This is a genomic window from Kushneria sp. Sum13, from assembly GCF_052692355.1.
This window is the reverse complement of record NZ_CP199847.1, coordinates 284,790-396,491: the sequence shown is the minus strand read 5'-3', so window position 1 is coordinate 396,491 and position 111,702 is coordinate 284,790. Positions and strand designations below refer to the sequence as shown.

117 protein-coding genes, 6 tRNA genes, 3 rRNA genes, 1 other RNA gene, 1 pseudogene and 1 riboswitch (1 of these 129 cut by a window edge) are annotated in these 111,702 nt (G+C 58.3%); of the genes and pseudogenes, 65 read left to right on the top strand and 63 right to left on the bottom strand.

Annotated elements, in window-relative coordinates:
• On the top strand, positions 1-682 hold the 3' end of the coding sequence (recN, locus tag ACUN8C_RS01890; protein ID WP_445620682.1) for a DNA repair protein RecN. Its footprint begins 992 nt before the window's first position; only the last 682 of its 1,674 coding nucleotides appear in the window; the start codon falls outside the window, past its left edge; it ends in the stop codon at positions 680-682.
• 85 nt (positions 683-767) lie between these two features.
• On the opposite strand, the gene fur is transcribed toward recN, so the two are convergent.
• On the bottom strand, positions 768-1,220 hold the full coding sequence (gene fur / locus ACUN8C_RS01885; RefSeq protein ID WP_086620854.1) for a ferric iron uptake transcriptional regulator: 453 nt from the start codon (positions 1,218-1,220) through the stop codon (positions 768-770).
• Between the two features lie 73 nt (positions 1,221-1,293).
• Here fur and ACUN8C_RS01880 point away from each other — a divergent pair, with 73 nt between their 5' ends.
• Positions 1,294-1,734 carry an outer membrane protein assembly factor BamE gene (locus tag ACUN8C_RS01880; RefSeq protein WP_108844069.1) on the top strand — a complete coding sequence of 147 codons (441 nt, stop codon included), beginning with the start codon at positions 1,294-1,296 and terminating at the stop codon, positions 1,732-1,734.
• Between the two features lie 23 nt (positions 1,735-1,757).
• On the opposite strand, the gene ACUN8C_RS01875 is transcribed toward ACUN8C_RS01880, so the two are convergent.
• Positions 1,758-2,066 carry an RnfH family protein gene (locus tag ACUN8C_RS01875; protein ID WP_445620681.1) on the bottom strand — a complete coding sequence of 103 codons (309 nt, stop codon included), beginning with the start codon at positions 2,064-2,066 and terminating at the stop codon, positions 1,758-1,760.
• The gene (locus tag ACUN8C_RS01870) at positions 2,066-2,500 is read right to left on the bottom strand and encodes a type II toxin-antitoxin system RatA family toxin (RefSeq protein WP_445620680.1); all 435 of its coding nucleotides are present in this window, start codon (positions 2,498-2,500) and stop codon (positions 2,066-2,068) included. Before ACUN8C_RS01870 ends, ACUN8C_RS01875 begins: the two co-directional genes overlap by 1 nt.
• Before the next feature lie 153 nt (positions 2,501-2,653).
• Between ACUN8C_RS01870 and smpB the strand changes: the two genes are divergently transcribed.
• Together smpB and ssrA are read left to right on the top strand one after the other, a co-directional pair.
• Entirely contained in the window at positions 2,654-3,130 is a 477-nt protein-coding gene (smpB, locus tag ACUN8C_RS01865) for an SsrA-binding protein SmpB (RefSeq protein ID WP_108844066.1), read from the top strand.
• 113 nt (positions 3,131-3,243) lie between these two features.
• Positions 3,244-3,625, top strand: a transfer-messenger RNA (tmRNA) gene (gene ssrA / locus ACUN8C_RS01860).
• Positions 3,626-4,113: 488 nt separating this feature from the next.
• Here ssrA and ACUN8C_RS01855 read toward each other — a convergent pair.
• From ACUN8C_RS01855 to ACUN8C_RS01835, 5 genes are all read right to left on the bottom strand, one after another.
• Positions 4,114-4,527, bottom strand: coding sequence for a hypothetical protein (locus ACUN8C_RS01855; RefSeq protein WP_445620679.1), 414 nt, complete (start codon positions 4,525-4,527; stop codon positions 4,114-4,116).
• A gap of 76 nt (positions 4,528-4,603) precedes the next feature.
• Positions 4,604-5,329: a phage portal protein gene (locus ACUN8C_RS01850; RefSeq protein ID WP_445620678.1), complete on the bottom strand. Its 726-nt coding sequence runs from the start codon at positions 5,327-5,329 to the stop codon at positions 4,604-4,606.
• Entirely contained in the window at positions 5,278-5,664 is a 387-nt protein-coding gene (locus ACUN8C_RS01845) for a hypothetical protein (protein ID WP_445620677.1), read from the bottom strand. The genes ACUN8C_RS01850 and ACUN8C_RS01845 overlap by 52 nt, the downstream gene beginning before the upstream one ends.
• Positions 5,661-6,902 carry a terminase large subunit domain-containing protein gene (locus tag ACUN8C_RS01840; RefSeq protein ID WP_445621815.1) on the bottom strand — a complete coding sequence of 414 codons (1,242 nt, stop codon included), beginning with the start codon at positions 6,900-6,902 and terminating at the stop codon, positions 5,661-5,663. The genes ACUN8C_RS01845 and ACUN8C_RS01840 overlap by 4 nt, the downstream gene beginning before the upstream one ends.
• A gap of 64 nt (positions 6,903-6,966) precedes the next feature.
• A complete protein-coding gene (locus ACUN8C_RS01835; RefSeq protein ID WP_445620676.1) occupies positions 6,967-7,467 on the bottom strand; it encodes a terminase gpP N-terminus-related DNA-binding protein in 501 nt (166 codons plus the stop codon).
• Positions 7,468-7,634: 167 nt separating this feature from the next.
• On the opposite strand from ACUN8C_RS01835, the gene ACUN8C_RS01830 reads away from it, so the two are divergent.
• The 14 genes and pseudogenes from ACUN8C_RS01830 to ACUN8C_RS01765 all read left to right on the top strand — a co-directional run bounded on the left by ACUN8C_RS01830 (position 7,635) and on the right by ACUN8C_RS01765 (position 15,552).
• Positions 7,635-8,453, top strand: a complete 819-nt coding sequence (locus ACUN8C_RS01830; RefSeq protein WP_445620675.1) for a GPO family capsid scaffolding protein — start codon at positions 7,635-7,637, stop codon at positions 8,451-8,453.
• 14 nt (positions 8,454-8,467) lie between these two features.
• Positions 8,468-9,496, top strand: a complete 1,029-nt coding sequence (locus ACUN8C_RS01825) for a phage major capsid protein, P2 family (protein WP_445620674.1) — start codon at positions 8,468-8,470, stop codon at positions 9,494-9,496.
• 2 nt (positions 9,497-9,498) lie between these two features.
• Positions 9,499-10,191: a phage terminase small subunit gene (gene gpM, locus ACUN8C_RS01820; RefSeq protein WP_445620673.1), complete on the top strand. Its 693-nt coding sequence runs from the start codon at positions 9,499-9,501 to the stop codon at positions 10,189-10,191.
• A gap of 110 nt (positions 10,192-10,301) precedes the next feature.
• Entirely contained in the window at positions 10,302-10,772 is a 471-nt protein-coding gene (locus tag ACUN8C_RS01815; RefSeq protein ID WP_445620672.1) for a head completion/stabilization protein, read from the top strand.
• Positions 10,772-10,981 (top strand): tail protein X, encoded by a 210-nt coding sequence (locus tag ACUN8C_RS01810; protein ID WP_445620671.1) that lies wholly within the window; start codon positions 10,772-10,774, stop codon positions 10,979-10,981. Before ACUN8C_RS01815 ends, ACUN8C_RS01810 begins: the two co-directional genes overlap by 1 nt.
• 14 nt (positions 10,982-10,995) lie before the next feature.
• A complete protein-coding gene (locus ACUN8C_RS01805; RefSeq protein WP_445620670.1) occupies positions 10,996-11,202 on the top strand; it encodes a hypothetical protein in 207 nt (68 codons plus the stop codon).
• Positions 11,199-11,702 (top strand): lysozyme, encoded by a 504-nt coding sequence (locus tag ACUN8C_RS01800; protein ID WP_445620669.1) that lies wholly within the window; start codon positions 11,199-11,201, stop codon positions 11,700-11,702. Before ACUN8C_RS01805 ends, ACUN8C_RS01800 begins: the two co-directional genes overlap by 4 nt.
• Positions 11,699-12,100: pseudogene (gene lysB / locus ACUN8C_RS01795) on the top strand (Rz-like lysis system protein LysB); the annotation flags it as partial. The gene ACUN8C_RS01800 and the pseudogene lysB, both read left to right, overlap by 4 nt.
• Positions 11,997-12,230, top strand: a complete 234-nt coding sequence (gene lysC / locus ACUN8C_RS01790) for an Rz1-like lysis system protein LysC (protein ID WP_445621814.1) — start codon at positions 11,997-11,999, stop codon at positions 12,228-12,230. The pseudogene lysB and the gene lysC, both read left to right, overlap by 104 nt.
• Positions 12,231-12,334: 104 nt before the next feature.
• The gene (locus tag ACUN8C_RS01785; RefSeq protein ID WP_445620668.1) at positions 12,335-12,814 is read left to right on the top strand and encodes a phage tail protein; all 480 of its coding nucleotides are present in this window, start codon (positions 12,335-12,337) and stop codon (positions 12,812-12,814) included.
• On the top strand, positions 12,807-13,259 hold the full coding sequence (locus ACUN8C_RS01780) for a phage virion morphogenesis protein (RefSeq protein WP_445620667.1): 453 nt from the start codon (positions 12,807-12,809) through the stop codon (positions 13,257-13,259). The genes ACUN8C_RS01785 and ACUN8C_RS01780 overlap by 8 nt, the downstream gene beginning before the upstream one ends.
• 112 nt (positions 13,260-13,371) lie before the next feature.
• Positions 13,372-14,055, top strand: a complete 684-nt coding sequence (locus tag ACUN8C_RS01775) for a hypothetical protein (protein WP_445620666.1) — start codon at positions 13,372-13,374, stop codon at positions 14,053-14,055.
• Positions 14,039-14,455: a PIN-like domain-containing protein gene (locus ACUN8C_RS01770; RefSeq protein ID WP_445620665.1), complete on the top strand. Its 417-nt coding sequence runs from the start codon at positions 14,039-14,041 to the stop codon at positions 14,453-14,455. The genes ACUN8C_RS01775 and ACUN8C_RS01770 overlap by 17 nt, the downstream gene beginning before the upstream one ends.
• Before the next feature lie 302 nt (positions 14,456-14,757).
• Positions 14,758-15,552 (top strand): BRO-N domain-containing protein, encoded by a 795-nt coding sequence (locus ACUN8C_RS01765; RefSeq protein WP_445620664.1) that lies wholly within the window; start codon positions 14,758-14,760, stop codon positions 15,550-15,552.
• Between the two features lie 76 nt (positions 15,553-15,628).
• On the opposite strand, the gene ACUN8C_RS01760 is transcribed toward ACUN8C_RS01765, so the two are convergent.
• Positions 15,629-16,363 carry a hypothetical protein gene (locus ACUN8C_RS01760; protein WP_445620663.1) on the bottom strand — a complete coding sequence of 245 codons (735 nt, stop codon included), beginning with the start codon at positions 16,361-16,363 and terminating at the stop codon, positions 15,629-15,631.
• A 188-nt stretch (positions 16,364-16,551) separates the two neighbouring features.
• Between ACUN8C_RS01760 and ACUN8C_RS01755 the strand changes: the two genes are divergently transcribed.
• Genes ACUN8C_RS01755 through ACUN8C_RS01730 form a run of 6 tightly spaced genes read left to right on the top strand, consistent with a single transcriptional unit; the run spans position 16,552 to position 20,671 of the window.
• Positions 16,552-17,079, top strand: coding sequence for a phage baseplate assembly protein V (locus ACUN8C_RS01755; RefSeq protein ID WP_445620662.1), 528 nt, complete (start codon positions 16,552-16,554; stop codon positions 17,077-17,079).
• 5 nt (positions 17,080-17,084) lie between these two features.
• Positions 17,085-17,426 (top strand): GPW/gp25 family protein, encoded by a 342-nt coding sequence (locus ACUN8C_RS01750; protein WP_445620661.1) that lies wholly within the window; start codon positions 17,085-17,087, stop codon positions 17,424-17,426.
• Positions 17,423-18,334: a baseplate J/gp47 family protein gene (locus tag ACUN8C_RS01745; RefSeq protein WP_445620660.1), complete on the top strand. Its 912-nt coding sequence runs from the start codon at positions 17,423-17,425 to the stop codon at positions 18,332-18,334. The genes ACUN8C_RS01750 and ACUN8C_RS01745 overlap by 4 nt, the downstream gene beginning before the upstream one ends.
• Positions 18,327-18,953, top strand: coding sequence for a phage tail protein I (locus ACUN8C_RS01740; protein WP_445620659.1), 627 nt, complete (start codon positions 18,327-18,329; stop codon positions 18,951-18,953). Before ACUN8C_RS01745 ends, ACUN8C_RS01740 begins: the two co-directional genes overlap by 8 nt.
• Complete coding sequence (locus ACUN8C_RS01735; RefSeq protein WP_445620658.1) at positions 18,950-20,068, top strand: phage tail protein; 1,119 nt, start codon at positions 18,950-18,952, stop codon at positions 20,066-20,068. The genes ACUN8C_RS01740 and ACUN8C_RS01735 overlap by 4 nt, the downstream gene beginning before the upstream one ends.
• Positions 20,069-20,071: 3 nt before the next feature.
• A complete protein-coding gene (locus ACUN8C_RS01730) occupies positions 20,072-20,671 on the top strand; it encodes a hypothetical protein (protein WP_445620657.1) in 600 nt (199 codons plus the stop codon).
• 17 nt (positions 20,672-20,688) lie between these two features.
• On the opposite strand, the gene ACUN8C_RS01725 is transcribed toward ACUN8C_RS01730, so the two are convergent.
• The gene (locus ACUN8C_RS01725; protein WP_445620656.1) at positions 20,689-21,285 is read right to left on the bottom strand and encodes a hypothetical protein; all 597 of its coding nucleotides are present in this window, start codon (positions 21,283-21,285) and stop codon (positions 20,689-20,691) included.
• A gap of 125 nt (positions 21,286-21,410) precedes the next feature.
• On the opposite strand from ACUN8C_RS01725, the gene ACUN8C_RS01720 reads away from it, so the two are divergent.
• Genes ACUN8C_RS01720 through ACUN8C_RS01700 form a run of 5 tightly spaced genes read left to right on the top strand, consistent with a single transcriptional unit; the run spans position 21,411 to position 26,443 of the window.
• Positions 21,411-22,592, top strand: a complete 1,182-nt coding sequence (locus ACUN8C_RS01720; protein ID WP_445620655.1) for a phage tail sheath protein — start codon at positions 21,411-21,413, stop codon at positions 22,590-22,592.
• A 14-nt stretch (positions 22,593-22,606) separates the two neighbouring features.
• On the top strand, positions 22,607-23,119 hold the full coding sequence (locus ACUN8C_RS01715) for a phage major tail tube protein (protein WP_445620654.1): 513 nt from the start codon (positions 22,607-22,609) through the stop codon (positions 23,117-23,119).
• Between the two features lie 15 nt (positions 23,120-23,134).
• On the top strand, positions 23,135-23,623 hold the full coding sequence (locus tag ACUN8C_RS01710) for a phage tail assembly protein (RefSeq protein ID WP_445620653.1): 489 nt from the start codon (positions 23,135-23,137) through the stop codon (positions 23,621-23,623).
• A 26-nt stretch (positions 23,624-23,649) separates the two neighbouring features.
• The gene (locus ACUN8C_RS01705; protein ID WP_445620652.1) at positions 23,650-23,814 is read left to right on the top strand and encodes a GpE family phage tail protein; all 165 of its coding nucleotides are present in this window, start codon (positions 23,650-23,652) and stop codon (positions 23,812-23,814) included.
• Complete coding sequence (locus ACUN8C_RS01700) at positions 23,768-26,443, top strand: phage tail tape measure protein (protein ID WP_445620651.1); 2,676 nt, start codon at positions 23,768-23,770, stop codon at positions 26,441-26,443. Before ACUN8C_RS01705 ends, ACUN8C_RS01700 begins: the two co-directional genes overlap by 47 nt.
• Positions 26,444-26,448: 5 nt before the next feature.
• Here ACUN8C_RS01700 and ACUN8C_RS01695 read toward each other — a convergent pair whose 3' ends face one another.
• Entirely contained in the window at positions 26,449-26,880 is a 432-nt protein-coding gene (locus tag ACUN8C_RS01695; RefSeq protein ID WP_445620650.1) for a hypothetical protein, read from the bottom strand.
• Here ACUN8C_RS01695 and ACUN8C_RS01690 point away from each other — a divergent pair.
• The 5 genes from ACUN8C_RS01690 (at position 26,879) to ACUN8C_RS01670 (ending at position 30,887) form a co-directional block, all read left to right on the top strand.
• Positions 26,879-27,322, top strand: coding sequence for a phage tail protein (locus ACUN8C_RS01690; protein WP_445620649.1), 444 nt, complete (start codon positions 26,879-26,881; stop codon positions 27,320-27,322). The genes ACUN8C_RS01695 and ACUN8C_RS01690 overlap by 2 nt on opposite strands.
• Positions 27,319-28,317 carry a phage late control D family protein gene (locus tag ACUN8C_RS01685; protein WP_445620648.1) on the top strand — a complete coding sequence of 333 codons (999 nt, stop codon included), beginning with the start codon at positions 27,319-27,321 and terminating at the stop codon, positions 28,315-28,317. Before ACUN8C_RS01690 ends, ACUN8C_RS01685 begins: the two co-directional genes overlap by 4 nt.
• Before the next feature lie 200 nt (positions 28,318-28,517).
• Positions 28,518-29,321, top strand: a complete 804-nt coding sequence (locus ACUN8C_RS01680) for a TIGR04255 family protein (protein WP_445620647.1) — start codon at positions 28,518-28,520, stop codon at positions 29,319-29,321.
• Positions 29,322-29,336: 15 nt separating this feature from the next.
• Positions 29,337-30,011 (top strand): helix-turn-helix domain-containing protein, encoded by a 675-nt coding sequence (locus ACUN8C_RS01675; RefSeq protein WP_445620646.1) that lies wholly within the window; start codon positions 29,337-29,339, stop codon positions 30,009-30,011.
• Positions 30,012-30,035: 24 nt separating this feature from the next.
• On the top strand, positions 30,036-30,887 hold the full coding sequence (locus ACUN8C_RS01670; protein ID WP_445620645.1) for a hypothetical protein: 852 nt from the start codon (positions 30,036-30,038) through the stop codon (positions 30,885-30,887).
• Here the strand turns inward: ACUN8C_RS01670 and ACUN8C_RS01665 are convergent.
• Positions 30,877-31,212 (bottom strand): hypothetical protein, encoded by a 336-nt coding sequence (locus ACUN8C_RS01665; protein WP_445620644.1) that lies wholly within the window; start codon positions 31,210-31,212, stop codon positions 30,877-30,879. The genes ACUN8C_RS01670 and ACUN8C_RS01665 overlap by 11 nt on opposite strands.
• A gap of 53 nt (positions 31,213-31,265) precedes the next feature.
• Here ACUN8C_RS01665 and ACUN8C_RS01660 point away from each other — a divergent pair, with 53 nt between their 5' ends.
• Positions 31,266-32,132: an endonuclease gene (locus ACUN8C_RS01660; RefSeq protein ID WP_445620643.1), complete on the top strand. Its 867-nt coding sequence runs from the start codon at positions 31,266-31,268 to the stop codon at positions 32,130-32,132.
• A 1-nt stretch (position 32,133) separates the two neighbouring features.
• Here ACUN8C_RS01660 and ACUN8C_RS01655 read toward each other — a convergent pair whose 3' ends face one another.
• From ACUN8C_RS01655 to ACUN8C_RS01630, 6 genes are all read right to left on the bottom strand, one after another.
• Positions 32,134-32,481, bottom strand: coding sequence for a LexA family protein (locus ACUN8C_RS01655; protein WP_445620642.1), 348 nt, complete (start codon positions 32,479-32,481; stop codon positions 32,134-32,136).
• 139 nt (positions 32,482-32,620) lie between these two features.
• On the bottom strand, positions 32,621-32,854 hold the full coding sequence (locus ACUN8C_RS01650; protein WP_445620641.1) for a hypothetical protein: 234 nt from the start codon (positions 32,852-32,854) through the stop codon (positions 32,621-32,623).
• A 72-nt stretch (positions 32,855-32,926) separates the two neighbouring features.
• Positions 32,927-33,973: a hypothetical protein gene (locus ACUN8C_RS01645; protein WP_445620640.1), complete on the bottom strand. Its 1,047-nt coding sequence runs from the start codon at positions 33,971-33,973 to the stop codon at positions 32,927-32,929.
• A gap of 145 nt (positions 33,974-34,118) precedes the next feature.
• Complete coding sequence (locus tag ACUN8C_RS01640) at positions 34,119-35,129, bottom strand: hypothetical protein (RefSeq protein WP_445620639.1); 1,011 nt, start codon at positions 35,127-35,129, stop codon at positions 34,119-34,121.
• Positions 35,130-35,155: 26 nt separating this feature from the next.
• Complete coding sequence (locus tag ACUN8C_RS01635) at positions 35,156-36,085, bottom strand: hypothetical protein (protein WP_445620638.1); 930 nt, start codon at positions 36,083-36,085, stop codon at positions 35,156-35,158.
• Positions 36,082-36,774, bottom strand: a complete 693-nt coding sequence (locus ACUN8C_RS01630) for a S24 family peptidase (protein WP_445620637.1) — start codon at positions 36,772-36,774, stop codon at positions 36,082-36,084. The genes ACUN8C_RS01635 and ACUN8C_RS01630 overlap by 4 nt, the downstream gene beginning before the upstream one ends.
• 105 nt (positions 36,775-36,879) lie before the next feature.
• Here ACUN8C_RS01630 and ACUN8C_RS01625 point away from each other — a divergent pair, with 105 nt between their 5' ends.
• The 14 genes from ACUN8C_RS01625 (at position 36,880) to ACUN8C_RS01560 (ending at position 45,413) form a co-directional block, all read left to right on the top strand.
• A complete protein-coding gene (locus ACUN8C_RS01625) occupies positions 36,880-37,092 on the top strand; it encodes a hypothetical protein (RefSeq protein WP_445620636.1) in 213 nt (70 codons plus the stop codon).
• A gap of 19 nt (positions 37,093-37,111) precedes the next feature.
• Complete coding sequence (locus ACUN8C_RS01620; protein WP_445620635.1) at positions 37,112-37,339, top strand: hypothetical protein; 228 nt, start codon at positions 37,112-37,114, stop codon at positions 37,337-37,339.
• Positions 37,340-37,379: 40 nt separating this feature from the next.
• Positions 37,380-37,565, top strand: a complete 186-nt coding sequence (locus ACUN8C_RS01615; RefSeq protein WP_445620634.1) for a hypothetical protein — start codon at positions 37,380-37,382, stop codon at positions 37,563-37,565.
• 147 nt (positions 37,566-37,712) lie between these two features.
• Complete coding sequence (locus tag ACUN8C_RS01610; RefSeq protein ID WP_445620633.1) at positions 37,713-37,970, top strand: ogr/Delta-like zinc finger family protein; 258 nt, start codon at positions 37,713-37,715, stop codon at positions 37,968-37,970.
• Positions 37,960-38,187, top strand: a complete 228-nt coding sequence (locus tag ACUN8C_RS01605) for a hypothetical protein (RefSeq protein ID WP_445620632.1) — start codon at positions 37,960-37,962, stop codon at positions 38,185-38,187. The genes ACUN8C_RS01610 and ACUN8C_RS01605 overlap by 11 nt, the downstream gene beginning before the upstream one ends.
• Complete coding sequence (locus ACUN8C_RS01600; RefSeq protein ID WP_445620631.1) at positions 38,175-38,510, top strand: hypothetical protein; 336 nt, start codon at positions 38,175-38,177, stop codon at positions 38,508-38,510. The genes ACUN8C_RS01605 and ACUN8C_RS01600 overlap by 13 nt, the downstream gene beginning before the upstream one ends.
• 2 nt (positions 38,511-38,512) lie before the next feature.
• The gene (locus ACUN8C_RS01595; RefSeq protein WP_445620630.1) at positions 38,513-38,974 is read left to right on the top strand and encodes a hypothetical protein; all 462 of its coding nucleotides are present in this window, start codon (positions 38,513-38,515) and stop codon (positions 38,972-38,974) included.
• A complete protein-coding gene (locus ACUN8C_RS01590) occupies positions 38,971-40,932 on the top strand; it encodes a replication endonuclease (protein ID WP_445620629.1) in 1,962 nt (653 codons plus the stop codon). Before ACUN8C_RS01595 ends, ACUN8C_RS01590 begins: the two co-directional genes overlap by 4 nt.
• An 11-nt stretch (positions 40,933-40,943) precedes the next feature.
• Positions 40,944-41,159, top strand: a complete 216-nt coding sequence (locus ACUN8C_RS01585) for a TraR/DksA family transcriptional regulator (RefSeq protein WP_445620628.1) — start codon at positions 40,944-40,946, stop codon at positions 41,157-41,159.
• Positions 41,159-41,332 (top strand): hypothetical protein, encoded by a 174-nt coding sequence (locus ACUN8C_RS01580; protein WP_445620627.1) that lies wholly within the window; start codon positions 41,159-41,161, stop codon positions 41,330-41,332. Before ACUN8C_RS01585 ends, ACUN8C_RS01580 begins: the two co-directional genes overlap by 1 nt.
• On the top strand, positions 41,325-41,912 hold the full coding sequence (locus tag ACUN8C_RS01575; protein ID WP_445620626.1) for a hypothetical protein: 588 nt from the start codon (positions 41,325-41,327) through the stop codon (positions 41,910-41,912). Before ACUN8C_RS01580 ends, ACUN8C_RS01575 begins: the two co-directional genes overlap by 8 nt.
• Positions 41,909-42,127 carry a hypothetical protein gene (locus ACUN8C_RS01570; RefSeq protein WP_445620625.1) on the top strand — a complete coding sequence of 73 codons (219 nt, stop codon included), beginning with the start codon at positions 41,909-41,911 and terminating at the stop codon, positions 42,125-42,127. The genes ACUN8C_RS01575 and ACUN8C_RS01570 overlap by 4 nt, the downstream gene beginning before the upstream one ends.
• A 451-nt stretch (positions 42,128-42,578) precedes the next feature.
• Positions 42,579-43,739 (top strand): Arm DNA-binding domain-containing protein, encoded by a 1,161-nt coding sequence (locus ACUN8C_RS01565; protein WP_445620624.1) that lies wholly within the window; start codon positions 42,579-42,581, stop codon positions 43,737-43,739.
• Between the two features lie 702 nt (positions 43,740-44,441).
• Entirely contained in the window at positions 44,442-45,413 is a 972-nt protein-coding gene (locus tag ACUN8C_RS01560) for an ATP-grasp fold amidoligase family protein (protein WP_445620623.1), read from the top strand.
• A gap of 46 nt (positions 45,414-45,459) precedes the next feature.
• On the opposite strand, the gene ACUN8C_RS01555 is transcribed toward ACUN8C_RS01560, so the two are convergent.
• Positions 45,460-46,152: a hypothetical protein gene (locus tag ACUN8C_RS01555; RefSeq protein WP_445620622.1), complete on the bottom strand. Its 693-nt coding sequence runs from the start codon at positions 46,150-46,152 to the stop codon at positions 45,460-45,462.
• 285 nt (positions 46,153-46,437) lie between these two features.
• Here ACUN8C_RS01555 and ACUN8C_RS01550 point away from each other — a divergent pair, with 285 nt between their 5' ends.
• Positions 46,438-47,031, top strand: coding sequence for a Yip1 family protein (locus tag ACUN8C_RS01550; RefSeq protein WP_445620621.1), 594 nt, complete (start codon positions 46,438-46,440; stop codon positions 47,029-47,031).
• A 134-nt stretch (positions 47,032-47,165) separates the two neighbouring features.
• Here the strand turns inward: ACUN8C_RS01550 and ACUN8C_RS01545 are convergent, their stop codons facing one another.
• From ACUN8C_RS01545 to ACUN8C_RS01515, 7 genes are all read right to left on the bottom strand, one after another.
• Positions 47,166-47,369 carry a cold-shock protein gene (locus ACUN8C_RS01545; RefSeq protein WP_086620861.1) on the bottom strand — a complete coding sequence of 68 codons (204 nt, stop codon included), beginning with the start codon at positions 47,367-47,369 and terminating at the stop codon, positions 47,166-47,168.
• 402 nt (positions 47,370-47,771) lie between these two features.
• Positions 47,772-47,847 (bottom strand) — tRNA-Thr (locus tag ACUN8C_RS01540).
• A gap of 25 nt (positions 47,848-47,872) precedes the next feature.
• Positions 47,873-47,947, bottom strand: a tRNA-Gln gene (locus ACUN8C_RS01535).
• A gap of 5 nt (positions 47,948-47,952) precedes the next feature.
• Positions 47,953-48,028 (bottom strand) — tRNA-Phe (locus tag ACUN8C_RS01530).
• Positions 48,029-48,101: 73 nt separating this feature from the next.
• Positions 48,102-48,374 carry an oxidative damage protection protein gene (locus tag ACUN8C_RS01525; RefSeq protein WP_445620620.1) on the bottom strand — a complete coding sequence of 91 codons (273 nt, stop codon included), beginning with the start codon at positions 48,372-48,374 and terminating at the stop codon, positions 48,102-48,104.
• A gap of 24 nt (positions 48,375-48,398) precedes the next feature.
• Positions 48,399-49,487: an A/G-specific adenine glycosylase gene (mutY, locus tag ACUN8C_RS01520; RefSeq protein ID WP_445620619.1), complete on the bottom strand. Its 1,089-nt coding sequence runs from the start codon at positions 49,485-49,487 to the stop codon at positions 48,399-48,401.
• Positions 49,488-49,562: 75 nt separating this feature from the next.
• Positions 49,563-51,896 (bottom strand): AsmA family protein, encoded by a 2,334-nt coding sequence (locus ACUN8C_RS01515; protein WP_445620618.1) that lies wholly within the window; start codon positions 51,894-51,896, stop codon positions 49,563-49,565.
• 263 nt (positions 51,897-52,159) lie between these two features.
• On the opposite strand from ACUN8C_RS01515, the gene hisB reads away from it, so the two are divergent.
• From hisB to hisF, 4 genes are read left to right on the top strand one after another with little or no spacing between them, the layout of a single operon-like run.
• Entirely contained in the window at positions 52,160-52,759 is a 600-nt protein-coding gene (gene hisB / locus ACUN8C_RS01510) for an imidazoleglycerol-phosphate dehydratase HisB (protein WP_445620617.1), read from the top strand.
• Between the two features lie 51 nt (positions 52,760-52,810).
• Positions 52,811-53,455: an imidazole glycerol phosphate synthase subunit HisH gene (gene hisH / locus ACUN8C_RS01505; protein ID WP_445620616.1), complete on the top strand. Its 645-nt coding sequence runs from the start codon at positions 52,811-52,813 to the stop codon at positions 53,453-53,455.
• A gap of 45 nt (positions 53,456-53,500) precedes the next feature.
• The gene (hisA, locus tag ACUN8C_RS01500) at positions 53,501-54,247 is read left to right on the top strand and encodes a 1-(5-phosphoribosyl)-5-[(5-phosphoribosylamino)methylideneamino]imidazole-4-carboxamide isomerase (RefSeq protein WP_108844016.1); all 747 of its coding nucleotides are present in this window, start codon (positions 53,501-53,503) and stop codon (positions 54,245-54,247) included.
• A gap of 16 nt (positions 54,248-54,263) precedes the next feature.
• Positions 54,264-55,037 (top strand): imidazole glycerol phosphate synthase subunit HisF, encoded by a 774-nt coding sequence (gene hisF / locus ACUN8C_RS01495; RefSeq protein ID WP_445620615.1) that lies wholly within the window; start codon positions 54,264-54,266, stop codon positions 55,035-55,037.
• Between the two features lie 48 nt (positions 55,038-55,085).
• Here hisF and ACUN8C_RS01490 read toward each other — a convergent pair whose 3' ends face one another.
• Both ACUN8C_RS01490 and ACUN8C_RS01485 read right to left on the bottom strand, forming a co-directional pair.
• On the bottom strand, positions 55,086-55,700 hold the full coding sequence (locus tag ACUN8C_RS01490) for a YjaG family protein (RefSeq protein WP_445620614.1): 615 nt from the start codon (positions 55,698-55,700) through the stop codon (positions 55,086-55,088).
• 69 nt (positions 55,701-55,769) lie between these two features.
• Positions 55,770-56,063, bottom strand: coding sequence for an MGMT family protein (locus tag ACUN8C_RS01485; RefSeq protein ID WP_445620613.1), 294 nt, complete (start codon positions 56,061-56,063; stop codon positions 55,770-55,772).
• Between the two features lie 73 nt (positions 56,064-56,136).
• Here ACUN8C_RS01485 and ACUN8C_RS01480 point away from each other — a divergent pair, with 73 nt between their 5' ends.
• Positions 56,137-56,811, top strand: a complete 675-nt coding sequence (locus ACUN8C_RS01480) for a type 1 glutamine amidotransferase (protein ID WP_445620612.1) — start codon at positions 56,137-56,139, stop codon at positions 56,809-56,811.
• A 33-nt stretch (positions 56,812-56,844) separates the two neighbouring features.
• Here ACUN8C_RS01480 and mnmH read toward each other — a convergent pair whose 3' ends face one another.
• The 6 genes from mnmH to ACUN8C_RS01450 all read right to left on the bottom strand — a co-directional run bounded on the left by mnmH (position 56,845) and on the right by ACUN8C_RS01450 (position 64,021).
• Entirely contained in the window at positions 56,845-57,966 is a 1,122-nt protein-coding gene (gene mnmH / locus ACUN8C_RS01475; protein ID WP_445620611.1) for a tRNA 2-selenouridine(34) synthase MnmH, read from the bottom strand.
• The gene (selD, locus tag ACUN8C_RS01470) at positions 57,953-58,990 is read right to left on the bottom strand and encodes a selenide, water dikinase SelD (protein WP_445620610.1); all 1,038 of its coding nucleotides are present in this window, start codon (positions 58,988-58,990) and stop codon (positions 57,953-57,955) included. The genes mnmH and selD overlap by 14 nt, the downstream gene beginning before the upstream one ends.
• Before the next feature lie 101 nt (positions 58,991-59,091).
• On the bottom strand, positions 59,092-60,471 hold the full coding sequence (radA, locus tag ACUN8C_RS01465; RefSeq protein ID WP_445620609.1) for a DNA repair protein RadA: 1,380 nt from the start codon (positions 60,469-60,471) through the stop codon (positions 59,092-59,094).
• Positions 60,472-60,569: 98 nt separating this feature from the next.
• The gene (locus ACUN8C_RS01460) at positions 60,570-61,052 is read right to left on the bottom strand and encodes a copper resistance protein NlpE N-terminal domain-containing protein (RefSeq protein ID WP_445620608.1); all 483 of its coding nucleotides are present in this window, start codon (positions 61,050-61,052) and stop codon (positions 60,570-60,572) included.
• A 127-nt stretch (positions 61,053-61,179) separates the two neighbouring features.
• Positions 61,180-62,289 (bottom strand): alkene reductase, encoded by a 1,110-nt coding sequence (locus ACUN8C_RS01455; protein ID WP_108844009.1) that lies wholly within the window; start codon positions 62,287-62,289, stop codon positions 61,180-61,182.
• Between the two features lie 121 nt (positions 62,290-62,410).
• Positions 62,411-64,021, bottom strand: a complete 1,611-nt coding sequence (locus tag ACUN8C_RS01450) for a sulfatase-like hydrolase/transferase (RefSeq protein WP_445620607.1) — start codon at positions 64,019-64,021, stop codon at positions 62,411-62,413.
• A 128-nt stretch (positions 64,022-64,149) separates the two neighbouring features.
• On the opposite strand from ACUN8C_RS01450, the gene hisC reads away from it, so the two are divergent.
• Entirely contained in the window at positions 64,150-65,217 is a 1,068-nt protein-coding gene (gene hisC, locus ACUN8C_RS01445; RefSeq protein WP_445620606.1) for a histidinol-phosphate transaminase, read from the top strand.
• Positions 65,218-65,345: 128 nt separating this feature from the next.
• Here the strand turns inward: hisC and rrf are convergent.
• The 9 genes from rrf to ACUN8C_RS01400 form a co-directional block, all read right to left on the bottom strand.
• A 5S ribosomal RNA gene (rrf, locus tag ACUN8C_RS01440) occupies positions 65,346-65,461 on the bottom strand.
• Between the two features lie 101 nt (positions 65,462-65,562).
• Positions 65,563-68,454: ribosomal RNA gene (locus tag ACUN8C_RS01435) — 23S ribosomal RNA — on the bottom strand.
• A 272-nt stretch (positions 68,455-68,726) separates the two neighbouring features.
• A tRNA-Ala gene (locus ACUN8C_RS01430) sits at positions 68,727-68,802 on the bottom strand.
• 7 nt (positions 68,803-68,809) lie between these two features.
• Positions 68,810-68,886: transfer RNA gene (locus ACUN8C_RS01425), tRNA-Ile, on the bottom strand.
• Between the two features lie 69 nt (positions 68,887-68,955).
• A 16S ribosomal RNA gene (locus ACUN8C_RS01420) occupies positions 68,956-70,496 on the bottom strand.
• The 16S, 23S and 5S rRNA genes sit together here with 2 tRNA genes alongside, the layout of an rRNA operon.
• Before the next feature lie 534 nt (positions 70,497-71,030).
• Positions 71,031-71,546, bottom strand: a complete 516-nt coding sequence (locus tag ACUN8C_RS01415) for an HAD family hydrolase (RefSeq protein WP_445620605.1) — start codon at positions 71,544-71,546, stop codon at positions 71,031-71,033.
• 117 nt (positions 71,547-71,663) lie between these two features.
• Positions 71,664-72,335, bottom strand: a complete 672-nt coding sequence (locus ACUN8C_RS01410) for a metal-dependent hydrolase (protein WP_445620604.1) — start codon at positions 72,333-72,335, stop codon at positions 71,664-71,666.
• 81 nt (positions 72,336-72,416) lie between these two features.
• Positions 72,417-72,956: a gamma carbonic anhydrase family protein gene (locus ACUN8C_RS01405; RefSeq protein ID WP_445620603.1), complete on the bottom strand. Its 540-nt coding sequence runs from the start codon at positions 72,954-72,956 to the stop codon at positions 72,417-72,419.
• Between the two features lie 111 nt (positions 72,957-73,067).
• Entirely contained in the window at positions 73,068-74,414 is a 1,347-nt protein-coding gene (locus ACUN8C_RS01400; protein WP_445620602.1) for a sodium-dependent transporter, read from the bottom strand.
• Between the two features lie 130 nt (positions 74,415-74,544).
• Between ACUN8C_RS01400 and prlC the strand changes: the two genes are divergently transcribed.
• Together prlC and ACUN8C_RS01390 are read left to right on the top strand one after the other, a co-directional pair.
• Positions 74,545-76,587, top strand: a complete 2,043-nt coding sequence (prlC, locus tag ACUN8C_RS01395; RefSeq protein ID WP_445620601.1) for an oligopeptidase A — start codon at positions 74,545-74,547, stop codon at positions 76,585-76,587.
• 47 nt (positions 76,588-76,634) lie between these two features.
• A complete protein-coding gene (locus ACUN8C_RS01390) occupies positions 76,635-76,886 on the top strand; it encodes a YheV family putative zinc ribbon protein (RefSeq protein WP_445620600.1) in 252 nt (83 codons plus the stop codon).
• 96 nt (positions 76,887-76,982) lie between these two features.
• Here the strand turns inward: ACUN8C_RS01390 and sodC are convergent, their stop codons facing one another.
• The 10 genes from sodC to ACUN8C_RS01340 form a co-directional block, all read right to left on the bottom strand.
• Positions 76,983-77,510: a superoxide dismutase [Cu-Zn] SodC gene (gene sodC, locus ACUN8C_RS01385; protein ID WP_445620599.1), complete on the bottom strand. Its 528-nt coding sequence runs from the start codon at positions 77,508-77,510 to the stop codon at positions 76,983-76,985.
• A gap of 75 nt (positions 77,511-77,585) precedes the next feature.
• Positions 77,586-78,443: a methylenetetrahydrofolate reductase [NAD(P)H] gene (metF, locus tag ACUN8C_RS01380; RefSeq protein WP_445620598.1), complete on the bottom strand. Its 858-nt coding sequence runs from the start codon at positions 78,441-78,443 to the stop codon at positions 77,586-77,588.
• A gap of 284 nt (positions 78,444-78,727) precedes the next feature.
• A tRNA-Sec gene (locus tag ACUN8C_RS01375) sits at positions 78,728-78,823 on the bottom strand.
• Positions 78,824-78,889: 66 nt separating this feature from the next.
• Positions 78,890-80,821, bottom strand: coding sequence for a selenocysteine-specific translation elongation factor (selB, locus tag ACUN8C_RS01370; protein ID WP_445620597.1), 1,932 nt, complete (start codon positions 80,819-80,821; stop codon positions 78,890-78,892).
• A complete protein-coding gene (selA, locus tag ACUN8C_RS01365) occupies positions 80,818-82,236 on the bottom strand; it encodes an L-seryl-tRNA(Sec) selenium transferase (protein ID WP_445620596.1) in 1,419 nt (472 codons plus the stop codon). Before selA ends, selB begins: the two co-directional genes overlap by 4 nt.
• Before the next feature lie 273 nt (positions 82,237-82,509).
• Positions 82,510-83,451, bottom strand: coding sequence for a formate dehydrogenase accessory protein FdhE (gene fdhE / locus ACUN8C_RS01360; protein WP_445620595.1), 942 nt, complete (start codon positions 83,449-83,451; stop codon positions 82,510-82,512).
• Complete coding sequence (locus tag ACUN8C_RS01355) at positions 83,429-84,145, bottom strand: formate dehydrogenase subunit gamma (RefSeq protein WP_445620594.1); 717 nt, start codon at positions 84,143-84,145, stop codon at positions 83,429-83,431. Before ACUN8C_RS01355 ends, fdhE begins: the two co-directional genes overlap by 23 nt.
• Positions 84,142-85,089: a formate dehydrogenase subunit beta gene (gene fdxH, locus ACUN8C_RS01350; protein WP_445620593.1), complete on the bottom strand. Its 948-nt coding sequence runs from the start codon at positions 85,087-85,089 to the stop codon at positions 84,142-84,144. Before fdxH ends, ACUN8C_RS01355 begins: the two co-directional genes overlap by 4 nt.
• Before the next feature lie 10 nt (positions 85,090-85,099).
• Positions 85,100-88,177, bottom strand: coding sequence for a formate dehydrogenase-N subunit alpha (fdnG, locus tag ACUN8C_RS01345; RefSeq protein ID WP_445620592.1), 3,078 nt, complete (start codon positions 88,175-88,177; stop codon positions 85,100-85,102).
• 354 nt (positions 88,178-88,531) lie between these two features.
• Positions 88,532-89,377 carry a UDP-2,3-diacylglucosamine diphosphatase gene (locus ACUN8C_RS01340; protein ID WP_445620591.1) on the bottom strand — a complete coding sequence of 282 codons (846 nt, stop codon included), beginning with the start codon at positions 89,375-89,377 and terminating at the stop codon, positions 88,532-88,534.
• 176 nt (positions 89,378-89,553) lie between these two features.
• Here ACUN8C_RS01340 and ACUN8C_RS01335 point away from each other — a divergent pair, with 176 nt between their 5' ends.
• Positions 89,554-90,678: a glycerol dehydrogenase gene (locus tag ACUN8C_RS01335; RefSeq protein WP_445620590.1), complete on the top strand. Its 1,125-nt coding sequence runs from the start codon at positions 89,554-89,556 to the stop codon at positions 90,676-90,678.
• Between the two features lie 169 nt (positions 90,679-90,847).
• On the top strand, positions 90,848-92,560 hold the full coding sequence (gene polX, locus ACUN8C_RS01330) for a DNA polymerase/3'-5' exonuclease PolX (RefSeq protein WP_445620589.1): 1,713 nt from the start codon (positions 90,848-90,850) through the stop codon (positions 92,558-92,560).
• 118 nt (positions 92,561-92,678) lie between these two features.
• Here polX and ahcY read toward each other — a convergent pair whose 3' ends face one another.
• The 3 genes from ahcY to metK form a co-directional block, all read right to left on the bottom strand.
• The gene (gene ahcY, locus ACUN8C_RS01325) at positions 92,679-94,082 is read right to left on the bottom strand and encodes an adenosylhomocysteinase (RefSeq protein ID WP_445620588.1); all 1,404 of its coding nucleotides are present in this window, start codon (positions 94,080-94,082) and stop codon (positions 92,679-92,681) included.
• Positions 94,083-94,096: 14 nt separating this feature from the next.
• Positions 94,097-94,178, bottom strand: a riboswitch (S-adenosyl-L-homocysteine riboswitch).
• A 144-nt stretch (positions 94,179-94,322) separates the two neighbouring features.
• Positions 94,323-95,603 carry a cation:proton antiporter gene (locus tag ACUN8C_RS01320; RefSeq protein WP_445620587.1) on the bottom strand — a complete coding sequence of 427 codons (1,281 nt, stop codon included), beginning with the start codon at positions 95,601-95,603 and terminating at the stop codon, positions 94,323-94,325.
• Between the two features lie 130 nt (positions 95,604-95,733).
• Positions 95,734-96,954 (bottom strand): methionine adenosyltransferase, encoded by a 1,221-nt coding sequence (metK, locus tag ACUN8C_RS01315; RefSeq protein WP_445620586.1) that lies wholly within the window; start codon positions 96,952-96,954, stop codon positions 95,734-95,736.
• A gap of 336 nt (positions 96,955-97,290) precedes the next feature.
• Here metK and ACUN8C_RS01310 point away from each other — a divergent pair, with 336 nt between their 5' ends.
• Together ACUN8C_RS01310 and ACUN8C_RS01305 are read left to right on the top strand one after the other, a co-directional pair.
• On the top strand, positions 97,291-97,857 hold the full coding sequence (locus ACUN8C_RS01310) for a beta-propeller fold lactonase family protein (RefSeq protein ID WP_445620585.1): 567 nt from the start codon (positions 97,291-97,293) through the stop codon (positions 97,855-97,857).
• Positions 97,740-98,294 (top strand): lactonase family protein, encoded by a 555-nt coding sequence (locus ACUN8C_RS01305; RefSeq protein ID WP_445621886.1) that lies wholly within the window; start codon positions 97,740-97,742, stop codon positions 98,292-98,294. Before ACUN8C_RS01310 ends, ACUN8C_RS01305 begins: the two co-directional genes overlap by 118 nt.
• A gap of 177 nt (positions 98,295-98,471) precedes the next feature.
• Here the strand turns inward: ACUN8C_RS01305 and ACUN8C_RS01300 are convergent, their stop codons facing one another.
• From ACUN8C_RS01300 to rpiB, 7 genes are all read right to left on the bottom strand, one after another.
• Positions 98,472-99,581, bottom strand: a complete 1,110-nt coding sequence (locus ACUN8C_RS01300; RefSeq protein ID WP_445620584.1) for an MDR/zinc-dependent alcohol dehydrogenase-like family protein — start codon at positions 99,579-99,581, stop codon at positions 98,472-98,474.
• A 333-nt stretch (positions 99,582-99,914) separates the two neighbouring features.
• Positions 99,915-100,877, bottom strand: coding sequence for a D-ribose ABC transporter substrate-binding protein (locus ACUN8C_RS01295; RefSeq protein ID WP_445620583.1), 963 nt, complete (start codon positions 100,875-100,877; stop codon positions 99,915-99,917).
• A 66-nt stretch (positions 100,878-100,943) separates the two neighbouring features.
• Positions 100,944-102,065, bottom strand: coding sequence for an ABC transporter permease (locus ACUN8C_RS01290; RefSeq protein ID WP_445620582.1), 1,122 nt, complete (start codon positions 102,063-102,065; stop codon positions 100,944-100,946).
• 27 nt (positions 102,066-102,092) lie between these two features.
• Complete coding sequence (locus ACUN8C_RS01285; RefSeq protein WP_445620581.1) at positions 102,093-103,655, bottom strand: sugar ABC transporter ATP-binding protein; 1,563 nt, start codon at positions 103,653-103,655, stop codon at positions 102,093-102,095.
• A 21-nt stretch (positions 103,656-103,676) separates the two neighbouring features.
• Complete coding sequence (locus ACUN8C_RS01280; RefSeq protein WP_445620580.1) at positions 103,677-104,333, bottom strand: DUF2291 family protein; 657 nt, start codon at positions 104,331-104,333, stop codon at positions 103,677-103,679.
• A 429-nt stretch (positions 104,334-104,762) separates the two neighbouring features.
• Positions 104,763-105,743 (bottom strand): sugar-binding transcriptional regulator, encoded by a 981-nt coding sequence (locus ACUN8C_RS01275; RefSeq protein ID WP_445620579.1) that lies wholly within the window; start codon positions 105,741-105,743, stop codon positions 104,763-104,765.
• Between the two features lie 215 nt (positions 105,744-105,958).
• On the bottom strand, positions 105,959-106,435 hold the full coding sequence (gene rpiB / locus ACUN8C_RS01270) for a ribose 5-phosphate isomerase B (RefSeq protein ID WP_445620578.1): 477 nt from the start codon (positions 106,433-106,435) through the stop codon (positions 105,959-105,961).
• 409 nt (positions 106,436-106,844) lie between these two features.
• Here rpiB and ACUN8C_RS01265 point away from each other — a divergent pair, with 409 nt between their 5' ends.
• From ACUN8C_RS01265 to tkt, 3 genes are all read left to right on the top strand, one after another.
• On the top strand, positions 106,845-108,560 hold the full coding sequence (locus tag ACUN8C_RS01265) for a dihydroxyacetone kinase family protein (protein WP_445620577.1): 1,716 nt from the start codon (positions 106,845-106,847) through the stop codon (positions 108,558-108,560).
• Between the two features lie 34 nt (positions 108,561-108,594).
• Positions 108,595-109,362, top strand: coding sequence for a triose-phosphate isomerase family protein (locus ACUN8C_RS01260; RefSeq protein WP_445620576.1), 768 nt, complete (start codon positions 108,595-108,597; stop codon positions 109,360-109,362).
• Between the two features lie 197 nt (positions 109,363-109,559).
• Positions 109,560-111,557, top strand: a complete 1,998-nt coding sequence (tkt, locus tag ACUN8C_RS01255; protein WP_445620575.1) for a transketolase — start codon at positions 109,560-109,562, stop codon at positions 111,555-111,557.
• Positions 111,558-111,702 lie beyond the last annotated feature (145 nt).

The window sequence follows — 111,702 nt, the reverse complement described above, 5'->3', positions numbered from 1 at the left end:
ACTTTCCGCGCTGCAGGATGGCGGGGAAGACATGGAGACGCTGGTCGAGGCCACGGAAACCGCGCGCAACGCCTGGCGCGAACTGGCCCGCCAGATCTCCGAGCAGCGCACTGAGGCAGCACGCCACATGGGCGAGGAAGTGAAGTCTCAGCTGGCCTTTCTGGGTATGGAAAAGGCGGACTTTACCGTTGATGTCGCACGCCGGGAAACAGCACAACCCGACGGCATGGACCGGGTCAGCTTCCTGATCAGCGCCAACCCCGGTCAACCGGCACGCGCCCTGACCCGAGTGGCATCGGGCGGTGAACTGTCCCGCGTCAGTCTTGCCATCCAGGTAGTCGCCGCACAGCACAGCACTATACCGACGCTGGTCTTTGACGAGGTGGATGTCGGCATTTCAGGTGCCACGGCAGAAATCGTCGGACAGCTGCTGCGACAGCTGGGCGGTCACGGTCAGATTCTATGCGTCACTCATCTACCTCAGGTGGCCGCACAGGGACATCAGCACCTGCATATCGAAAAACAGGCGGATGAGCGCACCACTCATACCACCATGGCACTGCTCGATGAGGGAGGACGGGTCAGGGAGCTGGCACGGATGCTGGGAGGCGTACACCTTTCAGAGCGCACGCTGGCCCATGCCCGTGAGATGCTGGACGTCAGTCAGCGATCTGCCCACTAGCAGCGGGGGCTTCCGGGTTACCGACATCAAAACGCCGCGAACATTTGCGGCGTTTTTGTGATCACCCAGGTGTTCGTCGTTCTGATCAGCGGCGATTGCCACCGCCATCCTGACGCGTCGCGCTGGAGCCCTTGGGGCGGACATAAAGCACCAGGGCATGATCGACCAGCTCGTAGCCGCGCTCTTCGGCAAGCTCACGCTGACGACGCTCGATATCGCGATCAAAGAATTCGACGACTTCGCCCGTTTCCAGACACAGCATGTGATCGTGATGTTCTTCCTGAGACATTTCGAATACAGCATGGCCGCCGTCAAAATTGTGACGTACCACAAGCCCTGCGGACTCGAACTGTGTCAGGACACGATAAACAGTGGCCAGACCGACGTCTTCACCGGAATCCAGCAGCGCCTTGTAGACGTCTTCAGCGCTCATGTGCAGATCCTCTTCCCGAGTTGCCTCGAGGATCTGAAGGATTTTTACGCGGGGCAGGGTCACCTTGAGGCCCGCCTTGCGTAACTCCTGATTTCTATCGGCCATGGTAGCTCTTCGCAGTCTCTGGATGTATCGGGTATGATCGATCAAGGCAAACGATAGGGAAAGTCCCAGGCAAATGCAAAACACGCTCAAGCTTATAATTTTTTCTTTTTTGATCAGTCTGTTAGCAGCATGCGTTTACAAGCGCGACCTGCCACAGGGTAATCTGATCACTCCCGATATGGTCTCGCAGCTGCAGCCCGGCATGAGCCGTCAGCAGGTCGTACAGGTCATGGGGAGCCCCCTGATGTACAACGCCTTTGACGATTCACACTGGAACTATGTCTATCGGCTGAAGGATGCTGACGACAATATCACTGAAAAGCAGGTTTCGCTCGTCTTTAATGGCAATCAACTGGCGGATGTTCAGACAGCCGGCGATATCGATGCCAGCCCCCGAACGCAGCAGCTTGATGCCCCTGCATCAGCTGCCGCCGCTGGGCCCGGGGAAGTGGTTTCCCCCATGGGTCAGCCGACATCAAATCCCGAGGGTGGCGCTGCGGATCCGACCCTGTAAGCCATCGACAGGATAGCGGTCATTCAGACCTTTCGTCGGGCCCGGGCCCGACGAGCCTGTTTTGGATCGACCTGCAGTGGCCTGTAGACCTCGATCCGTTCCCCCTGACGCACTACCTGATCGCTCGGCGATTTAACGTGCTCGCCAAAGATCCCAATCGTTAACGTCTCCATGGGCACGCTGCACAGTTCGCTGACCTTGCTGCAAAGGCCCGAGGCCTCAAGCGCGCCCAGTACCGTGGTCCCCGAAGGCACCGTAATGACTTCGAGATACTGTGACGCCGGTGTCGCCCAGGCAACCTCACAGGTAATCCCTTCCGCTTCACGTTGCATCAGCGCCCGTACACCCTGTCAGCACGTTCAATAAAGGCATCGACCAGCTGGCCTGCCAATTGATTGAAAAGCCGTCCGAAGGCCATCCCCAGCAGCCGGCTGGAAAATTCAAATTCAAGATGCAGCTCTACCCGGCAGGAACGCTCATCCAGCGCCACAAACCTCCAGTGGCCTTCAAAACGCTTGAACGGGCCGCTTGCCAGTGACAGGTCAATACGATCAAAGGGTTTGAGCCCGTTACGGGTGCGAAAGGTCTGCTCTATCCCCCCCTTCCCCAGAGTAAGCTCACCAATCAGATGGTGCTCTCCCCGTTCGACCGTACGCGCGTTGCGACAGTTGGGTAAAAATTCTGGATAACGCTCAAAATCATTCACCAGCTCAAACATCTGCTGATCGGTATGGCGCACCATCGCGGAGCGATCAACGGTGGGCATGCCCTTCTCCCATGACGCAGGCACGCTCAGCGCGTACCATGGTTGACGTTTGTTCACACATGCTTGAATGATATCACGCCTCCCCCCATTTCAAGGTGAGCATGCGCATGTGATGCATTGCATGATTTTTATCGTCAAGGAGATGACATTTCGATGGGCAAGAAGAAACAACAGCCCTCAGGCAATCTGATTGCCCAGAACCGCAAGGCGCGCCATGAATACCACATCGAAGAAAGCTTCGAAGCAGGGCTTGCCTTGTCGGGGTGGGAAGTCAAAAGCCTGCGCGCCGGCAAGGCACAGCTGACAGATACCTATATCCTGGTGCGTCGTGGCGAAGCCTGGCTCATGGGCGCTCATTTTACGCCCCTGAACACGACCAGCACGCATGAGGTGGCCGAGCCGGCCAGAACGCGCAAGCTGCTGCTGCATAGAAAGGAAATTGCCAAAATCTTTTCACGTACGCAGGACAAGGGTCATACCTGTGTCCCGTTGAGGCTTTACTGGAAAGGGCATCTGGTCAAATGTGAGCTGGCGCTGGTCGTCGGCAAGCAAAAGCATGACAAGCGCGAAACCGAAAAGCAGCGTGACTGGCAGCGACAGAAGGCACGCGTTGTACGCGAACAGCGCTGAGCCGTCGGCAAGCCATTTAATGGCGGATCAGCCATTTTGTACGTGCATCAGGTATCCCAGCATCGATAGCAATTGGCGCTTACTGCAATTATTGCTACACTCTGTACCGAACCGGGGGCGTTATGGATTCGACGCCGGTTGCAGATCCTGAGGTGCATGCCGAGAGCGTAACGTATCTCGTAAATACCACGTTACTCTAAAATAGTCGCAAATGACGAAAACTATGCTCAAGAGGGCGCGCTGGCAGCTTAAACCCTGCTGGTAACCTTCTTACCCCGAAGCGATGTGCCTGTTCATCGTAACGGGGCTATGAGCTACAGCTGACAGGATCGTGGTTGGCTTTGTTCTCGCGTCAACCGCTAAACATTAGAGAGCCCGCTGTATCGGATCCTGCTCGTCGGAGCCGATACGGTTGAACCAAAAGACGAATCTAAGCATGTAGAGCTGATGGACGAGTGCCGGCGGACGGGGGTTCAACTCCCCCCGCCTCCACCAAACATCAAAAAAGCCGCCCCGCAACGGGCGGCTTTTTTTGTTCCCAAAACAAAGACTTAACGCCATATGGGGCTATTTGCGCTACTGGTCAAAAAGTGCACAAAAAGGCATGACGTGGGCAGGTTTTGGCATGGCTGGGGCAGCATTTGGGGCAACATTTCTGGGCGCTTTGAGTGAGTCAGGAAAGCGGCGACGACAGCGGCATAAGAGGCTTCCACACACCCAATAGTGTGGGCGCATGAAACGCAAGGAAACGCACGGGAAAACCTATCGCAAAAACCACCTCGCGGCCCTCATGGCGGCTGGCTCGCGGGCAGGTGCAAGGGTGCAATAAAACAGACCCATTTAGCGCGCAGGCGGGGCGGGGAGTCGACGGCGTGCGAACGGCGCTGACCATCCTTACTAGGTATAGATACTCCAGCAGCAGTGGCCAGACACAAAAAACCGCCCAAGCAGGCGGCTTTTATCTTAAAGCTGCTGGTCAGCGTTTATCTCTGACATCTTTCCAATGCACTGGTAACGTGTTTTTTAAGCTCTTCTTTTTTCTTTTCCAAATCTATTTCAATCCACTCTGCTTCAATAGGTGTGCCTTGAAGGCTCTCTTCAAGGTCTTGCTGATTGCTCTGATGATCCATCATTCGCTCTACGCTGGCCGTTTCAGAGTCAAACGATGAATATGGTTCCTCCTCAATTTGCTGTTCTTCTTTGTCGTAATCGTCTAAAAGCTGTTCCTGTCGTTCCTCCAGTGCCTTTATTTCATCAGGACTTTTAGCATGGAGCTCGCTCAAGGCACCCTCTAACCGATCTTCTGCTTCCTCAACTTCATCAACGAGCTCATCAAACTTGATCCTTTGATCGGGAGTCATCGCAGTATAAATTTTGATAAAATCGTTAGAACTCATTGGCATACCCTTACCCCTCCTAATGACTTAGAAACTGATTGCAGCTTCACACTGGTAATAATCAACCTAAACCAAATTAATTTTTTGGATATTCTCCGTTACCCAGATCATATGGTCTGAACCGCACTACCTCTTGTCCCACCTGATCATTGATCTCCAAAAACACCGACTGCAGCGGGTCCAGCTCATTGGCCACGAACACGCGCGCCGCCTTCTCGATGTCACCGAACCCGCCCGTATTGTTAGGGATGATCCCCATCAGTTGAGGCGGCACCCGATGGCCGGCCAGCGTGTCATCCCTCGTAATATTTTTGATGCCCGCAAACTCGTCTTTCGCTGCCACCTCCGAGATCGGGATGATCTGCACGCCATCCTTTTTGCCGTTGGGCGAATGCAGGAACAGGTTTCGGAAGTTGCCGACGCCCTTCGAGTTCTTGAGCGCATCGCGCATGGCGTCGATGTCTTCCTGATTCTGCGCCGCGTCCGAGACGTACATCACAAAGCCCGCATGGCTGCCGTTGAGATAGTAGCGTCGACGGAACAACGTCGCGTTTTCGTTGAGCATGATCGACTGCAGCGCGCCCATATAATCCGGCACGCCATAGATCTCCTGATTGATGTCCGGCTCGACCAGATGAATCATCGAACCCACCTCGAACTCGACCGGCTGCTGCCAGTTGCTCACCCACCAGAAATGCCCCTCCTCGGTACCGCGCCGCACGTATTTGGCCCGCGCCGGGCGCAGACCGATCAGACGACCCAGTCGACCATAGACCCGTTCGATATACGCATTGCCGAACACCAGGTAATCCGTGACCAGCTCGCGGAACGCCTGCCGGCCCAGCAGTGGGTGCGGCATAAAGCTGACGCGTCAGGATGTTGCGCTTTCACCTGCAGCCCGCTGCCATGGTGCGCCGTCGCCCGGTACATTTTGGCCAGTGCGGCCAGATCGACCGGCGGCTCATACCACCGGGCATTGGCCATCCAGCAGCCGGTATAGAGAAAATCGGCCAGATCGGTCACGGGCACCGGCTCGCCGAAGGTAAACGCCTCGGGCCTCGCCGGTGCCGGTGCGGTGATCTGCTGCTCAAATCGGGCATAGGCGCGCTGGCGTGGTTTGGCGGTAACGTCGGTCATCCGTAAATCTCCATGATCGAGCCACCGCGCTCGCCCTCGGCGAGAACGTCGATGGGCTCATTGCTGAGGGCGTGCATGGTGGCCCATGCGAGATCTGCGTGGCCGGTCTGGCCGTTACGGCCAGCGGCATAGGTGAACTGCCGACCGCTTGCGGTCAGCTCGCGCCGGATCGCGGTAAACGACTGCGCGATGATCGTGTCGCGGGCGTCGAACTCCAGGCGACCACGGTCGATGATGTGCTGCGCCTGGCGAACCAGCGCGCTCTTGCTGTCAGGGGTATAGCGGTGCCGAGTGACGCGCGGGAACCACTTCGCGACCAGCTGCGCCACCGCGTCGCCCATCCCGTTGGTGTCGATGCCGATGTACTGGACGTTATAGCGGCGGCTGACCTCGCGGATGTACTCGGCCTGCGCCTCATAGTCGTGGCCCTTGAGGCGGTGCTGTTCGAGGATGCGATGCCGGTCGTTGCGGTTTTTCGCCGGGGCCAGCACGATCAGCCCGGCCCCGTCGCTGCCCTCACCCTCACCCGCCGGGTCATAACCGATCCACACCGGCTGATCACCGAACGGCCGCTGCGCGAACGGTTTCCAGTCGCGCCAGATATCCCATGAATCCACCATGCAGCGCTGCATCGACATCATAGGGAACGCTGACTGACTGTCGTCGACGAACTCGCACATCAGCAGGTTCGCGAACTCATCATCAGAGTATTCGAGCCGCAGCTGATCGATGTCGAACAGATCGCAGCCGCCGGCCATCGCATCCTTGATCGTGACGATCTGCCGCCACTGGCCATCGGCGCATCGGGCGCCGCCGGCCAGTACTGCATGGCTCACATCGATTTCGACCCGGTCGGCCTTTTTCTGGCGCTTGTTGAACCGCTCGCCGGTCCAGAACGGGTACGCCTCATGGGCGACCGATGACGGTGTGCTGAAATAGGTCTGGCGCCACTTCTTGTGCATCGCCATGCCGCTGGTGACCTTGCGGAACTGCTCAAAGCCGCCGATCCAGAAATACTCATCGAGGTACGTGTCGCCGTGGTAGCCCTGCGCCGTTTTGGCGTTGGTGCCGAGGAAATGCAGCTCCGCGCCATTGGCCAGCACGATCGGGTCGCCTTTCAGCTCGACGCCGGTCGTCTCCTTCACGAACTGCACGATGTAGTTGCGGAAGATATGCGCCTGGGCTTTTGAAGCCGACATGAAGATCTTGTTCTTGCCCGTCTCCACCGCATCGGCGATGGCCTCGCGGGCGAAGAACCACGTCGCGCCGATCTGGCGTGACTTGAGCAGGTTGCGGATACGCTCATGCTGGCCGGCCCGGTACCAGTGACGCTGGTACTCGAAACAATGACGCCTCGAACGCCTCGACGATCTGAATCACGCCCTCATCGCCAACGTCATTACGCGCGGGCTTCTTCTTCTCGCCGGCGTTGCGCCGCTCGATGTTCGGGTTAAGGTCGCCCTCCTTGCCGCTTTCCTCATAGCGGTGCACCCGAGCCAGCCGCTCGATCTGACGACCCAGCAGGTCGATCTCCTTAAAGTCCCGCCCTTCTTTCGCCTCCTTCGAGATCAGCATCACCAGTCGCGCCTCGAGCGCGCCCTCGACGCGCTGCGTCGACGTGGCCTCATCCCATTTATCACGAGCCTTCCAGCTGCTGACCGTGTTGGGAGAAAGGTTCAAAAACTCGGCAATGCGCCCAACACGCCAGCCCATCCAGTACAGGTGGCGCGCAGAGAGTTTCGCGGCGTCAGGACTGTCCAGCGTCGTGTCGATTTCGGCGGGATTCAGAGGGTTAGCGGTCATGTGGTGTCCGGCACTGTAAATGCGGACAGCGTACCGACCAGCCCGGACGCCATATCGGGGCACGGCTTGTAACGCCTGTGTTTACAACGCCCGCGCGTTGAGCCGAGACCGATCTGCACGGAACCTGATGCCCATACAGCACCTGTTCAGTTCCCGAGGATTACTCAATGCCCTGGCATCGCATCGCAACCGAAGGCGCCACCACCGATGGCCGCAAGATCGAGCGCAAATGGCTCGAACAGATGGCCGCCAATTTCAATCCCGACAAATACGGCTGCCGCATCAACCTCGAGCACATCAAGGGCATCCTGCCGGATAGCCCCTTCAAGGCGTACGGCGATGTCGTGGGGCTGAAAACCGAGGAAAACGACGAAGGCAAACTGCAGCTTTACGCCGATCTCGACCCGACCGACGAACTCAAGGCCCTGAACAAGGCACGCCAGAAGGTCTACACGTCGATGGAAGTCGACCCCGACTTTTCGGACACCGGCGAGGCCTACCTGATGGGGCTGGCCATCACCGACTCACCGGCATCGCTGGGCACCTCGATGCTGCAGTTCAGTGCCGGGGCCGGCGCTGAGTCACCGCTGGCCGGTCGCAAGCAGCGCCCGGAAAACCTCTTTTCAGCAGCCATCGAAACCGACCTCGATTTCAGCGATGACACACCCGAGCCCTCGAAAGGCCCGTCCCTCGCCGAGCGCGTCAAGGCCATGTTCGCGCAGCACCGCAACAAGACCACCGGCGATTTTGCCGCTCTGCGCGATGATCTCGAAAAAACCATGGGCCTGTTCGTCGCTGAAAACGCCGACATGCGCGCCGAGCTGGAAAAGCGCCCCAGCGCGGATCAGTTCAACCAGCTGAAAACGGCCCACGAGCAGCTCCGGGCATCACACGATGACCTGCACAACCAGCTCGACTACACCCCGCGCCACAAGTCCCGCACGCCGGCCACCGGCGGCAACGGCTCCATCGAAACCGACTGCTAAGAGACGCTCCCAATATGCGCACGACGACCCGCAAACAGTTCAACCAGTACGCCCAGCGTCTCGCATCCCTCAACGGTGCCGAAAACGCGTTCTCATCGTTTGATATCGATCCGAGCGTGCAGCAGACGCTCGAAACCAAGATTCAGGAATCCAGCCAGTTCCTGTCTCAAGTCAACATGACCGGTGTACGCGATCTGGTCGGCGAAAAGCTCGAGCTGGGCATCACCACCCCTATCGCCGGGCGTACCGACGTCAGCCAGCGCGACCGTAATCCCATCGATCCCACCGGCATGGAAAAGCACGAATACCGCTGCGAATCGACCGAGTTCGACACGGCACTGTCATGGTCCAAGCTCGACGCCTGGTCGAAGTTTCCCGATTTTCAGGCCCGCGTGCGCGACGCCATCATTCGGCAGCAGGCGCTCGACCGCATCATGATCGGGTTCAACGGTACCCGCGCCGACCGGCAAACCGATCGCGCCAAAAACCCGCTGCTGCAGGACGTCAACATCGGCTGGCTGCAACAGTATCGCGCCCACGCTGCCGCACGCGTCATCAAAGGCACGACGCTGGGCAAGGGACAGGAGTTCCAGAACATTGATGCTTTGATCTTTGAAGCCGTCAATTCCCTGCTCGAACCCTGGTATCGCGACAGCACCGATCTGGTGGCCATCGTCGGGCGCTCGCTGATGACCGAGGAGTACCTGCCCAAAATCAACAAATGGGAACAGCCGACCGAAAGAAATGCGCTGGACCTGATCATGGCCCAAAAGCGCATGGGTGGCCTGAACGCTCTGCAGGCACCGTTCATGCCTGATGGCACAGTGTTCATCACCTCGCTGGATAACCTGTCGATCTACTGGCAGGAAGGCTCGCGCCGTCGCTACCTGAAGGACAAGCCCGAGCGCAAGCGCGTCGAGAACTACGAATCCTCCAACGACGCCTACGTCATCGAGGATTACGGGTTCGGCTGTCTCCTTGAGGGCATCACCCATGCAGACGCCCCTGAGACTGAAACCACCGACACCACTGCCGGGGCATAACCATGGTCAGCTCGCTGCGAAAACACTACGAGCGCATCACCGCCGCACAAGCGGCGGCGAATGCCGGCGATCAGGTCATGCACGGCGATGCCTACCACCTGATGCACGCCCAGCTGTTCGAAGACTACCGCCGTCTCAAGTCGGTGCAGTCCGTCGAGCGCAAGATCGAGATCAAGCGCGAGATCCTGCCCAACTACGCCGAGTATGTGGCCGGCGTGTTGGACGCCGGGCGCGGGGCCGAAGATGAGGTGCTGATGCGCATCATGCTGTGGCGCATCGACGTCGGCGACATCACCGGCGCCCTGCCGATTGCCCGCTACGCGATGCAGCACCAACTCGATCCGGGCGAGCAGTTCCAGCGCTCTACACCTGCGATCCTTGCCGAGGAATCCGCCGAGCAGGCACTCGCTCTGGCCGATGACGACGACTCGATGCTTGAGGCGCTTTGCGAGATCAATGACCTGATCGATGGCAAGGATATGCACGACCAGATCCGCGCCAAGCTGCACAAGGCCATTGGCAAAGGCTACCGCGCCAGCAACGATCTGCCCGATGCCCTGAACCACTACCAGCGCGCCTTTGAACTCAACGACCGTGCCGGCGTGAAGCAGGACATCGACCGCATCGAGAAAGCGCTCAAAAAGCAGGCCGCCGAACAGGCAGGCCAGCCACAAAACAACGCCCAGCCGGGCTAACCGAGTCGACCGCCGACGTCCAGGGGGCACGGTGATAACGCAGGGCCTTGAGCCCATCGCCGCCTCATCGTCCACCCCCTGTATTACGGGGCGAAAACCGAGGTGCCGCCATGACCAGTTTTGTCGCCGCCGGCAACACCAGCGCCCGCGCCGCCGAGCCCATCGTCAATAACGGGTTCTGGCCCACCATCGACCCCGCCGAATTCCGCGACGCCCGTCGCCTCGACGGTACCGTCACACCCCCGCGCGTGCAGGATGCCCTGCTCACAGCCATGGCCACCGTCAACCGAGTACTGCGTGACTGGCAGGCTCGGCAGGTCGACGCCGGCCATCAGCAGGTGCAGGACGTCCCCACACCCCGCTGGCACCCGCCCGGCATCTATCTGGCGCTCTACCGCCGCGCGGTCTATGCCACCGCCCATGCGGCCATCGCCGAGGCGTACCGCGATTACGACGCCACGGCCAGCACCCGCGACCGGGGCGATAGTCAGGAACTCATCGGCGAGAGCTACCGGCGTGATGCGTCCTGGGCGATCAGCGAGATCCTCGACCGACCGCATGTGACCGTGGAGCTGATCTGATGGCCAGAACCGTGCGCGCCCAGCAAAACGACACCCTCGACCACATCTGCTACCGCCATTACGGGCGCACCGAAGGCGTGATCGAAAGAGTGTTTAACGCCAATCCCGGCCTCTGTGACCTCGGCCCGATCTTGCCCCAGGGCACCGCCGTCACCCTGCCGGACATCAACACACCACCGAGCCGCGCCCGCGTGCAGCTCTGGGACTAGCGCAAGGAAAGGATATGGCGCAGCAGCTCAACATCACCACCGAAGCCGCCAAGGCCGCACCACCGGCGATTGTCGCCCTGCTCCATGCCGGCGGCATGACGCCCAGTGACTGGGTCACGGTGCTGACGCTCGCCTATCTGGGCCTGCAGATCGGCCTGCTGGTGCCCAAATACTGGCGCCAGTTCCAGGACTGGCGCGACAAGCGGAGAGAGAACAGATGAAAAATGCCGGACGCTGGCTCGGCGGCGGCGCCATCGGCGCCGTCGCTGCCGGGGCGCTGTCGATCGCCATTCAGGTCGTCAGTCACTTTGAAGGCACCGAGCTGACCGCCTACGCCGACCCGGTCGGCATCCCGACCATCTGCACCGGCCACACCGGTCCGACCGTCAGGCTGCACCAGACCAAAACGGCGGAAGAATGTGATGCCCTGCTCGCCGGAGATCTCGGCATCGCATTCGACGCCATCGGGCGCAACGTCAACGACAACATCGATCGCAGCCTGCCCCCGGCCCGGCGCGCCGCGCTGGCCTCGTTCATTTTCAACGTCGGTGAGGGCTCGTTTCGCAGCTCAACCCTGCTGGAAAAACTCAACGCCGGCGACATACGTGGCGCCTGCGATCAGCTCACACGATGGGTCTACGCCGGCGGTAAAAAACTCAGGGGGCTGGTCCGTCGCCGTGATGCCGAGCGCGAGCTCTGCCTGCAGGGGCTGGATCTATGAACCGCCTGATCATCACCGGCGTCCTGATCGCCGGTCTGACTCTCGGCGGCTGGGCGCTCTGGCAGCGTGGCAATGTTGCCAACGACCGCGCCGACCGGATCGAACAGGAGCGCGACGCCGCACAAAACGAAAACCAGCGCCGGCAGGTGGTCATCGACGCGCTATGGGATAACGCCCGCCGCCTCGAATCCCAGCGCCGGGCGCTCGCCGAACAGCAGACTGAACTGGCCCGCACCGCCTCCAATCGCCTCGAAAAAATCAGGGAGATCCAGCGCGATGACACCGACACGAAAGATTGGGCCGACACTCGCCTGCCTGCTGTTATCCGGCTGCGCCAGCGCACCGCCGTCACCGGCGCAGCCGCTTATCACCAATCAGTGCGCGACCCCGACGCCCTGCACCCTACCGGCCAGTCACCCGACCAATAACGGCGAACTGCACCTGCAGCTCGAACGGACCGAGGCCGCCTGGGCGCAGTGTGCTGCGGAAGTTGATGCGGTGATTGCATGTCATGAAGAAGGGAACTGAAAAAGCACATCCATGTGCAGGGCCCAGGTGATGAACCTGTCCTTTCATAAGAAAGGTCGCATAAAACAACAGGGATTAATACCATATTAATGGAGAATTAATCATTGAAAAAGCTCACCGCCCTGCGCCAGCACCTGATCGACGCCGTGCCCCACCTGCAGCGCGACCCCGATCAAATGCTGACGTTCGTCGAGGATGGCACCATCGAATTTGCCCCCGGCGCCAATCTCTCCCACGGCTACACGTTCACGGCACAGATTGTACTGACCGATTTCGCTGACGACATCGACACCGTGATGATCCCGCTGCTCGACTGGCTCGCCGTCTATCAGCCGGATCTGGTGCCCGCCGAGGCGATCAAGTTCGAGGCCGAGATCCTCAACAATGACGCCGTGGATCTCGCCCTGCGCATTCAGCTTACCGAGCGCGTCGTCGCCAAAAAGGACTGCGACACCGGGCAGATCAACATCAGCCACCGCATGCCCCGCTTTGACATCGAGACCTGCGGCCCGCGCCGCTGGCAGCTCATGGCAAACGACCGGCACCTGAGCGACTACGTCGAGCCGGAGGGCGCCAATGGCTGACAACATCGAGCGCCTGGAAGATTGGGCCGCGCCACTGCTGGCCAAGCTCGACGCGAAAGAGCGCCGCCGGCTGGCGCGGGTGGTGGCCACCGACCTGCGCCGTGCCCAGCGCGAACGCATCAAGGCGCAAAAGAACCCCGACGGCACGAACTACGCGCCGCGCAAGGCGCTGGGGCAAAAGGGCGCGATCCGGCGAAAGGCGATGTTCGGCAAATTGAGGACGGCCAAATATCTACGTGTGCGCACCGGCGCCGATGGCGTCGAGGTCGGTTTCTTTGGCCGCGTGGCCAGCATCGCCAAAACCCACCAGTTCGGCCTGCGGGATCGCGTCGCGATCAACGGCCCGCGCGTGCAGTACGAACAGCGCGAGCTGCTCGGCTTCACCGATCACGACCGCACCGTGTTGCGCGACTCGCTGCTCGATCACCTCTCAAAAGCTGTTTAAAACTGTCAATTATTAGTTCCCCGCATTAATATATTGAACATCTGCTACATACAGACCCGCCCCCGGCCGTTAAACAGCTTGGGGCCTTTTCGTAGCAGAAAGGGGGCAAGATATGACATCACTTATAGGCATCGGGCTTTATAGCCCCAAGCAGGCCGCACAGCTAACGGGCATCAAAACTGATTTGCTCAAAAGCTGGCTGCTGCGTGATGACGACACCCACAAGCCGCTATGGCACCCAGAGCCCGAAGCCAAAGGGGCACCTGATGCTTTCAGTTTCCGTGACTTACTTGAGGCCAAAGCCGTTTGGTCGCTCAGACAGCATGGCGTCTCTTTGCAGACGATTCGTCGAGCGCTGGACAATCTGAAAAGCCATTATCAGATTGACTACCCTTTAACCAATCCGCGGCTGGCAACTGATGGTAAAGATGTGTTCATCCAGACCATCACTGAAAGTGGTGAAGAATGGCTGTCCGATCTTGCCAAGCGACAGAAGGTCATGGCTGAGGTTGTGAGCCCCTCCATCCTGAAAAGCATCTCCTTTGACGAATGCCAAAATCCTGTTGCATGGCAACCGGACCCTGAAGATGATCTGATCGAGGTCAATCCGAAGCTCAATTTCGGCAAGCCCTATGTCCTTCCGAGCTATATGCCCACTCGTACCTTGGCCAAAGCCTATGCAGCTGAGGATGAGAATGCCGAGATGGTCGCTCGATATTACGGAATTACTGAAGACGAAGTAATTCGTGCCGCAAACTTTGAAAGAAGGATCGCGGCGGGTGCACATCTTCATTGACGAAAATCTGGGTCAGGGTCTCGCGCGGGCGCTTCACCATCTTCAAACGCTTCTTCCTGAAAACCATACTGTCGAACATGTGATAGACAAGTTCGGCAGGCGTGGTATTCCTGACGAGGAATGGTTGTCCGAGCTACAAAGGGAAGGCAACTGGGTCATTCTGTCGAAAGACAAATTCGACAAGAACGACCCTGAAATACACGCTTTCCGAGAAGCCGGGCTGACCGTTTTCCACCTGGACAAGCAGTGGTCAAAGCACCGTGGCTGGGAAGAAGCCATGCGACTGCTGAAGTGGTGGCCGGATATTTCCAAGCTGGTAAATTCTGCTACACAGCCCATGTGGTACGAAGTGCCTTGGGCACACACACCAAAACTGAAAGGCCGACCTCTCGGGAAGTAAGCGGCGCTTCCTTACCCCTCTACTCCCCCGCATTTCACATCGAAATTGCAAAATCGCGTCTAATACGCCACTATCCCCCCATCGCTGCAAAATCAGCGAACGGGTTTGGTCGCCCGATCAGCACTAAAGGCGCACAGCGCCGCCAGGCGTTTTTTTGTGCCCGTGTTATGGCGGGCCGTGCGCGGGAGCCTTCGGGCTGCCGGGTTTCCTTTAGTGCCCCGGTCGACCAACCTGCGTACGGTTCGCCCCCCTCCATTTGGTCGTGGACAGGCGAACTCCGATAAGCACTAAAGGAGTTTCAGATGAGCGCTATCGCCCAAGTTTTACCCTTCCAGTTCGATACCCAAGAAATTCGCACGCTGCTGATCGACGATCAGCCGTGGTTTATTGCCGCTGATGTTGCCAGGGCACTGCAATATCAGACTGCCAAAGATATGGCCCGCAATCTTGATGATGACGAGAGGGGTAGGCAAATTGTGCCCACCCCCTCCGGTGATCAGGAAATGACGATCATCAACGAGTCCGGCCTCTACTCCGCGATTCTGCGCTCACGCAAAACCGAGGCGAAGCGCTTCAAGAAGTGGGTCACCGCTGAGGTGCTGCCGGCCATTCGTCAGCACGGCCGTTATGATATCGCCACCGCGACCATCGGCACCGATGGCCTGCACATTCTCCACGAGCTGATCGGCAAAAAGATCAACGTGCTGCCCGGCGCCACCAAACGGCAGGCCCGCGCCAAGCTCTGGAGTCTGGTGCATACCCGCTTTAACGTGCCACGTGCCGAAATGATCCCCGCCGCCGAGCTGGAAAGCGCCTGCAACTTCATCGCCGCCTGCGCGCTGGATGGCCAGTGGCTCCCCGCCCCGGCCAACGACGACACCCTGAACCAAGCCGATCAGGTCAACCTCTACGCCCTGTGCAGCCACATGCTGCGCTTGCACGAACTCTACAGGCAGTACCACCTGCGCGAGATGTTCGAGCACCTCCAGTCACCGATCGGCCCCAGCCTCTACGGCCACCTCACCGAAGGCGCCTCCCTTGCCCGCCGCTACCAGCCCCGGCTAACCGCCGCCCGCGAACGCCTCGGTATCCGCTGACACGAAAACGCCCCGCATTGCGGGGCGTTGTTTATTCAATATCCAAGGCAATATCGTACGAAAACACGTTCAAAACTTATTCAGCACGATAAACGGTCCAAGTATCTGAATAATAATATTTAGATAGATAACCTTTTTCAATCCATTCTGACAATGTCTTTTTGTCGATTTTTTGCCAGTCGTAATTGGCAAAAAGCCTTTCACGATAGCCAAGGCATGACTCTTTTCGGTAGGAGGTTCCTATATCCGATGCGGCATATTGGCTGTTAAAACTGCTGCTCCCATGATCAATATCAAACTGAAAGACCTTTATATTGAAAGTAGCCCCTCTTTTTTCATAGAGGTATTTGGGGCACTCCACTTCAGGCTCATTTGAATCAAACTCCACACCTCGGGTGACCAGCAGTGGGGTAAGAGCTTTCATCGTTTCATTTTTTGGCCCATACATTTTGACTGTATCCACAGAGCGTACGCTTGAATTTTTGATTGCGAACCGATCGGTTTGATCCTGTGGTACATAGGGGCTCCAATATGCCGCCATAAAAACACCAATCATCGGTATCATCGCAACCTTGGGGCCAAAACGTTTCTCAATAAAAAAGGCCGCAACCCCCATTACGATGGAGGCCATAAAGACAACAGACAAGATGCTGAGCAGAGTACGGGTATCAAATGACCATCCCAAAAAAGGAGCATCATGAACTATCCCCATTCGAGCATTTGAGATAATGCCTATAAGGAAACATATCCATACGAAAAGCCCAACGATAATGGCGCAGTAGAACCGGGTCGCAATTGGCAGTTTCTTCACATTCTCTTCCTGAAATCAGACAAGCCAAACCTCAATGCATTCAAGCTTGAGACACACTCAATTAGAAAATATTGATGCTACATTTTTTAATTAACGTTGTCCCCATTGCTTTTACAACGCCCGCCGCTCGCATCATCCCTCATACCTGCCGACGATAGCCGCATACCCGTTTATCGCTCGGAGCCTTGATGCACCCCGTCGAACTCGCCCGACTCCTGCACAACCTGATCCGACTCGGCACCGTTGCCGAGATCGATCACGCCGCCGCGCGCGTCCGTGTCACCACCGGCGAGCTGCTCACCGACTGGCTGCCGTGGCTGGAATCCCGCGCCGGGCAAACCCGCACATGGAACCCGCCGACCGAGGGCGAGCAGGTACTGCTGCTCGCCCCCGGCGGCGAGCTGGCCGGCGCCGTGGTGCTGGGCGCCATCAACAGCAACGCCCACCCGGCTGTGAGCGATGACCCGAACCTGACCCGATGGGACATGCCCGACGGCGCCGTGATCGAGTACGACCACGCGGCCAGCCACCTGCGCGCGGATCTGCCCGGCTCGGCGGCCATTACCGCACCTGCCGGCGTCACCATCACCGGCCCGCTGCACGTCACCGAGGGCATCACCACGCCCGCCGATGTCGTCGCGTCCGGCATCAGCCTGGTCAATCACAAAACCACCGGCGTTAAATCCGGCTCGGATACCTCGGGGCCACCACAATGAGCGGCATGGATCGCACCACCGGCGCCCCGCTGTCCGGCGTCGAACATATCCGGCAAAGCGTGGCCGACATCCTGACCACGCCCATCGGCTCGCGCGTCATGCGCCGCGAGTACGGCAGCCTGCTGCCGGATCTCATCGACCAGCCGCTCAACGGTGCCACCGCCCTGCGCGCCTACTCGGCCACGGTCGTGGCGCTCATGAAATGGGAACCCCGTCTGCGTGTCCAGCAGGTGCAGCGCCTGATCGATCCCGACCGGCCCGCGCGTCTACTGCTGACCATCACCGGGCGGCGCGTCGATACCGGGGAAAACATCGACCTGACCGTGCCCCTGCGAGGTGACGCATGAGCAGCCCGATCGATCTCTCTCAGCTGCCCGCGCCGGCCATAGTCGAAAACGTCGACGAGGAGGCCCTGCTCGCCGAGCGCAAGGAGCACCTGATCTCGCTCTACCCGGAAGACGAGCGCGCAGATGTTCGGGCAAAGCTGGCGCTGGAATCCGAGCCGCTCAACAAGCTGTTGCAGGAAAGCGTGTGGCGAGAGCGCGTGCTGCGCCAGCGCGTCAACGAAGCCGCCCGCGCCAACATGCTGGCATTCGCCACCGGTGCGGATCTCGATCAGCTCGCCGCGAATTTCAACGTCGAGCGCCTGATGATCGACCCCGGCGATCCTGACGCCGTGCCGCCGGTCCCGCCGACGTGTGAGAGCGACACCCGCCTGCGCCTGCGCGCGCAGCGGGCATTCGAGGGCCTGAGCGTGGCCGGCCCGACCGGAGCCTACGTGTTCCACGCGCTAAGCGCCGATGGTCGGGTGGCCGACGCTACCGCCGTCAGCCCCAGCCCCTGCGTCGCCGTCGTCACCGTGCTGTCCCAGCTCGGCACCGGCGAGGCCACGCAGGATCTGCTCGACATCGTCACGGCGGCACTCTCTGCCGAGGACGTGCGCCCGGTCGGCGACCGGCTCACCGTCCAGTCGGCCGAGATTGTCGATTACGCCATCGAGGCCACGCTCTATCTCTACCCCGGCCCCGAGCAGGAACCGATCCTTGCCGCATCACGCGCCAGGGCATCAGCCTACGTCGCCGAGCAGCGGCGCCTCGGGCGCGATATCCGCCTGTCAGCGGTCTATGCCGCATTGCACGTCGAGGGCGTCCAGCGCGTCGAGCTGACAAGCCCGGCGGCTGACGTGGTACTCGATGACAGCCAGGCATCGCACTGCACCGGCGTCACCCTGACGCTCGGGGGCAACGATGAGTAGGCTGCTGCCGGCCAATAGCACAACGCTCGAACGCCTCGCCGCCGACGCGCTCGCGGATCTTGAGCGCGTGCCGGTCCCGCTGCGCACGCTTATGGACCCGGACGCCTGCCCGCTGCCCCTGCTGCCCTATCTCGCCTGGGCGTTCAGCGTGGATCGCTGGGACACCACATGGAGCGAGGCCACCAAGCGCGGCGTTGTGCGGGCTGCGTTCTACGTCCACTCGCGCAAGGGCACGATCAGCGCCCTGCGCCGCGTCGTCGAGCCGCTCGGCTATCTGCTCGAAGTCGAGGAATGGTGGCAGATGGTGCCCGAGGGGGGACCGGGCACGTTCGCCCTGCGCATCGGCGTGCTGGATACCGGCATCACCGATGAAATGTACACCGAGCTGACCCGGCTGGTATTCGACGCCAAACCGCTCACGCGCCACATCGTTGGACTGGATCTGCTCGGCGAGACGCGCGGCCCGCTCTACGTCGGCATGGCCATGCACGACGGCGACACCACCACCGTCTACCCCTATTCCCCCGAGTTCATCGCCTCGACCGGCGCGCTCTATCACGCGGCCACGGTCGAGACGTTCGACACCACCACCATCTACCCCATGAGCGAGGCCCCATGAGCCAGTTCTTTACGCTACTGACCAAAACCGGGCAGGGCCTGCTGGCCAATGCCATCGCCTACGGCGAACCGCTGACCATTGCCACCATGGCCATCGGTGACGGCGGCGGCAAACTGCCCACCCCCGACGCCACCGTCACGCGCCTGGTCAACGAAGTGCGGCGCGGCCCGATCAACCAGAACGTAGTCGATGACGACAACCCGAACTGGACCGTCGTCGAGCAGGTACTGCCCGCCGACGTCGGCGGCTGGACGATCCGCGAGGTCGGTCTCTATGACACCGACGGCAATCTGATCGCGTATGGCAACTACCCGGAGACCTACAAGCCGCAGCTCTCCGAGGGCAGCGCCCGCACTCAGACGATCCGCTTTGTGATGGAAGTCACCGATACCAGCGCGGTGACGCTCAGGATCGACCCCAGCGTGGTGATGGCCTCGCGCCAGTACGTCGATGATCAGCTCGATGCCCACGCCAAAAGCCGCAACCACCCCGCCGCCGACACCAAAAACAGCGGCATGATGCGCTTTGCTACGCTCGCCGAGTCAAAGAAGGGGGAAGAATCGAAAGCCGCCCAGACGCCCGCCGGCGGCAAGGCCCAGCTCGACGATCATCGTAAGGAAGAAGACGCGCACGATTCCAGTCAGATCGGGCTGGTTGAGGCGCTCGAAAAATTCGGCGGGGCTGACACTGTGCAAGCAGTGCTTGCCATGCTCGGCAGTGCGGCACGAAAAGATGCGGGGGCTGCGCCGCTGCTGACGCTCGATGATTTCACGAGCGGTCAGAGTTTAGGGGGGCGCGGTGTACAACCGCTACCCGGCGGTTTGATTCTTCAATGGTGTGAAATTGTTATCAGCGGCACCCTCCGGACGAACACTTCCAACGGAATGAATGTGGTGATGCATGACGACGGAGCCTCAGGATCGCTGCCTATCCCGTTCCCTAACGAGTGTTTAGGACGAGTAGGCAGTTTTGGCGATATCGCTGAGTCCTTTATCGAAAACATGACGCTGGACGGGTACCGTTCAACATGGTCTGCACGGTGCTGTGGGCTGGCGAGTCGTCCGGCAGGGACAACTTACACAGCCAGAGGCACGGCCTTTTTCCTCGGGAGGTGATCGATGAACATGAAATTTAGCCCGTCCGCGCTGGAGTTTTATCCTGCGCAGTGGCTGGACGCATATAAAAAGGCCGGAACGCTGCCCAATGACATCATTGATGTCGCGTATGGTGACTATGAAACGTTTGCGCTCCAGTCGCCGCCAAAAGGAAAGATGCTGGGCGTAAATGATGACGGTCTGCCGGCATGGGTTGATGCGCCGGCCCCGCCGCCTATGCCCGTCTCCGAGCATCGCCAGAACGCCTTTGACTGGATCGACGCCACCGCCGACCGTATCCGCGCATCAGACCGATCCGTCGGCCAGTATCTCAATGCCGAGTATCAGCTGGTCGCCCAGGCACTGATCGATTACCGCAACAACCCCGAGGGCGAGGTGCCCGACGCAATCCGTAGCTATGCCGCTGCCGAGGGCCTGGCCATCGATGCCGCCGCGCAGCAGATCGCCGAGGCCGCCGCGCGGGTACAAGAGCTGCTGCAGGCCGTGCGCCGTATCCGCCTCGCCGGTAAAGCCGCGATCCGTGACGCTGGCGATGATGCCAACTTCATGGAAACGGCCCGGCCCTATATCGATCAGCTCAACAAAATACCTACGGGCTCGTAGCAACCAAAAATCCGATTTTAAAGGAGCTGATGCTGATAGTGGAGTAGCGAAATCAGCTCTCTGGATAAATTCGTTAAGCGAAGGGGGGTACTGGATTCAATGTACCCCCCTTGCTCGTATTCGATAAATCCACTGCTACGCATGGATTTAATCAGATTCCAAACGAGCTCTTTATCGAAACCAGTTTGTTGGGATAAGCAAGAAATCAATCTTTCTTGTTTTTCTCTAGCAATAGAGCTGAACGACTCGTCGTACATTTGCATTGAGTGCATCTGGGCTATAACTCGTACCTCAAGACATGTCAGAGAGCCGAGCCTACCCAGCACTATTTGAAACAGATCCGGAGTGTCATCGGACATACCTGACCTGACTCCTCCGATCATCAAATCCATGAGGTAATCTGCCATCTCCTGATTGGAGCATTTCTCCAATGCTCGAACCATGTGAACAAAATGTGCGAAGCGATGTTCACTTTCACAGAGTTCAACAATTGAAACTCCTCCTCTTTCTGCACGATCCAATGCCTTCTCCAAGCGTTGAATAGTGAAATGCTCATATCCTCTTTTTACGGCCCATTTCGCAATTCCAGCTGCCGTTGATTCGAGTCCTGTCATTTTTAATCTCCAAATCTGTAACGCCCGCTTTTACAACGCCCGCCGCTCGCCCTGCCTCGCATCACCACACACCATGTCACCACATCACTGGATCACCCTGCCCGCTCACCTGATCAGGTACCGACATGGCACTCGACCAATACCACCACGGCGTGCGCGTTGTTGAGATTAACGACGGCACCCGCGTTATCCGCACGGTCTCGACCGCCGTTATCGGCATCGTCTGCACCGCCGCTGATGCCGACGCGCAAGCCTTCCCGCTCAACCGCGCAACACTCATCACCAACGTCTCGACCGCTATCGGCAAGGCCGGCACGCAGGGCACCCTGCGCCGCACGCTGACGGCCATCGAGTCCCAGACCAAACCCATCATCGTCGCGGTACGCGTCGAAGAAGGCGCCGACGCGGATGAGACCACGGCCAACGTCATCGGCACCGTCGATGAAAACGGGTGCCGCACCGGCGCGCAGGCGCTGCTCTCGGCCAGCGCCGCACTCGGCGTCACGCCGCGCATCCTCGGTGCACCAGGGCTGGACAATCAATCAGCCACCACGGCACTGGTCAGCATCGCGCAGGATCTGCGCGCGTTCGTCTACAGCTACGCTCACGACTGCACCACCATCTCGGACGTGACCGCCTACCGCGATCAGTTCGGCGCGCGCGAGCTGATGATCATCTGGCCCGAGTTCGAGGCGTTCGACGTGGCCGCCGCCGAGACGGCCACTATCAGCGCCGTCGCCTGCGCCCTCGGCCTGCGCGCCAAGATCGACAGCGAGATCGGCTGGCACAAAACCCTCAGTAACGTCGCCGTCAACGGCGTGACCGGCATTTCGGCAGACGTGTTCTGGTCGCTGCAAAACCCCAACACCGACGCCGGCATCCTCAACGCCGCTGACGTCACCACCCTGATCCAGCGTGACGGGTTTCGTTTCTGGGGCTCACGCACCTGCGCCGGCCCGACCTCCCTGTTCGCGTTTGAAAACTATACCCGCACCGCCCAGATCCTCGCGGACACCATCGCCGAGGCGCATATGTGGGCGGTCGACAAGCCACTGCACCCCAGCCTTGCCCGCGACATCATCGAAGGCATCAACGCCAAGTTTTCGGAACTCAAGGCGCTGGGCCTGATCGTCGACGGCACTGCCTGGCTGAACGAAGAACTCAACGACGAGACCTCGCTCAAGGCCGGCAAGCTGCGCATCGATTACGACTACACCCCGGTGCCCCCGCTGGAAGACCTCGGCTTCCAGCAGCGCATCACCGACACCTATCTGGCCGATTTCGCCGACCGCGTGAACGCCGGCTGATCAGGAGATAAACCATGGCACTACCCAAAAAGCTCAAGGGCATGAACCTGTTCGGCAACGGCGACAGCTATCAGGGGCAGGTTCAGTCCGTCACGCTGCCCACCCTCACCCGCAAGATCGAGGAATGGCGCGGCGGCGGCATGGACGGCACCGTCGGCATCGACATGGGGCAGGACGGTCTCATGACCTGTAGCTGGACCGTCGGCGGTCTGGTCGAAAGCATCTTCGACAATTTCGGCAGCTCGCGCCTCGACGCGGATCTGCTGCGCATGACCGGCAGCTACGAGCGCGACGACGTCGACGAGGTCGTGTCCGTCGAGGTCGTCATGCGCGGTCGCCACACCGAGATCGACATGGGCGACGCCCAGAGCGGCGAGAACACCGAGCACCAGATCACCACCACGCTGAGCTATTACAAGCTGGTGATCGACGGCTCGACAAAAATCGAGATCGATATCCCGAACTACGTGTTCAAGGTCAACGGCACCGATCGGCTGGCCGCGCGCCGCCGCGCCCTCGGCACCTGATAAAGGATTAAACGCATGAATGCTGCCCGTGGCTCGATCTGCGCCCTGTTGGTCCTCGTCTCGCAATGGATCTACGTCGCATTTCTGTTCGACGAGATACCGAGCTGGGTCTGCGGCATTCCTGCGGTACTGGTTTATTTCATCGCAAGCGGCGCCCAAATGCCGCGCATCAACTGGAGAAAGACCATGGCCCAGGCCAAAGAGAAAGCCACCACCGCCCACGTCTCTGATGCCATCGAGCTGGATAGCCCCGTCAAACGCGGCGAGCAGAGCATCGACAGCGTCACCCTGCGCAAGCCCACCGCCGGTGAGCTGCGCGGCGTCAATCTTTCTGACGTGCTGCAGCTACAGACCGATGCCCTGATTAAGCTCATCCCGCGCCTGTCAGCGCCCAGCCTGACCGAGCACGAGGTGCGCAACATGGACCCGGCGGATCTGGTCCAGTGCGGCGGCGAGATCGCCGGTTTTTTGCTGACGAAGCGGGCGAAGGGCGAAGCCGCATAAATCTCCCTGCATCCGTTGAGGACGCGATGGCCGATCTGGCCATCGTGTTTCACTGGACCCCCGCCGACTGCGCAGAGTTCAGCCTGCGCGAACTGATGGACTGGCGCGAGCGCGCCCGTAAGCGATCCAATCCCGAGGACTCCCATGGCGCGCGATCTCAAGCTGCAGGTCATTCTCGACGCAGTCGATAAAGCCACCGGCCCCCTGAAAAAGATCACCCAGGGCAGCGGCAAAACCGCCGAAGCCCTCAAGGCCAGCCGCGAGCAGCTGCGCCAGCTCGAACGCCAGCAGAAAGACCTCTCCTCGTTTCGTAAGCTGAAAGAAGTCACGCGCGATAACAGCGACGCGCTCGCCCGCGCGCAGGAGCGCATGCGCAACCTGCGCACCGAGCTGAAAAACGTCGACGCCCCGACAAGGCAATTCCAGCAGAGGTTTCTCAAGGCCCAGCACGAAGTTGAGCGGCTCAATAGCACCTTGGGCGATCAGCGCCGTCGCCTCGGCGAGCTGCGCACCAGCCTCAGAGCCGGCGGCACCAGCACCGACGATCTGACCGGCAGCGAGAAGAAGCTGGCCGGCCAGATCCGGCAGGCCAATGAGGCGCTGGAAACCCAAAAGCGCCGCATGAATGAAGTCACGCAGGCGCAGAAGAAAGCCCAGCAGGCGGCGGATCGGTACCAGCGTGGCCTCGGGCGCGCCAACACCATGCGCAGTGCCGGATTTACCGGACTGGCCACCGGCGGTGCGGCGCTCTACGGCGGCGCGCGTCTGCTCGCTCCCGGCATTGGCTGGGGCGAGCAGATGAGCACCGTTCAGGCGGTGGGCCGATTCTCGGCTGACGATGAGCGCTTTAAGGCCCTTAAACAGCAGTCCCGCGACCTCGGCGGCTCGACCGCATTCAGCGCGGGTGAGGTCGGCAGCGGTCAGGAATTCCTGCTGCGCGCCGGCATGAGCGCCGAGGCCATCCAATCATCCATGCGTGACGTTCTGAACCTCGCGCTGGCCAATAACACCGAGCTGGGGCGCACCGCTGATATTGCTTCCAACATCGCCGGCGGGTTCAAGATCGATGTCGAGGCCGCCGGCGGCATGCAGCGCGTGGCGGACGTGCTGTCGGGCACGGCCAGCCGCGCCAATGTCGATCTGGAAATGCTCGGCGAAACCATGAAATACCTCGGCGCCGGGTCCGATCTGGGCCTGACGCTGGAAGAAGCCGGCGCCATGGCCGGCCTGCTGGGGAACATCGGCATTCAGGGCAGCCAGGCCGGCACCACCATGCGTGCCATGATGGACCGCCTGACCAAACCCACCGCCGCCGCATCTGCCGTCATGGACGATCTGGGCCTCAAGGTCGCTGACGCCGAGGGCAACATGCGCGCGATGCCCGACATCCTGCGCGACATCTACGCCGCCACGGCAGACATGGGCAACGTCGAGCGCAAGGCCGCGCTGCAAGAGCTGTTTGGTGCAGAGGCCGGCAGCGGCATGGCCGAGCTGGTCAACCAGATGAGCAGTGGCCAGCTGGATAAGCTGATCGACAATCTGAGCAAGTCGTATGGCGAAAATGCCGAGATGGCCAGCGTCATGGCCGACAACATCGGTGGCGATCTCAAGAACCTGCGCTCAGCGTGGGAGGAAGTCGGTATCAGCATCACCGACACCAACGATGGCGCCCTGCGCGATCTCATCCAGTCGATCACCGAGATCACCCGAGCGGTCGGCAACTGGATCAAGGAAAACCCGAAGCTGGCCGGCACCATCGCCAAAGTCGCCGCTGGCACGGCGGCACTGGTCGCCGCGGGCGGGGCATTCACCATCATGCTGGCCTCACTGCTCGGCCCGATTGTCACCGTGCGCTATGGCTTAAACATGCTGGGCATTAAGACCGGCGGCCTCGGCGGCAAGATCTATTCGCTCACCAGCAAAATTCTGCCGGCGCTCGGCAAGGGGCTGCTGGCCACTGGACGCGGCTTTCTGTTCATGGCCACGTCCATCGGCAAGGCAGGTATCGCCCTGCTCGCCAACCCGATGACGTGGATCATTCTCGGCATCGTCGCTGCCGTCGCCGTCCTCGCCGGGGCCGCGTACCTCGTTTACAAGAACTGGAGCGCAATCAGCGAGTGGTTCGGCCAGCGCTGGCAGGACGTTAAAGCCGCGTTCGATGGTGGCATCGGCGGCATTTCGCGATTGATCCTCGACTGGTCGCCGCTGGGCCTGCTGCAAAGAGGCATCACCAGTGCGCTGTCAGCGCTCGGCATTGAGGTGCCCGAGCAGTTCAAGTCGCTGGGCGGGACGATCATCGACGGCCTGATTGGCGGTCTGTTTGGCAAGCTCGGTGAGCTGAAAAATAGCGTGGTCGGCATCGCTGACAGCGTGACGGGCTGGTTCAAGGACAAGCTGGATATTCACTCGCCGTCGCGCGTGTTCGCTGCGCTGGGTGGCCACACCGTCGACGGTCTGACGCTGGGCCTTGATCGCCAGCGCGATGACCCCGCCAAAAGCATCACCGACATCGCCAACCGCGCCCGACAGGCCGGTTCCGGACTGGCGCTTGGTGCCATGGCCCTGCCAGCAGCAGCCATGCCCTCGATCACGTCATCGGAGCCAATCCGCTTTGATACCCGGCCCCCACTCGCCGCTGGTGGTGGCCAGCAGCGCGTCGATCAGAGCATCACCCTGGGCGACATCCATATCACGGCCTCGCCGGGCATGGACGAGCGCCAGCTCGCCCAATACGTGGCCCGCGAAGTGCAGCGCGCACTGGCGCAGGCGCAGCGCAATCAGGGCGCGCGTAGCCGTTCATCCATGATGGATAGGGATTAATAAATTCACACTGCTTTAAATACCGCCCAGATGAGATTTAAAGACATGCAAATAAGAGATGACAGCATCGAAGTAAGAGGGAGAAAGATCAGAGTTTGACCAAAAAAATCTTCAGGAATCCTTACGTCCGCAGGTATGAGCTGCATTACTCCGGATGACAGAGCCAGAGTGATCGAAAACAAGGCGGCACACGCAACAGAAAGGGTATCGCCTTTACGGAAGGTCAATAGAGTCAGCATTCCGACACCAAGGGTAATAAATATATCAACCCTCAGACTTTTAATACTGCTTATAAATTCTATGTTGCTGGGCTCGTAATAATTGCTAACCAAACCTACAAAAAGTTGGATCACAACCAAGCCAGATAACCACTGCGATATAAAACGACTGCCCAGAGCCGCTTTTAAAGATGTCTTTTCCATCGAGGATTTACTCATGCTTATGGCCTTAGGTATGTTCGTATTTCAGACAAATACGGTACCTTACCAGGAACTGCAGCGCCGCACCGAGTGGCGCCACGCCAGCCAGTCCCGCGTCGGCGACCGTCCCGCGTATCAGTACCTCGGCCCCGGTACCGACACCATCACCCTCTCGGGCACCCTGCTGCCCGAGTTCACCGGCGGCAGGCTAAACCTCGACGAGATCCGCGACATGGCCGATCAGGGTCGGGCGTGGCCGCTGGTCGAGGGCACCGGTCGCCAGTACGGGCTGTGGGTGATCACTGGCGTCGACGAGACCAGCAGCACGCTCTACCGCGACGGCGCCGCCGCGAAAATCGAGTTCAGCCTCACGCTTGAACACGTCGATGACGAGCGCACCGACATGATCGGGGATCTGACGATCTACACCGGCGCGCGGCTGGTCGGGGCGTTCGTATGAGAGAGCAGCCGCAATATCGCCGCCCCGGCTACCGCATCACCATCGCCGGGCAGGACATTACGCCACGCATCAATGGCCGGCTGATCAATCTGACCATCACCAGCCAGCGCGGTCAGGAGGCCGACCAGCTCGACCTCACACTGACCGATCATGACGGCCAGCTCGAACTGCCGCCGAAAGGCGCAAAATTGACGGTCGCCATCGGCTGGCAGGATGAGGGGCTGCTCGACCGGGGCGTGTTCATCGTCGATGAGATCGAGCACAGCGGCAGCCCTGACCGGCTCACTATTCGCGCCCGCGCCGCCGACATGCGCAACCTGCTGCCCGGCAAGCGCAGCCAGAGCTGGCATGACATCACCCTGGGCGACATCGTCGACACCATCGCCAAGCGGCACGAACTCTCGCCGGTGATTGGCGACACCCTGCGCGGTATCCGGCTGGGCCACATCGACCAGACCGACGAGAGCGATCTCAATTTCCTGACCCGGCTGGGCCAGCGTTATGACGCCATCGCTGCCGTCAAATCCGAACGCATGCTGTTCACCCTCGCCGGCGAGGCGCTCACGGCCAGCGGGCTCAAACTGCCCGGCGTCACCCTCACCCGCCGCGATGGCGACCAGCACCGTTATAGCCAGACGGATCGAGACAGCTACACCGGCGTGCGCGCGCACTGGAACGATAAAGCCGGCAGCAAGCGCCAGACGGCAATCGCCGGCGAAGGGGATAAGTTCAAGGATCTGCGTGCTACTTACGCGAGCGAAGCGGACGCCCTCGAGGCCGCAAAGTCGGAGCTGCGGCGCATCCAGCGCGGCACGGCAGAGTTTGAGCTGACCATGGCCCACGGGCGCGCCGACATCACACCCGAGACACCCATCACGCTGCAGGGCTGGAAACCCCAGATCGACGGTACCGGTTGGTTGGTGACGGAGGTCGAGGACTCGTTGGGCGATTCAGGATACGGGACTAAGATCAAGTGCGAGACAAAGTCTTTATAAACAGAACTTTATAGAAATGTCATCAGATGCATTCGTGAGGGCTAAAGTCAGTTGTTTGAAAAGCCGTTAGGGTCTAATGGCGGTGTGCCTTAGAGAGCATGGCTTGCAAAATCTTTGGAAAAATTGACAACTAAAATGTAAACTGACAACTAAAGTGTAAACCAGATTTACAGGCCAATGTCTCAAGAAGGGAAAACCTCATGAGCGAGAAGATGCAGAATGCGCCGATTTACTACGCCTTGGCTCAAGTGGGATTTAACACTGTTGCAGCCATGGCTAAGTATGCGGACGAAATTCAGGACGTCTTTCGAAAAGAGGGTTATACACTCTACGATATAGAGTGGAGAAACGAGTTACAGGTCAACTTCGAAGCCGAAGATGGAGATCCTCAATTTAATAAATTTAAAATATGGCATTTCACAAAAGACGACAGAAGCTCTGGGTTTATTCTTGCGCCTTCTAACTTAACTTTTCACACCACCCATTACACTGACAAAAATCGGTTCATAAAAGATTTTTGCGAAGGATTTGAAACAGTTAATAACACTATAGGGCTAAAGCATGTAGGCCGGATTGGAATGCGTTATTTGGATGCAGTTTTACCGCAAGAAGGTGAGACGACCGAGGACTATCTAATAAGTGAAACCAGCGGGATAAACTTAGATATTGAAAAAGTGCAATCACAAAATGAGTACGTATTTAAAAGCAACCTAGGACCTTTTATTGAAGAAAGTACCTTGATTGCTAAAATTTATCGCGCAAACACTTTTTTAGGTTTTCCGCCAGGCATATCGCCGGGGCAGCTAATACTAAAAAACAAATTCCAAGAATATAACAAAACAAATTTTAAACACGCAGTAATAGATATCGACCACTTCTCAGAAGGTCAAAAAGAAATAAACGGAACGTATCAACTTGAAGAACAGCTAAACTATCTTCATAACGACTTAAAAAACGCTTTTGAGGCTATAATTTCTCAACATGCCCGAGACACTTGGACATAAGAGAGGAGTTGCAATATGCAGTATCAAACTTATTCAAACAGCACAAGCTATAATACATATAGTCATTCTAGCGCCAATAAAGCTGATACTAACGCTTGCAGGCATAGAAGTTTGAAAGCAACCGCCTTGATAACGCTGTTTCTAGGAACAGGAAGCGCCTTTTCAGTAGCCGACATTGGAAAATGGTCGAATGATATCTCCGAAAGAGCTGGAATCACAATTTCTGGCAAAAAAACAAAAATCGAAAATGAGGCCGGCAATGACAACATTGACACAAGAAGCGCTAGCCAAAAATTAAAAGCTGCTCAAGAAAGCTTGCACCTTTCGGTATCCGACTTAAGTCGTATATTTGGAGTCTCTAGGCAAGCAATCTATAAATGGCTTTCAGATGAGAACAGGCCGACCACAGAATACAATCTGATGATTGACCAAATCGGGGAGTTAGAGCACGCAGTTGCGAAATCTAACATTTCCAATCGTCACAACCTTCTAAAAGTTAAAGCTTTTAGCGAGGGTTCTGCTAATGATCTTCTCAAGTCAGGAAGTTTAACAACAGACAAAATTAAAAGTCTTTTAGCAAAAATAGAAGACTCTGAAACCAAGGCCAAGGTAGTAAAATCCAAAGCTTCAGGCATTGAAAGAAACACAGACTGGAAAAGCTCTATTTCGATCCCTAGTGCAAGCAATTAAACCTAGAGATAAAGAGGCAGTTACATGTTTGGTCATGATACAGGTTTCAGGCAAGGTGACTTAGCGATATATGAGGGAAGCTTAACCACGATTTCTGGAGAAAACCTTGCTGATCAAAAGATTGTGATCATATCACATGACTGTGACATAGCCCGTAATCTAGAAACTGAGCCTCTATTAGAGATAATTTTGGCAAACGTAATTACAAAGGAAGATCCTCAGCTGTGTCATGCAAGAAACTCAAGACGTCTTCATTTGAAGTACACAGGGAGCAGCAACGATGATATCTGGCTGGAGCTAACACAGCACAAAAAAACTTACATATGCAAAGAATCGTTTTCGAGCGAAGGCATTTTGCAAACGGACAAAAGTTATTACTTACCCGCTAACGAAAAGCGAATTCTTAAGCAATGGCTTGCCTCGCGCTATGGCCGACCTGCTTTTCCTAATGAGTTTGAAAGGAGATTAGCGAGCCATAAAAACTTTGAACGAAAACTAAGAAAGGCAATTGATCAAGCCGGAGATTGTATCTCAGGCATATTCATGACTTTGGATGATGCGAGTGACGTAGAGCTTCAAGAGGGAGAGGCATATCCTTTAAGAATAATCATAGTTTATGACACTTTTAATTACGTAATGGACGAGAGCGAAGAAACTGCAAGTCAACTATCAGAACGTATAAAGAGCTTGTTTAAAGATAACTTTGAGCGGGATGGCAAAGCCGAAGAAATCGATTTAGAAGAATGCGACATCATCGCACACACGCAGTTTAGCTTTGCTCAAATGAAAGAGTATTCTCAATGGAGGGTAGAGCATCTAAGTTTGACTGAAGATGGAAACGGCGAATTCATGGAAATGGGAAGAGTTACTGGTTAGAGTAATTTCTCCACACTGCCGCACTAACCTCATGCCGTCGCATCAGCAGCCACATCGGTGAGGCATGCACCTGCCATGTCTGCTCATAGCTGTGGCGCAGCAGCAGTACCCGCCCCTTCCAGATCTGCCCGGCGAACAGCGCCTGATATTCAATCGGCACCCGCTGTGCCGGCGGGAATTTATAGGCATTGAGCCAGCCCTGCCGCTCGCGCGCCTGGCGCCACTGGATCACCTCATAGCGTGAGGGCGCCCAGCGCATGGGCACGCTGCGCTGCCAGTCCGGTACATGTCGGTATTTCTTGAGCAATTCAGAATCAGATCGCACTGCGTCAAATCCCCGTATGCTGGCAGCCGAACTTAAACCGTCTCGGACCTGCCATGTATCGCCTTGTTCTATCCCTACTGCTCATCATCGCCCTGCCCGCCCTTGCCGAACCACCCGGCTCATTCAGTACCGCCAAGAAGATCGCCACGCAAATCCATGCCGATCATCAGCGCACGTTCTATTGCGACTGCACCTATACGGAAGATGGCCCCGATCTGGCCAGCTGCGGTTATCAGGTACGCAAACAGAAGCCACGGGCCAATCGGATCGAGTGGGAGCACATCATGCCCGCCTACGATTTTGGTCGGCAGCGTCAGTGCTGGCAGGACGGCGGTCGCCGCAATTGCCGCAGCAATGATCCGGTGTTTCGTCGCGCTGAGGCGGATCTGGTTAATCTGGTCCCCAGTGTTGGTGAGGTAAACGGCGATCGATCCAACATGCGCTATGGCATGGTGACCAGTGCCGACGCCTACCAGTACGGCCAATGCTCGGCAAAAGTCAGCTTTAAGGAGCGAACTTTCCAGCCACCGGCAGAAGTCAGGGGCAACATTGCCCGCACCTACTGGTATATGCGCGACACCTACGGCACCAGCATCAGCAGCCAGCAACAGCGCCTGTTCGAAGCTTGGGCAAAAGCCGATCCGGTGGATGACTGGGAGCGCCTGCGCAATCAGCGCATCACCGCGATTCAGGGCAGCGGCAATCCCTATGTGGAAGACAGCCCACAGCCTCAGCCATTACCCACCCCGGCAGCCAATGATCCGGTATTAGATCAGGCCAGCAGTTTCAGCTGCGAGACGCGCAAAACGTGCAGCATGATGCGTTCATGTGATGAAGCCGTTTACCACCTGCAGCAGTGCGGTAATACGCGACTGGATGGCGACAAGGACGGCGTACCCTGTGAATCATTGTGTCGTTGAATCAAACGGCACAGCGCCGCACCAAGCTGACCACTACGCCCAGCACCAGCTCGGGCTTGATCCGTCGGCTCTCCCCGCCGCCCACCGGCTGGAATCGAAACTGCGGGCCGACCCGGAACGTCTGGAACACCTCGCGGATGCCGTCGATCATGATCACGGCAAGATCCCCATGGCTCGGGTGGCGCGCCTCGTCGACGACCAGCACATCACCCTCAAATAGTGGGCCGCCCACGCCGGCATCCTCACCCGCGCGCATCAGGTAGCAGCTGGGCGGGTATCGGCTTAGATCAAGGAACGTTAGAGACGGGTCGGGACGGCAATCGATGGGGCCGAGGTACTGCGCGTGCATGGGGTGGTCTATTCCTTTAGTGCTGTATATACATACATATAAATTAACCTGTGTTGATGTTCAAGCGTTTGTACATTTGTACATTGCGTACAACAAAAAGCCGCCCGAGTTGGGCGGCTCATTCCAGCATGGCAGTTTGCTAGGCGGCTGATTGCTCATCGGCGGTAGGCTCGATTTTCTCGATACGGCTTTCAGGTGTAGCAATGATGACCATCATGGCCATCAAAAATATCCCCGTAAAACCGCCGGCAAGAATGCCGGCCAAAAAGCTGATGACAACACCTCTACCCTCGCCTCGCTGATATCGCGCGGCGCGTACGCCAACGATGCCCGCCAGTACTGTGCAGATGATGTATCCGATTTCCAAAGTCATGGCATCCCCGGTTCTGCGTGTCGTTAAAAAGCCGCCCTATGTGGGGCGGCTTTCGGCAGTGAGTGTGGATGGTCAGCTATCGGCGGAATCGACCGTCAGCATGTTTCCAAAAATATCGCTGCGCTGATAGGTGTACTCAACACCGTTAAGCACTTTTGACGATGCCTCACCGCCATCGTAGGACTGGATGAGTGACAGCATCACGTCAAAAGCATTTTGAGCGCTCATGTCGGGCTGAGTCGCAGCAACAACACCGGAAGCCACCACCATGACCCGTGCACCGGATTCTTGCGTGCCATCACCTGTACCCATAAAGATGATGCCGTTCACGGCGCCGGATTGTGGTTTAACGGTGCCAGTCAGTGCCAGATGTTCGCTGAACGCCTCCTGAAAGATGCCCTGCACACCGCTGTTATCGACATTGCCCTTTGCGCGGTAGGGTTGGCCAAGATCGGTCATGGAAGCATTGAAGCGGCGAGCAAACGTTTTGGCATCAAAGCCAAGGTCACTACCGGCCTCGATCTCTGCCTGCTTCTCGTTTGTTTTGTCACTGGCCAACTGCTCGGCATCGTCAGTCGAAACCGGCTCTGAGGCGACCTGTTCGGACTCGGGGATCTGGTTTTCGAGCATGCCCAGAATGACGACGCTCAAGTCAGGATCATAGTGAGTGGTTGCCCAATAGGCGGTATCGGGGTCTTGTGACTCTAGGCGATAGCCGATAAAGGTGCGCTCGACTTCGGCCTCTTCCTGTGACTTGATCTGTTGGGCGATATCGGCGAGCTGGTCTTTATCAACTGGCTCGTTAAGCGTCACTTCGACGGTGCGTTTATAAGGAGCCTTTGTCTTGTCGCTGGCTACGGTATAGAGAGACGACAGGGCGGGCTGTTCTTCGCTGACAGACGGTTCGATTTCTTCAATCTTGCTGTCGCTACCATTAACGGATATGTCGATCAGTGCCAGTGAGACCAGCAGAAAGAAGCCTGCAACCGCACCGCCAAAAATACCCGTTATCCCGCTGAAAAAAGCACCTTTACCATTAGCGCGTCGATTGCGTCCGATTCTAACCCCGATGATGACGGCTAGAATCGTGCAGATGATGAAGCCAATTCCCGCAAACATGATGTTCCCTTAAGCTCTATGTATTAGAACTTTAAGATATCACTTGTTACAAGATATTACGAACCTTTAAGCGGGTGCTTTAGATCAAAACTGGCAGGAAGGAATTTATTAAAAGTAAAAATTCCATTTCTTACTCTGATGATGCTTATTGTGAAATACTATCTAAACACTCTTTTAACTCGTCGATGGAGCGCACATTATGAACTTGATCAAACTCAAAGGTGACATTATCAGAATTATTATTTGACACTAAAAAATTGAATTTAATTGAATGCGTGTTTCTTCTTTTTTTATTGGAATTGAAAAGCTCAAGCTTTTTAATATTAGTATTCCTCCCAACAACTAAAATAACAATATCGTGAGAGAATGAGTTTCGAAAACTTCCTTCATAAATATCGACAACCGAGCAGCTGAAATTTTTCTCAAACAAATGATGGCATACTGCATTTGAATATTGTTGTGCAATCAAATCATTAAAATCACAAAAAACCCTAGCTGTATGCCCCTTATAATGTTTCTTACCGATAGCCTGAGGGGTTAACTCTTGCGAAGAGTAAATTGACTGTAAAAAACTTTCCCCAAAATGGGTAACATTACTTTCTGAAGAATCGAAAAGATAGTAGCTTTCAAATTTCTTAAGCGCCAATTTTTCAATTGGATTTTGGCTCGATACAAGGTTTCTCAGTTGATTGCCAGAAGAAGAATTCGGCAAAAAATCATATTTTCCAGATATATATAACGTCTTTAGGAAAGCACACTCGTCAGACGACAAATCTCTCAAAAACATAATAAAACTCAGTCTAAAATCTGAGCGCAGCTCATCAGCTAAAACTTTAGAAGCCAATCTTGCATAAAGCTCTGTCTTACTCTCTTCTATGTCTTGCCAGCAAGCATTTAATAAAGATTCATAGCTTCCATAGTCAGTATCATTAGAATGTAAAAGCATGGCAGCTTTATTTGGCGGAACTCCTTTAACCAAAGCTCTATGAAACCTATCCAACCTTTTCTCTCTATTTTGAGAAATTTGATCTATAGCGGCATCATTAAATGCTTTCACCGTATCCCAAACAGGTGCTAGAAGAGGGCCTGCCACCCCCTTTAAAGCAGGCTCAGAGACAGCACCGATTATCCGGGTAATTTTTTTTAATTTTGTCACAAGCTTTTACCTTGAATTAAGAACGATCAAATATAGCCATGCTCATCTTCGAATTTATTAATTATGCTAATAACAAGATCGACAAATTTACGAGCTTCGATCGTATCTATCTCTTCAACCTCATGTGAGCCAATAGACTCTTGAACTCTATTGGCCTTGAAGATTTTGCTTGTAACCCCGGAGCTCAAACTATCTTGACCAATCAAATAAGTCAGCTTATCTTCAAAACTTATAACTTTTCTTGGCTCTGGATCAGGGCCGCCTGAGCTTGGAGAAATTTCATTTCCACCATTTTTGCGGTTAAGTTCTGAAATTATAAACTCTATTTTTTGCCATGCTTTAAAAATGTGCCCTGTACTTACTGAAACCTTACCTAATGCCAATTCAAGAAAATCATTATCATATAGAAAGGCACGCGCGCTTCTTGATATTGGAACCAAAGCACTAGGCTGGTAAAAAAAGCTATCATATTCAAAGCTGGAAAAGTTTTCATCAGGCTTGACAATATTATAGTAGCGCCTCATCTCCTCTTCACTTAAAGATGACGTTTCTTTATCTTCAACTCTTTTAAGGAAATTTTCATCGGATTCATCAATGTCTTTTTCAGCTTCTTCTATAGAGCTACAACCATCAACATTTACAGCTCTTTCAGCAAGATCTTCTTCAGAACCTGCACAACTATCTTTTCTTTCTTTTTTAAACAGAAAGTTAAAGCCAAAAAAATTAACCGACTCTAATTGCTGAAAATTATTAACGAACCACTTCCTAAAAAATAAGAAAAGTATAAATATAAACACTACGAAAGGTAACTTACCGCGCAACGTAGTTAAGATGTACTCAGCACCCAAAAAAAATATAAGTGCCGCGATAGCCATGACTGCCAAGATCAGCTTAAGCAAAGTTTTAATCTTAATACTTTTATTAAGAAAATTACCTAGGCTTGATTTGATCCTCACCTTATTCTCCCCAGCCGCATCACGCACTCGCCAATGATCTCGACATTCTGGTTAGAGAGCGGATCGACGATTTCCGGCGGGTAGTGCGGGTTGTCACTGATCAGGCGCCAGCCGCCGCCGGCCACGCGCTGCACCCGCTTGATGCGCAATCCGTCATCCATGCGCAGCAGGAACACGCCATCCGGGATACGGCGGCTGCGATCCACCAATACCTGATCTCCATCATTCAACGTGTCGCCCATCGAATCCCCGCGCACACGCACGCCCACCACACGTGAAGGGTCCAAGCCGTCTCGCTTTAGGTGATCTGTATTGAGATACACGGTAGTGTCGATTGACTCACCCTCAAACAGCCTTCCAGTGCCTGCAGCGGCTTCGATGCTATAGATCAATATTCTTGAATGACCGGCCATCGAGCTGGGTAAGACCTCACCTTCAGCCTGCATCGTGAAAGATATTTTCAGAGCAGCTTCATCGCCATCTCCGAATAAAAGCCATTCCAAGCTTGCCTTTTTGGCAATTGCCAATTCGACACATTCGTCGTACGGAATGCTTCCACGGCGTTTCCAATTGTGAACTGAGGTAGAAGATATACCGAAGTATTCGGCTACCTCCTTGTCTGAAGATACCCCCAGAACCTCTTTTATACGGCCCAAAACTCCCGGCGCCATTAGCTTTTTGTCAATCATGGAAACGCCTAATAGCTAAATATGATTGCCATATGGTTGTTAAACGCCATTTTGGCAATTAGGATTGTGCTGACTGTGCAAGTTAACTATTGGGAATCATACATCATGAGCAATCCGCAAGCCTCCCCACGCCCCCGCCGCGCACCCAATGGATGCCGTGGCAATCCTGTCTGGATGAACCTGACGCCGACCGAACGTGCGGATCTCGAAGCGATTGCCGCTTCTGAAATGCGCACGCTCTCGGCGCAGGCCCGCATGTTCTATCTGCGTGGCATCAAGGCCATGAAGGCCGAAAGCCCCGCTCCCGTCAGTCACTAACCCAGAAGGAATCGCAGCCATGTACAGGGACCCCCGTCGCCTCAAGACCGCCCGCATCGGTATCAATCTTGACCAGTTCGAAGATGACCTCATCGAGGCGCTTTCTGCCTACACCGGCATCGAGAAGGCCACGCTCGCGCGTGAGCTGGTCATGCGGGGCGCACTGGAAATGCTCGGTGTCTCCAGCCAGCAGGAGTTCGACGCCGTGAGCATGATCGATTTCCAGCCGGCGGCAAAGCTCCATTGAGGGACGGCGCGACACCCTTTCAGGACCTCGCGAGGTACCCATGACACGACACATTGAAATGTTCCCGACCGATGCCGACCGCCGCGTGCTGGAAGCCGTTCGGCAGCAACAGGGTCTGGAAACGCTGGATCAGGCCGCCGAATTCGTACTGCGGCGCGCATTGAGAAAAGGCACGGCACGAATGGCCATGCCACGCGGGCCGCGAGCGGTTGGGAGGCGCGGATGAGTCACCGCCGCAAATGCGAGGTCTGCGGCAGCCCGACCCGCCGCGTGCCCAGCGACCTCCCCGAGGAAAAGGGCCTTGTTTATTACGACAAATGCACTGCCCCCCGATGCAACTGGATCGGCCAGGGCATAGCGAGGTTAACCCGACGTGTGGACATGCAAGGCGTGCAACTCACCCTGCCGGATTCGAACGAGTAAAAGCCCGCTCAAGCGCTTAACCGAAGTGTATGCGGACTGCCAGAACCCGGCCTGTGGTGCCCGCTGGTACGGCTATTACCAGATCAGAACCAGTACGGCAGTGCCGCAGGTGCAGCCGCCACGCGGGCCGGAAGATGAAAACGACTTCCCCTATTACCAGCTCGAGCCGTCACCGGGCCGGGCCAAGGAGCAAAGACATGACCATTGATCCTCACTATCAGATCGACCCCAGCGACAGTGTCCAGGACGCCGCGCAGGCATTCCTGCGCAACCAGCCGCGCTATCGCACACCGCACCAGATGGTGACGGCCTGCCGTCAGCACCTTGTCGACCACGGTCGTCTACGTGCCGATGAAGCACACCAGCACGCGGCCTATGCCTTCGATCAGCTCAACGCGCAGGGAGGTGTGGCATGCACGCACTGAATCATGACAGCCCGGCCATCGCTTTCATCCTGAGCCTGCCGCGCCGCGTGCATCGTGGCGATGCGATCAATCAGTGCACGTCGCACCTGATCCGACAGCACGGCCATACCCCGCGCGATGCCAGCCTGATGGCCGTGCAGGCGATGGCCGAGCTGGAAAGCTTCAACCGCCGCGCGGCCATCGATGTGGAATCGACCACCTCTTATGTCGTGGTCGTCAATCACCCGGACGGCCGCCGCATGGCCCTGACCGTCAGCGACCTGATCGGCTTTGCCGAGCGTCAGAACGCTGACGTTCGCGCCGTTCAGGCCGTGGGGGCGTAACCATGGCCAGCGTTCACGCCATCCGTCCCGTCGAACAGCTCGACCCGCGCGCCAGCTTTCTTGCCGTGCGAGACGAGCTGCGGCGACGCACTGAAAACCGCGACCTCGCGGAAGTCTGGGCTGCCATGCAGCCCGGCGAGCGCGCCGTGGTGCTGCGCTCGGCAGCACAGACGTTGGTGCCCAACCGGCCAATCAATGAGATTCCGCCCAATGAGCGCACGCCGGAAGCCATCGCCAACAACCTGACACGCACCCCGATCGAGTGGATGACGCCCAAAACGCGTGAAGCGATCCGCTCGGCCATCCATCGCATGAGTGCTTACGCCAGTCGCCTGCGCGATGGGATGCGCCCCGCATCGCATCCGTCTCAGACGCTTGCCGCAAGTGCTCGGCAGGCACTCGCCCAGGGCGACATCGCCGCCGCGCAGCACTATCTGGCACTGATCGAGGCCAACGCAGAATGACCAGCGCAATCGAGCTATCCCGTGAATTCGGCGCGCCCGGCGGTCAGGGCACGCTGAGCTGCCAGCAGTGGCGTGAGCAGTATGTGTTCGACCGCTACCCGCAATACGCCGAGCAGCTGGCACAGGCGTTTCTGGTCGTGGCCCGCAAAAGTGGCAACGCCGCCGGCAACCGTTATCTGCGCCGGATCTGTCAGCGCCTGCACGTCGGGCCGTTTCGTGTGACCCATGACGATGAGGGCATCTGCAATCACGCCGAGGCACAGGCCATGGCCATCAAGCGGGTGCATGACGAGAAGGTGGGCGAGGCCAATCGTGCCGGCGGTTCCGAGCTGGACGCCGCCGAGGCTGCGCTGGCGCTAGGGCTGGAACGCGTCGAGAAACACGAGATTGATCCACCGGACGGCAAACTGCCGATCCGCGTCCAGCTGGCACGCCTTGAGGACGCCAAATGGTGGCGTCGCAAGCTGCGCGTGTTGGCCGGTCGTCGCCTTGAGCAGCTGGAGCGCGAGCTGGGCAATGTGCATCACCGCGCCGGCATCTACTGCTCGAACGCCACCGTGGTGCGTCGCGCCAGTCAGAAGCTGCGCAATCTCGCGATGCTGGAAGCGGTCGAGGCCATCAACCAGCACGGCCAGAACTACACGCTCGCCGAGCTTTCCGAGCTGGGCCTGGCCAATCCGGACCACCGCCGCGCCGAGCTGATGCTGCGCATTCGCGAGACCGAGGCCGAAGCTCGCCGACTGGGTCATGTGGGCGTGTTCTACACCCTCACCTGCCCGTCACGCTTTCACCCTGTACGCGCCAAGAGCTGCACCCGTAATCCGGTCTATGACGGTTACACCCCGCGCGACGGTCAGCGCTATCTGACCACGATCTGGTCGCGCATTCGCTCGGCGCTGGCCCGTGAGGACATCGGCGTTTATGGCGTGCGCGTGGCAGAGCCCCACCACGACGGCACGCCGCACTGGCACATGCTGATGTGGGCACATGCGGATCACGTCGAGCGGGTCAACGAGGTCATGCGCGAGTACGCACTGGCCGACACCCCCGACGAGCCGGGCGCTCAGCAGAACCGCTTTCAGGCCAAGCTCATCGACTACACGCGCGGCACCGCTGCCGGGTATGTCGCCAAGTACGTCTCGAAAAACGTCAACGGCCGGCAGTTTGTCGATCTCGACGAGTACGGCCGGGAAATGGCATCTAGCGCGCCGCGCGTTGAAGCGTGGGCCGCCGTGTGGGGCATTCGTCAGTTTCAGTTCGTCGGGCTGCCCAGCGTGACGGTCTGGCGTGAGGTTCGCCGGCTGACCGAACAGCAGGCCGAGCAGCTGGCCGCATGGGAAGCCGCCACGAATCCGGGGCGCTCGATCATCGAATTCATGGCGAAGGTGCGCACCGCCTGCAACGCCGGGGCATGGGATCAGTTCCTGCGTCTGATGGGTGGCCCGCTCACCCCGCGCAAGCTGCAGCCGATTCGCCCTTGGCGCGAATGGCGCATGGATACCAGCCGGGAAATGGGCGCCGATGAGGTGCCGTTCGCTCGCGGCGGGTACGGCGAGCGCGTCGAGATCACCTACGGCCTGCTGGTGAAAGGTGCCGAGTATTTGACCCGGTTTTACAGCTGGACAATGCGCCCGAAGGCACGCGCCGGCGCTTACGACTTCAGCCAGAAGGGTTCATATGGAGGCGGCGCAGCCGCCGACCCTTGGACTTGTGTGAATAACTGTACGCCCGACATGACGCCGCGCGCAGCCGATCCCCACACCGATGCGCTCCAGGCAAAACGGTATCGGGAGTGGATCAACAGCACCGAATACCGCGCCGAGCAGGAACTGGCGCAGCAAGAGCATGAAGAAACCCAGCAGGCGCTCGCGGATCTGGAGCGCCGGCACCGGGAAAGCATCCAGCCACCACCCGCGTGGCAGCGAACCCCTGAATTCATTCCCTTTGAGCTGAGATAGCAGGAGACCCCGTGGCCGATTCAATCGATCTCGCCAATGAAAATAGCCAGCGCCATCTTGAGGCCGCGCTGGCCAGCCGTGCCCGCATGGCGACCATGCCCAGCCTGACCCACTGCGAAGACTGCGACGAGCCGATCCCGGAAGCGCGCCGCAATGCGGTACCGGGTGTGGCCACCTGCATCGAATGCCAGTCGATCAACGAACACAAGTCAAAAGGAATCCGGTAATGGAACAGCTGATCATTTTTGCCCTGCTCACCTTGCTGGCCATCGTCACCCTGCGCATGGCCTACCTGCTGGGCCGCGCGTCGGCCAGCGATGAACTGGCCGTGCAGTTTGACGAATACACCCGCATGGCCAATCGCCTCGCGGCATCGGAAAAAGGGGTGCGACATGAATAAGACTATTCAGGACCTCAAAGACGAAAACCAGCTGCTGCGCGATGGTATTCGCACCATCACATCCGGTCTGATGAATGGTGAGTATGCGGATCTGTTATCTACTGATCATGACCTGACAAGGCTGCACACTGTTATTGGATGCATGGTTGAGGAAGTAAACCAAAAGGCTCGTAAGGTCGAGCTGCTGAAGAAATACGGCATAGCATGCGATGCCCAGATTGGAGAAAGCCAGCGCCGCATTGCTTTGCTGGCTGCTCCGTTGGAGCAGGCATGGGATAACGGGTACCTGAATGGCCGCGAGGATACGCTATCGGAGTTAGCGCAGAAGGATCGCGATATCGAGAAGGATGATAGTGACTGGGTCCCGGCTGGCCATTCCGCGCCGCAGGAAAAGAATACCGCTACGCATCGTGGAATAAGCGGTGAGCTTTATCGTGAGCCAGGCAGTGGTTCAGCAGTTGGGTGGCTGGTTTGGCGTGAGGGACAGACCATGGCCGGTTGGGTTGGGGTATCCGATGGTCGCCCGAAAGAGTTTGTAGAGCGGCTCCAGCCTAAAGCCAGTCATCGGGGTGAAGCATGAGCCACGAACAGCAACAAGCAACGGGCGCCACCATGGCGCCCCAGGGCATGCCCGAAGATATTCGGCTGACACTTCTGGCCGCCGTAACCGAGCAGATGATCAGGGTACGCCGCAGGCCGCAGGGGGTCGTCAGCACTTATGAGCTGTCGCGCCTGATTCCGGCAGCGGAGTGGCTGACAAACGATACCGAAGGGGACGCCGGTGCAAAGCACTGATAACCAAAAGCGCGGCGGCGGTGCCGCTCGCGCTGCCGGCATTCTCTGCCGCGACCCGGCGTTCGGACTCTATCTGGATCAAAGGGCCCGATCCAAGTTCGGCGCATCAGTGCCGGACGGTACCCACATCGAACAGGACGCCCGCGACTGGATCTGCCGGGCGTGCGGTGTCGAGAGCCGGCGAGAGATAGATGGCAGCCCTCAAGCAAGGGCGACGCTTCGTACTATTTCGGACCGTTTCAGTGCCTGGAAGACGCGAAAAAAATCAGCAGAATATGGGGGCGCCGATGCTCGCGATCGATCACCTGACCATTGAAAAGTTCGCCGCGGAAACGGGCTATAGCGAGGAAGCCGTCCGGTCCAAGATCAAACGTGGCCAGTGGCGCATGGGGCAGGAGGTGTTCAAGGCACCCGATGGTCGGATACTGATTTCACTGCAAGGATATAGAGAGTGGGTGACCAGCAGTATGACGGCGTCCGCGTCGCCTCGGAAACGACAATACAGATCGACTTCCAGTATCAGGGCGTCCGGTGCCGGGAACGTCTCAAGCTCAAGCCCACTCCCGCTAATCTGAAAAAAGCGGCGCGTCACCGCGCCGCGATAATCGATTCTATCGATGCCGGCACATTCGATTACGGCGTCACCTTTCCCGGCAGCAAAAACGCCCGCAAGTTCATCCGGCAGGATCGGCTCGACCACTACCTGCGCCAGTGGCTGGAACACAAGCGCCCTACCCTAAAGACCAGCACCTATGATGGGTACCGAAAGGCCATCGAGGGAAAGCTGATCCCCGCGTTTGGGCATCTGATGCTGGCCGAGTTCAAGCGATCCCATGCCCGTGATTGGGCGGCCTCGCTGACCTGTACCAATAAACGGATCTCGAACCTGCTCAGTCCGTTGCGCACTGCTCTCACCGATGCCATGTACGATGAGCTGATCGCGACCAATCCACTGGCCGGCTGGCACTATCAGCGTCAGGAAAAGGTTACCGGTCAAACCGATAAAATTGATCCATTCACACCCGAGGAACAATTGGCCATTCTGGCCAACCTTCCTGATGAGGGCCGGCCATTGATTCAGTTTGCATTCTGGACCGGGCTGCGCACATCAGAGCTGGTCGCGCTGGAGTGGAATGATGTCGATACGGTCAGACGAAAGGCCCGAATATCGAGAGGCATCACCCAGGCATCGCGCGGTCAGGCCGAGACGCCCAAAACAGCAGCCGGTATAAGAGAGATCGATTTACTACCGGCTGCGCTGGATGCGCTCAAGCAGCAGAAGCTGTTCAGCGATCACCATGAAAGTGGGCGAGTGTTCCTGAATCCACGCACCGGCGCGCCTTGGACGGGTGATCAGGCGATTCGAAAAACGCTGTGGGTACATGCTCTAAACTGTGCTGATGTGCGCTATCGTCGCCAATACCAGACACGGCACACTTATGCTTCGATGATGATCAGCGCTGGCGAGCCTATCGCTTGGGTATCGCGTCAAATGGGGCACACGAGCGTAGTACTGACTGCGCAGGTCTACTCTCAGTGGGTGCCATCAACCAGCCATCAGGCAGGGTCAAAGGCTGTCGATATGTTCTGGCAACTTGACGGCAACAAGTGACGTAAGCTACTGTTATATAAGGCTTCGCCGGGGGTTCAACTCCCCCCGCCTCCACCAAACATCAAAAAAGCCGCCCCACACCGGGCGGCTTTTTTTGTTCGATGACTTTTTGATTAGTGGCTTAACTACTAATTACAGCTATATATAAATTTAATAATTTTTTGCATGGAAAAGAATTTTTAATATTTTATCCATAAAAGCGTCTATTTTATCCATATTCGCCCTGCCGGAAATAATGTACCAAACTTGAACCGGTGCTTTGGATACATTTAAAACATGCGATGATCGTCACTTTGCGCGTTCCAGCCTACCTGTACGGCCACGTCACACGATTAAATGTCGTGGACCATTAATATGTTTTTTTTAATTACCCTTTCTGGCAGCGGTAATTATGCACAAAGCAACAAAAGATACACAAAGTGACCTGTAACACCACTTCGGCACATCCCGGTGGTGAACACGCTGCCAATATGATGCTGTCGCAGCCAATACTTATCGGAATGATGTTTTCCATGGATGGCGCCGTACCATTTTTCAGCTCACACTGAAAAACTCTACGACAACCTTCATAAGCGGTTCAGCGAGATTTTTTCATTCGTTAACCGGCAAGGTTATTCATGGCCAAAAAGGACATCATCCGATACAACAGTCCGATCCAATGGGCAGCTGTATCGCAGGGTATCCAAGAATGAAGGAGGGCATATGCCCAGGGCCGTAAAAAACCTGTTTGCCGACTCGCTGACGGCTGAATCGGAGCCTCAAATGAAGAAGCAGGACAGCAGGGCTGTCGATGTGGAGAAAAAGGACCGCATCGATGAATACCTGCGCCTGGCGCGTCGCAGCATCATGAATGTCCTGCCCGACAAGTGGCATACGGCACTTCGTTATCGACGAGTGTTCGGGGAATTTCCGGATTTGAAAAACCCGCGCACCTTTAACGAAAAAATCTGCTATCGCAAGATTAATCCTCAGCCCATTTATTCCGTTCTGAGTGACAAGATTGCAGCACGTGATTATGTAGCGCATACCATTGGCGAACAGTATCTGGTGCCCTGCTATGCAATAGAGTCCGAGCCGACACCGGCCACCTATTCAGCACTACCGGAAAGCTTTGTCATGAAAGCCAATCATGGCTTTGGATATAACCTTCTGGTGCGCGACAAGGCCGACCATCCCTTCCCCCAGATCTACAATCTGGGACAGCACTGGCTGGGACAGGATTTTTATGATGTTTGCCGGGAAGCGCACTATCGGGATATCAAACCTCGCCTGATTTTTGAAAAGCTGCTTCTGGACGATCTTGGCAACATTCCCAAGGACTTTAAGTTCCACTGCTTCCAGCGTGAAGGCGAAGACCCGGTCGTTTTCATCGAAGTGACGCACGACCGCTTTACCAACTACAAGGTCGATTTTTACAATCAGGACTGGGAACTGGTAGAAATTCGCCGACCCGAAGTCAGTACAGGGCAGGCCATGCCCCGTCCACAACAGCTTGATGAAGCACTCGAGCTGGCACTCAAGCTTGCCAACGGCTTCTCTTACGTTCGGGTGGATTTTTACCTCGTGGGTGACGCCATTTATTTTGGCGAGATGACCTTTACGCCGACGGCTGGACTGACAAAGTTCAAGGATCGCGAAACCGATCATCAGTGGGGCGCTCTGTTCGACATCTAGACCCGCCCCTCTCTGACATGGCAACTCCCGGTTGCCATGTCAGGGTCTACTCCTCCTGCTTGCCACCCGAATCAAGGGGCATTCGAAGATCGCGCTGCCACCGGCGAACCTTGAGCCGCTGACGACGTTTGCCCAACTGCTGCGTGCCGATTGTTTCAGGAACCAGACTCAGCTTTTCAGCGTCATCGTATTTCATGTTGAAGCGGCGACTGGCCCCTATCGGGCTTGTCTCGGCACCAAAGATCATGATCAGACGAATCTCAATGCTACTGAAGCCCACCTCTCCGGTCGGCCGGCAGCTGTCGTCAACGCTGATGCCATGCTCACTGGCCACTTTCTGAAGCAGCGTCCGAAAGGTGCCTGCGTTCATGTACTCGCCTGATCCCAGCGGCCCCTGCCGTGTCACCTGACGCAGCTCTTTCATGTCAACATCGCTGCCGCCCTCCCCCTGCTCGTCCACAGTATCGGTTACGTCAGTCACGTACTGGTCATCGCTGGTTTCAAGCTTGACGATAATGCTGTCGACAAACACGGCAGACTGGCTCATGTTACTGACGATGCAGCGTGAATCGATCCCTCGACCATAGCCGTGATTGATAATGATCTGAGGACGGCGCTGCATGCGAAAGTTATGCAGCAGCAGCTGCAGATAAACGCCCCAGATTAAAAGCATGCCCACACTGGTCAGGCCGCTAAAGACCGTGGCGTTTTCCTGTATCCAGTCCCACAAGTTACTCAAAAAATAGATCACCATCACCCCCCTGAAAAATATACGCCCGGACACCGCCGCGACCTGCTCGGCAGGGCATCATCTGCATCAGACAAGCATGGCCTAAAAAGTGATCCGCCGCCCGGGCAAGTGCGCCTATCGACCAATAGATGTCTGCAACCGGCACATTGAGAAGCAATGCCCACTATAGTACTAGACAGTTGACCTCATTCCGGTGGCCAACTGTATGAAGCATGGCTCGTTCGTAGTGACATCAACACTGTTATGGACCTCAAGCGGTCCGGGGAGTGCATCATGATTCATCATGTCTGGGGCCTGATGGCTCATCCTCATCGAGAGTGGAAAAACATTGAAGGTGAGCACGAAAGCGCAACACACATGTACGCCAGCCATGTTCTATTATTGGCAACCGTTCCTGTGGTCTGCGCGTTTATTGGTACGACTACCGTTGGCTGGGACTTTGGACGCTCGGCTGTCGTCACCCTTTCTACCATCAGCGCATTACAGCTGGCCGTTCTGTTCTACCTCGCCATTCTGGGAGCCATCGCCCTGATGGGGTTTGTCATTCATCGCATGGCACAACGATACCCCGTCCATCCCGACCTGAATCGTTGCATCGTTTTTGCCGGATATGTCGCGACGCCCATGTTTCTGGCCGGCCTGGTCGCTCTGTACCCCATGATATGGCTGTGCGTACTGGCAGGCGTGGCAGGGCTTTGCTACACCGGCTACCTGCTCTATCTGGGCATACCGGGGTTTCTGGGCATCGATCGCAAGGAAGGCTTTATTGTCTCAAGCTCGACGCTGGGCATTGGCGTGTTGGTGCTTGAAGTGCTTCTCGCCATTGCCGTGTTGCTGTGGGGATACGGTGCGCACCTCGTCTACTAGGCCGACAGGCACGGAAGAATGAAGAATTGATAGGCGGGTACGGAAGGGAATCAGAATAAATACAAAAGATGGAGGCAAATAAAAAGGGAGCTGCCATTGGCAGCTCCCTTTACAGCAGAATTTAATCTACCGAATTACTCGGGGCGGATTGCAGAAGCCTGCAGACCTTTTTTACCCTGAGTGACGTTGAAGGAGACCTTTTGGCCTTCCTGCAGCGATTTGAAACCTTCTGCCTGAATCTCGGAGAAGTGTGCGAAAAGATCGTCGCCACCGTCGTCAGGAGAAATGAAACCGAAGCCTTTGCTGTCGTTGAACCACTTAACAGTGCCAGTTGCCATGCTTTTGATACCTGTGCAATAAATTAATGATGGTTAGCCCACCGCGGGCACAAACAAGATAGCCATTCATATGCTCTCGACAGGATCGATTACAACTGACGATATACTGCCTTGTTAACCACCCGGATCATAGTGCACCTATCGCTCTACCGGGTCAAGTAACCCTTTGGTAGGGGGTACGATATGTACAAGATGAATATTTTATATAGCGTGAAAAAAACGGGTCGTCAACAAAAATTCCTGACATGCAGTGCAGGGAAAATCCGCTCTGCGCTGCCTCAGAGGTTACCCATGACTCGCTGCAATCGAGACGCCACTACCCTCTGCACTGTTAAACGCGCACAAAAAAACCGCCTGAAAGGCGGTTTCTTTTTTTCGAATCGCTTTAGTGCCAATTCGAAATGGTGCCGGCTGAAGGAGTCGAACCCTCGACCTACTGATTACAAGTCAGTTGCTCTACCAACTGAGCTAAGCCGGCATATTCATCTGCAAGCAGAATGAAGTGGCTGGGGTACCAGGACTCGAACCTGGGAATGCCGATACCAAAAACCGGTGCCTTACCACTTGGCTATACCCCAGCAGATGGTGGCCAGAGACGGAATCGAACCGCCGACACGGGGATTTTCAATCCCCTGCTCTACCGACTGAGCTATCTGGCCGCTGCCAACGGCTGCGTATTAAATCGAAAACCTCTTCCCGGGTCAACACCTTTCTCAATATTATTTCAAAAACTTATTGAGAGGGCGGTACGTAGCCTTCAGCGCTGTCGGTTTGTTCGTTGTTGAAAAATTGCGTCATCTGCATCATCAGATAATCGCGAGTCTCGGGATCGAGCATGTTGAGACGCTTTTCATTGATCAAACGCGTCTGAAGTGCCTGCCACTCCTCCCAGGCCTTCCGGGAAACGTTGTCATAAATGTCCTGACCTTTGGCACCCGGCAGCGGCGGCATCTGAAGCCCTTCGAGCTCCTGCTGGTACTTGCGGCAAAATACCGTACGAGTCATTGAAATACCTTAGTGTAAGCGCTCTCAAAGGAGCGTGAATGATGACAGGGACTCAAGCAGCGCCTTGACCGGTGCTGCCAGCCCTATGTTGTCGGGTTGGTCAGGATCATACCATCGCCATCCTGGTGCAGCGTGCTGGTCACCCTGACGTGACAGATGCGCCTGAACCGGCGTGATCTCAAGTCGAAAATGCGTAAAGACGTGCACAAAGGAGGACCACTGCCCTTGTACTTCACTGCCCGGCATTTCCCCGGCCAGCCAGGCGTCCAGAGCCCTGCTGTCATCAAACTGGGGCAACCCCCACAGCCCCCCCCATAAACCGCTTGAAGGGCGCTGCTCGAGCAGCACGTGTCCGTTCTCATCGCGCAGCATCAGCATCATGGTCTGACGCACCGGCTTTTCCTTTTTTGGCTTTGACTCGGGAAAGCGCTGCTCTTCTCCCCTGGCATGAGCCACACAGTCCGCTTCAAAGGGGCACAGGAGGCAGCTGGGGCGTCGTCGAGTGCACAGGGTAGCCCCCATGTCCATCATGGCCTGAGTGAAGTCAGCACAGCGCCATTGCGGGGTATAGTGCTCGGCCAGCTGCCAGAGTCTTCGCTCTACCTCCGGCCGACCAGGCCAGCCCTCGACACCATGAAGACGCGTCAGTACCCGCTTGACGTTGCCATCCAGAATGGGGGCGCGCTTGCCGGTGGCCTGTGCGATGATGGCCCCGGCCGTCGAACGGCCGATACCCGGCAGCGCACTCAGCGCCTCGACGCTTTCGACCGGGAATTCTCCATTGTGCTCATGCACTACATATTTGGCCGCGCGATGCAGGTTGCGGGCACGCGCGTAATAGCCAAGCCCTGTCCAGAGATGCAGCACCTCATCCTGCTCGGCCGCGGCCAGCGCGGCCACATCCGGAAAACGCTGCATGAAACGTTCGAAATAGCCAATGACGGTGGCCACCTGTGTCTGCTGCAGCATGATCTCTGACACCCAGACGCGGTAAGGGCTTCGGTCCTGCTGCCAGGGCAGATGGGTACGGCCATATTGATCAAACCAGCCCAGCAACCGGGTGCGGAAATATTCGGCATCCAGCGGCTGCGGGGCCTCGATAAAAGTACTCACGAATGGGCTCTTGCCTGGATATGAAACTCGGAAGTGCCGGCGCCCGTTCATCGGGACGCCGGCCCTGTGACGTGGTTACTGGAAAAGCCCCTTGATGGCATTTCGAAGATTGCTGCCGGAATCCTCGCCCAGCTTTTCCTCGATGCGCTGTCCCAGCCTACCCTCCAGCTGACGGTCCAGATGCTCGCGCAGCGTCTGCTGCCCTTCGCTGGCAGCGGTCTTTTGCAGGATGGCGCGAAAGGCGTCAGTGTCGAAACGACACCACTGGGCCGGAGCATCCCCTAGATCCCCCGAACAGTGCAGCGGCAGCTGTATGCGGCTCAGCGTCGCGCTGACCGGGCACCCCTGGGTGTCGGCGGTGTTGGCCAGCCGAGCCGCCAGCGCCATATCCAGAGTCTGCGCCTTTAGATCCACCTGGCCGCTGCCGGCAATATCAATCCCTGGCAGGGCCACTTTCAGATCATCATTTTGAATGACGCCGTCGACAATATCGAAGCTGGCGGCGAACTGATCGAACTCGGTATCGCTGCCCCACTCGTGCGAGGTGCTGTTGCCCTGCAGCATGGCCGCCGTGGTACACAGCTGACCCGGCAGATTGATGCCCAGCATGGCGCCATCAGTAATCTCGAACGCTGCCTTGCCATCAAGGTGGGCCAGCAGAGAATTATCCGCTCCAGGCGTAGAGGACAGCGTTGCCCGGGCATTGAGCGTGCCGCGAAAAAGGTCATCACGCCCCAGCGCATCCTGCAACAGGGGTTGAAGCGCCACACCGGTCAGCGTCGGCTCAAGGGATAATGACGGCGATGACGCGCCAACGTTCATGGCACCACTGGCCTTGAGCGTTCCGTCGTAGAGATCAGCGTCAAGGCTTGCGAGACGGTAGTCCCCATCACTGCCCCGCGCCTGCAGTGACACGTTTTCAAGATGAAGCGCGCGTACCTTGAGCGCCTCAAGGCGTAGATTCAGGGCAAGATCCAGCGAGCGGGCCAGCGCCAGTGCTCCTTCACCGGAGGCGTTTTCAGCGTCTGTGCCCTGCGCTGCGTTACTGTCCACAGGCTGTGGCGCCTCGTCGGTCGGAGACGCTGGCGTGGCTTTCGGCGGTAGATAGCGATCAATATCCAGCGAATCTCCCGTAAGATCGGCATGCAGGCGGGGAGTATCCATGCCCAGCGATGCCGTCCCTTCCAGGGTCGTATCATCAATATTGATGGCCAGATCCGTAAACCGCGCTGAATGTGTATCCCCCTCGACCTTCGAAGAGATGCCGACTCGCTGAAACGCCTGAGCATCTGCCGTGGCCGGCAGCTTCCCCAGCCGCTCCAGCCAGCTGCGAAGATCTGCAGGCGCCATATCGATCTGCCCCTGCCAGTGCAGATCATCCTGCATATTGCGCGCCTCTCCGCTACCGGTCAGGCGCAGCCACTGGCCGCTGTTGAGCGCAAACGACGTCAGAGCCGCGTGATTGTCCTCAAGCGACACCTCTCCACTGGCCTCGCCGCTCAGTGGCAGGGCGTGCTCACCCAGCGACGGCAGGTAGAAAGTGCCATCAAGGACCGCCTTGTCAAAGCTGTAGCGCTGCTGACTCAAATCTGCAGCCAGTCTTGAAGCATTAAAATTAAAGCTCTGATCATGGGCATCATCCAGGTTCGGCAGATGCATTGCCCCCTTCAGAGCCAGATTGTCGAGGGTGTAAAGGGCACTGTTCAGATTCAGGTTGGCTTGGCTTTTCAAACTGACATTACCGGACATTTCCGGTCGAGTGCCTTCAAGGGCAAAGGACAGCTCCAGTGGAAAGCTCCCTCCGGAGGTCACGTTGGAGGCCTGCAGGGCCAGGGAAGACAGCGTGATGTCGCGATGGTGCTCATGATCTTCAAAATGCACCTGACCATCACGAACCTGAATGCTGGCGATATCCATGGCAAGAGGTCGATCACCGGCGGTCGTGACGCGCTGCGGCCGCCTGGAGGGCGAGGCTGGCGGGACATTGTCCTGACGCGCGGCAGTATCGATCAACGTCTCCCAGTTGCCACGCCCCTGCGCGTCACGCTCAAGGTTGAGACGAAGACCATCGAGCGTGAAACCATCGACTTCGATATTGCCGCTCAGAAGCGGAGCAAAGCGCAGACGCGCCTCGGCCTGTCTGAACGCTGCAAAGGGGGCCTCTCCCGCCTTTTGGTTGGGAAGACGCGCCGAGGCGTCTTCCACGGTAACGCCGATGCGTGGGTAGAACGTCCAGGACAGCGGGCCGTTCAGGGACAGCTCAAGCCCCGTGTGCTCACGCACGGCATCGGCAAGCCTGGGCTTGAGGTCGTTGGGATCGAGAAAGGTCGTCGCATAAATCACCACGGCCACGGCCAGCAGCCCCAGCACCCCCATCGCCGCCAGTACTATTCTGAACAACGCTTTCATTGAATATTCTCCCAAAGACCCTGTACCACCTGATCACGTCACCGGCAGGTTCGAGCCTCATGTCGGAAAGCTGCCCATGCGTTGCGGGCGTTAGTGTAGCGGATGGTCACTGCCCTTCTCTATAATGGCGCGCCGGCGCAAGTACTCGCACGCACGGCAACAACGCTTCGGTCCATCGAGCCGCGCGGGCATGACCCGGTTTTGATATCGTTGTGATCCATTACGCCCTCGAGGCGATGATCTTCTTTTTGCAGGGAGCCTTCATGACCCAGTCGTCGCGACGCGCCAGTATTTCACGTCATACCAGCGAAACACGCATCAGTGTCTCGCTTGACCTTGACGGCCAGGGCGAGCTCAAAGCCGATACCGGCGTGCCCTTTTTCGAGCACATGCTCGATCAGATCGCACGTCATGGGATGATCGATCTGACCATCGATGCCGACGGCGACCGCCATATTGACGATCATCACACGGTCGAGGATACCGGCATTACTCTGGGCCAGGCCTTTGCCGAGGCGCTGGGCGACAAGCGTGGCATCCATCGCTACGGTCACGCCTATGTCCCGCTGGATGAGGCACTCTCACGCGTGGTGATCGATTTTTCCGGACGCCCGGGGCTTTTCATGAACGCCGAGTTCACGCGAGATACCATCGGCGCCTTCGAGACCCAACTGGTGTCCGAGTTCTTTCAGGGGTTTGCCAGCCATGCCCGTGCGACCGTCCATATCGACAACCTGAAGGGCGATAACGCGCACCATCAGGTCGAAACCATTTTCAAGGCCTTCGGGCGCGCCCTGCGCATGGCCGTGTCTCCGGATGAGCGCATGGCGGGGCGTATTGCCTCGACCAAGGGCAGCCTGTAACCCAACACCATCCGATCGGCGTGATGCCGCTCGGCAAGGAGTGTGTTCAGCATGACGATTGCCATCATCGATTACGGCATGGGCAACCTGCACTCGGTGGCCAAGGCCATCGAGCACGTCAGCCCCGATGAACGCGTCACCATCACGCGCGATGCTCGCGCGATCAAGGGGGCCTCGCGCGTGGTCCTGCCAGGCCAGGGCGCCATTCGTGATTGCATGGGAGAACTTGAGCGCACCGAGCTGACCGGTCTGGTCAAGGAACTCCTGAAAGATGCCAGCAAGCCCCTGCTGGGCATCTGTGTCGGTCAGCAGATGCTGATGGACAAAAGCGAGGAAAATGGCGGCGTGCGCTGCCTGGGCTATATGCCCGGACGAGTCACCCGCTTTAATGACCAGGCACTTGATGAGCAGGGTCAGCGGCTCAAGGTGCCGCACATGGGGTGGAACCGCGTTCATCAGCATCACATGCACCCTCTGTGGGAAGGCATCCTGACCGGTGAGCGGTTCTACTTCGTGCACAGCTATTTCGTTCAGGCCGAAGACGATGCCCACGCGATGGGCTATATCGATTACGCCGGCAGCCGCGCCCATGTGGCCACCGGCCGTGACGCCGTCTTTGCCGTACAGTTTCATCCGGAAAAGAGTGCCGAGGCCGGTCTCAGACTGCTGGCAAACTTTGTGGCCTGGTCGCCCTGACTTTCCCGCGCCCAGGACATTTCACGACAAGGATAAGGAATCCCCATGCTGGTCATCCCCGCCATCGACCTGAAAGACGGTCAGTGTGTTCGCCTCAAGCAGGGCCGTATGGAAGACTCGACCACCTACGGTGAAGACCCGGTGGCCATGGCACAGCGCTGGGTGGATGAAGGCGCGCGACGCCTGCACCTGGTCGATCTCAACGGTGCCTTCGAGGGCCGCCCGGTCAATGAAGAAGCGGTCAGGGCCATTGCCGCCCGCTTCCCGGACCTGCCCATTCAGATCGGTGGCGGCATCCGCACCCGAGAGGTGATTCAAAGCTATCTCGATGCCGGCGTCAGCTGGGTCATCATCGGCACCCAGGCCGTACGCGATCCGGACTTTGTCCGCCAGATGTGTCGCGAATTTCCCGGCCATATCATGGTCGGCCTTGATGCACGGGATGGCTATGTGGCCACCGACGGCTGGGCAGAAGTCTCCACCATGCGTGCGGTGGATCTGGCCCGTCATTTTGCAGAAGATGGCGTCAGCGCCATTATTTATACCGACATTTCGCGCGATGGCATGATGAACGGCGTCAACGTTGAATCCACTGTCGAAATGGCCAGCCATGGCGGCGTGCCGGTGATCGCCTCCGGTGGCGTCACCGATATCGAAGACGTCCAGAAGCTGGCGGATGTCTCGGCGGCCGGCATTGTCGGCGCCATTACCGGACGGGCCATTTACGAAGGCCGGCTTGACCTGGCCGAGGCCCAGACCCTGTGCGACACCATCGAAGCACAGCGCGGCTGATGACCCGGAGAAGCACATGACACTGGCAAAACGCATTATCCCCTGCCTGGACGTGGACCGTGGCCGCGTGGTCAAGGGCGTCAATTTTCTGGGCATTCGGGATGCCGGCGACCCGGTCGAGGTGGCACGGCGTTACAACGAACAAAATGCCGACGAGATTACCTTTCTCGATATTACCGCCAGCCATGAGGCGCGCGGCACCACGCTGGATATGGTCAGCCGAATTGCCGGTGAGGTGTTCATTCCGCTGACCGTGGGGGGCGGTATTCGCAGCTGCGATAATATCCGCGCACTGCTCAATGCCGGCGCCGACAAGGTCTCGATCAATACGGCCGCCGTTACCGACCCCGACTTTGTGTATGAAGCGTCCCAGCGTTTTGGGAGCCAGTGCATTGTCGTGGCCATCGATGCCAAGCGGGTCAGCGAGGATGGCGAACCGCCACGCTGGGAGATCTTCACCCATGGCGGGCGCAAGCCAACCGGGCTCGATGCCGTGGCATGGTCGCGCAGGATGGTCGACTACGGCGCCGGCGAGCTGCTGGTGACCAGCATGGACCGTGACGGCACCCGGGAAGGCTTTGATCTGGGCGTCACACGGGCCATCAGTGACGCCGTGTCAGTACCGGTGATCGCCTCGGGCGGGGTAGGCAATCTGGATCATCTGGTGGCCGGGGTGAAGGAAGGCGGCGCCGATGCCGTGCTGGCCGCCAGTATCTTTCACTTCGGTGAGTACACCATCGAACAGGCCAAGCAGTACATGGCCGACCATGACATCGAAATGCGCCTGTAAGTCTGGCTGACCTGCGGCGTTGTCCGTCGACGCCGCAGGTCCTGAGGGTCAATCGTCCGTCTGGTCTGCCGTCAGCCCCAGATTGCTGAAACCCTCGTTTCTTCCAAGCGCTTTCAGTGCACGAAGCCCTTCGCGGTCCAGCGTCTGCGTTTCGACGGTTTCCAGCACCGCCAGCTGGAATGACCGCTCATCGCTCATCAATTCGTGCCCCTCAATCAGCGCCTCGCGTTCGACATCATCATGGATGTCGTCACCGGCGCTCATCTCGATAAAGCGCTCGATGCCGCCGATGGACAATCGACTGACATCGACCGGTGCCTCGCCTGCCGGACCCGACAGCACATCTACACAGGCAGACAGGGCCAGGGTGAGATCACGGGCAATACGCGCCCCGAAGCTGTCATCCTCTTCCGGTGGCTCACAGGCCACCAGCTTTTCACCCTGGCGCTCGAAATCGATGCGGGCATCGCGTACACCCAGGCTTTCCCATATCAGCGCCAGAAGGCTGGTCACGCCATGGGCATCCCCTGCCTCACCAATCTCGGCATAGAGGCGATAATTGGGCATCAGCCGCTCGCTCAATGTCGCCATGAACGCCAGTGCCTGACGTGGTGACAGCGCCCTCAGACGCTTTTCAAAACCCGCTGCGATCATGGTGGGCATCGCTGGTTCTCCCTGTTCGAAATCAATCATGCCGGGGTTGTGACACCCCGGCGGGGTCATGCCCTGCCATCAGGGCCAGAAAAAACGCGAGGGAATACGGCCACGGGCATCGAACATCACGCCTTCTGCACTCAGGAGCTCGCGCTGCTCACTGGCGCCGCCATGGTCGGCAAGTCGGCCCCCGGCGGCCACGACGCGATGCCAGGGCAGCGTATGCCCTTCCGGCAGCAGACGCAGCAGTGCACCGATCGAGCGCGGCGTGGCGCCTTCCGTCATTTTGGCGATCGCACCATAGGTGGTCACCCGCCCTTCAGGAATGCGGGCAATAATGGTCGTGGCCTGCTCTCGTACCTCATCACGCATGTGGCTTCCCGGTGCCTGTCCATATCGGTGTATGCTGAGTGATCAAATTATCGTTATCCATCATGGCCCTATCATGCATATCTATTTTTTACAGCATGCGCCTCATTTTGGACCGGCCCGCCTGGCGGACTGGCTGACCAGCATGGGCCATAGCTTCAACGTGTGTCACCTTTACGCCGATGAAGTACCGCCCAGACCCGGTGATTTCGATGCCCTGATCGTTCTGGGCGGACCCGAACAGATCGTTGCGCATGGCTGGGGCAAGCGTGAACAGCATCTTGTCGAGCGGACCCTTAAAAGCTCAAAGCCGATCATGGGACTGGGCTACGGCGCCGAGTTGATTGCCGAAGCGCTGGGCGCCATCGTCTCCCTGAACACCCATGGCGAGTTTGGCTGGCATGCCGTCCACCGCAACGAGCACGGTGACCTGGATTTGCCGGAGCGCTTTGAGGCCTTTCTCTGGCATCGGCGCATCTTCGGACTGCCGGAAGGTGCCATTTCGATCGGTGCCAGCGAGGCCAGCCCCCTGCAGGGATTTACCTGGGATGGCGCCCGGGTCGTGGCCATGCATTGTCATCTGGAAGCCACGCAGGAATGGGTCCGGGACATTATCGAACGCGAGTCTCGGAGTCTGGCAACGCCCGGGCGATGGGTGCAGTCGCGCGACGAGATGCTCGAAGACAGTCGCCGCTTTGCACAACAGGCCGCCGTACTGGATCGGATCATGATCGACTGGCTGCGCCTTTAGCACGGTCTGGACAAGTAGGCGCTCGTTGAGCGCTCACTCGCCATCGTCGCTTTGACGCTGCTGATCAACAGCCTCACGCACGAACGCCAGCACTTCCTGCCATGTTCCGGTAAAGGCCGGACGCTGCTCGCTTTGACGCAGCTGGTAGTGATACATGGGGTCGTAGTACTCACTCAGAAGCGGGGACAGCCAGCCATCATGGGCCTGGCTGTCCTCCGTGGTGACGTGAGCCTCAAAGGCCTGCTGCTGAAGCTGTAATAACCGCTCAAGGCGCGCACTGCCCAGCCGTTTTTTCAGGCGAACCAGGGCGCTGACCAGCTGGCGACGCATCAGCGACCAGCCGAGCCACGGGCCATAGGACTGTCGATACTGCGTCCATAAATCATCGATATAGTCACGACGAATCTGGGCCAGCCGCCACGCCAGCGGCATCTCGATCAGCACCCTGGGGGCGGCGCAAAGGCCCTGCCAGAGCGGCAGTGGAATCTCGACACTGCCGATGCGGCGGGATTCATCTTCGAAGACATAAGGCGCCCGACGCGCGGCCAGATCCATTGCCAGCGCATGCTCAAAGTTGATCTGCGTGGGCGGCTGCCCGGGCTGGCGGCCAAAGCTCGACCCCTTGTGGCGTGCATGCCCCTCCAGATCGATACCGCTATCCAGCGCCTTGATCATGTCGGTCTTGGCACAGCCGGTCAGTCCCGCAATCACCAGCGACGGCGCGCTGGCCGCCTGCTCGGTGACCCTCATCAGCGTTTGTCGAGCGGCCTTGAATCCGCCCTTGAGACGCGCCACCTCGAGTCCTTCTTCCGCCAGCCATTGCTGGGCAATGCCTGAGCGCTGGCCACCGCGCGCGCAGTAGATCAGCGCATCGGGATGGCGGGCCAGAGCCTCTCGCCAAGCCATAATACGGCTTTCTCGCAGGGCACCACTGACCAGCTGATGACCCAACCTGAGGGCAGCATCGCTGCCCTTTTGCCGGTAGCAGGTGCCGACTCGAGCCCGCTCATCGTCATCCATCAGCGGCAGATTGATGGCGCCTGGCAGCGCCCCCTGGGCAAACTCGACCGGGGCGCGCACATCAATCAGCAGCGAGGTACCTTTCAGCTGATCAAGGGTGGGCACGAGCTGCTCACCCTGTTTATTGCTGGACATGGAAGACCGCTTCGCCCTCTCGAGTGATGCATTCACCAAAGGCCTCAAGCGTCAGCCCATGCTCACGGCCAATACGCTCGACATCATCTTCATAGGCAGGGTCGACGGCCAGCACCAGACCGCCGGACGTCTGCGGATCACACAGCCACTGCCAGTGATAGTCATCCATGGCCGGCATCAGCTTGCCCATGGCATGGTGATTACGCTCGGTGCCGCCGGGCACCGCACCCTGGCGAAGATAACCATCTGCCTCGGGAATACGCGGCAGGCGTCTGAAATCGATCCGGGCGGCCACATTGCTGGCCGTACAGATTTCACCCAGATGTCCGGCCAGGCCAAAGCCTGTTACGTCGGTCATGGCATGCACACCCGACACGGTCGCCAGTTTCTGTCCGATGGCATTGGTGCGCAGCATGATGTCTCGTGCCAGCCCGTGGTGTTCCGGCGCCAGCAGCCCACGCTTTTCAGCCGTGGTCAGGATGCCCACGCCCAGCGGCTTGGTCAGATAAAGACGGTCGCCGGGCCGGGCGCCATTGTTGCGTTTTAAATGCTCAAGCGGGATCAGTCCGTTCACGGCCAGACCAAAGATGGGCTCCGGAGCATCAATGGAGTGTCCACCGGCCAGCGCCAGCCCAAGCTCACGGCACACTGACTGGGCACCGGCCAGCACCTCACCGGCAATCTTGGGAGAGAGCTTGTTGATCGGCCATCCCAGAATGCCCAGTGCCATGATGGGACGTCCGCCCATGGCAAAGACATCGCTGATGGCATTGGTCGCAGCAATGCGCCCAAAATCAAAGGGGTCATCCACGATGGGCATGAAAAAGTCGGTCGTGGCAATCAGACCCTGACCATCGCCCAGGTCATAGACGGCAGCATCTTCCCGGTCCTGATTGCCGACGATCAGCTTGTCGCTGAAGGCACCAGGACCTGCATTTTTCAGCATGCTATCCAGTACATCCGGTGCAATCTTGCACCCACAGCCAGCCCCATGGCTGTATTGGGTAAGGCGAATCTGTGTCATGAGCGGCTCCCTTTTTGATCTTCAGTATACTCCATGGCGCCACCTTTACTGTGGCACCGCCGCCGGCGTTTCGGCCAGTCATTACCGTGCGTCCCGCTCGATCAGATGGCCTCAAGTGCCTCCGAAAGCCGGTCCACGGCGATCACTTCCATGCCGGCCGGTGTTTTTTTGGGCGCATTGCCGCGCGGAACAATGGCACGAGTAAAGCCATGTTTGGAGGCCTCGACAATACGCTCCTGACCACTGGGCACCGGACGAATTTCACCGGAAAGGCCGACCTCACCGAATACGACCAGTTCACGGGGCAGCGAGCGGTTTTGTAGACTCGACACCACGGCCAGCAGTACGGCCAGGTCGGCACTGGTCTCCAGCACCTTCATCCCGCCAACCACGTTAACGAAGACATCCTGATCACCGGTAAACAGGCCCCCGTGGCGGTGCAGTACCGCCAGCAGCATGGCCAGACGCTGAGCATCAAAGCCAACGGCCACACGCCGCGGGTTGCCCAGTGCCGACTCATCCAGCAGCGCCTGAACTTCCACCAGCAGGGGTCGGGTCCCTTCCCAGACCACCATGACCAGACTGCCGGGCGCCATCTCCTCGCCACGGGAAAGAAAGATGGCGCTGGGGTTTTTCACTTCCCGCAGCCCCTGCTCCAGCATGGCGAAGACACCCAGCTCGTTGACTGCGCCAAAGCGGTTCTTTTGTCCGCGCAGGGTGCGAAAACGCGAATCGGAGCTGCCTTCGAGCAACAACGAGGCATCGATCATGTGCTCCAGAACGCGCGGGCCCGCCAGAGCGCCATCCTTGGTGACGTGCCCTACCAGCATCAATACCGTGCCGGTCTGCTTGGCAAAGCGGGTCAGGGCTGCCGCCGATTCCCGTACCTGCGCGACGCCACCGGGGGCCGATGAGACGTCCTCCAGATGCATGGTCTGAATGGAGTCGATGATCAGAACCGCCGGCTTTTCCCGCTCGGCCATGCCAAGAATGGTTTCCACACTGGTTTCTGCCAGCATGGAAAGCCCCTGCGTGGGCAGCGATAAACGATGGGCGCGCATGGCCACCTGCGACAGCGATTCCTCACCGGTGACATAGACCACGCGATGTTGCTGAGCGAGATGACAGGCAGTCTGCAACAGCAGTGTAGACTTGCCGGCGCCAGGATCGCCGCCCAGCAAAATGGCGCCACCGGGCACCAGCCCACCCCCCAGTACACGATCAAATTCGTCATAGGTGGTTGAAAAGCGCGGCAACTCGCTCAGATCGACCTTTGAAAGATCGGTCAGCGTCACGCTGGCGCCGCCGGCATACCCCTGGCGAGCCGCACTGGTCCCGGTATTGCTGCCGGGTCGGGAGGCGCTTGAAAGACGTATCTCGGTCAAGGTGTTCCATTCGCGGCAGCTGCTGCACTGTCCCTGCCACTTGGAATATTCGGCACCGCATTCGGTGCATACAAATGCACTCTTGGCTTTTGCCATGCTGCCTGTCCGTCCGCTCTGATGATTTCAGACATGAAAAAGGGCGGCCTGGCGCCGCCCTCTGTTCAACACTGCCCCCGAGGGCAGCATGCCTGACCTTACTGCTTGCGAGTCAGTCGCAGGGTCTGGCCGTTTTCGAAACGACGCAGCTGCGGATCCACCAGTTCGAGCGTGGAATCATTGACGCGCTCGAAATAGTAGACCTGACCTTCACCGGAAGGTGTCAGCTCATACACGGTGGCCGACGGATCATCCTGCATGCCGCTGATCACATCCCAGTTACCGCTGTAGGTTTCTGTCGGCGGATTCTGCGGATGGTTCTGATACTGCGCTTCCAGTTCGAACGTACGATCCTGCGGGTTGGTGGCCTTCTCATCGCCCTGCAGATTGACCGTCAGTGCGATCCCGCTGCAGTTACGACACGGCAGGGTGCCGGTGTAGGTGCGAGTGTCGCTCTGGGCCTGCGAGGACGAGGCCGTTGTGCCCGTGGCATCGGCACCCTGCTGCTCACCGCCGGTGCCGGCACAGCCTGCCAGTAGCGCCATCAGTGCCGAACCGGCCAGCAACGTTTTCATCTGCATGAAGCTTACTCCTGATGCATGTTTTTTGGCCGCGCGAGCGACCGGTGCCCCCTAGCATAGCTGCTCGTCGGGGGCACCGGAAAGACACCAATGCAGATTAGAGTCACTACGGCAGGGTCAGCAGCCGTTAGCGCGCCTGATCAGCCAGGAAGGGATAATCGGTATAGCCCTTCTCATCGCCACCATAGAAGGTGTCAGGGTCGGGTTCGGCAAGCTCGGCGCCAACACGAAAGCGCTCGGGCAGATCGGGATTTGCAATAAAGGGACGACCGAAGACGGCCGCATCGCCGATACCACGCTCGATCAGGTCCACCTCGCCTTCTGCCGTATAGTGTCCGCAAAAGAGCAGGGCCCCGTTACGAAAGCGTGCCCGCAGGGCGCGACGGAAATCATCGGTCAGATGAATGTCACCACCGGCCCAGTCAGGCTCATTGACGTGCAGGTAGGCCAGTTCACGGACATTAAGCTGATCGGCCAGATAAAAGGCCATCTGCTCGGATTCCTCGTCCTTGAGCCCGAAGATCTCGATAAACGGCGAGATACGAATGCCGACCCGGTCATAACCAAAGACGCTGGCAACAGCATCAACGATCTCAAGCACGACACGAGCGCGATTTTCGATCGAGCCGCCATAGCGGTCGGTGCGCTGATTGGAGCCGGTCGCCAGAAACTGCTGCAGCAGATAGGCATTGGCGGCATGGACTTCAATCATGTCAAAACCGGCACGGCGAGCGCGTACGGCGGCCAGACGATAATCCTCGACCAGACCGGGAATCTCTTCGGTTTCCAGCGCGCGCGGCGTACTGGCATCTTCCCGGCCGGAGCTGCCGTCCTCGAACTCCACGAACGCCTGGGCGCCTTCACCGCGCAGGGCGCTGGGGGCGACCGGCTGCTGACCTTCGGGCTGAACGCGTTCGTTGGAGACACGACCCACATGCCAGAGCTGCAGCGCAATGCGCCCACCGCGAGCGTGTACGGCTTCTACCACGCCCTTCCAGCCGGCTTCCTGCTCATCGGTCCAGATACCCGGGGTATAGACATAGCCGGTTGCGGTCGGCGAGATATTGGTCGCCTCGGCAATGATCAACCCGGCCCCGGCACGCTGACCGTAGTAGGTTTCCTGCAGGCGCCCGGGGATACGATCCGGTGTCCGCGCGCGCGTCAGCGGTGCCATGATGACCCGATTGGGGATTTCCAGTGAGCCCAGCTGAAGCGGTTCGAATAGAACATCGTGCATGGCGAGAACCTCCGTGTTCGGTGACTCTGGTAAATGAACAATAATGTGAGTCAGCCCACTACATGGAGACTGTTAGCCTGCTTATCAAGTCATCCGAGCGAAAATCGCTTTTTTCCCCTGTTCAGGGAGCGCCGAAGCCTTCAACCAGACGCTGGCGCAGGGCATCCATCCCCCAGTGAGCACTGTCCTGTTCTGGCAGCATGCCCGGACGCCAACCCCATTTACCAAACTGATCCAGGATGCGCCTGTCACGGGTCATGACATGTACCGGGACGTCCATGCTGGCACCCTCTCCGGTAATCAGGGAAGCCGGCTGATGATCGCCCATGGCAATCACGACAAGGTTGTCGTTGCCGTAATGAGCGACAAAGGAACCCAGTGCCTCAAGGGCATAATCCACCGATTTGAGGTACTGCGTACGCACGCGCTCGCTGTCCTGCCAGACCACATCAGGCGAGTCGCCGGCATTGGCCCACTGGTTGAAGATGCGACCGCTGCCGACCTGCGCCCAGTCCACCAGCGGTGGAATGGGCGTCCAGGGGGCATGACTGGTCAGGGTCGCGATTTCAGCCATGATGGGCGCTCGATGCTCGTAAGAAAGCGCCAGTCTTTGCAGCGCTGCGTAGGTGTACTGATCCGGCATGGTGATCCAGTTGAAGGGCTCGCCTTCATAACCGAGATTGCGAGCGTCATAGACCTTGTCAAACTGGAAGTAGCGATTGGCCAGCCACTCGCGGGTCAATGCCGGCTCGACCGCCATGGTTTGCCAGCCGGCGCGCTTGAAAAGACGTGCCAGCGAGACCCGATCGGTTCCCATGAGCCAGTTGTAGCGCCGCTGTGAGTTGATCCAGAGCCCCGATTGAAGCGTGGAATGAGCAAGCCAGCTCTGGCCACCAACCGTCGGCGAGGCAAGCCAGGCACTGCGAGCGCCAAACCCGGCCTGCCCCAGCTCGCTATCGATGGCGGCCATGCGCGAACGCATGACGCCGGCATAGCGCTCATCCTCCAATGCCGTGCGCCCATAGGATTCTATAAAGACAAAGAGCACATCATGCCCTTTCAGACCGGTGAGAAGCTGCTCGGTGGGCGTCTGCGCGACAGGATCCTGTCGCGCGTGCGCTTTCAGGGCGGCAAGATCGCGAAGATTCTGCCGCGACTGCGTAACGTGTTCGACCATCAGGCGTGAGGAGTCGGCGAGCCGGGGTGTGTCATGCCGGAGCCCACCCAACAGTGAGACCAGCAGCACTCCTGACGCCAAGGCCCAGAGCCACCTGCGCTGGCCGGCCGGCCGACCGGGTGCCGCCTGACGCGCCAGCAGCGACCATCCGACGACCATGGTGGCGAGTATCAAAAGCAGCACCACGACAAGGGCAGCCGCCGACAGCCAGGCCTTGTCAGTGCCTACCGTACCGCTGAAGACGTTCCAACCCGGCCCCAGCAGGCGCCAGTCCGATATGGGATCAAAAATGCGCCAATAGGCCTGAAGCGCCACCATGTCAGCCAGTTTGAGCAGTGTCAGCAGTACGAGCACGATCGCCAATAATGGCGACAAAAGGCGTGTTACACGGCGAGGAAGCCCCCATAGCGCCATCAACATGAGTGGAAGCTCAAGCGGCGGCCACCACTCACTGGCTCGGGCGAGCGCGCCGATCTGGTTGGGGAGTGCCAGCACGAGATACCCCAACAAAAGGGCAAGTCCCATGGCACCGATACGTTTAATGCTTCCAGCCACCGAACAGCTCCTCGCCATGTCATGAAGTCCCCGAGATTAGCAGATCCAGGCATGTGAACGAGGCTTGCGAACGTCACGGGCAGGGGTCAACATGATTCCACCGTATTATTCCCTTGCAGAGAGCAGCGATGAGCACGTTCTGGAGCCCTGGAGTAGCAGCACTGACCCCTTATGTGCCCGGTGAACAACCCCGGCAGCGCATGATCAAGCTCAACACCAACGAGAATCCCTACCCACCGTCCAGGGGCGTGGAAAACGTTCTTAGACATTTTTCCTGTGAGCAGCTGCGACGCTATCCGGATCCTGAATCACTGGCGCTGCGCGATATGCTGGCGCGCACCTATAATGTTACGCGTGAACAGGTGTTTGTGGGGAATGGTTCTGATGAAGTGCTGGCCTTTGCCTTTCGTGCCTTTTTCGTGCGTGACGGTGAGGCGCTGGCCATCCCGGAGTACACCTACAGCTTCTACCCGGTTTACTGCCAGCTTTACGGCATCGAACTGCAAAAGATTGCCCTGAACGATCAGTGGGAAATACCGCTTGAGCATTTCCCCGAGAAAGGACATGCCGGCATCGCCTTTGCCAACCCGAATGCGCCGACAGGTCATGCGCATTCGCGTCAGGACATCAAGGCACTGCTGGAACGCCAGCGCGAGCGCGTGGTACTGGTTGATGAGGCCTATTATGGCTTTGGCAGCGAAAGTGCCGTGCCGCTGGTCGAGGATCATCCTAACCTGCTGGTAACGGGCACCTTCTCGAAATCGCGTAGCCTGGCCGGCATGCGCATCGGGTTTGCCATAGGATCAAGAGAACTGATCGAGGGGCTGGAGCGCATCAAGGACTCCTTCAATTCCTACCCCATCGACCCATTGGCCAGTGCAGTAGGCATCGCAGCACTTGAGGATACGCCGCACTACGATGAGTGTTGTCGCGCCATTATGGCGACGCGTGAGGCTACGTCCCAGGCGTTGAAGAATCTGGATATCGACGTGCTGCCCTCTCGGGCCAACTTCCTGTTTGCCCGGCCCACACGTCACCCGGCGGCCGACGTGGCCGCCCGGCTGCGGACCGCCGGCATTCTGGTGCGCCACTTCGGCACGCCCGGCCTGTCGGACTGGCTGCGCATCTCGATCGGTACCGAGGCGGAGATGACGGCGCTGACCGCCGCGCTGGCGGCCATGAACAAGACGCCCTGAGGCGGGGGGGCCCTCGCCCGCCGGTCACGTCAGTGACCGCGGGCGGGGCCGGCACCACGGGCCGTGGCGGCCGGATGGCGCGCATAAAAGAACCCCGGTCCTGTTAAGGACCGGGGTTCGGAAGGGGTGCCTGACGATGACCTACTCTCACATGGGGAGACCCCACACTACCATCGGCGCGGAGCCGTTTCACTACCGAGTTCGGGAAGGGATCGGGTGGTGCCGGCACGCTATGGTCGTCAGGCAATTCTGCAGACCGGCTGCTCTTGAGCAGCGGGTCAAAATCGGGATCATGCTGATCGATATATCAACGCATTCGTGTGATGCGAACCACTTGGGTGTTATATGGTCAAGCCTCACGGGCAATTAGTACGCGTCAGCTCAATGCATTGCTGCACTTACACACCGCGCCTATCAACCTTGTCGTCTTCAAGGGCCCTTCAGGGAGCTCGAGGCTCCAGGGAAGTTTCATCTTGAAGGGGGCTTCCCGCTTAGATGCCTTCAGCGGTTATCCCGTCCGCACATAGCTACCCGGCGGTGCCATTGGCATGACAACCGGTACACCAGCGGTGCGTCCACTCCGGTCCTCTCGTACTAGGAGCAGCACTTCTCAAACTTCCGACGCCCACGGCAGATAGGGACCGAACTGTCTCACGACGTTCTAAACCCAGCTCGCGTACCACTTTAAATGGCGAACAGCCATACCCTTGGGACCGACTTCAGCCCCAGGATGTGATGAGCCGACATCGAGGTGCCAAACACCGCCGTCGATATGAACTCTTGGGCGGTATCAGCCTGTTATCCCCGGAGTACCTTTTATCCGTTGAGCGATGGCCCTTCCATACAGAACCACCGGATCACTAGAACCTGCTTTCGCACCTGCTCGACATGTCCGTCTCGCAGTCAAGCACCCTTATGCTCTTGCACTCATTGCACGATTTCCAACCGTGCTGAGGGTACCTTAGTGCTCCTCCGTTACTCTTTAGGAGGAGACCGCCCCAGTCAAACTACCCACCACACACTGTCCTCACACCGGATCACGGTGCGGAGTTAGAACGCCAATGATACCAGGCTGGTATTTCAAGATTGGCTCCACCCCAACTGGCGTCAGGGTTTCAAAGCCTCCCAGCTATCCTACACAGGTAACATCAGCGTCCAGTGTGAAGCTATAGTAAAGGTTCACGGGGTCTTTCCGTCTAGCCGCGGGTACACTGCATCTTCACAGCGATTTCAATTTCACTGAGTCTCGGGTGGAGACAGCGTGGCCATCATTACGCCATTCGTGCAGGTCGGAACTTACCCGACAAGGAATTTCGCTACCTTAGGACCGTTATAGTTACGGCCGCCGTTTACCGGGGCTTCGATCAAGAGCTTCGCCTTGCGGCTAACACCATCAATTAACCTTCCGGCACCGGGCAGGCGTCACACCCTATACGTCCGCTTACGCGTTGGCAGAGTGCTGTGTTTTTAATAAACAGTTGCAGCCACCTGGTCTCTTCGGCCGGTCAGAGCTGAGGGAGCAAGTCCCGTTACCCTGGCCGGCGCACCTTCTCCCGAAGTTACGGTGCCATTTTGCCTAGTTCCTTCACCCGAGTTCTCTCATACGCCTTGGTATTCTCTACCTGACCACCTGTGTCGGTTTGGGGTACGATCGCATGTTATCTGAAGCTTAGAGGCTTTTCCCGGAAGCGTGGCATCAGTGACTTCCAGACCGTAGTCTGTTCGTCTCGCGTCTCGGCTTATAGAGGACCGGATTTGCCTGATCCCCAGGCCTACTCGCTTTTACCAGGACAACCAACGCCTGGCTCACCTAGCCTTCTTCGTCCCCCCATCGCAATAACATCCGGTACGGGAATATTAACCCGTTTCCCATCGACTACGCCTTTCGGCCTCGCCTTAGGGGTCGACTCACCCTGCTCCGATTGACGTCGAACAGGAACCCTTGGTCTTCCGGCGGGGGAGGTTTTCACTCCCCTTGTCGTTACTCATGTCAGCATTCGCACTTGTGATACCTCCAGCAGACCTCACGATCCACCTTCGCAGGCTTACACAACGCTCCTCTACCGCGCATCCATAAGGATGCACCCGCAGCTTCGGTACCCGGTTTGAGCCCCGTTACATCTTCCGCGCAGGCCGACTCGACCAGTGAGCTATTACGCTTTCTTTAAAGGATGGCTGCTTCTAAGCCAACCTCCTGGCTGTCTGTGCCTTCCCACATCGTTTCCCACTTAACCGGGATTTTGGGACCTTGGCTGGCGGTCTGGGTTGTTTCCCTTTTCACAACGGACGTTAGCACCCGCTGTGTGTCTCCCACGCTGTACTCACCGGTATTCGGAGTTTGCCTCGGGTTGGTAAGCCGGGATGGCCCCCTAGCCGAAACAGTGCTCTACCCCCGGTGGTAATACGTGAGGCGCTACCTAAATAGCTTTCGAGGAGAACCAGCTATCTCCGAGCTTGATTAGCCTTTCACTCCGATCCACAGCTCATCTCAGCATTTTTCAACATACTTGAGTTCGGACCTCCAGTCAGTGTTACCTGACCTTCATCCTGGCCATGGATAGATCGCCCGGTTTCGGGTCTATTCCCAGCAACTAAGTCGCCCATTTAAGACTCGGTTTCCCTGCGCCTCCCCTATTCGGTTAAGCTCGCTACTGAGAATAAGTCGCTGACCCATTATACAAAAGGTACGCAGTCACAGAACAAGTCTGCTCCCACTGCTTGTACGCACACGGTTTCAGGATCTATTTCACTCCCCTCGCCGGGGTTCTTTTCGCCTTTCCCTCACGGTACTGGTTCACTATCGGTCAGTCAGGAGTATTTAGCCTTGGAGGATGGTCCCCCCATGTTCAGTCAGGGTTTCACGTGCCCCGACCTACTCGATTTCACAATGCTCGGATTTCGGCTACAGGACTATCACCTGCTATGGTCAGACTTCCCAGACTGTTCGCCTATCGGTTGCACTGCTTAAGGGCTGGTCCCCGTTCGCTCGCCGCTACTGGGGGAATCTCAATTGATGTCTTTTCCTCGGGGTACTTAGATGTTTCAGTTCTCCCGGTTCGCCTTCATGAGTTATGTATTGGCTCATGAATACCTGCCTTGTGGCAGGTGGGTTTCCCCATTCGGAAATCGCCGGGTCGCAGGTCATTTGCCACCTCACCGACGCTTATCGCAGGCTGTCACGTCCTTCATCGCCTCTGACTGCCTAGGCATCCACCGTGTGCGCTTAATCGCTTGACCATATAACCCCAAGGGGTCCGGTCTCACAATCACACTACATTTACCGGCATGCATACGACTATGCATGACGATAAATTTATACGTTGTCTGCCGGCCGGGTCACAACGCTCATCCGAAGATGAGGTGTTCACCGACCGACAGGTCAGCATGATCCACATTGTTAAAGAGCGTACTGTCAAAAAGACAGTCAGAAATCATGTCGATGATTGTCATCATCATGACTTTTGACTGTGGTTTCATCAGTAGGAGCGAGACTGTGACACCGAGCTGTATGGTGGAGCCTAGCGGGATCGAACCGCTGACCTCCTGCGTGCAAGGCAGGCGCTCTCCCAGCTGAGCTAAGGCCCCGACAGGTTGGTGGGTCTGGGCAGACTCGAACTGCCGACCTCACCCTTATCAGGGGTGCGCTCTAACCAACTGAGCTACAGACCCAAGCAGTCTTCGCTCTATCCGATCAGGCAATTTGTGTGGACGCGCTGGTTCGCGTGAGCACTTGTCGTTTAAGGAGGTGATCCAGCCGCAGGTTCCCCTACGGCTACCTTGTTACGACTTCACCCCAGTCATGAACCACACCGTGGTGATCGCTCTCCCGAAGGTTAAGCTAACCACTTCTGGTGCAGTCCACTCCCATGGTGTGACGGGCGGTGTGTACAAGGCCCGGGAACGTATTCACCGTGGCATTCTGATCCACGATTACTAGCGATTCCGACTTCACGGAGTCGAGTTGCAGACTCCGATCCGGACTGAGGCCGGCTTTCTGGGATTGGCTTCACGTCGCCGCTTCGCAACCCTTTGTACCGGCCATTGTAGCACGTGTGTAGCCCTGCTCGTAAGGGCCATGATGACTTGACGTCGTCCCCACCTTCCTCCGGTTTGTCACCGGCAGTCTCCCTGAAGTTCCCGCCATTACGCGCTGGCAAAAAGGGATAGGGGTTGCGCTCGTTACGGGACTTAACCCAACATTTCACAACACGAGCTGACGACAGCCATGCAGCACCTGTCTCTGCGTTCCCGAAGGCACTTCCTCATCTCTGAGGAATTCGCAGGATGTCAAGAGCAGGTAAGGTTCTTCGCGTTGCATCGAATTAAACCACATGCTCCACCGCTTGTGCGGGCCCCCGTCAATTCATTTGAGTTTTAGCCTTGCGGCCGTACTCCCCAGGCGGTCGACTTATTGCGTTAACTGCGCCACCAAACCCTCAAGGGGTCCAACGGCTGGTCGACATCGTTTACGGCGTGGACTACCAGGGTATCTAATCCTGTTTGCTACCCACGCTTTCGCGCCTCAGCGTCAGTGTCAGTCCAGAAGGCCGCCTTCGCCACTGGTATTCCTCCCGATCTCTACGCATTTCACCGCTACACCGGGAATTCCACCTTCCTCTCCTGCACTCTAGCCTACCAGTTCCGAATGCCGTTCCCGGGTTGAGCCCGGGGCTTTCACATCCGGCTTGGCAAGCCGCCTACGCGCCCTTTACGCCCAGTAATTCCGATTAACGCTTGCACCCTCCGTATTACCGCGGCTGCTGGCACGGAGTTAGCCGGTGCTTCTTCTGTGGGTGATGTCCTTCATGACGAGTATTAATCATCATGCCTTCTTCCCCACTGAAAGTGCTTTACAACCCGAAGGCCTTCTTCACACACGCGGCATGGCTGGATCAGGGTTCCCCCCATTGTCCAATATTCCCCACTGCTGCCTCCCGTAGGAGTCCGGGCCGTGTCTCAGTCCCGGTGTGGCTGATCATCCTCTCAGACCAGCTACGGATCGTCGCCTTGGTGAGCCGTTACCTCACCAACAAGCTAATCCGACATGGGCTCATCCGATAGCGCAAGGTCCGAAGATCCCCTGCTTTCTCCCGTAGGACGTATGCGGTATTAGCTCGGGTTTCCCCGAGTTATCCCCCACTACCGGGCAGATACCCATGCATTACTCACCCGTCCGCCGCTCGTCAGCGGGTAGCAAGCTACCCCTGTTACCGCTCGACTTGCATGTGTTAGGCCTGCCGCCAGCGTTCAATCTGAGCCATGATCAAACTCTTCAGTTTATTTTGAAGCTTTGAGATTCGTTTCGAGGCCTGCCGAGGCAGTCCGCGAGGTGAATCAATCCGGGCTCGAGGTCAAACTAGTTACTCTTGACGAGTGTTCGTCTGCTCGACTATCTATGTGACTGGTGTCACACACGAGCCAGACGCCCACACAAATTGCCTGATCGACTTGTTAAAGAGCGTCTCGAAGATGTTGCCTCAGTCGCCGTGGCGGCTGCTTCGAGAGAGTGGGCATTTTACAGCCCTGAATCGAAAAGTCAACCTCTTTTTTTCGATCCGGAAGTCAGCGGCTGGATCCGTGATCCTGATTGGATGACCAAAACCCCAGTCAAAACAATCACCTGCCAAACTTCCCCGCTGCCTCGTCGCCGTGTGCTCCGTGGCAGCGGATGCGTACTTTATAGATCAGACCCCAAGGGCGCAACCCCTTTCGTCAAAAACTTTCACTTTTCTGTCATGGCAGGGGACAGGGCCGTTTGGCGACTGTTCTACATAGAGAGACCCTCTATAGGGAGACGCTTTAGAGAGACGCTTTCAGGGAAGCAGATAGCCTTCCTCTTCAAGGCATGCTTCAAGCGCCTCCCGGCCCTTGACCAGATGTGCGCGCATACTCAGCGCACGAGCGGCATCCACACACTCGGGATTGTCATCAAGAAAAGTGATCTGCCCGGCATTGCACGCCAGTACCTTCAACACGTGCTGCCATGCACGCGGATCCGGCTTGCGATAGCCAATCTCGTGAGAAAGAAAGAGGGCATCAAAGTATGCCTCCAGTCCGGTGCGCTGGATGACGGCCCAGTGAATGGGATTGTTGTTGCTTAGGATGGCCCTGTAAAAGCACGGATCAATTCGCTCGAGCATTTCCAGAGTTCCCGGATAGAGCCCCGACACCCAGCCGGCGAAATGCTGTCCAAACGCTTCGGGTGTCATATCCAGTGACAGGGCTTCAACGGCCGCTTCCAGAAAACCTTCAACCGATGCCCTGCCGGTTTCGAAAGGTTCCAGTGGCGCAAACTCCAGCCAGAAGCGACGAGCTTCCTCACGGCTCAATCTGCCCTAGGTCAGGTTCACCAGCGGCGTAATGCCATCCCAGTCGGCCAGAACACCGCCAACGTCAAACAGAAGTATTTCCTGCTGCACCATGCCCTTTCCTCCCATGGCCAATGATCAACTCCACAGCGCCCACACCCGCCGACCAATAGTCTGGAGGGCTTCATAAGGCGGCAACCAGGGCGCCATCGACACAATAACAACGCCCATCAACAGTGCCGTCTGCGGCGTACCGTAATCATAGAGCTTGAAGGCCGTTCCAAAAGATCGCTTCAGGCGTCGGCCTTCGATATCGATACTGTAGATCTCATCCAGCAGAAGATGGATAAGCACGCCGATCAGCATGGCTCCAGCAAGGATCCATGACTGCATGGCGGTCTGTATAAAAAGCTGATAGCTCACGACAGCAACGGCCAGTGATGACAGTACCGCCGCCAGCAGGGAATGCCAGATGCCGCGATGAACGGAAAAGCGCTTGAAGAGACTGCTCAGAGGATAACGTACGAAGAGATAGGTGCCGACGCCCACACCGCTTAGCTCTACCAGGGACAAGAAGGGCTGAAGCGCCGACACACACCCGATCACGGCCAGCATGGCCATCAGGGTAAAGAGCAGGCGCACGGCACGAGACTGATCGGCATCGATATCCGGAACAATCCCGCCCAGCGCGACCAGCCCTGCGACCGGAAAGCTGTCAACGAAGGGCCAGAGACCTGCCTGCCAGCCCAGTGCACCTGTCAGCGCCCCACCGACAGCCGCTACCGTAAAATGCGTTTTGAAATTGGCCATAACTCAAATACTGGATATAAATCCATATTATGGCGCAACTTTCCCAGTAACAACAACGATATAGCGGCCGTCAGAACAGTCTTACCGGTCGGATTGAGAGAGGAACTCATCCTTGAGCGACACATAGTTGGCCGCTGAATAAGTAAAGAAGCGGTATTCGGACTCCTTGAGCGGACGCAGCTGGCGTACCGGATTGCCGCCGTAGACATAGCCGCTTTCCAGATGCTTGCCCGGGGGAACCACAGCCCCTGCCGCCACCAGCACTTCGCTTTCCACCACGGCACCATCCAGTACCGTGGCGCCCATGCCAATCAGCACCTTTGACGCAATGGTGCAGCCATGCAGGATGGCGCGATGACCAACGGTGACATCATCACCGATCGTCAGCGGATATCCCCCGGGGCTGTAATCGCTGGCATGGGTGATATGCAGCACCGAACCGTCCTGAATGCTGGTTCTGGCGCCGACACGGATACGGTGCATGTCACCGCGAATAACCGCCGTTGGCCAGACAGAGACATCATCCCCGAGCGTGACGTCGCCCAGTACCACAGCGCTGTCATCAATGAAGACTCGCTCGCCCAGTGACGGCGACACTCCCCTGAAGCTTCGAATACCCATGTGCTTTCTCCCTGCCCGATGTGTCTTCTCAGTCTGCAACAACCCGGGCGATGCCGCCAGCGCCCTCGCCCCACTCTCGGTCGCCCCACTCTCAGACACATCAGGACGCGGCTATTTCATCAGGAAAAAGCCCAGCAACACTAGAATCAGCAGCGGAATGGAGATCCATCGCACCACCGCACGCCATACTCGATAAAAGCGCTCGCCGGCCCCGATGGCCTCCATTGCACGAGGCGGCGCCACGACCCAGACCGAAAAGACGGCAATCAACAATCCACCGATGGGCAGCATGATATCGATCGGCAGCGTTGTGGCCAGGTCGAACAGCGTCATGTCATTGAACAGACGGACATCCGACCAGATCGAAAAGGACAGCGCCGAAGGCAGCCCCATCAACCAGACACCGACACCGATGATCAACGCTCCCAGGGGCCGTGTCAGACCAGCGCTGCCCAGCATGGCCACCATCGGTTCGGCAAGATTAATGGAAGAGGTCCAGGTCGCCAGCAGCAGCAACACGAAAAAGCAGCCAAGCCATAGCGCACCCCCGGGCAGATCAGCAAAGGCGATGGGGAGCGTTACGAACATGAGCCCCGGACCAGAGGCCGGGTCCATGCCCTGCGAGAAGACAATCGAGAAGATGGCAATGCCGGCCAGCAGGGCGACTGCCACATCCAGCACGGCCACGGTAATCACGGCCCGGGGCAGGCTCTGATCATCGGGCATGTAGGCGCCGTAGGCCATCAGGGCCCCTGCACCGACGGCAAGGGTAAAGAAGGCATGCCCCATCGCATTAAAGATGGCCGTCAGCGTCAGTGCCGACATATTGGGTTTGAAAAGCCAGGACAGCGCGGTCGTGAATCCGCTGGTGGTAAAGGCGTAGCCCACCAGCAGGATCAATAGCAGATAGAGCAGCGGCATCAGCAGATTATTGAGTCGCTCCAGACCGCTGCCGACCCCACTGGCCACTACCGCCATGGTCAGAAACAGAAAAATGCTGTGATTGAGCAGCACAAGGCCGGGGCTTGCCAGAAAGTTATCAAAGGCACTGCCGATCTCCTGCGGCGAGCGCGATGCAAAGCCGCCGGTAAACGCCTCCACCAGATACTCGATCGACCAACCGGACACCACGGAATAAAAGGAAAGTATGAAAAACAGCGTGATGCCACCGAAAAGCCCCAGTAGCCCCCAGTGCCGGCTTTTGCCAACGTCTCGTGCCAGAAAGGTCAGCGCCTGCATGGGCGTACGACGCCCGGCCCGGCCGATCATGATTTCGGCCACCATGACCGGCAGCCCCAGCAGGGCCAGAAACACCACGTAGAGCAATAAAAAGGCAGCGCCTCCATTTTCGCCGGTCATCCAGGGAAAGCGCCATATATTGCCCAGACCGACTGCCGCCCCTGTCACTGCTATAATGAACGCACGGCGTGACCCCCAGCGCTCTACCACTTCGGACATGTCCTGCATCCCTTCTGCCGCGCCATGATGCGCACTGAATCAACTCATGATGCCCGGCGCCTGCATTGAAACCGGCGTCCGACACCCTCATTGTCAGCAGTATATCTTTCGCCAACCGCGAGGTCGCTTCATGTCTACCAATCCCCTGCTCGAATCCCATACGCTTCCCCCTTTCGAGGCCATTACACCCGACATCATCGAGCCGGCCGTGGACGAGCTGCTCGCACGCAACCGGGCAGCCATCGAAAAGCTGGTCGAGGGAGGCGACTATACCTGGCAGGGGCTGGCAGTACCGCTTGAAGCCATCAACGATCAGCTTTCTCAGGCCTGGTCACCGGTATCGCACCTCAATGCCACCATGAATTCGCAGGCGTTGCGCGAAGCCTACCAGGCCTGTCTGCCCAAGCTCTCGGCCTATGGCACCTGGCTGGGTCAGCATGAAGGGCTTTTCAAGGCCTTCCAGACGCTGGCAGAAAGCGACGAATATGCGCGGCTGGATCAGGGCCAGCGCAAATCGATCGACAATACGCTGCGTGACTTCCGCCTGGCCGGTGTCGACCTGCCGTCAGAAAAGAAGGCAAGGTTTGGCGACATTCAGGCCCGGCTTTCCACACTGTCCAACACCTTCTCCAATAACGTGCTGGATGCCACGCAGGCCTGGCATCTGGATGTTCCGCGCGCGCGTCTGGGTGGATTGCCCCAGAGTGCGCTGGAAACCCTGGCCGCCAATGCCGAGGCCAAGGGCGTCGAGGGCTATCGCGTTACGCTCGACTTCCCGAGCTTCTTCCCGATCATGAGCCATGCCGATGACCGTGCCCTGCGTGAGGAGGTGTATACCGCCTTTGTCACCCGCGCCTCGGATCAGGGCCCGAATGCCGGCGAGTTTGATAACTCGGGCGTCATGTCCGAAATCGTGACGCTCCGACAGGAGATTGCGGCACTGGCCGGTTTTGATACCTATGCCGACTACTCGATGGCCACCAAGATGGCGGACAGCCCCGATCAGGTGCTCGAGTTCCTGCAGGATCTGGCCAACCGTGCCGTCCCCCAGGCCACCGAAGAGTTTCAACACCTCAGCGATTTTGCCCGCGATGAGCTGGGCATCGAACAGCTCGCGCCCTGGGATACCGGCTATGCCAGTGAAAAGCTGCGCGAAGCGCGCTACGCCATTTCACAGGAAGAGCTTCGCCCTTATTTCCCTGCGCCCGGCGCTGTGGAAGGGCTTTTCCGGGTCATCGGCAAACTCTTCAACGTCAGCTTTCGTGAAAACACCCTGGCACCGCGCTGGCACAGCGATGTGCGCTTTTTCGACATTCTGGAAAATGACAGCGTCATCGCCGGGTTCTACCTCGATCTCTATGCCCGCGAGGGCAAGCGGGGCGGTGCATGGATGGACGAGTGCCGGGTCAGACGTGAGCGCGAAGACGGCAGTCTTCAGCTACCGGTGGCCTATCTGACCTGTAACTTCACTCGTCCGGTAGGGGATCGCCCGGCGCTGCTGACCCATGATGAAGTCCTGACCCTGTTTCATGAGTTCGGCCACGGCCTGCATCACATGCTGACCCGCCAGCGGGTGGCGGATATTTCCGGCATCAACGGTGTGGCCTGGGACGCGGTCGAGCTGCCCAGCCAGTTCATGGAAAATTACTGCTGGGTGCGCGAAGGGCTCGACCTGATCGCCGCCCACGTGGATACCGGTGAACCCCTGCCGGATGATCTGCTCGATCGTTTGCAGGCAGCCCGCAACTTCCAGTCCGCCATGACCATGGTGCGTCAGATCGAATTCTCGCTGTTTGACCTGCGCTTGCACCGGGAGCATCAGGCGCCGAATGCCGACGATATCCAGTCCCTGCTGGACAGCGTTCGTCATCAGGTCTCTGTGGTGCCCAGAGTCGAGTTCAACCGCTTCCAGCATGGGTTCAGCCATATTTTTGCCGGCGGCTACGCGGCAGGCTACTACAGCTACAAGTGGGCCGAGGTGCTCTCGGCAGATGCCTGGTCGGCCTTTGAAGACGCCGGCGTCTTTGACCAGACCACGGGCATGCGCTTTCGCACCAGCATTCTGGAACAGGGCGGCGCCCGCGATGCTGCGGTCCTGTTTCAGGAGTTTCGTGGACGTGAACCCAGCATCGAACCGCTGCTTCGCCATAGCGGTATTCAACAAACCGCCTGACCCCTGCATCACGACCGGCAGACGTTCACTGCCGGTCAGGAGCCCTGATGAACCAGTCAACCCCCAAACGCTTTATCGCCGGGGCCATTTGCCCGCGCTGTAGCGCCATGGACCGTATCCGCAGCTGGGAGAGCAACGGCACGCGCTATCGAGAGTGCGTCAGCTGTGACTTTTTCGAGCAGCTACCCATGACCGAAGAAACGCTTGATCCTCTGGAGACGCGCGTTTCCAGGGGTGAACCGAAAAAAGAAAGCGATGACTTTCAGCCGGTCAGGATCATCGATCCCGGCAAACGCTAACCTCATCAGCGCGACGAGTGCGCTGACTGCCAATGCATTAAAAAGGCCCTGCCGATTCACCGGCAGGGCCTTTTTTTCAGCGAGCAACGCTCTGGATCAGTTGGCGCCCTTGATTACGCCACAGGCCCAGCGCGCACCGCCGCCACCCAGTTTCGGGCTGTCACTGTAATTGTCGCCGCCTTCATGAATCATGACCGCGTGCCCGGCAAGATCGCTCTCTTTCAGGCGAGGCGCCAGCACCGGCGTCTTGATGTTGCCATCGTTGTCTGCGACCAGCAGCGGCATGTCGCCCAGATGGCTGTCCTCGGCATAGGGGCCGGCATGCGTCTGCGTGTCTTCAGGATCAAAGTGACCGCCGGCGGCGCCAGCCGGTGTCACCTTGCCATCGGTAGTCGAAGGATCACAGCTGGGATTGGCATGAAGATGGAAGCCATGCATGCCGGCGCCCGAGAGGCCGGAAATATCCGGCGTGGCCAGTAGCCCGTAATCGGTATCCTCGAAGGTCACGGTGCCTACGGATTCGCCCACGCCCTTGTCGGTCGCCTTGTGCAGTTCTACCGTCGTGTCGGCCATGGCCAGCGGTGTCAGCGCCAGCAGTGCAGATGCCAGAAACAATTTTTTCATCGGAAGTCCTCTCGAGTCAGCCCATTAACGATTGGCGTACCCACAAGACTAGTTGGCTCAAACCAATGCAACCAATCAATGGCGGGCATTCTCAAGCGAGAGATCAGCCACAAGCCTTGTGCAGGCTTCTGCCTGGTTGAGCGTATAAAAGTGCAGTCCCGGTGCGCCCTGATCCAGCAGCTGCTGACAAAGGCGCGTCACCACTTCATGCCCGAAGGCCTGAATGCTCTCACTATCATCGCCATAGGCTTCAAGCTGACGACGCACCCAGCGCGGAATTTCGGCACCGCACATTTCGGAAAAACGGGCCAGTTTGGTGTAATTGGTGATCGGCATGATGCCCGGCACGATCGGTACATCCACACCGCGGGCACGAACCCTGTCTACAAAGTGATGATAGGCATCCGGATTGAAGAAGTACTGCGTGATGGCCATGTCAGCCCCGGCGCGCACCTTATCAACAAAATGATCGATATCACGCTCGAAGTTTTGTGCCTGCGGATGGCACTCCGGGTAGGCGGCGACGGTGAGGTCAAAATGATCACCGGTTTCTTCGCGAATGAAGTCAACAAGATTGCGGGCATAGCGAAGCTCCCCGATCCCCATCATGCCTGAAGGCATATCACCGCGCAGGGCCACGATGCGCTTGATGCCATGCTCACGATAGTGCGCCAAAAGCCTGCGGATATCTTCCTTGTCGCTGGCCACGCAGGAGAGATGCGGCGCCGTACAGACGCCGGTATCCCGTGACATGTTTTTGACGGCATCAAAAGTGAAATCGCGCGTTGTACCGCCGGCACCAAAGGTCACTGAAAAGAACCGCGGATTAAGCTCGGCAAGCCTTTTATAGACTTCCGGCAGTCGCTCCTGACCGGCCTCGGTACGTGGTGGAAAAAACTCGAAGCTCAGTTCGGGGGCGCAGGCATCACTCATGGGTCTGAAGTCCTTTCACAAGTCGCGCCGTCGACCGGACAGGGGCATGTGCGCGCCTGTGGCCTGCCCATTCGAGGCAGTGGTCGAGCAGCAGTGGATGCCATGTATTGTGACGACGCCGGGAGGTCAGGCCAAATGAAAGATTCGAGGGTACTGATCAAGCAGAATTCATGATCAGAAAGGCAAAAGCGTTTGAAGGACAAATGAAGGGGAGGTAACGCCCCCTGCATTGGCCGTCACCAGAGCGGCGCTGATGGTGCCAGAAGCACTGATGGTGCCGGAAATGGCGGAAAAGCGTGGGAGTCGAACCCACCAGGGACTGCTGGCAGCCCCTCTCGGGTTTGAAGCCCGAGCGCCCCACCGGGGGACGAAGCCTTTCCGTAATCGAACGGTGTCAGCAGGTATACCATCAAAGGGTATTACAGCAAGCCTGCATGATAGCTTAATTAATGCCACATGTCGGCCCGACGCACGACATGGTCATCGCGCACCCGTCGTGTATAGCCGATTCGATCAAAAAACTCCAGGATCATGACGGCCAGCTTGCGCCCGATGCCCAGCCGGTCACGAAAGCTTGCGACATGCGCTGCGCCCTGCGCCGTCTCGAGCTGTTGAATCATGTCGGCCATATCAAACACGCATTGGGCGAGAAAGAAATGATCGCGGCGCACATGATAGACACGCCCCAGACGCGCTGCCGAGGTCAACACCTGACGCACCCGTGCCTCGTCGATAGTTGTCAGTCCCACCAGGTCCCGGACCCGGGGCGGATCAAAGGGCGTTGCAGCAAGATGCGGCTGAATCTGCTGCCAGAGGGCCTCGTCTTCATCTGATAGCGCAGCCTGATGCTCCGGCAGCGACAAAAAAGGACCATGCTGTTTCAGCATGCCTGTCGTCATCAGCGGCTGAACAATCTGGCGAAACAGCGCACTGGGCAGCCCCGGCATCACCTGACGGCGCAGACGCTCGCGTTCGGTGCCCAGCATGGCGGGCTCACGCTCGTGGTTTTCGGTGACCACCTCGAGTATGCGTACCCGAAGCGACTCCAGCGCCTCAGGGGAGAAGGCCCGCATCTCCTGACCGGCACTGATGACCCATGCGCCCAGCGCCTCGAATTCCCGGGCCAGCGAAGCCGGCGTGCGGTTAAAGTTACGCGCCAGACCATAAACATCCGGGCCATCCGAGCGCAGCTTCAGAGCCATCCTGAGCGGCTCGTCCAGAGACATGCCGGCAGAGCTGCCCATGACCGCCTGACGGCAGCTCTCCAGCCACTGAAGACGCGATGTTGAGCGCTGGCCGCGGCGCGGTGGCGTACCGTCAAGCACAATGGCACCGCCAATGGTATGTTGCGCGCCATGATCGCGCACGATAACGCGATCTCCCAGGCAGGCATGCAGCGGCGACTCCAGAATCATCTGTGCCAGCATGCGCTGCCCGGGCAGCAACTGCTGTCCTTCCAGCAGGGCAATGCGCCCGGTGACGTGCGACGCCCCCAGATGCAGATGCACACCCGACCAGTGGCTCAAGGGGGGCGCATCGTCCAGAAGCTCAAGGGCAATATCCACACGGGTCAGCGAAGGCGTCGGCAGCGCCTGGGCCACGACCCAGTCACCGCGCTGAACCATCTCCCGATCAATGCCCGGCCCCGCCAGATTCAGGGCAAGCCGGTCGCCCTGGCGAGCATGCTCTGCCACGCGTCCCTGACGCCGAAGCCCTCGGACGCGGGCGTCATGATTGGAGGGAAACAACCTGACACTATCGCCCACCGAAATCTCGCCGGCCACAACCGTGCCCGTGACCACAAGCCCTGAACCGGTCTTGGTAAAGGCACGGTCCACAGCCATGCGAAAGTTGCCCTGTGCCACTTCGGCGTCGCTGGCCTGAGCGCGTTTCCAGAGCTCGTCCTTGAGCGCGGCAATGCCCTCACCGGTCCGACTGGAGACCTCAAAGATCTGCGAGGCTTCCAGCGGCGAGCCGGCCAGCAGCGCCTGAATTTCCTCGTGCACTTCCAGAATGCGCGGCGGCTCGACCAGATCACACTTCGTTAGTGCCACCACGCCCCGGTCGATGCCCAAAAGACGCAGTATCTGCATGTGCTCACGGGTCTGGGGCATGACACCATCATCAGCCGCCACAACCAGCAGCATGGTGTCGATGCCCGCCACACCCGACAACATGTTGTGGATAAACTTTTCGTGCCCGGGCACATCGATAAACCCGAGTTCGAAATCATCAGACATCTCCGGGTAGGCATAGCCCGCCTCGATGGTCAGGCCACGCGCCTGCTCTTCGCTCAGCCGATCGGTACTGATGCCGGTCAGCGAGTGAATCAGCGCTGTCTTGCCATGATCGACATGGCCTGCCGTACCTACAATCATGATCCAGAATCCCGATTGAGCGAGAGATGGCCGAGCTGCTCTACAAAGGCGCGCTCTTCGGCCTCGCCCTGAAGACAGCGCAGATCCAGCCAGAGCGCCCCATCATGCAGTCGTCCAATCACGGGTCTTGGCAACTGTCTGAAAGCGGTTTCAATCAGGCGCAGGCTACGCTCTCCCGAGCGGCGCTCCGGCGCGGTCGGGGCAATCACGAAGGCATGACTGGGCAGGCGGTCCACCGGCAGCGCACCACTGCCCAGCTGACTCTTGCATGGGGCGATGCTGACCTGCATACCGGATAAATGCTCGACCAGTGCCGGCAGCAGACGCTCGGCCGTGGCCGCAATATCGGTCTGTGAACGTGTCAACAGCGTCAGTGTCGGGATATCGCGCGCGATGTCGTCACTGTCCCGATACAGCTGCAGGGTCGCCTCCAGCGCACTCATGATCAGCTTGTCGACGCGCAGCGCCCGCTTGAGGGGATGACGCCGAATACGATCGATATAGTCACGGCTGCCCACGACAAGACCGCATTGAGGACCACCAAGCAGCTTGTCACCGCTGAAGGTCACCACGTCCGCGCCGGCCTCGATGCTCTGTCTGGGGCGGGCCTCGTCAGGCAAGCCCAGCGCCGCCATGTCCGTAAGCGCCCCACTGCCCAGATCCACAATAAAGGGCACGTCACGAGCATGGGCAATGCGTGCCAGCTCGCTTTCCTCCACGGCGGCCGTAAATCCTTCCACGGCGTAATTGGAGGTATGCGCCTTGAAGATCATGCCGGTCGCCTCCCCCATGGCCTGCTCGAAATCTCGCGCATGGGTACGGTTGGTGGTCCCCACTTCGCGCAGATAACAGCCGGAGGTGTGCATGATGTCAGGCAGACGAAATGACCCGCCGATCTCGATCAGCTCACCGCGAGAAATCACGGCTTCACGGCCGGCGCCCAGTGCCGACAGCGTCAATACCACGGCGGCAGCATTATTGTTGACCACCGTCGCGGCTTCCGCGCCGGTCAACTCACATAAAAGCGATTCAACAACCTGATCGCGATCTCCCCGATGGCCGCTATCGATGTCGTACTCCAGTGCCAGGGAATATCGGGCGGCGCGAGTCATGGCCTCGATGGCAGGCTCGGCCAGCGGTGCCCGTCCCAGATTGGTATGAATAACGGTACCGGTCAGGTTGAAAACGCTGGGCGCACTGGAAGCGCTCAGCGCTCGGGCCATGCCAAGCGCCCGCGTGACCAGCTGCTCTGGCTCAAGAGGTATGGCATCGGCCCGTGAAAGGCGCTGGCGCTCGCTGGCAAGCAGTTCGCGCACGGCACGTATTTTAAGCCGATGACTGATCTGCGAGCGCTCCATCGCCTGATGAGACAGCAGCACATCCACTGCCGGCAGGTAACGACGCGGGTCATCCATCGAGGGCTCCTTTCATGAGATCGGGACAAGGGCGTTGATTCAACACACGCTCACCTTGTAATTCAGGCACTACCATCAACCCAGAGTATGGCAGCTGCTCAGGCAGTAACAGGCTGGAATCGGACCATACGGTACACGATCCTTCAAGCCGGTCATCATCCTTTAAAAAAGTATTGAAACAAGCAGGATACATTTTCTATAGAGATTGTTTTGATATAACGACATAAAAAAACGCGCTCCTGTTGAGCGCGTTCAAGGGACAGGGCATGACGATCAGCCCGCCACCATCCAGGGGTTATAGCTGCTGCGACCGATATCACGCTCGCGGGCGATCATGATATCCAGCCCCAGGCTTGCCAGGTCATCGGCCAGGGCATCGGCATCCACCTCGGTATCGCGATGAATGATCTTTACATAGCTCTGGCATTCACCGCAGGCTTCTGCACGAACCGGTAACGGCCGCTTGCCGTCTTCGCCTTCAAGACCCACGTAATCCAGATTGCCGGTCTCAAAGCAGGTCGTACAGCGCGCCCGCTCCATATACCACTCGGCCGCACAGATCGAGCACTGCATATAGCGCACGCGAGAACGCTCGCGACCCACCTGAATGAGGCTGGCCACCGGCAATGCACCGCAGCAGGGGCAGACTGTCTGCGCCGTGCCTTCGGCTCGCTTCGGCGGACGAGGCAGCACGGAGCACTGGCGAAGCCATGCGACCTGCAGTGCGGCGGCCACCAGCGGCATAAAGGCACGAATGTCTTCCGTTCCCCTGCCCGCTTCAAGCACCTCGGTGGCAATGTCCTGGCGCGTCTTGCGCTCCAGCTGGCGGAGCTGGCGGATCAGCTGCTGCTGCGCCTGACCCACATTAAGCTCAAGCGCATCACACAGAGCGTCCAGATCCTCCTGCCAGTCCAGATCAGACTGCAATGACTGGACTGAAAGCGGCGGCATGCCGTGCTCCAGTGCCAGATCAAAGGCCTGACTGTCCGGCTGAAAGGTGCTCGTGCGCTTTTGCAATACCTGATGCTGAGCCTGCGCCAGGCGCGCGGCAAAGCCGAGAAAATCGGCCATTGAGCGCATGCGTCTGGAAAGGTCGCGCAGGCGGCGCGAACGCTGACTGAAAAGACGTCGTTCGGGCAGTACCACGGCGGGGGGTTCAACGACCCCGCCGGGGGTAGCACCATAATCATGTTCAGCCTGATGTTCGGCCGTCATGGCGAGCTCCGTGATGGGATGTCGTGTCACGCTCGGAAGCGTTCTCGTTTCCCGCACGCTGCGAGGGCTTTTTCATTTCGTCTTCATACCAGAGCGGATGATGATGCTTCGCCCAGGCATGCGTCACGCGACCACGAGTCATGGCCTTGATGGAGCCCTTGACCCAGATGGCCGCATACACATGCACAATGATGGTCGCAATCGCAATGAAGGCCGCCAGTGCGTGCACAAGGCTTGCCACGCGAATCAGCGGGATGGGGAAGAACCCGGCAAACCAGGGACGCCACATGATCACACCCGTGATCAACAGCACCGGAATGCAGAGAATCAGCGCCCAGTACACCATCTTCTGGCCCGGATTGTACTTGCCGATCGGCGGCAGTTTTTCATCCCGGTTATTGAGCACATCGCCCATCTGGCGCATCCACTGCACATCGTTTTTCATCAGCAGATTATATTTGAGCTGTCGCACCGCAATGATGACAAACAGCACAAACAGCACCACACCGATAAAGGGATGTAGCACGCGTGACCAGACCGGCCCACCCAGCGTATTGCTTAGAAAGAAAAACGGCGGATGAAAGAAGGCAAGCCCTGACAGCGTCAGCAGGATAAAGGCACCTGCCATTGCCCAGTGATTGGCCCGGGTACCCGGGCCGTAACGCAGCATGGTCTTTTGTTTCTTGAAGTTCATGACCGATGCTCCTCTTCACGTGAGACACGATGATGGTCATCGCCTTCGCCGAAGACTTCCTCATCCGTAGGCTCTTCCTTCGGGCCCTTGGTGATGTAGTGGAAGAAACCGGCAAACGCCGTGATCCCCAGAATGGCGGACATGATGGGCTTGGTAATGCCCTTCCAGGCACCGACGACCGGCGAAATACGCGGGTCCTTCGGCAGACCGTGATAGAGCCCGGGCTCGTCATTGTGATGCAGTACATACATCACGTGCGTACCCCCCACCCCGGCCGGATCATAAATCCCGGCCTTTTCGTAGCCACGTTCCTTTAGATCGTTGACCCGCTTTTCGGCGCGCGCCAGCATGTCCTTCTTGCTGCCAAACTCGATGCAGTTGGTCGGACATGCCTTGACGCAGGCCGGCTCCAGGCCGTTGGTCACACGATCAGAGCACAGGGTGCACTTGTAGGACTTGCTGTCCTTTTCCGAAATACGCGGAATATTGAACGGACAGCCGGTAATACAGTAGCCACAGCCAATGCAGTTGTTGGAATCGAAGTCGACGATACCGTTGGCGTACTGCACGATGGCACCGGGCGCCGGGCAGGCTTCAAGACAGCCCGGCTCGGCACAGTGCATGCAGCCATCCTTGCGGATCAGCCAGGAAAGCTGCTTCTCCTTGCTGACATCATCACCGCCCACGACGTCCGTTTCGACTTCACTAAAGCGCATCACTGTCCATGACTCGGCGGTCAGGTCCATGGGGTTGTCATACACCCCATGGCACTCACCGACGTCATCACGCAGGTCATTCCACTCCATGCAGGCGACCTGGCAGGCCTTGCAACCGATGCACTTGGAAACATCGATCAGCTTGGCCACTTCGACCACGTTGTCGCGCGCATGCGGTGCCGGCAGTGTCGTTGCGGAGCGGGCAACGATATTTTGTGAATTGATCATATGCCCTCCCTTATGCCTTCTCGACCTTGACGATGAATGACTTGTATTCCGGTGTCTGGGTATTGGCATCGCCCACGACCGGCGTCAGGGCGTTGGCCAGATAGCCCTTTTTCGCCACGCCAGTGAAGCCCCAGTGAATCGGAATACCCACGTGATGCACATCACGATCCCCAATGCGCAGCGGCTGTAGACGCTTGGTCACCACTGCCACGGCCTTGATAAAGCCACGGTTGGAAGACACCTTGACCCAGTCCCCGGCGACCACACCGACCTCTTCAGCCAGCTGATGACTGATCTCCACAAACTGCTCCGGCTGCACAACCGCATTGAGCCTGGCGTGCTTGGTCCAGTAGTGGAAATGCTCGGTCAGACGATAGGTCGTTGCCGCATGCGGAAACTCCTCTCGCGTTCCCAGATCCGCGCGATCCTTGTCGAAGATACGTCCTGCCGGATTGTTTCTCGCCAGCGGGTTGTTCGGATGCAACGGATTGTTGTCGATCGGCGACTCGTATGGTTCATAGTGTTCCGGGAACGGGCCATCGACCATGCTCTGACCGGCGAAGAAACCACCGGCACCCGAGGGCTGCATGATGAACGGACCCTGCCCCTTCGACGGTGCCGACGTCAGCGGGAAGTCGGGAACATCAGCGCCGATCCAGCGACCCTGCTCGCTGCTCCACCAGACAAACGCCTTTTCCTTGCCCCAGGGCCTGCCCTGCGTATCGGCACTGGCACGGTTGTACAGTACGCGCCGATTGGCCGGCCACGCCCATGCCCAGCCCAGCGTATTGCCGGTACCGTAGGGGTCGGAGTTGTCGCGTCGCGCCATCTGGTTGCCGTCCTGGGTCCAGGCACCGGAAAATATCCAGCAGCCTGAAGCCGTACGGCCATCAGCGGTCATTTCCGAGAAGCTCGACAGCAGCTCGCCGGCCCGACGGGTCACGTTGCCGTTGTCGTCGGTCAGATCGACCAGCGCACGACCGTTGTACTCCTGAGCCAGCTCTTCCGAGGACGGTGCTTCGGGAATGTTGTAATCCCAGTCCAGATTCAGGATCGGGTCGGGGAAAACCCCGCCTTCCTGACGGTAGAGCTCGCGAATACGGATGAACAGATCACCCATGATGCGCGTATCAGGACGTGCCTCGCCCGGTCCGGGTGCCGCCGCCCAGTGCCACTGCAGCCAGCGGGAACTGTTGGTGATCGAGCCGTCATCCTCGGCAAAGCAGGTCGTCGGCAGTCGAATGACCTCGGTCTGAATCTGGCTCGAATCGACGTCGTTGTATTCGCCGTAATTCTTCCAGAACTCGCTGGTTTCCGTATTCAACGGATCCATGACGACCAGATACTTGAGCCTGGACAGCCCTTCCGTGACCTTCTGGCGATTGGGGAACGACGCCAGCGGGTTAAAGCCCTGACAGAAGTAACCGTTGATCTCGCCATTGTGCATGCGCTCAAAGGTATCGAGCACATCATAGAGCGGCCTGGAAAGCTTGGGCAGCCAGTCAAAACACCAGTTGTTCTCCTCGGTTGCGGCATCGCCGAACCAGGATTTCATCAGGCTGACGTGGAATTTCTCGTAGTTCTTCCAGTACGAGACCTCCCCTTCCAGAATCGGCTGCTTGGCGCGCTTTTTGATATAAGCGGGGTAGTCCTGCTCGCCAGCATTGGCCAGTGACATATAGCCCGGCAACAGCTGAGAAAGCAGACCCAGATCGGTCAGCCCCTGGATATTGGAGTGACCGCGCAGCGCATTGATACCGCCCCCCGGCATGCCCATGTTACCCAGCAGCAGCTGGACCATCGCAGCAGTACGGATGATCTGCGAGCCGATCGAGTGCTGCGTCCAGCCCAGCGCATAGAGGATCGTCATGGTCTGATGCGGCACGGCCATCTTGCCGATTTCCGACCAGATATGTTCGATATGCTCTCTGGGCATGCCACAGATGCTCGACACCGTATCGATGTCATAGCGGCTGTAGTGCTCACGCATCAACTGATAGACACAGCGCGGGTCCTTGAGCGATTCATCGCGCAGGGCAAAGCCGTCATCACCGAGCTTGTACATCCACGATGACTTGTCATCGTAGGTGTGCTTGTCCGGGTTGTAGCCGGTAAAGATACCGTCTTCAAAACCGTAATCGTCATGCACGATCAGCGAAGCATCGGTGTAGTTGAGGACGTACTCGTGCTGTACCTGATCGGTCGTGATCAGATAATGGATCAAACCGCCCAGGAAGGTGATGTCGGTCCCGGTACGGATAAAGGCCTTGTAGTCTGCCACTGCACAGGTACGCGTATAACGCGGATCAATGCAGATCAGCTTGGCCTTGTTGTGCTCAATGGCTTCGGTAACCCAGCGAAAGCCCACGGGGTGAGCCTCGGCAGAGTTGCCGCCCATCGAAAGAATCAGATTGGCATTGCGGATGTCGACCCAGTGATTGGTCATCGCACCGCGACCGAATGAAGGGGCAAGACCTGCCACCGTCGGTCCGTGTCAGACGCGCGCCTGGTTGTCGAAAGCTACCATGCCAAGATTACGCACCACCTTGTGGGTGATGTAGCCCGCTTCATTGGAAGAGCCCGAAGCGGCCAGAAAGCCGGTCGTGGTCCAATGATTGACCGTGCCGCCCTTTTCGTCACGCTCGACGAAATTGGCATCACGGTCATCCTTGATGTAGCGCGCAATCTTGTTGAGCGCTTCATCCCAGCTGACGCGCTTCCACTCGCTGGAGCCCGGCGCACGTACCTGCGGATATTCGAGACGACCTTCGCTGCGAACAAAGTCCAGAAGCCCCGAGCCCTTCGGGCACAGAGAACCACGAGAAACCGGATGGTCCGGGTCACCCTCGATGTGGAAAACTTCCTGACGAGTGTTCTTGGAACCATCGCCATGGCTATAGATCAGGACGCCGCAGCCTACCGAACAATACGTGCAGTTGTTGCGGGTTTCCTTGGCGTGCGTCAGTTTGAACTGACGAACGGACGCTTCAGCCGACTCCGGGGCGAACCCCATCATCGCCATGCTGGAAGAGGCCACACCGGCCGCCCCCAGCTTGAAGAACTGTCTTCGGGTTACATTAACCGTCATGGGTCAATCTCCTCATCGCCTGCCGAATTACCGGCTGTCAGGGCGGGCAGGCGTCATGCTTGAACATCGACCGTTGGCCGATGTGACCAGTCACTGTTTATCGGCATGACCTCGCCGATTATTAATACTTCCCACTGATGGGATGGTTTTTATCAGGTGATACAGATAAAGAAGGGGTAGGGAAATGGTGATGCGGCTAGCGTCGCGGGGACAAAATGCCGCATAAGCCAATTTTCAGGGACATTGTACGTTTTGTCATCATCGGGTTTCAAAAGTAAACGCCACAATTTTTCATGGCGTTAAAAACCCCAAATTATTCAATCTGTTAATAGCTGGCTCAGGAATAATTTTATTTTAATCAGATGCCGACTGGCCTTCTTCATCGGCCAGCCAGTCCTCGGTCTCGGTTTTCTCGCGGTGCCCGGAGGGCGGTCTGGGATCATCCACCAGCGTCTTGTTCTGCCAGTCGACCAGACGCAGCCGCCCATCAAATTCTTCCACCAGCGCCGTACAGTTTTCGACCCAGTCACCATCGTTGCAGTACACAAAACCTTCACACTCGCCGAAAAAGGGGATGTGAATATGGCCGCCGATGTAGCCATCCACCCCTTCACGACGTACGCGTGCCAGAGCGGACTGACGAAAGGCACCGGCAAAGTGTTTGACGTTCCCTGAACGACGCTTGAGCGCCGCCGACAGTGACCAGTACGGGCGTCCCATGCGACGACGGGCCTGTACGGTCCAGCGATTGGTGCGACGCATGGTATGCAGCGCCATCTCGCCCACGACCAGTTTCCACCGTGGCGCCTTGAAGTGGCCGTCAAACTCGTCGCCATGGCTGACCAGCAGACGCCGACCATCCCTTGTGACATGAATGGCATCGCGCCGGACTTCAATGCTGCGAAAGGTTTCGCCGCAGAAGGTACGAAAGGCGGCGTCATGATTGCCCGGGATATAGATGACCTCGCAGCCGGTCCGGGCCAGCCGCAGGATATGGCGCACCAGACGCTGCTGATGGCCATCCAGCACCGAAATGGCCCGACGTTTCATGGCGATCAGATCAAAGACATCACCGACCAGATACAGCCTTTCAGGGCGCACCAGCCGCATCAGATTGAGCAGCAGCTGTGCCTGGGCATCAGGCGTGCCCAGATGAAGATCGGACACAAACAGAGTGCGTGCATTGGGCCTTCTGGCCATCGGATCCTCCCGGACAGTCTCGACAACGCATGAGCTGCGTCACGTTAAACACCTTCAATGACAGACAATTATCGACATAACATCGACATCCGTCGAATCGTTGCCCCTAAGAGGCTATAGAGACAGCTACACTCATTTGGTCACCATCCTGTCGCCACTATCCAAGGAGAACACTGATGTTCGCTCCCAGCGAGAAGGTCTTTATCAGCCCCGGCCGCTATGTTCAGGGCGCCAATACGCTTTCCAGAGCCGGCCACTACGTGTCGCAACTGGGCCAGCAGGCACTGGTCATCGCCGATGATTTCGTCTGGAAAATGGCCGGCAGGGCGTTGAGTGACAGCCTTGAAAAAAGCGGCATACGCTTTGAGCGCGCCATTTTTGAAGGTGAATCCTCAAGCGCCGAAATTGATCGACTGATCCGGCAGGGCGAAACACTCAAGGCGGATGTGGTCATCGGTTTTGGCGGCGGCAAGACACTGGATACCGCCAAGGGCGTGGCGGACAGGATGAAAGCGGCCTGTGCCGTACTGCCAACAACCGCCTCAACGGATGCACCGACCAGTGCGCTGTCAGTGATCTACAGCGACGAGGGCGAGTTCGAGTCCTACCGCTTTTACAACAAAAACCCCGATCTGGTGCTGGTCGATACCGCCATTATCGTCAACGCCCCTCCGCGTTTTCTGGCCTCCGGCATTGCCGATGCGCTGGCCACCTGGGTCGAGGCGCGCGCTGCCATTCGCGCCTGCGCCACCAACATGGCAGGCGGTCAGGCAACGATTCTGGGTCAGGCCATCGGTGAAAAATGCGAAGAAGTGCTTTTCGATCACGCCCTGCTCGCCTATCAGGCCAACCAGGCCGGCATTGTGACCCCGTCCTTTGAGGCCGTGGTCGAGGCCAATACGCTGTTGAGCGGGCTTGGTTTTGAAAGCGGCGGACTGGCCGGCGCTCATGCCATCCATAACGGCTTCACCGCCCTGCACGGCGAAATCCATGAGCTCACTCACGGTGAAAAGGTCGCCTATGGCACTGTCGCCCAGCTGATTCTGGACCAGACGCCGCAGGCCGAGCTGGAAGAATATCTGGATCTCTATCTGGCACTGGGTCTGCCGATGACGCTGGAGGCGCTCAAGCTCAAGGACATCAGCGACGAAGACCTGTATCGCGTGGCCGAGGCCGCACTCAAGGACGGGGAATCGATCCACAATCTGGCCTATCCGCTGACGCCGGATCAGGTCGTCTACGCCATCAAGGCGGTCGACGTTCATGCGCGGGCCTACATGGAAAAGCTTGGCTGGGAATAACCCTTGCGCGCTCAAGCCCTGCCTTGTCAAAAGAGGGCCGCCCGGCGGCCCTCTTTTGACCCTGTCATCGACAACCCCAGACTACCGGAAACGAAAAAAGGCAGGTGCGCCGCTATGCTGACAGCAGTTCTGCCCTCCACTCATGTGACCGGACCGGAAGCCGAGACTCATGCAAAACGCCGATATCGCCCGTACCCTCAACCGCCTGGCCAATCTGCTGGATATCGAAGGCGCCAACGCCTTTCGTGTGCGTGCCTATCGAAGTGCTGCGCAGACCATTGAATCCTACCCCCATGCCCTGCAGGACATGGTGGCACGTGACGAACCCCTGACCGAGCTGTCCGGTATCGGCCGTGATCTGGCCGAGAAGATTACCGAGCTGATCAATACGGGCCACCTCACGGTACTTGAGGACGTCGAAAAGCGTCTGCCGCCCGGGCTTTTGCAACTGATGCGGGTCAGTCAGCTGGGCCCCAGGCGTGTGCGCCAGCTTCACGAGACGCTGGGCATCGACAGTCTCGAGTCCCTGAAAAAGGCCGCTCGTGAAGGCCGTATCCGCGCACTCGAGGGTTTTGGTGAAAAGACCGAAGCCGGTATTCTCAAGGAGGCCGAACGCCTGGAAGATGCCCCACCCCGAACGCGACTCGACGAAGCTCACAGGGCCGCGGCCGATCTGATCGCCTGGCTGGAACACGCCAAAAGTGCTCAGCGCATCAGTGCTGCCGGCAGCCTGCGACGCGGCCTCGACACCGTCGGCGATCTCGACATTCTGGTCAGCAGCGATGACGGCCCGGCCATCATGGCCCACTTGATGGACTACCCGGAGATTGCCGAAACCGTCTCTCACGGCGAAACAAAATCCACCGTTTATCTGCACTCGGGGCTGCAGGTGGATGTACGCGTGGTAGCCGACCAGAGCTTTGGCGCCGCCCTTTACTATTTCACCGGCTCGCAGACACACAACATCGCCACTCGCAAAATGGCCACCGACCGCGGGCTCAAGATCAATGAATACGGCATCTACAAGGGGAAAAAACAGCTGGCAGGCCGTACCGAAGAAGACGTTCTATCACGGATCGATTTGCCCTGGATTCCTCCGGAGCTGCGGGAAAACCGTGGCGAGATCGAGGCCGCACGCGAGGGGAAGCTACCCGAGCTGATTACCCTGGAGGACATCCGCGGTGATCTGCACATGCATACCACTGCCTCCGACGGCAAGGCGAGCCTTGAAGACATGGTGCACGCCGCCAAAAGTCGCGGCTATCGCTATATCGCCATCACCGATCACTCCAAACGGCTGGCCATGGCCAACGGTCTGGACGCCAGACGCCTGCGCGAGCAGATGGCAGAGATCGATGCGCTCAACGAGCGCTTGAAAAATTTTACTGTTTTGAAAGGCAACGAGGTCGATATCCTGGAAGATGGCACTCTTGATCTTCCCGATGACGTGCTAAGAGAGCTCGACGTCTGCGTCTTCTCGGTACATTCGAAGTTCAACCTGTCACGAGAGAAACAGACGAGTCGCATCCTGCGCGCCATGGACAACCCATACGTCAATATTCTGGCGCACCCTACCGGCCGCATCATCAACGGCCGCGAGGGCTACGAGGTCGATATCGAGGCCGTACTGCGTGGGGCCAGGGCACGCGGTGTCTTTCTCGAAATCAATGCCCAGCCGGCCAGACTTGATCTCGCCGACCACTGGGCACGCATGGCACGCGACATTGGCGTAGCCCTTGCCATCAATACCGACGCTCATGCCCCCGAGCAACTGGGGCACATGGCGCTTGGCGTAACGCAGGCCCGCCGCGGCTGGCTGGAAAAAAAGGACGTGCTCAATACCCGCACCGTCACACAGCTCAAAAAGCTGATGACGCGCTAGCGGCCCCTGCATCAGACGGCGGGACGCGGCCGGCACATCAACCCTCGCCATGACACTCAAGCGCCAAACAAAAACGCCGCCCCTGTACGGAGCGGCGTTAAAAGATCAGCGGATGTGATCAGTAGCGATACTCATGCGGCTTGAACGGCCCTTCCTGCGGCACACCCAGATACTCGGCCTGCCTTGAGGTCATTTTGGTGAGCGTGCCCCCAAAGCCTTCAACCATGTAGCGAGCGACTTCTTCATCGAGCTGCTTGGGCAGTACTTCCACGGTGACTTCCGGGCGCTCGTCTACCGGAATATCGGCGAACCGGCGCTCGTAAAGGTGAATCTGTGCCAGTACCTGGTCGGCAAAGGAGCCGTCCATGACGCGCGACGGATGACCGGTCGCGTTACCCAGGTTGACCAGACGACCTTCGGAGAGCAGCAGCAGATAGTCATCGCTGGTCGGGTCGAAGTTGCCCGGCGTACCATCGCGATAGATCTTGTGGACCTGCGGCTTGATCTCTTCCCACGCCCAGTGCTTGCGCATGTAGGCGGTATCGATCTCGTTGTCGAAGTGACCGATGTTGCACACCACCGCGCCCTTCTTGATCGCCCCCAGCATGCCGGCGTCACAGACGTTGATGTTGCCGGTCGTGGTCACCAGCACATCGATCTTGCCCAGCATATACGTATCGAGGTTGTTACCCGATTCGTCATTAACGCCGTCGGTATAGGGCGAGACCACTTCATAGCCATCCATGCAGGCCTGCATGGCGCAGATCGGATCGACTTCGCTGACCTTGACGATCATGCCCTCGTTGCGAAGACCAGCCGCCGAGCCCTTGCCCACGTCGCCATAACCGATGACCAGCGCCTGCTTGCCGGAGAGCAGGTGATCAAGACCCCGCTTGATGGCGTCCGACAGCGAGTGGCGGCAGCCATACTTGTTGTCGTTTTTCGACTTGGTGACCGAGTCGTTGACGTTGATGGCCGGCACACGCAGCGTGCCCTTGCGCATCATTTCGACCAGGCGATGAACACCGGTGGTGGTCTCTTCGCTGATGCCGTGAATGGCATCGAGAAGTTCGGGGTGATCATCGTGGAGCATCAGGGTCAGATCGCCGCCATCGTCGAGCACCATGTTCGGGCGCCAGCCATCCGGGCCTTCGATGGTCTGCTGGATGCACCACCAGAACTCTTCATCGGTTTCGCCCTTCCAGGCAAAGACCGGGGTACCGGCGGCAGCAATGGCCGCAGCCGCCTGATCCTGGGTCGAGAAGATGTTGCACGAGGACCAGCGCACGCTGGCGCCCAGCTCGATCAGCGTCTCGATCAGCACCGCGGTCTGGATGGTCATGTGGATGCAGCCGGCGATACGGGCGCCCTTGAGCGGCTGCTGATCACGATACTTGGCGCGAATCTTCATCAGCGCCGGCATTTCGGTCTCGGCGATGCGAATCTCGCGGCGGCCCCAGTCGGCCAGATTGATATCGGCGACCTTATAGTCCTGATTGACGGCGTTTTCGGCAGTAGCCATGAAACACTCCTGACAGATAGCGGGCGCCGTTGAATCCGGAGTATCCAACCCGAGCCTCGCAAAAGTCGTGCCTTTGCTGCAGCGCCCCTCGGGCGGACATGACACCCCACAAACGCGTGAGGCGATAAAATCTGATGCAAATTATAGCGGGCTGGTACCTTTGGTGGTCAATACCAGGCGCAAACGCTGACAGCCCTGCTCGTACTATCGGCATCTCGCTGCAAAACACGAGGCCAGCATTCAGTGATGTTTCGAGTCGGCCGATGCAGGATCGACACCCGGTACCACATGACTGACCAGCTTGCCGATGGTCAGCCCCTGCACCAGGATGGAAAACAACACGATGATGTAGGTAATCATCACGATCGGCTCGCGGTATTCGCTGTCCGGCAGCCCCAAGGCCAGCGCCACCGAGATACCACCGCGCAGGCCGCCCCATGTCAGTACCCGCGTGGTACCGCGGCGATAGTCAACCCAGCGCCGCATCACCATCATGGGTAGCCCAATGGTGACAAGACGCACCGATAGGATGATCAGAATCAGTGGGCCTGCCACCATCAGGTAGCTCCACTCAAACGGAATCAGCAACAGCTCCAGCCCGATCAGGACAAACAGCACGGCGTTGAGAATCTCGTCGATCAGCTCCCAGAAGCCGTCCACGTAGCGTCGGGTATTTTCCGACATGGCATGCTCGCGGCCGCGGTTGCCGATGAAAAGTCCGGCAATCACCATCGCGATCGGCCCGGAGACCTCAAGCCAGGTGGCCAGCGCATAGCCGCCCAGCACCAGCGCCAGGCTGATCAGCACCTCGACCTGATACTGATCGATGCTTTTCATCATTCGATAGGCGATATAGCCCATCACCATCCCCAGCAGCAGGCCACCCCCGGCCTCTTCGCCAAAAAGCATCAGCGAATGCGTCGCCGTAAGCTGCTCCCCGGCCGTGGCCGCCCCCGCCAGCAGGGTAAAGACCACCACGGCCACGCCGTCGTTGAACAGCGATTCCCCCACGATCTTGACCTCCATGTCTTCCGGGGCCCCGGCGCTTTGCATGATGCCCAGCACGGCAATCGGGTCAGTCGGTGAAATCAACGCGCCAAAGACCAGACAAAAGAGATACGGCACATGGATATTAAAGGTGGCAAACAGCCACCAGGCGGCGCTGCCGATCGCAAGCGTTGAGACCAGCACGCCCACCGAGGCCAGAAAACCGATCGAATAGCGATAGCGCTTGAGCTTGTCGATATCCACATGCAGGGCGCCTGCAAACAGCAGAAACGACAGCATGCCGTCCATCAACAACGCGTTGAAGTTGATGCCGCCAAGCCACTGCTCGGTCAGGCCCGTCACATAGGTAAAGCCCAGATGGTCCAGCGCCATCAGCGCCAGCGACATCACCAGAGCCACCACCATCACACCAATGGTGGCCGGCAGGCGGAGAAAGCGATAGTTGAACCACGAAAAAAGCGCGGTCACGGTAATAAAAAGTGCAGCAATGTTCAGCATAAGAAACGTGCTCAATCGAAGAATCGGTCTGCTCGGGACAGGCAGGGGCCCTTGAGCATAGACAAACTTCCCCCACAAAAAAGCCCACGCGTACGTGGGCCTTTCAGGGCAATGGCGCGGGAGGCCCCGGCCTGGCGAGCAGGGCTTACAGCCCGGCAGCGTCTCGAAGCGCTTCGGCCCGGTCAGTCTTCTCCCAGGGAAAGGCCGTAAAGGTCTCGGTCTGCACCTCGCCGCGCGTGTCCTTCCAGGTATAGGTATGCTCGAACGGCTCACGCCCGAAGTGCCCATAGGAGGCGGTGAGCTGATACATCGGGTGGAGCAGGTCCAGCATGCGGGTAATCGCATAGGGCCGCAGATCGAAATGCTCGCGTACCAGCTCGATGATCTTGTCATCGCTGATCTTGCCGGTGCCAAAGGTATTGATGGCCACCGAGGTCGGCTCGGCCACACCGATGGCGTAGGACACCTGGATCTCGCACTTCTCGGCGATCCCGGAAGCGACCAGATTCTTGGCCACATAGCGTCCGGCGTAGGCTGCGCTGCGGTCCACCTTGGACGGGTCCTTGCCGGAGAAGGCACCGCCACCGTGACGCGCCATGCCGCCATAGGTATCCACGATGATCTTGCGCCCGGTCAGACCACAGTCGCCTACCGGCCCGCCGATCACGAACTTGCCGGTCGGGTTGATATGAAAGCGCGTGGATTCAGTGATCCACTCGGCCGGCAATACATCACGAATAATCAGTTCTTCAACGGCGTGACGCAGCTCCTCCTGCGAGATGCTTTCGTCATGCTGCGTTGAGAGCACGACCGCATCAACTGCGACCGGCTTGCCATCCTGGCCGTAGCGAAAGGTCACCTGACTCTTGGCATCCGGGCGCAGCCAGGAGAGCGTACCGTTCTTGCGAAGCTCCGCCTGACGCTCGACCAGACGATGCGAATAATGAATCGGCGCCGGCATATAGGACGGCGTCTCGTTGGTGGCATAACCAAACATCAGCCCCTGATCACCCGCGCCCTGATCCTCGGGGCGGGTACGATCCACGCCCTGAGCAATATCAATGCTCTGCTTGCCGATCAGGTTAAGCACGCCGCAAGTGGCGCCATCAAAGCCGACCTCGGAGGAGGTATAACCGATCTCCGAGATCACGCGACGCACCAGCTCTTCCAGATCCACCCAGGCACTGGTGGTAATCTCGCCGGCCACAATCGCCACACCCGTCTTGACCAGCGTTTCACAGGCCACGCGGGCCTGCTTGTCGCGGGCAATCAGGGCATCAAGCACTGCATCGGAGATCTGATCGGCAATCTTGTCCGGGTGTCCTTCAGAGACGGATTCGGAGGTAAACAGGGAGTATTCGCTCATGAAGACTCTGGATCCTTTTATCGCTCGTTTGTGAGCAAAAACATGGAAAGTCAGACCGTGCTGCAGACAACAGACGTCCTGTCATTAATGTGGATACCGATACTATCGGCACAATGCGAAAAGTTTACACCCGGTAAAAGCAAAGTGCCTAACCCACGCCCGTGCAATGTCTTCATGGTCATCACGCAACACGTTCATGCCAGAGCCGTGCCCCTTGAGAGGCCAGACCATGGTTGATGACGCCTTAAAGCGCCTTGAACCCTACAATCACTGACTGGATTAAAGGGCGCACGACTGTAACCCTTGTCCCTTCACGTTCAACATCAGGGTGGGCACATGTCATCATCGCAATCCCTTTTTGCCTATATCGGCTGTGGCGGCGCCGGCGAGGTCTGTCTGGTGCGCTACGCACACGAGCGCCTTGAACTGGTTCAGCGCGTCACACTCCCCGACCTTGAAAAGGCCGGTGGCTCCATGCCGTTGTGCCTGAGTCCGGATCGGCACCATCTGTATGCTGCCGGCCGCGGCACCCCCATGGGCATCTTCACCTTTGCCATCGATGCACAGAGCCATCAACTGACGCCGGTGGCGACCTTTCCCATCCATGAAAGCGTCGCCTATCTGGCCTGCTCGGCGCGAGACGGCCGGCTCTTTTCGGCGTCCTATCACCATCACCTGGTGGCCGCCTACGAAATGTCCCGGGAAGGCGTGGTACAAGGCGAGCAGGGCGATGGGACACCGAGCCCAATGCCCACTGCATTCTCCCTGACCCGGATCAACGCAACCTGCTGTTCACCAGCCTCGGCGGCGACCGCCTTTACTGCGCCAGTCTTGAAGCCCAGCCTCCCTTTGAAGACACGATCGAGGTCACGCTTCCCGACGGTACCGGGCCCAGGCATCTGATCTTCAACGCCGCTGGCACACGGCTTTATCTCCTCGGCGAGCTGGACGGTTCCATTACGCTGTTTGACTACGACAGTGGCACTCGAACCCTGAACAGGCGACAGCGGGTCGTGGTGGACAAGGGCAGTGCCGATACCTTCTGGGCAGCAGATATTCATCTCGACGCCGAAGGTCGCTACCTCTATGCCTCAGAGCGCAGCAGCTCGCTGGTCACCTCTTTTGCCGTCGACGCTGACAACGGCGAGCTCACTCGCATCGGCGCCTTTGACGTCGAGACGCAGCCCCGAGGCTTTGCACTGGATGCGACCGGAACGCTGATGCTGGCGGCCGGCCAGCAATCCCATCATGTGGCTGCCTATCATCTCAACGACGGCAGGCTTGAATTGATCGATCGCGTTGAAGTCGCTCAGTCACCGGACTGGGTCGAGATGGCCTGAACCTGCGTCAACGATGGCAGGCGCCCTGCCTGCCATCGGCGCGAGTTACTCAAAGCCTTTGCCTCGCCCGAAAATGTGTTGGTGGACATGACAATGTCCGTGGGCTGCATGAATTCAAACCAGAAAGGCGCGCACAAAAAAGCGCGGCATGGCAGCCGCGCTGTAGTGGGTCAGCGCTCAAGGGATCAGTACGATCTTCAGTGATTTTGCGCCGCTGGTCATGAGCTCAAAACCTTCTTCGAATTTTTCCAGTGGTAGCTTGTGCGTCACGACGCCATCAGTGGGGTAATCTCCGTTCTTGATGCCCTCAATCACCAGCGGATAGCAGTACGGCCCCAGGTGTGAGCCCAGCACATCGAGTTCCTTGCGATCAGAAATGATGCTCCAATCCACGCTGACCGGGTCCTTGAAGACGCTGAACTCGACAAAGCGTCCGAGCTTTCGAATCATCGATAGCCCCTGTTCGACCGATTTCGGATGTCCGGTGGCCTCGATATAGACATCACAGCCGTAACCGCCGGTCATCTCCTTGATGATCGACACCACGTCATCGTTTTTGGGATTGAGCACCATATCGGCGCCGAATTTTTTGGCCAGCGCCAGACGCTCGTCAAAAAGATCCAGCACGATCAGTTTTTCGGCACCGGCCTTTTTGGCGGCCCCGACCATGCCAAGCCCCAGGGTCCCGGCACCGGAAAGCACCACCACGTCACCCAGCTCGATTCTGGCGCGCTGAACGGCGTGTAGCGAACAGGCATAAGGCTCGATCAGAATCGCCTTCTCCAGCGGCAGTTCTTCGGGCACGTGATAGTTGATCGCCTCCTTTGTGAATTTCATGTACTCGGCCATGCCGCCGTTCACGTTACTCTGGAAGCCGTAGAGATCGTGCTTTTCACACATCCAGTACTGGCCGCGACCACAAAAGCGACAATCCCAGCAGGGCACGATCTGCTCGGAGATCACGCGATCGCCGGGCTTGTAGTCCTTGACGGCATCTCCGACCTTCACAACCCGACCGATAAACTCGTGCCCGGGGATCATGGGCGCCTTGATGTAAGCCGGCTGATTCTCGTCCCCCCAGAAACTCGGCGCGCCATCAAAGGACTTGATGTCACCGGCACAGATGCCGCAGCCCTCAACCTTGACCAGAATTTCCCGGTCATTATCGAGTTCGGGAACCGGTACTTCTTCATAGCGATAGTCGCCGGGGCCATAAGCCACCACAGCGTGCATGGTTTTGGGGAGGTCGTGCCGGGAAACATTATCCTGCGTCAGCGTGTCAGACATGATCACCTCGTTGCGGCTGCAAGCATCATTTGTTTCTGTTCTGGACAAATGAAATAACGCCGCAGGCTGCGCCTGGTCAATCAAATGACCGCCTCACAGGTCTTATACCTTAGCGCAACGAAACGCTACTGGATTGATTAACCTGAACTTTAAAAACCGGCATACGACGAATGTCTGGCAGGAGGGTGTCGACATAAAACATGGCATGGATGATCCCTTATTGAACATTTGAACAATCCCCTGCCGCTGGGCCATTGCGGCCTGAGGTATCTTGACGAAAAAAGCCGCCATAAAAGGCGGCTTCGGTGCGGGTCCTGAAAACAGCATTGGCGCTTACTGTTCCAGTACGAAGGGTGACGTTACCTGATCGACGTTGTCCGGCGTGATCAGCAGGCAGTCAAAAAGCTGCTTTTCACCGTTCAGGCCGGTTTCGCCGGTACGGATGAATTGATCGGCCAGCTCCACGGCACGCTTTGAAAACACGGCTACCGGCTGAAGTACGGTGTAGGCCATGTCGCCGTCCTTGACGGCCTTGACGGCGTCGGGAGAACCGTCAAAACCGCCTACCACGACGCCCTTTAGCTTGCCCGACTCGCGCAGGGCTGCGACCGCGCCAAGTGCCATCTCATCGTTACCGCTGATCAGGCCCTGAATGTCCGGGTTGGCCTGCAGCATGCTCTGGGTCTTGTTGTAACCCTGGGTGCGGTCCCAGTTGGCCACATCAGAGGCGACCAGCTCGAGGTCCGGATACTGGGTCAGTACGGTCTGATAGCCGTTGGAGCGAGTCGCGGCATTGTTGTCGGATGGCGCGCCCTTGAGCTCGACATAGCGAGCGCTGTCCCCTACTGCCTCGACCCACTGCTGCGCGCCGAGCGCGGCACCCTGTGCGTTGTTGGATACCAGCTGGGCCTTTGCCAGCCCCTGCTGGTTGATCTCGGCATTGACGATAAAGACCGGAATGCCGGCGTTGACGGCCTTTTTGACCGCGCCGACCGAGCCATCAGCGTTGGCCGGGTCCAGAATGATCGCCTTCGCCTTGTTGGTGATTGCCGTATCAATCTGTCGGCTCTCGGAGTTGGTGTCACCCTTGTGGGCGCTGACATTAGCGCTGTAGCCCATCTCCTCGGCCGTTTCGCGGGCAATATTACCCTCGGTCAACCAGTACGGATTGGAGGGGTCATTGACGATGATCGAGATCAATCCCTTCTGCTGATCCTGCGCCAGGGCACTGCCCCCAACGACCATGGCACCGATGGCCAGACCCGCCATCAAAAGACGTTTTCCCTTTCTTAACATGATGCTTCCCCTTGCCTTGACGGTTGGTATACCGGCGAACCGGCCTTTCGATGCCACCCAATCAGCCTAAGCGGCCCCGGGCGACGATGAAGCCTTTTGACCTTCAGGACGGGTTGCCCGCTTTTTGCGAGGCTTGTACTGAATGCTGTTCAAAAGCACCGCCAGTACGATGACCGCGCCCATGAATACGGTCTGCCAATAGGAGGAGACGCCGATGATGACCAGGCCATCGGAGAGAAAGCCGATGACGAATGCCCCTAAAAGCGTGCCGCGCACGTTCCCGCGTCCGCCTGTCAGCGCCGCCCCACCGATCACCACGCCAGCAATCGCGGTCAGTTCATAGGTCGTCCCGGCCGTGGGCCCGGCAGAGGTCAATTGCGAGGAGAGCACCAGCCCGGCAATAGCGGCACAGACACCGGAGAGCACATAAACCCATATCTGCACGCGCTTGACCGGTACGCCGGAAAGCTCCGCGGCGCGTGCGTTGCCGCCGGTGGCATAGACCCAGCGCCCAAAGGGCGTTCGATTGAGGGCAAACATGCAGATAATGGCGACAACGGCAAAGATCAGCACCCCGACCGGCACGTTAAAAAATCGATTGAAGCCCAGCCAGTCAAAGCCGGTATTACCCAGTTCGGGATTACCGCTCAGATTGTTGTAGGTCAGCCCATCGGTCATCAAAAGCGCCGCACCGCGTGCCACATAAAGCGTGCCCAGCGTGGCCACAAAGGCCGGCACCCTGAAAATCGATACCAGTACGCCGTTAATCATGCCGACAAAAGCGCCCAGCACACAGGTCAGGACCACGACCGCCCAGACCGGCGGATAGAGCGTCACACCAAAGGCATCCACCGACACGCCCTGCATCAGAAAACCCGCCATGACACCGGCAAGCCCCATGGTCGAGCCGACCGAAAGATCGATACCGCCGGTCAGAATGACCAGCAGCATGCCAATCGAGAGCAGCCCGAAAATGGCCACGTGCGAGGACATGGTCAGGAAATTGGCGGTCGAGAAGTAAACCGGTGAGAGCATCGCAAAGATGACGATGATGGCGATCAGGGCAAAAAAGGCCCGGCCTTCAAGGAGAATGTGCCCCAGATCGAAACCGCCGGTACGCCGCGGTGCCGCGCGGGCAGACGACGTGCTGGAACTCGCGGGTGAAGCACTCTGACGAACATCGGACATGATAGTGATCCCTGCCATACACGTATTTCAGCCTGCGACGGATTCACCGGAGGCCGCCATGATCTCTTCCCTGCTGACATCGGCCCCGAACTCGGCACTGATCCGGCCCCGACTCATCACGACAATGCGATGCGCCACGCTCAGACACTCGCCCACCTCAGAGGTCGAATAGATCACCGCCAGTCCCTTCGAGGCGCCCTCGGCGAGCAGTCTGAACACCTCGGCCTTGGCGCCGATATCGATGCCACGGCTGGGCTCATCGAGGATGACGACCCGGGGCCGTGTCGCCAGCATCTTGCCGATGACCACCTTTTGCTGATTGCCACCGGAGAGCGAACCAATACCGGCCGCACCGCCGTCGGTCTTGATATGCACGTTGCGAATGGAATCCTCGATCACGTTCTGCTCGCGACCGCGCGAGGTTATAAATCCACGGGTAAAGGCACCGATGCTGGCCAACGACAGGTTCTCGCCTACTGCCATGGTCTGCACCAGCCCATCACGCTGGCGATCTTCCGGCACCAGCACCAGCCCGCGCTCGATGCGCTCGGCAATGCTCAGACCGGAAATATCCTCACTCTCCAGCATGATCCGCCCGTCGCTTGCCGGTACGCGCCCCGCAGCGCACTCCAGAAGCTCCGTGCGCCCGGCCCCCATCAGGCCGTAAATACACACGATCTCCCCGGCGCGCACTGCCAGCGACAGACGATCCACAACCGAACGCTCCGGTACGGCCACATCCGCCACGCTGATGTTGTCAAACGACAGCGCCACCTCGCCCATCGTATGGCCGGTCGGTGGCGAGCCCAGATCGAAGTTCTCACCCACCATGTGGCGCACGATCCACTCCAGATCGATCTCGCTGCGCTCGGCATAAGCGGTCATTGCGCCATCGCGCAGCACCACGGCGTGATCGGTAATGGTCAGCGCCTCTTCCAGATGATGCGAGATATAGACAATCGAGACGCCGCGGCTCTTTAAATCCTCGATGACCCGAAACAACACCTCGACTTCCGAAGCCGACAGAGCCGAGGTCGGCTCATCCATGATCAGAATGCGCGAGTTGACGGACAGTGCTCGGGCAATCTCCACAATCTGCTGCTGACCCAGACGCAGGTCCTCCACCAGCGTCATCGGATCAATGGGCTCATCCAGTTCCGCCATCAGTCGCTCGGTTTCACGGGCCTCGCCGGCATAATCCACACCGCCCGGCCCGCCCAGCTCACGGCCCATGAAAATGTTGTCACGCACATTCATGTTGGGCGCCAGGCTCAGCTCCTGATGGATGATTGAAATGCCATGACGCTGGGCATCCACGGTGGACGAAAAGCGCACCGACTCGCCGTCGAGCACAATCTCGCCGGCACTGGGCTGCATTACGCCGGAAAGAATTTTCATCAGCGTTGACTTGCCCGCGCCGTTTTCACCAAACAGCGTCGTGACCTGTCCATGACGGATATCGAAATTGACACTTTTGAGCGCGTGCACACTGCCAAAGGACTTGGCCACATTACGCGCCGACAGCACGACATCACCCGTCTTGCCGCCTGAAATCGTTGACCTGTCCATGACACTCTTTGCGCTGCTCATGGCATGCACTCCCGTCCCGCCCTACTGCACATCGAGGGCCACCGGGGTGACCAGCCAGTTTTTTGGATTGATCATCTGAAACACACCGGTGACCTCAACGGTTTTACCGCTCAGCGCCGCAGTATCCACACCTTCGAGTACTTCGGCCTTCATGGCATTGTTGATGGCGGCGCCCGCATTTTGATACTCGATCTGATTGGTAAACTGGCCAAAGCTGATGTCGCCTGTGGCATCACGTAGTGTGGTGCCATTGATGGCCGGGCCGGTCTGCACCCTGACCCGGGTGCCTTCAGGCATGTCGGGAATATCGATCGTGTAGATGCCGGATTTGCCCTCCCCGACCGTGCCGGTGAAGTGCACCGGAAAGATCGGACCTATCCCGCTGGCCACGCCGTAGCGCTCCCCGGCGGCGCTGGCATCATCATTCAGCGCCTGCGCCAGTTCCGGCGCCTCGACAGCCCGTGACTTGACGCTTTGCGCAATTTCCGGGAACTGCTCCTGCCCATAACGCTCTGCTGAAAACTGGCCGCTCTGCACATCGGACTGGGCACCCTGCTCAACCACATGCGTATCCCATGCCATGGCGGCCGCCACGACAATCACCACCACTGCCGTAATGGCACGTCCCTTTTTTTTGCGGGAGCGAGGGCGGGCATGGGTACTGGCATCTGCTGTCATATCGAACCGGTCTCCACTGCGGGTGTAGGGGTTACAAGATTTTCAGGCGCACCAGGCGGTGCATCGACAGTGTCTGATCCGAATCATTTGACCTGCTTTCGTTCAAATGTATTAACGCCATGACCCCTTTCAACTGCAATGCCCAGGCCGATATATAGCGCTAAGACTTTGTGCTTAACATCTTCAACATCATGAAATAAAAAGAAATAAACTGAATGGATAATCAATTCTGAGACTAAAGTTATCCGCTGACAGGAGGACCTGAAAGGCGAGCATTTCTGCAAAAAAGGAACATCGGTACAGATGATTCAGAGACAGACAGGCGCGACGAGACCTCGTCGATCAACGCCAGAATCCTGTATTGATCGCCTTGAGGATGCTTGAAAACCAATGCAACTGGAGGGAAGGATAGTGACGCCAGACGAGAAATTAATCCTCGTCTTTGACGCGGGTGGCCTCGTCAAGATGCAAAAGGGTATGCGCATTGGTGGCGCTGGTGGCGAGCACGTCGATGACGCCGGTGCGCAGCGCACCGAGAATGCCGGCGGCCTTGGTGCTTTCACTGGCGATCGCAATGACCTCGGGAATGCGCGCCAGATCCGGAATGGTCAGCCCGATCACGCGACCCTGCATGGGGGTAGTGGAGGCCCGTCCGTTCAGGTCGATAAAGTCATAGCCCATCATGTCCCCGACCGTACCGGACAGCCGCGCCTCGGCAATCTCCTGCGGCGAGAACCAGCCCATGCGCACCATATTGCTGTCTTCTGACAGATCGCCCACACCGATCATGGCAATGTCAGCGCGCCGGGCGCGATCCAGTGTCTGGCGCACGGTCGGGTTGTCGAGCATGGCGTCGCGAAGCTCGGGGCTGGCCACCATGGCCGGTGCGTAGAGCGTTTCACTCTCACCGCCGAACTTCGCCGCCAGTCGCCGACAGATGTGATCGGGGTTCATGTACTCCCCGGCACGCAGCGAGCCGCCAATGGCACAGATGAATGAGCACTGTCGGGTGCGCTGAGTAAAGACGTTATCGGCCACGGTGCCCACGTTGCGCCCCATGCCGACGGCCACCACGGTGCCATCTTCCAGCGTTCGTGAAAGATGGTCGGCGACCAGGCTCGACACCTCATGACGCTGCTGCTCGGCATCGGCGCAGTCCAGTGCGATCAGCGCCCGGCGAATGCCGAAGCGGCGAATCAGCGACTGCTCGATCTCGGCGGCCACCGAAGGATGATGACGCACCCGTACATCCACGATGCCTTCGGCCTGCGCACGCTTGAGCATGCGACCGACCTTGATGCGTGACATGCCCATGCGTCCGGCGATCGCCTCCTGGGTTTCGCCCTGCATGTAATAGCGGCTGGCAATCTCGGTCATCAGCGCAATATCAGGATCGGCACGCTCGTTCATGGGATCTCCGGATCAAACGCGTGGGTGTCATGTGAGGCGGGAAGATACCTGCAAGCATCGTTCGTGTCACAGCAAGGCACCCGAAACCAGCAACGAAGCCTCTAAAATCAACAGCGAAGCCTTCGAAAAAAGGGCAGTACGACCGTTCGCCGTACTGCCCCATCACGCCGGCGCATGCGCCTTGCCTTGTCATACGACATCAAGGCCGGACGAAATCATGCCTTGCCGCTTTGTTCCTGCTCGTAGGCCGTGATGCGATCCACCTTGGCCTGCGAACCACCGCCGCTGAATTCGCTTTCAAGGAAGGACTCGGCGATCTTTTTGGCAAGCTCAACGCCAATGACGCGAGCGCCCATGGTCAATACCTGCGCATCGTTGCTCTTGCGCGCCCGCTCGGCGGAATAGGTGTCATGCGCCTGGGCGGCGCGGATGCCCGGCACCTTGTTGGCCGAGATGGCCACACCAATGCCTGTGCCGCAGATCAGAATGGCGCGATCGACACGACCTTCCTTGACCGCATGGGCAGCGGCAAAGGCGATATCGGGATAAAGCACCGGTTCGGCATTATGGGTGCCGAAATCCTCGACCTCGTGACCCAGCGAGCGCACGTGCTCTACCATGGCCTGCTTCATGTCATAAGCGGCTTCATCACATCCGAGTGCGACCCGAAGCTTTTTGGTCTCTGCTGTCATGATTTCTCCTGGTGAATGATCACCGTCTACGTTGACACTTTTATAGCGTACGCCTTACCGATCATATGAACAAAGCGCATTCATATGAAAAACCCCGCCAGCCCGTCACTCCGGCTCGGAAAAACGCTTTCACCCGCTGAAGATATCACCCCTTTGGGCATAAATACGCCGTCATACCCCCTACAAAGGGCGATAGTAAAACCAAAGTCTCATGCGAAGTGATCGGCCGCAGGGCTAATATAGCCCCAATGTTTCTAACAAATGTACATGCCAGGATCATATTATCATTCTGACAAATTCCTGTTCGGGTGCGCACGCACGCGAAGGGGAGAGAGGCATCAAACGCTCTGGCTTCCAGGAGCAGCGCGCGATGCCCGGTCATTTTCGCCTTATCAGGAGTACGCCCGTCATGACACGCCTTTTCAACGACCCGATTGCCTTTGTCGACGAAGCCACCGAAGGCTTTGTGGCCGCTCACGCTCACCGGGTGCGCCAGGTGCCCGGCGGCGTGATCCGCAGCACAAAAAGTGAGCCGAATACCGTTGCGGTCGTGATCGGCGGCGGCTCCGGTCACTACCCCGCCTTTTGCGGACTGGTCGGTCAGGGGCTGGCGCACGGGGCGGCAATGGGCAACCTGTTTGCCTCGCCCTCTGCCCAGCAGATCTATACGGTCGCTCGTGCCGCCAACAACGGCGCCGGCGTGCTGCTGAGCTACGGCAACTATGCCGGTGACGTGCTCCACTTCGGTCAGGCACGCGACCGACTGGTCAGCGAAGGCATCCCCTGTGAGATGGTCAAGGTCATCGACGACGTTTCCAGCGCCAGTCTCGAAGAGATTCAAAAGCGTCGCGGCATCGCCGGCGATCTGACCGTTTTCAAGATCGCCGCGGCCGCTGCCGAAGCCGGCTACTCACTCGAAGAAGTGGTGCGCGTGACGGAAGCCGCCAATCTGCGTACCCGCTCCTTCGGCGTGGCCTTTGATGGCTGCACCCTGCCCGGTGCCGATGACGCCCTCTTCCATGTGCCGGAAGGCAAGATGGCCGTGGGTCTGGGCATTCACGGCGAGCCCGGCATCAGCGAGCAGGACATTCCTACTGCCGACGAGCTGGCCGAGCTGCTGGTCAAGCGACTGCTGGAAGAGCTGCCAGAAGGTGTGAGCAGCGCCAGCGGCGCTCGCGCCTCGGTGCTGCTCAACGGTCTGGGGACGGTCAAGTATGAAGAGCTGTTCGTGGTCTATCGCCGCGTCAACCAGCTGTTAAAGGACGCAGGACTTGAGATTGTCGAACCCGAAGTGGGCGAGCTGGTCACCAGTCTGGACATGGCCGGCGCGTCACTGACGCTGTTCTGGCTCGACGAGGAACTCGAGAAGTTCTGGGCTGCCCCCTGCGACACGCCCGCCTACAGCAAGGGGAGCGTCGTCAATGCCGAGCAGCTTGACGCTGCCGAACTCGATATCCCCGACCCGGACGCCATTCCCGACGCCACCCAGGAATCACGGGACGCTGCGGCAAAGGTACTGGCCGCACTCGAAACCACCTACAAGGTGATCGAGGAGAATGAAGAGGAATTCGGTCGTATTGACGCCGTAGCCGGCGACGGTGATCACGGTATCGGCATGGCCCGCGGCGGCAAGGCAGCTGTTGAGAAGGCCCGCGAGGCGAAGGAGCGCGGCGCCGGCGCCGGGACAACCCTGCGCATGGCAGGCGATGCCTGGGCCGACAGGGCCGGCGGCACCTCCGGCGCCATCTGGGGCGCGGCGCTGCATTCGCTGGCGATGGCCATCGGCGACGAGAAAAAACCCGACGCCGCCCGTATCGCCCAGGGCGTTCGCGATGCCCGCGACAACATCATGCACTTTGGCAAGGCGAAGGTCGGCGACAAGACACTGGTCGACGTGCTGGTGCCCTTCAGTGAAGTACTGAGCGAGCGCGTTGACGCCGGTGATGATCTGGCCACGGCCTGGCAGGCCGGCGCAGATCGCGCCGAACAGGCCGCAAGGGACACCGCCGATCTCGTGCCGAAAATTGGCCGCGCACGCCCGCTGGCAGAAAAGAGCAAGGGCACCCCGGATGCCGGCGCTGTCTCGCTGTCCATGATCATCCGCGCCGTTGTCGATGTGCTCTAGGCGATTGTTTACGGTCCAACCACAGGAGAGAGACATGGCCGCCCCCCTGCTTATCGGCACCAGCCTCAAGATGTATTTTGGCTATCAGAAAACGCTGGACTGGTGTCGTCAGGTCACCGACATCGCTCGTCAGCATCCCGCCGTGACGCAGGGGCATGCAGCGCTTTTCATCATGCCTTCGTTTCCGACGCTGTCACCGGTGCTTGAGATCGTGCGCGACACTGATATCCGCATCGGGGCGCAGAACCTTTCCGATCAGCCGCCTGGCGCCTGGACCGGAGAAGTCAGCGCCGCCATGCTCGCCGAGATGGGCTGTCGCTGCGTGGAAGTCGGTCACGCCGAGCGTCGGCGTCATTTCCATGAAGATGAAACGCTGATTGCCGCCAAGACCGCGCAGGCCATGGCGAACGGACTCTCTCCCGTGCTGTGTGTGGGCGAGATTGAACAAGGCGACCCGGACATTGCGGCCAGTGAGTGCATCCGTCAGGTAGAAAGTGCGCTGACGGATGTCCCGCAGCCCAGAGAGACCGACCTGATCGTGGCCTACGAGCCCCACTGGGCGATTGGTGCTCCTCAGCCGGCTTCGAAAGAGCATATCAGTGCCGTGTGCATCAAGCTTCAGGCCTGGCTGGATGGCCACGGCGGCGGGCGCGTCATTTATGGTGGCAGTGCTGGTCCCGGGCTTCTGTCACGCCTGGAGGGCAGCGTGCAGGGAATGTTCCTTGGCCGATTCGTGCATGACGCAAGCGCCTTTGAACAGATCCTAGATGAAGTCATGACCCTTCATGACGCGTCTCGCTGACGCTCGATTCCGAGATGACACATCGGTTTTGATGCGCCCTTCTTCATACCGGGGGGGCGACATCACCATTTCATGCAGCTACTCTTGGCAAATAAAGATGTGCGACATCGATGCGAGCGCTGGCGCCACGGCCCATTGACTCGGTCGCTGTCGCCAGCGCCCCCTTTCACCACCAGCAGGCAGGAGTTCACCAAGATATGACCTCGCGTCGTCACCTCGCCAATGCCATCCGTGCGCTTTCAATGGATGCCGTGCAAAAGGCCAACTCCGGCCACCCGGGCATGCCGATGGGCATGGCTGACATCGCAGAAGTGCTCTGGAACGATCACCTCAGGCACAACCCGAAAAATCCCGACTGGGCAGAACGTGACCGGTTCATTCTGTCCAACGGCCATGGCTCAATGCTGCACTATTCGCTGCTGCATCTGACCGGCTATGAACTGCCGCTGGAAGAGCTCAAGAACTTCCGCCAGCTGGGCTCCAAAACGCCCGGTCACCCGGAGCACGGCTATACCCAGGGCATCGAGACCACGACAGGCCCGCTGGGCCAGGGTCTGGCCAATGCCGTCGGCATGGCGGTCGCCGAGCGCACGCTGGCCGCTCAGTTCAACCGTGATGGTCACGACATCATCAACCACCGCACCTGGGTCTTTGCCGGTGACGGCTGCCTGATGGAAGGTATCAGTCATGAGGCCTGCTCGCTGGCCGGAACGCTGGGCCTGGGCAATCTGGTCGTGTTCTATGACGACAACGGCATCTCGATTGACGGTGAAGTTGAAGGCTGGTTCACCGACGATACCGCGGCACGCTTCGAGGCCTATCACTGGAACGTCATTCGTGATGTCGACGGCCATGACGCCGAGCAGATCGATGCCGCCATCCGTGAAGCAAAGGAAGTCACCGATAAGCCGACCCTGATCATCTGCAAGACCGTGATCGGCTTCGGTTCGCCCAACAAGGCCGGCAAGGAAGAGAGCCACGGCGCGGCGCTGGGTGAAGAAGAAGTCGAAGCAGCCCGCAAGCAGCTGGGCTGGGAATACGGCGCGTTCGAGATCCCCGATGACGTCTATAAGGCGTGGGATGCCAGCGACAAGGGCCAGCAGCTCGAAGACGAGTACAAGCAGAAGATGGCCGCCTATGAAAAGGCCCATCCGGAACTCGCCAAAGAGCTTCAGCGTCGCTACGACGGCAAGCTGCCCGAGAACTTTGACGGAGATGCCCTGATCAAGCGGGCGCAGGAAAAGTCCGAAACCACCGCCTCGCGCAAGGCCTCTCTGGGTGTGCTCAACGAGCTGGCCCCGGAACTGCCTGAACTGTTTGGTGGCAGTGCCGACCTGGCGCCGTCCAATTTGACCCTGTGGAAGGGTGCCAAGGCTGTCAGCAAGGACAACTTCGACGGCAGCTACCTGCACTACGGTGTGCGTGAGTTCGGCATGGGCGCGATCGCCAACGGCATCGCCACCCACGGCGGCTTCATTCCCTATGACGCCACCTTCCTGGTGTTCATGGAATACATGCATAACGCTATTCGCATGTCGGCCCTGTCGCATACCCGCATCCTCCACATCTTTACCCATGACTCCATCGGTCTGGGCGAGGACGGCCCGACCCACCAGCCGGTCGAGCAGCTGGCTGACCTGCGCAACCTGCCGGGCCTGGCCACATGGCGCCCCTGTGATGCCACGGAAACGGCTGCAGCCTGGGTTGAAGGGCTTATGCGTGAAACCGGCCCCACGGCACTGATCTTCTCGCGTCAGGACCTGCCGGCCCAGTCGCGCGATGACGAACAGCTCAAGAACATTCGTCGCGGCGGTTATGTCCTCAAGGACGCCGAAGGCGGCCAGCCGGAAATGATCCTGATCGCCACCGGTTCCGAAGTGGGCCTGGCGATGGATGCGGCAAAAGAGCTCGAAGGCAAGGGCAAAAAGGTTCGTGTGGTTTCCATGCCCTGCACCAGCGCGTTTGATGAGCAGGACGAGGCGTATCGTGAGTCCGTACTGCCCAACAGCGTTCGCAAGCGCATGGCGATTGAAGCTGCTATCCCGTCGACCTGGTACAAGTACGTGGGTCTGGACGGTCACGTGTTCGGCATGACCACCTACGGCGAATCCGGCAAGGCCAGTGATCTGTTCAAGCACTTCGGCTTCACGGTCGAGAAAGTGGTTGAGCGCGCTGAACAGATGTTCAAGGCGTAACTCGCCAACACGCACCGGGCGGCTCGCGCCGTCCGGTACTTCAGAGACCTTGTGTGCTGTAGACAAAGCACTGAAGGCTGAAGGCAAAAGAAAGGGCCCGGCAATGAATTGCCGGGCCCTTTTGCGTCTCAAGCGTCAGAACATG

Excerpts from the sequence above, each read along its gene's own strand:
- fur (WP_086620854.1), bottom strand. The coding sequence starts at position 1,220 with ATGGCCGATAGAAATCAGGAGTTACGCAAGGCGGGCCTCAAGGTGACC.
- ACUN8C_RS01880 (WP_108844069.1), top strand. The coding sequence starts at position 1,294 with ATGCAAAACACGCTCAAGCTTATAATTTTTTCTTTTTTGATCAGTCTG.
- ACUN8C_RS01875 (WP_445620681.1), bottom strand. The coding sequence starts at position 2,066 with ATGCAACGTGAAGCGGAAGGGATTACCTGTGAGGTTGCCTGGGCGACA.
- ACUN8C_RS01870 (WP_445620680.1), bottom strand. The coding sequence starts at position 2,500 with ATGCCCACCGTTGATCGCTCCGCGATGGTGCGCCATACCGATCAGCAG.
- smpB (WP_108844066.1), top strand. The coding sequence starts at position 2,654 with ATGGGCAAGAAGAAACAACAGCCCTCAGGCAATCTGATTGCCCAGAAC.
- ACUN8C_RS01855 (WP_445620679.1), bottom strand. The coding sequence starts at position 4,527 with ATGAGTTCTAACGATTTTATCAAAATTTATACTGCGATGACTCCCGAT.
- ACUN8C_RS01845 (WP_445620677.1), bottom strand. The coding sequence starts at position 5,664 with ATGACCGACGTTACCGCCAAACCACGCCAGCGCGCCTATGCCCGATTT.
- ACUN8C_RS01835 (WP_445620676.1), bottom strand. The coding sequence starts at position 7,467 with ATGACCGCTAACCCTCTGAATCCCGCCGAAATCGACACGACGCTGGAC.
- ACUN8C_RS01830 (WP_445620675.1), top strand. The coding sequence starts at position 7,635 with ATGCCCTGGCATCGCATCGCAACCGAAGGCGCCACCACCGATGGCCGC.
- ACUN8C_RS01825 (WP_445620674.1), top strand. The coding sequence starts at position 8,468 with ATGCGCACGACGACCCGCAAACAGTTCAACCAGTACGCCCAGCGTCTC.
- gpM (WP_445620673.1), top strand. The coding sequence starts at position 9,499 with ATGGTCAGCTCGCTGCGAAAACACTACGAGCGCATCACCGCCGCACAA.
- ACUN8C_RS01815 (WP_445620672.1), top strand. The coding sequence starts at position 10,302 with ATGACCAGTTTTGTCGCCGCCGGCAACACCAGCGCCCGCGCCGCCGAG.
- ACUN8C_RS01810 (WP_445620671.1), top strand. The coding sequence starts at position 10,772 with ATGGCCAGAACCGTGCGCGCCCAGCAAAACGACACCCTCGACCACATC.
- ACUN8C_RS01805 (WP_445620670.1), top strand. The coding sequence starts at position 10,996 with ATGGCGCAGCAGCTCAACATCACCACCGAAGCCGCCAAGGCCGCACCA.
- ACUN8C_RS01800 (WP_445620669.1), top strand. The coding sequence starts at position 11,199 with ATGAAAAATGCCGGACGCTGGCTCGGCGGCGGCGCCATCGGCGCCGTC.
- ACUN8C_RS01780 (WP_445620667.1), top strand. The coding sequence starts at position 12,807 with ATGGCTGACAACATCGAGCGCCTGGAAGATTGGGCCGCGCCACTGCTG.
- ACUN8C_RS01775 (WP_445620666.1), top strand. The coding sequence starts at position 13,372 with ATGACATCACTTATAGGCATCGGGCTTTATAGCCCCAAGCAGGCCGCA.
- ACUN8C_RS01765 (WP_445620664.1), top strand. The coding sequence starts at position 14,758 with ATGAGCGCTATCGCCCAAGTTTTACCCTTCCAGTTCGATACCCAAGAA.
- ACUN8C_RS01755 (WP_445620662.1), top strand. The coding sequence starts at position 16,552 with ATGCACCCCGTCGAACTCGCCCGACTCCTGCACAACCTGATCCGACTC.
- ACUN8C_RS01750 (WP_445620661.1), top strand. The coding sequence starts at position 17,085 with ATGGATCGCACCACCGGCGCCCCGCTGTCCGGCGTCGAACATATCCGG.
- ACUN8C_RS01745 (WP_445620660.1), top strand. The coding sequence starts at position 17,423 with ATGAGCAGCCCGATCGATCTCTCTCAGCTGCCCGCGCCGGCCATAGTC.
- ACUN8C_RS01740 (WP_445620659.1), top strand. The coding sequence starts at position 18,327 with ATGAGTAGGCTGCTGCCGGCCAATAGCACAACGCTCGAACGCCTCGCC.
- ACUN8C_RS01735 (WP_445620658.1), top strand. The coding sequence starts at position 18,950 with ATGAGCCAGTTCTTTACGCTACTGACCAAAACCGGGCAGGGCCTGCTG.
- ACUN8C_RS01730 (WP_445620657.1), top strand. The coding sequence starts at position 20,072 with ATGAACATGAAATTTAGCCCGTCCGCGCTGGAGTTTTATCCTGCGCAG.
- ACUN8C_RS01725 (WP_445620656.1), bottom strand. The coding sequence starts at position 21,285 with ATGACAGGACTCGAATCAACGGCAGCTGGAATTGCGAAATGGGCCGTA.
- ACUN8C_RS01720 (WP_445620655.1), top strand. The coding sequence starts at position 21,411 with ATGGCACTCGACCAATACCACCACGGCGTGCGCGTTGTTGAGATTAAC.
- ACUN8C_RS01715 (WP_445620654.1), top strand. The coding sequence starts at position 22,607 with ATGGCACTACCCAAAAAGCTCAAGGGCATGAACCTGTTCGGCAACGGC.
- ACUN8C_RS01710 (WP_445620653.1), top strand. The coding sequence starts at position 23,135 with ATGAATGCTGCCCGTGGCTCGATCTGCGCCCTGTTGGTCCTCGTCTCG.
- ACUN8C_RS01705 (WP_445620652.1), top strand. The coding sequence starts at position 23,650 with ATGGCCGATCTGGCCATCGTGTTTCACTGGACCCCCGCCGACTGCGCA.
- ACUN8C_RS01700 (WP_445620651.1), top strand. The coding sequence starts at position 23,768 with ATGGCGCGCGATCTCAAGCTGCAGGTCATTCTCGACGCAGTCGATAAA.
- ACUN8C_RS01690 (WP_445620649.1), top strand. The coding sequence starts at position 26,879 with ATGCTTATGGCCTTAGGTATGTTCGTATTTCAGACAAATACGGTACCT.
- ACUN8C_RS01695 (WP_445620650.1), bottom strand. The coding sequence starts at position 26,880 with ATGAGTAAATCCTCGATGGAAAAGACATCTTTAAAAGCGGCTCTGGGC.
- ACUN8C_RS01685 (WP_445620648.1), top strand. The coding sequence starts at position 27,319 with ATGAGAGAGCAGCCGCAATATCGCCGCCCCGGCTACCGCATCACCATC.
- ACUN8C_RS01680 (WP_445620647.1), top strand. The coding sequence starts at position 28,518 with ATGAGCGAGAAGATGCAGAATGCGCCGATTTACTACGCCTTGGCTCAA.
- ACUN8C_RS01675 (WP_445620646.1), top strand. The coding sequence starts at position 29,337 with ATGCAGTATCAAACTTATTCAAACAGCACAAGCTATAATACATATAGT.
- ACUN8C_RS01670 (WP_445620645.1), top strand. The coding sequence starts at position 30,036 with ATGTTTGGTCATGATACAGGTTTCAGGCAAGGTGACTTAGCGATATAT.
- ACUN8C_RS01660 (WP_445620643.1), top strand. The coding sequence starts at position 31,266 with ATGTATCGCCTTGTTCTATCCCTACTGCTCATCATCGCCCTGCCCGCC.
- ACUN8C_RS01655 (WP_445620642.1), bottom strand. The coding sequence starts at position 32,481 with ATGCACGCGCAGTACCTCGGCCCCATCGATTGCCGTCCCGACCCGTCT.
- ACUN8C_RS01650 (WP_445620641.1), bottom strand. The coding sequence starts at position 32,854 with ATGACTTTGGAAATCGGATACATCATCTGCACAGTACTGGCGGGCATC.
- ACUN8C_RS01645 (WP_445620640.1), bottom strand. The coding sequence starts at position 33,973 with ATGTTTGCGGGAATTGGCTTCATCATCTGCACGATTCTAGCCGTCATC.
- ACUN8C_RS01630 (WP_445620637.1), bottom strand. The coding sequence starts at position 36,774 with ATGATTGACAAAAAGCTAATGGCGCCGGGAGTTTTGGGCCGTATAAAA.
- ACUN8C_RS01625 (WP_445620636.1), top strand. The coding sequence starts at position 36,880 with ATGAGCAATCCGCAAGCCTCCCCACGCCCCCGCCGCGCACCCAATGGA.
- ACUN8C_RS01620 (WP_445620635.1), top strand. The coding sequence starts at position 37,112 with ATGTACAGGGACCCCCGTCGCCTCAAGACCGCCCGCATCGGTATCAAT.
- ACUN8C_RS01615 (WP_445620634.1), top strand. The coding sequence starts at position 37,380 with ATGACACGACACATTGAAATGTTCCCGACCGATGCCGACCGCCGCGTG.
- ACUN8C_RS01605 (WP_445620632.1), top strand. The coding sequence starts at position 37,960 with ATGACCATTGATCCTCACTATCAGATCGACCCCAGCGACAGTGTCCAG.
- ACUN8C_RS01600 (WP_445620631.1), top strand. The coding sequence starts at position 38,175 with ATGCACGCACTGAATCATGACAGCCCGGCCATCGCTTTCATCCTGAGC.
- ACUN8C_RS01595 (WP_445620630.1), top strand. The coding sequence starts at position 38,513 with ATGGCCAGCGTTCACGCCATCCGTCCCGTCGAACAGCTCGACCCGCGC.
- ACUN8C_RS01590 (WP_445620629.1), top strand. The coding sequence starts at position 38,971 with ATGACCAGCGCAATCGAGCTATCCCGTGAATTCGGCGCGCCCGGCGGT.
- ACUN8C_RS01580 (WP_445620627.1), top strand. The coding sequence starts at position 41,159 with ATGGAACAGCTGATCATTTTTGCCCTGCTCACCTTGCTGGCCATCGTC.
- ACUN8C_RS01575 (WP_445620626.1), top strand. The coding sequence starts at position 41,325 with ATGAATAAGACTATTCAGGACCTCAAAGACGAAAACCAGCTGCTGCGC.
- ACUN8C_RS01570 (WP_445620625.1), top strand. The coding sequence starts at position 41,909 with ATGAGCCACGAACAGCAACAAGCAACGGGCGCCACCATGGCGCCCCAG.
- ACUN8C_RS01560 (WP_445620623.1), top strand. The coding sequence starts at position 44,442 with ATGCCCAGGGCCGTAAAAAACCTGTTTGCCGACTCGCTGACGGCTGAA.
- ACUN8C_RS01550 (WP_445620621.1), top strand. The coding sequence starts at position 46,438 with ATGATTCATCATGTCTGGGGCCTGATGGCTCATCCTCATCGAGAGTGG.
- ACUN8C_RS01545 (WP_086620861.1), bottom strand. The coding sequence starts at position 47,369 with ATGGCAACTGGCACTGTTAAGTGGTTCAACGACAGCAAAGGCTTCGGT.
- ACUN8C_RS01525 (WP_445620620.1), bottom strand. The coding sequence starts at position 48,374 with ATGACTCGTACGGTATTTTGCCGCAAGTACCAGCAGGAGCTCGAAGGG.
- ACUN8C_RS01515 (WP_445620618.1), bottom strand. The coding sequence starts at position 51,896 with ATGAAAGCGTTGTTCAGAATAGTACTGGCGGCGATGGGGGTGCTGGGG.
- hisB (WP_445620617.1), top strand. The coding sequence starts at position 52,160 with ATGACCCAGTCGTCGCGACGCGCCAGTATTTCACGTCATACCAGCGAA.
- hisH (WP_445620616.1), top strand. The coding sequence starts at position 52,811 with ATGACGATTGCCATCATCGATTACGGCATGGGCAACCTGCACTCGGTG.
- hisA (WP_108844016.1), top strand. The coding sequence starts at position 53,501 with ATGCTGGTCATCCCCGCCATCGACCTGAAAGACGGTCAGTGTGTTCGC.
- hisF (WP_445620615.1), top strand. The coding sequence starts at position 54,264 with ATGACACTGGCAAAACGCATTATCCCCTGCCTGGACGTGGACCGTGGC.
- ACUN8C_RS01490 (WP_445620614.1), bottom strand. The coding sequence starts at position 55,700 with ATGCCCACCATGATCGCAGCGGGTTTTGAAAAGCGTCTGAGGGCGCTG.
- ACUN8C_RS01485 (WP_445620613.1), bottom strand. The coding sequence starts at position 56,063 with ATGCGTGATGAGGTACGAGAGCAGGCCACGACCATTATTGCCCGCATT.
- ACUN8C_RS01480 (WP_445620612.1), top strand. The coding sequence starts at position 56,137 with ATGCATATCTATTTTTTACAGCATGCGCCTCATTTTGGACCGGCCCGC.
- mnmH (WP_445620611.1), bottom strand. The coding sequence starts at position 57,966 with ATGTCCAGCAATAAACAGGGTGAGCAGCTCGTGCCCACCCTTGATCAG.
- selD (WP_445620610.1), bottom strand. The coding sequence starts at position 58,990 with ATGACACAGATTCGCCTTACCCAATACAGCCATGGGGCTGGCTGTGGG.
- radA (WP_445620609.1), bottom strand. The coding sequence starts at position 60,471 with ATGGCAAAAGCCAAGAGTGCATTTGTATGCACCGAATGCGGTGCCGAA.
- ACUN8C_RS01460 (WP_445620608.1), bottom strand. The coding sequence starts at position 61,052 with ATGCAGATGAAAACGTTGCTGGCCGGTTCGGCACTGATGGCGCTACTG.
- ACUN8C_RS01455 (WP_108844009.1), bottom strand. The coding sequence starts at position 62,289 with ATGCACGATGTTCTATTCGAACCGCTTCAGCTGGGCTCACTGGAAATC.
- hisC (WP_445620606.1), top strand. The coding sequence starts at position 64,150 with ATGAGCACGTTCTGGAGCCCTGGAGTAGCAGCACTGACCCCTTATGTG.
- ACUN8C_RS01410 (WP_445620604.1), bottom strand. The coding sequence starts at position 72,335 with ATGGCCAATTTCAAAACGCATTTTACGGTAGCGGCTGTCGGTGGGGCG.
- ACUN8C_RS01405 (WP_445620603.1), bottom strand. The coding sequence starts at position 72,956 with ATGGGTATTCGAAGCTTCAGGGGAGTGTCGCCGTCACTGGGCGAGCGA.
- ACUN8C_RS01400 (WP_445620602.1), bottom strand. The coding sequence starts at position 74,414 with ATGTCCGAAGTGGTAGAGCGCTGGGGGTCACGCCGTGCGTTCATTATA.
- prlC (WP_445620601.1), top strand. The coding sequence starts at position 74,545 with ATGTCTACCAATCCCCTGCTCGAATCCCATACGCTTCCCCCTTTCGAG.
- ACUN8C_RS01390 (WP_445620600.1), top strand. The coding sequence starts at position 76,635 with ATGAACCAGTCAACCCCCAAACGCTTTATCGCCGGGGCCATTTGCCCG.
- sodC (WP_445620599.1), bottom strand. The coding sequence starts at position 77,510 with ATGAAAAAATTGTTTCTGGCATCTGCACTGCTGGCGCTGACACCGCTG.
- metF (WP_445620598.1), bottom strand. The coding sequence starts at position 78,443 with ATGAGTGATGCCTGCGCCCCCGAACTGAGCTTCGAGTTTTTTCCACCA.
- selB (WP_445620597.1), bottom strand. The coding sequence starts at position 80,821 with ATGATTGTAGGTACGGCAGGCCATGTCGATCATGGCAAGACAGCGCTG.
- selA (WP_445620596.1), bottom strand. The coding sequence starts at position 82,236 with ATGGATGACCCGCGTCGTTACCTGCCGGCAGTGGATGTGCTGCTGTCT.
- fdhE (WP_445620595.1), bottom strand. The coding sequence starts at position 83,451 with ATGACGGCCGAACATCAGGCTGAACATGATTATGGTGCTACCCCCGGC.
- ACUN8C_RS01355 (WP_445620594.1), bottom strand. The coding sequence starts at position 84,145 with ATGAACTTCAAGAAACAAAAGACCATGCTGCGTTACGGCCCGGGTACC.
- fdxH (WP_445620593.1), bottom strand. The coding sequence starts at position 85,089 with ATGATCAATTCACAAAATATCGTTGCCCGCTCCGCAACGACACTGCCG.
- ACUN8C_RS01340 (WP_445620591.1), bottom strand. The coding sequence starts at position 89,377 with ATGGCCAGAAGGCCCAATGCACGCACTCTGTTTGTGTCCGATCTTCAT.
- ACUN8C_RS01335 (WP_445620590.1), top strand. The coding sequence starts at position 89,554 with ATGTTCGCTCCCAGCGAGAAGGTCTTTATCAGCCCCGGCCGCTATGTT.
- polX (WP_445620589.1), top strand. The coding sequence starts at position 90,848 with ATGCAAAACGCCGATATCGCCCGTACCCTCAACCGCCTGGCCAATCTG.
- ahcY (WP_445620588.1), bottom strand. The coding sequence starts at position 94,082 with ATGGCTACTGCCGAAAACGCCGTCAATCAGGACTATAAGGTCGCCGAT.
- metK (WP_445620586.1), bottom strand. The coding sequence starts at position 96,954 with ATGAGCGAATACTCCCTGTTTACCTCCGAATCCGTCTCTGAAGGACAC.
- ACUN8C_RS01310 (WP_445620585.1), top strand. The coding sequence starts at position 97,291 with ATGTCATCATCGCAATCCCTTTTTGCCTATATCGGCTGTGGCGGCGCC.
- ACUN8C_RS01300 (WP_445620584.1), bottom strand. The coding sequence starts at position 99,581 with ATGTCTGACACGCTGACGCAGGATAATGTTTCCCGGCACGACCTCCCC.
- ACUN8C_RS01295 (WP_445620583.1), bottom strand. The coding sequence starts at position 100,877 with ATGTTAAGAAAGGGAAAACGTCTTTTGATGGCGGGTCTGGCCATCGGT.
- ACUN8C_RS01290 (WP_445620582.1), bottom strand. The coding sequence starts at position 102,065 with ATGTCCGATGTTCGTCAGAGTGCTTCACCCGCGAGTTCCAGCACGTCG.
- ACUN8C_RS01285 (WP_445620581.1), bottom strand. The coding sequence starts at position 103,655 with ATGAGCAGCGCAAAGAGTGTCATGGACAGGTCAACGATTTCAGGCGGC.
- ACUN8C_RS01280 (WP_445620580.1), bottom strand. The coding sequence starts at position 104,333 with ATGACAGCAGATGCCAGTACCCATGCCCGCCCTCGCTCCCGCAAAAAA.
- ACUN8C_RS01275 (WP_445620579.1), bottom strand. The coding sequence starts at position 105,743 with ATGAACGAGCGTGCCGATCCTGATATTGCGCTGATGACCGAGATTGCC.
- rpiB (WP_445620578.1), bottom strand. The coding sequence starts at position 106,435 with ATGACAGCAGAGACCAAAAAGCTTCGGGTCGCACTCGGATGTGATGAA.
- ACUN8C_RS01265 (WP_445620577.1), top strand. The coding sequence starts at position 106,845 with ATGACACGCCTTTTCAACGACCCGATTGCCTTTGTCGACGAAGCCACC.
- ACUN8C_RS01260 (WP_445620576.1), top strand. The coding sequence starts at position 108,595 with ATGGCCGCCCCCCTGCTTATCGGCACCAGCCTCAAGATGTATTTTGGC.
- tkt (WP_445620575.1), top strand. The coding sequence starts at position 109,560 with ATGACCTCGCGTCGTCACCTCGCCAATGCCATCCGTGCGCTTTCAATG.